The sequence below is a fragment of the Paenibacillus sp. PSB04 genome, from assembly GCF_025809195.1.
In the GTDB taxonomy this organism is placed as follows: Bacteria; Bacillota; Bacilli; order Paenibacillales; family Paenibacillaceae; genus Paenibacillus_AQ; species Paenibacillus_AQ favisporus.
The window spans coordinates 341,667-454,690 of the sequence record NZ_CP081301.1 but is presented as its reverse complement, the minus strand read 5'-3'; the positions used below and the strand labels follow the sequence as shown (position 1 = coordinate 454,690).

The 113,024-nt window shown below is 55.2% G+C and carries 116 protein-coding genes, 6 tRNA genes and 2 riboswitches (2 of these 124 cut by a window edge); of the genes, 97 read left to right on the top strand and 25 right to left on the bottom strand.

The window, feature by feature from the left end:
- The 3 genes from K2F33_RS02355 to K2F33_RS02345 form a co-directional block, all read left to right on the top strand.
- On the top strand, positions 1 to 300 hold the 3' portion of the coding sequence (locus tag K2F33_RS02355; RefSeq protein WP_263880916.1) for a hypothetical protein. 24 nt of this gene lie to the left of the window's left edge; 300 of the gene's 324 nt are visible here — the last part of the coding sequence; its start codon lies beyond the left edge, outside the window; it ends in the stop codon at positions 298 to 300.
- Between the two features lie 143 nt (positions 301 to 443).
- On the top strand, positions 444 to 623 hold the full coding sequence (locus K2F33_RS02350; RefSeq protein ID WP_076175007.1) for an H-type small acid-soluble spore protein: 180 nt from the start codon (positions 444 to 446) through the stop codon (positions 621 to 623).
- A 366-nt stretch (positions 624 to 989) separates the two neighbouring features.
- On the top strand, positions 990 to 1,799 hold the full coding sequence (locus tag K2F33_RS02345; protein ID WP_263880915.1) for a phosphotransferase family protein: 810 nt from the start codon (positions 990 to 992) through the stop codon (positions 1,797 to 1,799).
- A 99-nt stretch (positions 1,800 to 1,898) separates the two neighbouring features.
- On the opposite strand, the gene K2F33_RS02340 is transcribed toward K2F33_RS02345, so the two are convergent.
- Positions 1,899 to 2,438, bottom strand: a complete 540-nt coding sequence (locus K2F33_RS02340; protein WP_105442066.1) for a GNAT family N-acetyltransferase — start codon at positions 2,436 to 2,438, stop codon at positions 1,899 to 1,901.
- A 353-nt stretch (positions 2,439 to 2,791) separates the two neighbouring features.
- Between K2F33_RS02340 and K2F33_RS02335 the strand changes: the two genes are divergently transcribed.
- The 20 genes from K2F33_RS02335 to K2F33_RS02240 all read left to right on the top strand — a co-directional run bounded on the left by K2F33_RS02335 (position 2,792) and on the right by K2F33_RS02240 (position 24,770).
- A complete protein-coding gene (locus K2F33_RS02335; protein ID WP_076174998.1) occupies positions 2,792 to 3,691 on the top strand; it encodes a LysR family transcriptional regulator in 900 nt (299 codons plus the stop codon).
- 103 nt (positions 3,692 to 3,794) lie between these two features.
- Complete coding sequence (locus K2F33_RS02330; protein WP_076174995.1) at positions 3,795 to 4,646, top strand: transporter substrate-binding domain-containing protein; 852 nt, start codon at positions 3,795 to 3,797, stop codon at positions 4,644 to 4,646.
- A 34-nt stretch (positions 4,647 to 4,680) separates the two neighbouring features.
- On the top strand, positions 4,681 to 5,466 hold the full coding sequence (locus K2F33_RS02325) for an amino acid ABC transporter permease (protein ID WP_263880914.1): 786 nt from the start codon (positions 4,681 to 4,683) through the stop codon (positions 5,464 to 5,466).
- Complete coding sequence (locus K2F33_RS02320; RefSeq protein ID WP_076174989.1) at positions 5,463 to 6,173, top strand: amino acid ABC transporter permease; 711 nt, start codon at positions 5,463 to 5,465, stop codon at positions 6,171 to 6,173. Before K2F33_RS02325 ends, K2F33_RS02320 begins: the two co-directional genes overlap by 4 nt.
- Positions 6,170 to 6,922: an amino acid ABC transporter ATP-binding protein gene (locus K2F33_RS02315; protein WP_076174987.1), complete on the top strand. Its 753-nt coding sequence runs from the start codon at positions 6,170 to 6,172 to the stop codon at positions 6,920 to 6,922. The genes K2F33_RS02320 and K2F33_RS02315 overlap by 4 nt, the downstream gene beginning before the upstream one ends.
- 12 nt (positions 6,923 to 6,934) lie before the next feature.
- Positions 6,935 to 7,951, top strand: coding sequence for an LLM class flavin-dependent oxidoreductase (locus K2F33_RS02310; protein WP_212982399.1), 1,017 nt, complete (start codon positions 6,935 to 6,937; stop codon positions 7,949 to 7,951).
- 74 nt (positions 7,952 to 8,025) lie between these two features.
- Entirely contained in the window at positions 8,026 to 9,204 is a 1,179-nt protein-coding gene (locus tag K2F33_RS02305) for a M20 peptidase aminoacylase family protein (protein WP_212982401.1), read from the top strand.
- Positions 9,205 to 9,206: 2 nt separating this feature from the next.
- On the top strand, positions 9,207 to 10,373 hold the full coding sequence (gene solA / locus K2F33_RS02300) for an N-methyl-L-tryptophan oxidase (RefSeq protein ID WP_089549932.1): 1,167 nt from the start codon (positions 9,207 to 9,209) through the stop codon (positions 10,371 to 10,373).
- Positions 10,374 to 10,394: 21 nt separating this feature from the next.
- Positions 10,395 to 10,862, top strand: a complete 468-nt coding sequence (locus tag K2F33_RS02295) for a DinB family protein (RefSeq protein ID WP_076174977.1) — start codon at positions 10,395 to 10,397, stop codon at positions 10,860 to 10,862.
- A gap of 72 nt (positions 10,863 to 10,934) precedes the next feature.
- A complete protein-coding gene (locus tag K2F33_RS02290) occupies positions 10,935 to 12,272 on the top strand; it encodes an LLM class flavin-dependent oxidoreductase (protein ID WP_076174974.1) in 1,338 nt (445 codons plus the stop codon).
- 11 nt (positions 12,273 to 12,283) lie between these two features.
- Positions 12,284 to 13,522: a M20 metallopeptidase family protein gene (locus K2F33_RS02285; protein ID WP_263880913.1), complete on the top strand. Its 1,239-nt coding sequence runs from the start codon at positions 12,284 to 12,286 to the stop codon at positions 13,520 to 13,522.
- 2 nt (positions 13,523 to 13,524) lie between these two features.
- Positions 13,525 to 14,091, top strand: coding sequence for an NADPH-dependent FMN reductase (ssuE, locus tag K2F33_RS02280; protein ID WP_263880912.1), 567 nt, complete (start codon positions 13,525 to 13,527; stop codon positions 14,089 to 14,091).
- A 318-nt stretch (positions 14,092 to 14,409) separates the two neighbouring features.
- On the top strand, positions 14,410 to 15,738 hold the full coding sequence (locus tag K2F33_RS02275) for an LLM class flavin-dependent oxidoreductase (protein ID WP_263880911.1): 1,329 nt from the start codon (positions 14,410 to 14,412) through the stop codon (positions 15,736 to 15,738).
- 82 nt (positions 15,739 to 15,820) lie between these two features.
- Positions 15,821 to 17,476 (top strand): ABC transporter substrate-binding protein, encoded by a 1,656-nt coding sequence (locus tag K2F33_RS02270; protein WP_263880910.1) that lies wholly within the window; start codon positions 15,821 to 15,823, stop codon positions 17,474 to 17,476.
- 19 nt (positions 17,477 to 17,495) lie between these two features.
- Complete coding sequence (locus K2F33_RS02265; RefSeq protein ID WP_263880909.1) at positions 17,496 to 18,422, top strand: ABC transporter permease; 927 nt, start codon at positions 17,496 to 17,498, stop codon at positions 18,420 to 18,422.
- 19 nt (positions 18,423 to 18,441) lie between these two features.
- Positions 18,442 to 19,338 (top strand): ABC transporter permease, encoded by an 897-nt coding sequence (locus tag K2F33_RS02260; protein WP_089549939.1) that lies wholly within the window; start codon positions 18,442 to 18,444, stop codon positions 19,336 to 19,338.
- Between the two features lie 15 nt (positions 19,339 to 19,353).
- Positions 19,354 to 21,546 (top strand): ABC transporter ATP-binding protein, encoded by a 2,193-nt coding sequence (locus tag K2F33_RS02255; RefSeq protein WP_263880908.1) that lies wholly within the window; start codon positions 19,354 to 19,356, stop codon positions 21,544 to 21,546.
- A gap of 34 nt (positions 21,547 to 21,580) precedes the next feature.
- Positions 21,581 to 23,080 carry a DHA2 family efflux MFS transporter permease subunit gene (locus K2F33_RS02250; protein WP_263880907.1) on the top strand — a complete coding sequence of 500 codons (1,500 nt, stop codon included), beginning with the start codon at positions 21,581 to 21,583 and terminating at the stop codon, positions 23,078 to 23,080.
- A 29-nt stretch (positions 23,081 to 23,109) separates the two neighbouring features.
- Complete coding sequence (locus tag K2F33_RS02245) at positions 23,110 to 24,192, top strand: LLM class flavin-dependent oxidoreductase (RefSeq protein WP_263880906.1); 1,083 nt, start codon at positions 23,110 to 23,112, stop codon at positions 24,190 to 24,192.
- 182 nt (positions 24,193 to 24,374) lie between these two features.
- A complete protein-coding gene (locus tag K2F33_RS02240; RefSeq protein WP_263880905.1) occupies positions 24,375 to 24,770 on the top strand; it encodes a DUF1801 domain-containing protein in 396 nt (131 codons plus the stop codon).
- A 62-nt stretch (positions 24,771 to 24,832) separates the two neighbouring features.
- Here the strand turns inward: K2F33_RS02240 and K2F33_RS02235 are convergent, their stop codons facing one another.
- Positions 24,833 to 25,570: an alpha/beta fold hydrolase gene (locus K2F33_RS02235; protein WP_263880904.1), complete on the bottom strand. Its 738-nt coding sequence runs from the start codon at positions 25,568 to 25,570 to the stop codon at positions 24,833 to 24,835.
- 346 nt (positions 25,571 to 25,916) lie between these two features.
- Here K2F33_RS02235 and K2F33_RS02230 point away from each other — a divergent pair, with 346 nt between their 5' ends.
- The 6 genes from K2F33_RS02230 (at position 25,917) to tsaD (ending at position 30,112) form a co-directional block, all read left to right on the top strand.
- Complete coding sequence (locus K2F33_RS02230; RefSeq protein ID WP_263882276.1) at positions 25,917 to 26,405, top strand: DUF2269 family protein; 489 nt, start codon at positions 25,917 to 25,919, stop codon at positions 26,403 to 26,405.
- Between the two features lie 190 nt (positions 26,406 to 26,595).
- Positions 26,596 to 27,147: a nucleotidyltransferase family protein gene (locus tag K2F33_RS02225; protein WP_263880903.1), complete on the top strand. Its 552-nt coding sequence runs from the start codon at positions 26,596 to 26,598 to the stop codon at positions 27,145 to 27,147.
- Between the two features lie 114 nt (positions 27,148 to 27,261).
- Positions 27,262 to 27,756 carry a tRNA (adenosine(37)-N6)-threonylcarbamoyltransferase complex ATPase subunit type 1 TsaE gene (tsaE, locus tag K2F33_RS02220; RefSeq protein ID WP_076174948.1) on the top strand — a complete coding sequence of 165 codons (495 nt, stop codon included), beginning with the start codon at positions 27,262 to 27,264 and terminating at the stop codon, positions 27,754 to 27,756.
- On the top strand, positions 27,753 to 28,529 hold the full coding sequence (gene tsaB, locus K2F33_RS02215) for a tRNA (adenosine(37)-N6)-threonylcarbamoyltransferase complex dimerization subunit type 1 TsaB (protein ID WP_263880902.1): 777 nt from the start codon (positions 27,753 to 27,755) through the stop codon (positions 28,527 to 28,529). The genes tsaE and tsaB overlap by 4 nt, the downstream gene beginning before the upstream one ends.
- Positions 28,530 to 28,548: 19 nt before the next feature.
- Positions 28,549 to 29,049, top strand: coding sequence for a ribosomal protein S18-alanine N-acetyltransferase (gene rimI / locus K2F33_RS02210; RefSeq protein WP_089549944.1), 501 nt, complete (start codon positions 28,549 to 28,551; stop codon positions 29,047 to 29,049).
- 16 nt (positions 29,050 to 29,065) lie between these two features.
- Entirely contained in the window at positions 29,066 to 30,112 is a 1,047-nt protein-coding gene (tsaD, locus tag K2F33_RS02205; RefSeq protein ID WP_263880901.1) for a tRNA (adenosine(37)-N6)-threonylcarbamoyltransferase complex transferase subunit TsaD, read from the top strand.
- A 632-nt stretch (positions 30,113 to 30,744) separates the two neighbouring features.
- Here tsaD and K2F33_RS02200 read toward each other — a convergent pair.
- A complete protein-coding gene (locus K2F33_RS02200; protein WP_263880900.1) occupies positions 30,745 to 32,709 on the bottom strand; it encodes an ABC-F family ATP-binding cassette domain-containing protein in 1,965 nt (654 codons plus the stop codon).
- 192 nt (positions 32,710 to 32,901) lie between these two features.
- On the opposite strand from K2F33_RS02200, the gene K2F33_RS02195 reads away from it, so the two are divergent.
- The 7 genes from K2F33_RS02195 to groL all read left to right on the top strand — a co-directional run bounded on the left by K2F33_RS02195 (position 32,902) and on the right by groL (position 38,264).
- Entirely contained in the window at positions 32,902 to 33,528 is a 627-nt protein-coding gene (locus K2F33_RS02195; protein WP_244867654.1) for a 5-formyltetrahydrofolate cyclo-ligase, read from the top strand.
- Positions 33,509 to 33,982: a cyclic pyranopterin monophosphate synthase MoaC gene (gene moaC / locus K2F33_RS02190; RefSeq protein ID WP_263880899.1), complete on the top strand. Its 474-nt coding sequence runs from the start codon at positions 33,509 to 33,511 to the stop codon at positions 33,980 to 33,982. Before K2F33_RS02195 ends, moaC begins: the two co-directional genes overlap by 20 nt.
- Positions 33,983 to 34,062: 80 nt before the next feature.
- The gene (locus tag K2F33_RS02185; protein ID WP_076174928.1) at positions 34,063 to 34,548 is read left to right on the top strand and encodes a MogA/MoaB family molybdenum cofactor biosynthesis protein; all 486 of its coding nucleotides are present in this window, start codon (positions 34,063 to 34,065) and stop codon (positions 34,546 to 34,548) included.
- Between the two features lie 218 nt (positions 34,549 to 34,766).
- Positions 34,767 to 35,021, top strand: a complete 255-nt coding sequence (gene tatA / locus K2F33_RS02180) for a twin-arginine translocase TatA/TatE family subunit (protein WP_089550499.1) — start codon at positions 34,767 to 34,769, stop codon at positions 35,019 to 35,021.
- 96 nt (positions 35,022 to 35,117) lie between these two features.
- Entirely contained in the window at positions 35,118 to 35,891 is a 774-nt protein-coding gene (gene tatC, locus K2F33_RS02175; protein ID WP_089550500.1) for a twin-arginine translocase subunit TatC, read from the top strand.
- A 370-nt stretch (positions 35,892 to 36,261) separates the two neighbouring features.
- Positions 36,262 to 36,543: a co-chaperone GroES gene (gene groES, locus K2F33_RS02170; protein WP_076174926.1), complete on the top strand. Its 282-nt coding sequence runs from the start codon at positions 36,262 to 36,264 to the stop codon at positions 36,541 to 36,543.
- A 92-nt stretch (positions 36,544 to 36,635) separates the two neighbouring features.
- A complete protein-coding gene (gene groL, locus K2F33_RS02165; RefSeq protein WP_089549948.1) occupies positions 36,636 to 38,264 on the top strand; it encodes a chaperonin GroEL in 1,629 nt (542 codons plus the stop codon).
- A gap of 1,309 nt (positions 38,265 to 39,573) precedes the next feature.
- Here groL and K2F33_RS02160 read toward each other — a convergent pair.
- Positions 39,574 to 39,801: a hypothetical protein gene (locus K2F33_RS02160; RefSeq protein WP_089549950.1), complete on the bottom strand. Its 228-nt coding sequence runs from the start codon at positions 39,799 to 39,801 to the stop codon at positions 39,574 to 39,576.
- Between the two features lie 131 nt (positions 39,802 to 39,932).
- On the bottom strand, positions 39,933 to 40,838 hold the full coding sequence (locus K2F33_RS02155; protein WP_263880898.1) for a LysR family transcriptional regulator: 906 nt from the start codon (positions 40,836 to 40,838) through the stop codon (positions 39,933 to 39,935).
- Positions 40,839 to 40,966: 128 nt separating this feature from the next.
- On the opposite strand from K2F33_RS02155, the gene K2F33_RS02150 reads away from it, so the two are divergent.
- The 4 genes from K2F33_RS02150 (at position 40,967) to K2F33_RS02135 (ending at position 44,407) form a co-directional block, all read left to right on the top strand.
- Positions 40,967 to 42,457: a UbiD family decarboxylase gene (locus K2F33_RS02150; RefSeq protein ID WP_263880897.1), complete on the top strand. Its 1,491-nt coding sequence runs from the start codon at positions 40,967 to 40,969 to the stop codon at positions 42,455 to 42,457.
- A gap of 56 nt (positions 42,458 to 42,513) precedes the next feature.
- Positions 42,514 to 43,116 (top strand): UbiX family flavin prenyltransferase, encoded by a 603-nt coding sequence (locus K2F33_RS02145; protein WP_263880896.1) that lies wholly within the window; start codon positions 42,514 to 42,516, stop codon positions 43,114 to 43,116.
- A gap of 199 nt (positions 43,117 to 43,315) precedes the next feature.
- Positions 43,316 to 43,993 carry a DUF4183 domain-containing protein gene (locus tag K2F33_RS02140; RefSeq protein ID WP_263882275.1) on the top strand — a complete coding sequence of 226 codons (678 nt, stop codon included), beginning with the start codon at positions 43,316 to 43,318 and terminating at the stop codon, positions 43,991 to 43,993.
- 129 nt (positions 43,994 to 44,122) lie between these two features.
- Positions 44,123 to 44,407 (top strand): DUF4183 domain-containing protein, encoded by a 285-nt coding sequence (locus K2F33_RS02135; protein ID WP_263880895.1) that lies wholly within the window; start codon positions 44,123 to 44,125, stop codon positions 44,405 to 44,407.
- Between the two features lie 44 nt (positions 44,408 to 44,451).
- On the opposite strand, the gene K2F33_RS02130 is transcribed toward K2F33_RS02135, so the two are convergent.
- Complete coding sequence (locus tag K2F33_RS02130) at positions 44,452 to 45,132, bottom strand: SOS response-associated peptidase (protein ID WP_263880894.1); 681 nt, start codon at positions 45,130 to 45,132, stop codon at positions 44,452 to 44,454.
- 127 nt (positions 45,133 to 45,259) lie between these two features.
- Between K2F33_RS02130 and K2F33_RS02125 the strand changes: the two genes are divergently transcribed.
- The 3 genes from K2F33_RS02125 (at position 45,260) to K2F33_RS02115 (ending at position 46,169) form a co-directional block, all read left to right on the top strand.
- Positions 45,260 to 45,457: a YqaE/Pmp3 family membrane protein gene (locus K2F33_RS02125; RefSeq protein ID WP_076174899.1), complete on the top strand. Its 198-nt coding sequence runs from the start codon at positions 45,260 to 45,262 to the stop codon at positions 45,455 to 45,457.
- 187 nt (positions 45,458 to 45,644) lie between these two features.
- The gene (locus tag K2F33_RS02120; RefSeq protein WP_260869427.1) at positions 45,645 to 45,767 is read left to right on the top strand and encodes a hypothetical protein; all 123 of its coding nucleotides are present in this window, start codon (positions 45,645 to 45,647) and stop codon (positions 45,765 to 45,767) included.
- 198 nt (positions 45,768 to 45,965) lie between these two features.
- Positions 45,966 to 46,169 carry a DUF6199 family natural product biosynthesis protein gene (locus tag K2F33_RS02115; RefSeq protein WP_263880893.1) on the top strand — a complete coding sequence of 68 codons (204 nt, stop codon included), beginning with the start codon at positions 45,966 to 45,968 and terminating at the stop codon, positions 46,167 to 46,169.
- 56 nt (positions 46,170 to 46,225) lie between these two features.
- Here K2F33_RS02115 and K2F33_RS02110 read toward each other — a convergent pair whose 3' ends face one another.
- Positions 46,226 to 46,984, bottom strand: coding sequence for an SDR family NAD(P)-dependent oxidoreductase (locus tag K2F33_RS02110; protein ID WP_145160783.1), 759 nt, complete (start codon positions 46,982 to 46,984; stop codon positions 46,226 to 46,228).
- A gap of 149 nt (positions 46,985 to 47,133) precedes the next feature.
- Between K2F33_RS02110 and K2F33_RS02105 the strand changes: the two genes are divergently transcribed.
- From K2F33_RS02105 to tyrS, 7 genes are all read left to right on the top strand, one after another.
- Positions 47,134 to 48,489 (top strand): helix-turn-helix domain-containing protein, encoded by a 1,356-nt coding sequence (locus K2F33_RS02105; RefSeq protein WP_263880892.1) that lies wholly within the window; start codon positions 47,134 to 47,136, stop codon positions 48,487 to 48,489.
- 273 nt (positions 48,490 to 48,762) lie between these two features.
- Positions 48,763 to 49,335, top strand: a complete 573-nt coding sequence (locus K2F33_RS02100) for a sulfurtransferase TusA family protein (protein WP_263880891.1) — start codon at positions 48,763 to 48,765, stop codon at positions 49,333 to 49,335.
- 46 nt (positions 49,336 to 49,381) lie between these two features.
- On the top strand, positions 49,382 to 49,777 hold the full coding sequence (locus tag K2F33_RS02095; RefSeq protein ID WP_145946671.1) for a DsrE/DsrF/DrsH-like family protein: 396 nt from the start codon (positions 49,382 to 49,384) through the stop codon (positions 49,775 to 49,777).
- 18 nt (positions 49,778 to 49,795) lie between these two features.
- Positions 49,796 to 50,950: an MBL fold metallo-hydrolase gene (locus tag K2F33_RS02090; RefSeq protein ID WP_263880890.1), complete on the top strand. Its 1,155-nt coding sequence runs from the start codon at positions 49,796 to 49,798 to the stop codon at positions 50,948 to 50,950.
- 71 nt (positions 50,951 to 51,021) lie between these two features.
- Complete coding sequence (locus K2F33_RS02085) at positions 51,022 to 51,813, top strand: sulfite exporter TauE/SafE family protein (RefSeq protein WP_263880889.1); 792 nt, start codon at positions 51,022 to 51,024, stop codon at positions 51,811 to 51,813.
- A 119-nt stretch (positions 51,814 to 51,932) separates the two neighbouring features.
- The gene (locus K2F33_RS02080; protein WP_076174880.1) at positions 51,933 to 52,202 is read left to right on the top strand and encodes a metal-sensitive transcriptional regulator; all 270 of its coding nucleotides are present in this window, start codon (positions 51,933 to 51,935) and stop codon (positions 52,200 to 52,202) included.
- Positions 52,203 to 52,640: 438 nt separating this feature from the next.
- Complete coding sequence (tyrS, locus tag K2F33_RS02075; RefSeq protein WP_076174878.1) at positions 52,641 to 53,900, top strand: tyrosine--tRNA ligase; 1,260 nt, start codon at positions 52,641 to 52,643, stop codon at positions 53,898 to 53,900.
- Between the two features lie 163 nt (positions 53,901 to 54,063).
- Here the strand turns inward: tyrS and K2F33_RS02070 are convergent, their stop codons facing one another.
- A complete protein-coding gene (locus K2F33_RS02070) occupies positions 54,064 to 54,582 on the bottom strand; it encodes a DUF3231 family protein (protein WP_076174875.1) in 519 nt (172 codons plus the stop codon).
- 335 nt (positions 54,583 to 54,917) lie between these two features.
- Here K2F33_RS02070 and K2F33_RS02065 point away from each other — a divergent pair, with 335 nt between their 5' ends.
- The 5 genes from K2F33_RS02065 to K2F33_RS02045 all read left to right on the top strand — a co-directional run bounded on the left by K2F33_RS02065 (position 54,918) and on the right by K2F33_RS02045 (position 60,095).
- Complete coding sequence (locus K2F33_RS02065; protein ID WP_263880888.1) at positions 54,918 to 55,748, top strand: alpha/beta hydrolase; 831 nt, start codon at positions 54,918 to 54,920, stop codon at positions 55,746 to 55,748.
- A gap of 194 nt (positions 55,749 to 55,942) precedes the next feature.
- Positions 55,943 to 57,454: a YheC/YheD family protein gene (locus K2F33_RS02060; protein WP_263880887.1), complete on the top strand. Its 1,512-nt coding sequence runs from the start codon at positions 55,943 to 55,945 to the stop codon at positions 57,452 to 57,454.
- A 101-nt stretch (positions 57,455 to 57,555) separates the two neighbouring features.
- Positions 57,556 to 57,972 carry a VOC family protein gene (locus tag K2F33_RS02055; RefSeq protein WP_089549965.1) on the top strand — a complete coding sequence of 139 codons (417 nt, stop codon included), beginning with the start codon at positions 57,556 to 57,558 and terminating at the stop codon, positions 57,970 to 57,972.
- Positions 57,973 to 58,375: 403 nt separating this feature from the next.
- A complete protein-coding gene (locus K2F33_RS02050; RefSeq protein WP_076174866.1) occupies positions 58,376 to 59,287 on the top strand; it encodes a prenyltransferase in 912 nt (303 codons plus the stop codon).
- Between the two features lie 46 nt (positions 59,288 to 59,333).
- Positions 59,334 to 60,095, top strand: coding sequence for a DUF6081 family protein (locus K2F33_RS02045; RefSeq protein ID WP_263880886.1), 762 nt, complete (start codon positions 59,334 to 59,336; stop codon positions 60,093 to 60,095).
- 179 nt (positions 60,096 to 60,274) lie between these two features.
- Here K2F33_RS02045 and K2F33_RS02040 read toward each other — a convergent pair whose 3' ends face one another.
- From K2F33_RS02040 to K2F33_RS02030, 3 genes are read right to left on the bottom strand one after another with little or no spacing between them, the layout of a single operon-like run.
- A complete protein-coding gene (locus tag K2F33_RS02040) occupies positions 60,275 to 61,189 on the bottom strand; it encodes a glycine betaine ABC transporter substrate-binding protein (RefSeq protein ID WP_089549968.1) in 915 nt (304 codons plus the stop codon).
- Position 61,190: 1 nt separating this feature from the next.
- Positions 61,191 to 62,024 (bottom strand): ABC transporter permease, encoded by an 834-nt coding sequence (locus K2F33_RS02035; protein WP_076174858.1) that lies wholly within the window; start codon positions 62,022 to 62,024, stop codon positions 61,191 to 61,193.
- A complete protein-coding gene (locus K2F33_RS02030; protein ID WP_076174856.1) occupies positions 62,002 to 63,219 on the bottom strand; it encodes a quaternary amine ABC transporter ATP-binding protein in 1,218 nt (405 codons plus the stop codon). The genes K2F33_RS02035 and K2F33_RS02030 overlap by 23 nt, the downstream gene beginning before the upstream one ends.
- A 365-nt stretch (positions 63,220 to 63,584) precedes the next feature.
- Here K2F33_RS02030 and K2F33_RS02025 point away from each other — a divergent pair, with 365 nt between their 5' ends.
- The 9 genes from K2F33_RS02025 to K2F33_RS01985 all read left to right on the top strand — a co-directional run bounded on the left by K2F33_RS02025 (position 63,585) and on the right by K2F33_RS01985 (position 75,261).
- Positions 63,585 to 64,154: a GbsR/MarR family transcriptional regulator gene (locus K2F33_RS02025; RefSeq protein WP_105442104.1), complete on the top strand. Its 570-nt coding sequence runs from the start codon at positions 63,585 to 63,587 to the stop codon at positions 64,152 to 64,154.
- A gap of 156 nt (positions 64,155 to 64,310) precedes the next feature.
- A complete protein-coding gene (locus K2F33_RS02020; RefSeq protein ID WP_412973962.1) occupies positions 64,311 to 65,606 on the top strand; it encodes an aspartate aminotransferase type Ic in 1,296 nt (431 codons plus the stop codon).
- A gap of 308 nt (positions 65,607 to 65,914) precedes the next feature.
- Positions 65,915 to 66,523 (top strand): YkoP family protein, encoded by a 609-nt coding sequence (locus tag K2F33_RS02015; protein ID WP_076174846.1) that lies wholly within the window; start codon positions 65,915 to 65,917, stop codon positions 66,521 to 66,523.
- Positions 66,524 to 66,657: 134 nt separating this feature from the next.
- A complete protein-coding gene (locus K2F33_RS02010; RefSeq protein ID WP_076174843.1) occupies positions 66,658 to 67,764 on the top strand; it encodes an outer membrane lipoprotein-sorting protein in 1,107 nt (368 codons plus the stop codon).
- 306 nt (positions 67,765 to 68,070) lie between these two features.
- Positions 68,071 to 69,255 (top strand): alanine racemase, encoded by a 1,185-nt coding sequence (gene alr / locus K2F33_RS02005; protein WP_076174841.1) that lies wholly within the window; start codon positions 68,071 to 68,073, stop codon positions 69,253 to 69,255.
- A 230-nt stretch (positions 69,256 to 69,485) separates the two neighbouring features.
- Complete coding sequence (locus K2F33_RS02000; RefSeq protein ID WP_036648438.1) at positions 69,486 to 69,767, top strand: CopG family ribbon-helix-helix protein; 282 nt, start codon at positions 69,486 to 69,488, stop codon at positions 69,765 to 69,767.
- Positions 69,768 to 69,770: 3 nt separating this feature from the next.
- A complete protein-coding gene (locus tag K2F33_RS01995) occupies positions 69,771 to 70,121 on the top strand; it encodes a type II toxin-antitoxin system PemK/MazF family toxin (protein WP_076174838.1) in 351 nt (116 codons plus the stop codon).
- 209 nt (positions 70,122 to 70,330) lie between these two features.
- Positions 70,331 to 72,520, top strand: a complete 2,190-nt coding sequence (locus tag K2F33_RS01990) for an alpha-galactosidase (RefSeq protein ID WP_263880884.1) — start codon at positions 70,331 to 70,333, stop codon at positions 72,518 to 72,520.
- Positions 72,521 to 73,062: 542 nt separating this feature from the next.
- The gene (locus K2F33_RS01985; RefSeq protein WP_263882274.1) at positions 73,063 to 75,261 is read left to right on the top strand and encodes a Tex family protein; all 2,199 of its coding nucleotides are present in this window, start codon (positions 73,063 to 73,065) and stop codon (positions 75,259 to 75,261) included.
- A gap of 203 nt (positions 75,262 to 75,464) precedes the next feature.
- Here the strand turns inward: K2F33_RS01985 and K2F33_RS01980 are convergent, their stop codons facing one another.
- On the bottom strand, positions 75,465 to 76,040 hold the full coding sequence (locus K2F33_RS01980; protein ID WP_263880883.1) for a CGNR zinc finger domain-containing protein: 576 nt from the start codon (positions 76,038 to 76,040) through the stop codon (positions 75,465 to 75,467).
- A 150-nt stretch (positions 76,041 to 76,190) separates the two neighbouring features.
- On the opposite strand from K2F33_RS01980, the gene K2F33_RS01975 reads away from it, so the two are divergent.
- The gene (locus K2F33_RS01975; RefSeq protein ID WP_263880882.1) at positions 76,191 to 76,679 is read left to right on the top strand and encodes a DinB family protein; all 489 of its coding nucleotides are present in this window, start codon (positions 76,191 to 76,193) and stop codon (positions 76,677 to 76,679) included.
- A 106-nt stretch (positions 76,680 to 76,785) separates the two neighbouring features.
- On the opposite strand, the gene cmpA is transcribed toward K2F33_RS01975, so the two are convergent.
- Complete coding sequence (gene cmpA, locus K2F33_RS01970; protein WP_089549977.1) at positions 76,786 to 76,914, bottom strand: cortex morphogenetic protein CmpA; 129 nt, start codon at positions 76,912 to 76,914, stop codon at positions 76,786 to 76,788.
- A 209-nt stretch (positions 76,915 to 77,123) separates the two neighbouring features.
- The gene (locus K2F33_RS01965; RefSeq protein WP_076174826.1) at positions 77,124 to 77,477 is read right to left on the bottom strand and encodes a hydrolase/acyltransferase; all 354 of its coding nucleotides are present in this window, start codon (positions 77,475 to 77,477) and stop codon (positions 77,124 to 77,126) included.
- A gap of 139 nt (positions 77,478 to 77,616) precedes the next feature.
- Between K2F33_RS01965 and K2F33_RS01960 the strand changes: the two genes are divergently transcribed.
- The 3 genes from K2F33_RS01960 (at position 77,617) to K2F33_RS01950 (ending at position 78,299) form a co-directional block, all read left to right on the top strand.
- Positions 77,617 to 78,096 (top strand): SprT family protein, encoded by a 480-nt coding sequence (locus K2F33_RS01960; RefSeq protein ID WP_263882273.1) that lies wholly within the window; start codon positions 77,617 to 77,619, stop codon positions 78,094 to 78,096.
- Between the two features lie 31 nt (positions 78,097 to 78,127).
- Positions 78,128 to 78,203: transfer RNA gene (locus K2F33_RS01955), tRNA-Asn, on the top strand.
- 7 nt (positions 78,204 to 78,210) lie between these two features.
- A tRNA-Ser gene (locus tag K2F33_RS01950) sits at positions 78,211 to 78,299 on the top strand.
- A 475-nt stretch (positions 78,300 to 78,774) separates the two neighbouring features.
- Here K2F33_RS01950 and tlp read toward each other — a convergent pair.
- Complete coding sequence (gene tlp / locus K2F33_RS01945; protein ID WP_263880881.1) at positions 78,775 to 78,984, bottom strand: small acid-soluble spore protein Tlp; 210 nt, start codon at positions 78,982 to 78,984, stop codon at positions 78,775 to 78,777.
- Between the two features lie 193 nt (positions 78,985 to 79,177).
- Between tlp and K2F33_RS01940 the strand changes: the two genes are divergently transcribed.
- The 7 genes from K2F33_RS01940 (at position 79,178) to K2F33_RS01910 (ending at position 81,892) form a co-directional block, all read left to right on the top strand.
- Positions 79,178 to 79,252: transfer RNA gene (locus K2F33_RS01940), tRNA-Glu, on the top strand.
- Positions 79,253 to 79,447: 195 nt separating this feature from the next.
- Positions 79,448 to 79,523: transfer RNA gene (locus K2F33_RS01935), tRNA-Lys, on the top strand.
- Positions 79,524 to 79,554: 31 nt separating this feature from the next.
- Positions 79,555 to 79,640, top strand: a tRNA-Leu gene (locus tag K2F33_RS01930).
- A gap of 158 nt (positions 79,641 to 79,798) precedes the next feature.
- Positions 79,799 to 79,963, top strand: a complete 165-nt coding sequence (locus K2F33_RS01925) for a hypothetical protein (RefSeq protein WP_263880880.1) — start codon at positions 79,799 to 79,801, stop codon at positions 79,961 to 79,963.
- Positions 79,939 to 80,454, top strand: a complete 516-nt coding sequence (locus tag K2F33_RS01920) for a ThuA domain-containing protein (protein WP_263880879.1) — start codon at positions 79,939 to 79,941, stop codon at positions 80,452 to 80,454. The genes K2F33_RS01925 and K2F33_RS01920 overlap by 25 nt, the downstream gene beginning before the upstream one ends.
- A gap of 3 nt (positions 80,455 to 80,457) precedes the next feature.
- Complete coding sequence (locus K2F33_RS01915) at positions 80,458 to 81,123, top strand: SDR family NAD(P)-dependent oxidoreductase (protein ID WP_263880878.1); 666 nt, start codon at positions 80,458 to 80,460, stop codon at positions 81,121 to 81,123.
- A gap of 28 nt (positions 81,124 to 81,151) precedes the next feature.
- On the top strand, positions 81,152 to 81,892 hold the full coding sequence (locus K2F33_RS01910) for an SDR family oxidoreductase (protein WP_089549980.1): 741 nt from the start codon (positions 81,152 to 81,154) through the stop codon (positions 81,890 to 81,892).
- 155 nt (positions 81,893 to 82,047) lie between these two features.
- On the opposite strand, the gene K2F33_RS01905 is transcribed toward K2F33_RS01910, so the two are convergent.
- From K2F33_RS01905 to K2F33_RS01885, 5 genes are all read right to left on the bottom strand, one after another.
- On the bottom strand, positions 82,048 to 84,000 hold the full coding sequence (locus K2F33_RS01905; RefSeq protein WP_263880877.1) for an amidase family protein: 1,953 nt from the start codon (positions 83,998 to 84,000) through the stop codon (positions 82,048 to 82,050).
- Between the two features lie 229 nt (positions 84,001 to 84,229).
- Entirely contained in the window at positions 84,230 to 85,069 is an 840-nt protein-coding gene (locus tag K2F33_RS01900) for a helix-turn-helix domain-containing protein (RefSeq protein WP_263880876.1), read from the bottom strand.
- A 296-nt stretch (positions 85,070 to 85,365) separates the two neighbouring features.
- Positions 85,366 to 86,583 (bottom strand): MFS transporter, encoded by a 1,218-nt coding sequence (locus tag K2F33_RS01895; protein ID WP_089549982.1) that lies wholly within the window; start codon positions 86,581 to 86,583, stop codon positions 85,366 to 85,368.
- Positions 86,584 to 86,592: 9 nt separating this feature from the next.
- On the bottom strand, positions 86,593 to 86,976 hold the full coding sequence (locus tag K2F33_RS01890) for a MarR family winged helix-turn-helix transcriptional regulator (RefSeq protein ID WP_167372902.1): 384 nt from the start codon (positions 86,974 to 86,976) through the stop codon (positions 86,593 to 86,595).
- Positions 86,977 to 87,177: 201 nt separating this feature from the next.
- The gene (locus K2F33_RS01885; protein WP_105446048.1) at positions 87,178 to 87,795 is read right to left on the bottom strand and encodes a PAS domain-containing protein; all 618 of its coding nucleotides are present in this window, start codon (positions 87,793 to 87,795) and stop codon (positions 87,178 to 87,180) included.
- A 246-nt stretch (positions 87,796 to 88,041) separates the two neighbouring features.
- On the opposite strand from K2F33_RS01885, the gene K2F33_RS01880 reads away from it, so the two are divergent.
- Positions 88,042 to 88,398, top strand: coding sequence for a helix-turn-helix domain-containing protein (locus K2F33_RS01880; protein WP_076173486.1), 357 nt, complete (start codon positions 88,042 to 88,044; stop codon positions 88,396 to 88,398).
- 89 nt (positions 88,399 to 88,487) lie between these two features.
- Here the strand turns inward: K2F33_RS01880 and K2F33_RS01875 are convergent, their stop codons facing one another.
- Positions 88,488 to 89,147: an urease accessory UreF family protein gene (locus K2F33_RS01875; protein ID WP_263880875.1), complete on the bottom strand. Its 660-nt coding sequence runs from the start codon at positions 89,145 to 89,147 to the stop codon at positions 88,488 to 88,490.
- A gap of 253 nt (positions 89,148 to 89,400) precedes the next feature.
- On the opposite strand from K2F33_RS01875, the gene K2F33_RS01870 reads away from it, so the two are divergent.
- Positions 89,401 to 89,483 (top strand) — tRNA-Leu (locus tag K2F33_RS01870).
- 144 nt (positions 89,484 to 89,627) lie between these two features.
- Here the strand turns inward: K2F33_RS01870 and K2F33_RS01865 are convergent.
- Positions 89,628 to 90,122, bottom strand: a complete 495-nt coding sequence (locus K2F33_RS01865) for a glutathione peroxidase (RefSeq protein ID WP_089549985.1) — start codon at positions 90,120 to 90,122, stop codon at positions 89,628 to 89,630.
- 310 nt (positions 90,123 to 90,432) lie between these two features.
- Positions 90,433 to 90,643: riboswitch (cyclic di-AMP (ydaO/yuaA leader) on the top strand.
- A gap of 122 nt (positions 90,644 to 90,765) precedes the next feature.
- Positions 90,766 to 90,940: riboswitch (cyclic di-AMP (ydaO/yuaA leader) on the top strand.
- 135 nt (positions 90,941 to 91,075) lie between these two features.
- On the opposite strand from K2F33_RS01865, the gene K2F33_RS01860 reads away from it, so the two are divergent.
- The 5 genes from K2F33_RS01860 to kdpC all read left to right on the top strand — a co-directional run bounded on the left by K2F33_RS01860 (position 91,076) and on the right by kdpC (position 96,156).
- The gene (locus K2F33_RS01860) at positions 91,076 to 91,465 is read left to right on the top strand and encodes a hypothetical protein (RefSeq protein WP_263880874.1); all 390 of its coding nucleotides are present in this window, start codon (positions 91,076 to 91,078) and stop codon (positions 91,463 to 91,465) included.
- A 141-nt stretch (positions 91,466 to 91,606) separates the two neighbouring features.
- On the top strand, positions 91,607 to 91,684 hold the full coding sequence (kdpF, locus tag K2F33_RS33685; RefSeq protein ID WP_354502751.1) for a K(+)-transporting ATPase subunit F: 78 nt from the start codon (positions 91,607 to 91,609) through the stop codon (positions 91,682 to 91,684).
- A gap of 70 nt (positions 91,685 to 91,754) precedes the next feature.
- On the top strand, positions 91,755 to 93,434 hold the full coding sequence (kdpA, locus tag K2F33_RS01855) for a potassium-transporting ATPase subunit KdpA (RefSeq protein WP_318671899.1): 1,680 nt from the start codon (positions 91,755 to 91,757) through the stop codon (positions 93,432 to 93,434).
- A gap of 16 nt (positions 93,435 to 93,450) precedes the next feature.
- Positions 93,451 to 95,481 (top strand): potassium-transporting ATPase subunit KdpB, encoded by a 2,031-nt coding sequence (gene kdpB, locus K2F33_RS01850; RefSeq protein WP_263880873.1) that lies wholly within the window; start codon positions 93,451 to 93,453, stop codon positions 95,479 to 95,481.
- Between the two features lie 57 nt (positions 95,482 to 95,538).
- Positions 95,539 to 96,156 carry a potassium-transporting ATPase subunit KdpC gene (gene kdpC, locus K2F33_RS01845; RefSeq protein WP_263880872.1) on the top strand — a complete coding sequence of 206 codons (618 nt, stop codon included), beginning with the start codon at positions 95,539 to 95,541 and terminating at the stop codon, positions 96,154 to 96,156.
- Positions 96,157 to 96,223: 67 nt separating this feature from the next.
- Here kdpC and K2F33_RS01840 read toward each other — a convergent pair whose 3' ends face one another.
- Positions 96,224 to 97,573, bottom strand: a complete 1,350-nt coding sequence (locus K2F33_RS01840) for an Nramp family divalent metal transporter (protein WP_076173478.1) — start codon at positions 97,571 to 97,573, stop codon at positions 96,224 to 96,226.
- Between the two features lie 241 nt (positions 97,574 to 97,814).
- On the opposite strand from K2F33_RS01840, the gene K2F33_RS01835 reads away from it, so the two are divergent.
- The 14 genes from K2F33_RS01835 (at position 97,815) to K2F33_RS01770 (ending at position 111,128) form a co-directional block, all read left to right on the top strand.
- Positions 97,815 to 98,234: an organic hydroperoxide resistance protein gene (locus K2F33_RS01835; RefSeq protein WP_089549991.1), complete on the top strand. Its 420-nt coding sequence runs from the start codon at positions 97,815 to 97,817 to the stop codon at positions 98,232 to 98,234.
- Positions 98,235 to 98,495: 261 nt separating this feature from the next.
- A complete protein-coding gene (locus K2F33_RS01830) occupies positions 98,496 to 98,741 on the top strand; it encodes a zinc ribbon domain-containing protein (protein ID WP_076173476.1) in 246 nt (81 codons plus the stop codon).
- A gap of 180 nt (positions 98,742 to 98,921) precedes the next feature.
- A complete protein-coding gene (locus K2F33_RS01825; protein WP_089549992.1) occupies positions 98,922 to 99,200 on the top strand; it encodes a hypothetical protein in 279 nt (92 codons plus the stop codon).
- A gap of 125 nt (positions 99,201 to 99,325) precedes the next feature.
- Positions 99,326 to 99,748 carry a thiol-disulfide oxidoreductase DCC family protein gene (locus tag K2F33_RS01820; RefSeq protein ID WP_244364193.1) on the top strand — a complete coding sequence of 141 codons (423 nt, stop codon included), beginning with the start codon at positions 99,326 to 99,328 and terminating at the stop codon, positions 99,746 to 99,748.
- Between the two features lie 177 nt (positions 99,749 to 99,925).
- The gene (locus tag K2F33_RS01815) at positions 99,926 to 101,089 is read left to right on the top strand and encodes a P-loop NTPase family protein (protein ID WP_263880871.1); all 1,164 of its coding nucleotides are present in this window, start codon (positions 99,926 to 99,928) and stop codon (positions 101,087 to 101,089) included.
- Positions 101,082 to 102,308 (top strand): TadA family conjugal transfer-associated ATPase, encoded by a 1,227-nt coding sequence (locus K2F33_RS01810; protein ID WP_263880870.1) that lies wholly within the window; start codon positions 101,082 to 101,084, stop codon positions 102,306 to 102,308. Before K2F33_RS01815 ends, K2F33_RS01810 begins: the two co-directional genes overlap by 8 nt.
- A 206-nt stretch (positions 102,309 to 102,514) precedes the next feature.
- Positions 102,515 to 103,294, top strand: a complete 780-nt coding sequence (locus K2F33_RS01805; RefSeq protein ID WP_263882271.1) for a type II secretion system F family protein — start codon at positions 102,515 to 102,517, stop codon at positions 103,292 to 103,294.
- A gap of 13 nt (positions 103,295 to 103,307) precedes the next feature.
- Positions 103,308 to 104,180 (top strand): type II secretion system F family protein, encoded by an 873-nt coding sequence (locus K2F33_RS01800; protein ID WP_263880869.1) that lies wholly within the window; start codon positions 103,308 to 103,310, stop codon positions 104,178 to 104,180.
- Positions 104,181 to 104,191: 11 nt separating this feature from the next.
- Positions 104,192 to 104,380 (top strand): Flp1 family type IVb pilin, encoded by a 189-nt coding sequence (locus tag K2F33_RS01795; protein ID WP_076173469.1) that lies wholly within the window; start codon positions 104,192 to 104,194, stop codon positions 104,378 to 104,380.
- Complete coding sequence (locus tag K2F33_RS01790) at positions 104,361 to 105,047, top strand: TadE family protein (protein ID WP_263880868.1); 687 nt, start codon at positions 104,361 to 104,363, stop codon at positions 105,045 to 105,047. The genes K2F33_RS01795 and K2F33_RS01790 overlap by 20 nt, the downstream gene beginning before the upstream one ends.
- Before the next feature lie 32 nt (positions 105,048 to 105,079).
- A complete protein-coding gene (locus K2F33_RS01785; RefSeq protein ID WP_263882270.1) occupies positions 105,080 to 107,305 on the top strand; it encodes a TadE/TadG family type IV pilus assembly protein in 2,226 nt (741 codons plus the stop codon).
- Entirely contained in the window at positions 107,274 to 108,305 is a 1,032-nt protein-coding gene (locus K2F33_RS01780; protein ID WP_263880867.1) for a TadE/TadG family type IV pilus assembly protein, read from the top strand. Before K2F33_RS01785 ends, K2F33_RS01780 begins: the two co-directional genes overlap by 32 nt.
- A 169-nt stretch (positions 108,306 to 108,474) precedes the next feature.
- Entirely contained in the window at positions 108,475 to 108,981 is a 507-nt protein-coding gene (locus K2F33_RS01775; protein ID WP_263880866.1) for an A24 family peptidase, read from the top strand.
- Between the two features lie 44 nt (positions 108,982 to 109,025).
- Complete coding sequence (locus K2F33_RS01770; RefSeq protein ID WP_263880865.1) at positions 109,026 to 111,128, top strand: DUF6382 and FHA domain-containing protein; 2,103 nt, start codon at positions 109,026 to 109,028, stop codon at positions 111,126 to 111,128.
- Positions 111,129 to 111,145: 17 nt separating this feature from the next.
- On the opposite strand, the gene K2F33_RS01765 is transcribed toward K2F33_RS01770, so the two are convergent.
- The gene (locus tag K2F33_RS01765; protein ID WP_263880864.1) at positions 111,146 to 112,051 is read right to left on the bottom strand and encodes a TIGR01777 family oxidoreductase; all 906 of its coding nucleotides are present in this window, start codon (positions 112,049 to 112,051) and stop codon (positions 111,146 to 111,148) included.
- A gap of 198 nt (positions 112,052 to 112,249) precedes the next feature.
- Entirely contained in the window at positions 112,250 to 112,720 is a 471-nt protein-coding gene (locus tag K2F33_RS01760; protein WP_076173462.1) for a DUF2621 family protein, read from the bottom strand.
- 123 nt (positions 112,721 to 112,843) lie between these two features.
- Between K2F33_RS01760 and K2F33_RS01755 the strand changes: the two genes are divergently transcribed.
- Positions 112,844 to 113,024, top strand: the start of a protein-coding gene (locus K2F33_RS01755) for a deoxyribonuclease IV (protein WP_076173461.1). Its footprint extends 941 nt past the window's final position; only the first 181 of its 1,122 coding nucleotides appear in the window; it begins with the start codon at positions 112,844 to 112,846; its stop codon lies beyond the right edge, outside the window.

Here is a 113,024-nt window from a genome sequence, read left to right as displayed (position 1 = left end):
GACGACGACAAGGAGCTGACGCTGGAAGCGCTCGAAAATTACGAGGCGGCCAGAGACGCGATCGAATCTTCGGATTATATCGATGCGGACAACGTCAACTGGCATAACGTAACCTCGCCGGGTGAGGATATATCGTTGGATACCCATATGCTCGATATCGACCGGATGGTCAATGAGGGACTGGGCGGCGGCAACATTACGGCAGACAACGGCTACATCGGGGCGAGCACGACCGACACAATCGTCGTTGAGCCGGGCATGATCGGTCCCGCGCAAGAGGGAGATCCCGAGGAAGGCTGATAGCCCGGGCATGCTGAAATGTACAAGCAATTAAGATTTTCAAAGTAAAAGACGCAGAAGAGCAGCAGGCCTCTAGCGAAGAATGCTAGGTTCTGCGCACAATGATAGCTTATGATTCTATTACAAAGGAGGCTGAAACCAACATGGATGCTCAGCGCGCGCTAGATATTTATCAAGCAAAGGACACCATTCCCGTAAACCTGGAAGGGGTACCGGTATGGATCGAAAAGGTGGACGTGGACAACGGAGTGGCCACGGTTCAGGTCGGCACCCGGCCTACCGACACCCAGACGGTGAATGTGGAACGTCTACAGGAAGGATAAACCTGACCTGATTTCCCTTCATCCTCACGGGATGAAGGAGAAGATGGATGTAAGCAAGCCGCTCGGGCTGCGGAGAGTATACTGCCGCCCTGGCGGCTTTTTTGAAGAGATCAGAAAGTATAAGTTTCGGAGCTTCTGCTTCCTGATCTCGCAAGAGAAACTTCCTCTATACGCGGTCTGTCTTCTTTGAAAGTACGTCGATAGACGTTTTTATTACGTCTGCTGCTGATGGGAGCACGAATACGGCGAAGTGCAAAATCCCCGTATCCATCTCTGTAGGGGATAAGGTACAATGGACCTGCAAGCGGCCCATGTTCATCAGTTTTTGGGAAAGGGAGCAGGGCGGCAGAGAGGAGCTGTGTACATATGGGGGGAAGTCCGGTGGTCGCTGCCGGCAGAACGGCGGAGGTTCTGTCCTATCAGCCAGGCCAGGTGCTGAAGCTGTACCGGGAAGGCATGCCGCGCGGCATGGCGGAAGAGGAATATCAAATCAGCCTGAAAGTGTATAACACGGGAGTGACGACACCCCGGCCGGTTCGGATTGCGGAGCACGGCTCCCGCTTCGGGGTGGTCTACGAGCTGGCATCCGGCATCACCATGCTCCAGTCCATTTCCGTTAATCCGGACATCCTGCACGAAGAGGCTGCCCGGATGGCCAGGCTTCATCTGGAGCTGCATGCCCGGGACATTCACGGTCTGCCGGAGCAGAAGACGGTACTGAAAAACCGTATTCAGCATGCGCCTTCCTTGGCGGAAGCGGAGAAGGAGCGGATTGTTGACTATCTGATGCAGCTTCCGGAAGGATCGAAGCTGTGTCATGGGGATTTTCATCCGGACAACATCATTCTCGGAGAGAAGGAATGGGTCATTGACTGGATGACGGGCATGCGCGGCAATCCGGCCGGAGACGTCGCCCGAACGTTGGTGCTGCTCCAAATGGGCACCATGCCCGACGGCACGCCGGATGAGGCTGTGAAGAAGTTTGCCCGGATGAGGGAGGAGCTCGTGAAGGAGTATACCCGGCAGTACTTCGGAGGCGGGAGCCTCAGCCAAACGGATGTGGATGCCTGGCGGCTGCCGGTAGCGGCGGCCCGGCTGACAGAATGGATTCCCGAAGCCGAGAAGGCCAATCTGCTCGCTTTGGTGCGCGAGGCATTGGACGGATCTGTGACATAAATTCAGTTGGACAAAAGTGGCATACAGCAGCAAGGGCGGTTCCGGCTTCAGCCGGACCGCCTTTTCGTATTTTTTATGGAAGTACGGAAGCGATGAGGGCTACACCGCGTTCTGAAGCAGCAGGGAACCGGGAACGTCGATCCGGTATCCTTTGACCAGCGTCTCCCCATTAGTCGTATCGGTCTCGTAATGCCGCTGGAACCCGAGCTTCTCATACAGCTTCACGGCCGAGGCCATCATGTCGGAAGTGTGGAGGTTCAGCGTCGTGGCTCCAAGCTCCAGCGCACGGCGTGCCGCTTCCCGGATGAGCGCGGTGGCCACCCCGCGTCCTCTCGCGGAAGGATGAACGGCCAGGAGGCGGATGATCGGCGAGTGAATCCCCATCTCCGGATTGCCGTAAGCGGCTTCCGAGGAGAGGAACATCTGGACGCTTCCGACGATCCGGCCGTCGATTTCGGCAACGATTCGGGCATAGGGGGCATTTCCATACACGGAATTCCGGATGGAGTCCCGGTACTGCTCCCACCGTTCCTGGGGCATATCAAAGGCATACTGCTGATAGGATTCCAGCATCACTTCGGCAATCAATTCGCGTTCGGAATCCTTGGCGTCCCGGAGGATCAATTCTTCTGGATTCATCGCTTTCACTCCTTTTGGAAGGGATTCAGGTAATTTGGTGTGAGCTAAGTATAGCAGGTAATACCTACTATTCGCATCGGAAAATAAAATAATTAATTCGGATATTAAAAAAATCTATAAGCTTTCAGGCTTCACCATGGCCGCTAGAGCAGACCCGAGTACTTCCCTTCGTGCCCGAAAATGGGCGTCATTTCGGCCTTTTTTCAACCTGGAGGAACAGCCTGTTACGAAAATAAACTTATTGACAATAATTTGCCAACTGCCTAAGATAAGGATAATTTATACCCTTTTTCAGGTTCAAAACCACCTAAATTCATTGGAATAGTGAGTGATAAAACTTCGGGGGTGTTACCTTGAACATCGAAAACATTGAGGCTTTTGTGTACATCAACCATTACGGCAGCTTCAACAAGGCGGCGGATGTCCTGTTCCTGTCGCAGCCCACAGTCACCGCGCGCATTCAATCGCTCGAACGCGAGCTCGACTGCCGACTGTTCGACCGTCTGGGCAAACAGATCCATCTGACGGAAAAAGGCAAGCAGTTTCTCCCCTATGCCCAGCAAATTCTCCAGACTTACCAGAAGGGCAAGCATCACCTCCAATCCAAACGGGCCATGCCCAACGAACTGCGGATCGGCAGCACCGTCTCTGTATCCAATTATTTGATGCCCCATCTGCTGATGGGACTGACCCGTCGTTTTCCCGAAATCAAATTCAAGCTGACCACGGCGCCGACCGACGAGCTGGCCGCCAAGCTGTCTGCGGGGGAGCTCGACCTGGCCTTCGTTCGCAAAATGATGAATCCGGCATTCCAGTCCTATCCTTTTTACGAAGACCCCATTCGCCTGTATGTCTACCCCGATCACCGTCTCGCCTCGGCCGGCAGGGCGTCGATCCGGGAAATCCGTCACGAAACGCTGGTGTTTTTCGAGTGCGGTTCCCTGGACTGGCTGCGGATTCACCGGGTGTTCGAAAGCCTGGATCAGCCGCCGAACATCGTCTATCAGGTCGACAACTCCGAGACGGCGAAGAAGCTCGTTCTGGAGCGGGCGGGCATCTGCTTTCTTCCCGGCCTCTGCGCAAGGCAGGAGGAGGAGATGGGCAGCCTCGTTCCCGTGGACATCACCGAAACAGCAGGCGTTTCCCTGCAGACCAACCTGATTTCGCTCACCGGCGAGAACACGGATATCCTTGAATTTTTGCTGGATTTGAAGCAGTCATCCGTCCCATTAATGAATTACATGATCGGATAGAAAAACTCTATTAGACGCGTTGTGCAAATCGCGGTAAAGTTAGTGACAACATAATCCTTACTAAATCTATAGGAATTATCAATCAAGGAAAAATGGGAGCCATATGAAAGGGGATGAGGTCGTGAGAAAAACATTAGCAGTCGTTGCAGGGATCATGCTGGCAGGGGTGATTGCCGGGTGCGGATCCGGATCGAAGGGCGGGGAAACGTCCGCGGATACGGCGGCGAACGCCGCAGGAGGAGCCGTCAAAAAAATCGTCGTAGGCACAGGCACGGCCTTTCCGAAAATTTGCTTTATCGATGAGAACGGAAAGCTGACCGGCTTCGACGTAGAGCTGGTACGCGAGATCGACAAGCGCCTGCCGGACTACGAGTTCGATATCCAGACGCAGGAATTTTCCAATCTGCTGCTCAGCCTGGAGACGAAGAAGATCGATTTTGTAGCGCATGAAATGGAGAAAAACCCGGAGCGGACGGAAAAATATCTTTTTAACAAAGAGCCGTACGCCCACTGGAGAAACAAGATCATCGTCGCCAAGGACAACGATTCGATCCACTCGCTGGACGACTTGAAGGGCAAAAAAGTGTTAACCGGCGCGACAAGCGCGGAAGCCCAAATTCTCGAGAACTACAACAAGGAACATGATAATGCAATCCAAATCGTCTATCAAAACGGCGCCGCCAACGATACCGTGAATCAAATTACGACCGGACGGGTGGACGCGACAATCGGAGCGGACTTCTCGCTGCCGCTGATCGACCCGCAGGGCAAGCTCAAAGTCACTGGTGACGATCTGTCCGAGCATGACATTCTGTTCGTCTTCCGCAAGGACGATCCGGAAGAGCAGAAGCTCGCCGATGCGGTCGACGGAGCGATCAAGGAGCTGAAGCAGGACGGAACGCTTGGCAAGCTGAGCAAGGAATGGCTCGGAAGCGACTTTACGGCGGATAAATAGTCCGGATTAAACCAGGAAGGGGGCAGGTTGTAATATGGGTGCACCGTTCGATTTCTCATTTGTGTTCAGCTTTTTTCCGAAGCTGGCATCGACGCTGGGCATCACTTTGCTGATCGTCGCAGGCTCGCTGGTGGTGGGAATGATTGTCGGTTTTCTGATCGCCCTTCCCCGGCTGTACCGGATACCGGCGCTGCGCACGTTCTCCCAGGTGTACGTCTCGTTCTTTCGGGGTACGCCGATTCTGATCCAGCTGTTTCTGTTCTACTACGGACTGCCGGAGATCCTGAAGCTCATCGGAATCGACATGTCAAAAGCACCGGTGCTCGTGTTTGTCATCCTAACGTACGGTCTTCACACCGGGGCCTTCATGTCGGAGATGATCCGGGCGTCGGTCATGGCGGTGGACCGGGGGCAGCTTGAGGCGGCTTATGCCGTAGGGATGACAGGCCGTCAGGCGTTTACCCGGATCGTTCTGCCCCAGGCGCTGGCGATCGCCGTCCCGGTATTCTCGAACCTGGTGATCGCCCTGCTGAAAGATACGTCGCTGGCCTTCACGCTCGGCGTGATGGAGATGACGGGAAAAGCGCAGACACTCGGTTCGGTCACCCAGCATTTTATCGAGTCCTACATCGCTTTGGCGCTCATCTACCTGGTTGTGAGCTTTACGCTGGAAAAGGTGCTCAAAGCCGCGGAAGTCCGCCTTTTGCGGCATGAGCTTCCGGATACGTCGGCACGCACCGGCTTCCGGATCCAAAAGAAAGGGTCCTACCGGCGCGTAGTCGCAGGGATCGGAACGGAAAAAGGAGGCGCTGAGCTGTGAAAATCGACGTTACGTTTATTTGGACCGCCTTTGTCCACCTGCTGTCCGCCATACCAACCACCCTTCTCATTACCGCCGTCTCTGTGACGGCCGGTTTTATCATCGGGCTGATCGGAGCCGTGGTGCGCATCTACAAAGTCCCGGTGCTCAGCCAGATCGCCACGGCTTATGTGACCTTCATCCGCGGTACGCCGATGCTCACGCACCTGCTGCTCATTTATTTCGGGCTGCCGGTCATCGTTGACGCGGTATCCGCCGCTCTCGGCCTAGGCTTCAAATCCTCATCCATTCCGATGATCGGCTTTGCCTTCATCTCTTTCTCCATCACGGCGGGGGCCTATATGTCCGAGGTGATTCGCTCCGGCCTGCTCGCCGTGAACCGCGGCCAACTGGAGGCCGCCTATTCCATCGGCATGACGACACCGCAGGCGCTGCGCCGCATCGTGCTGCCTCAAGCGCTGGCCGTCAGCCTGCCGAACCTGTCGAACTCGGTGATCGGAATGCTGCATGGCTCGACGCTCGCTTTTACCGTATCCGTCGTGGACATTAACGCCAAAGCGCAAATTGTGGCGTCGACCAACTGGAAGTTCTTTGAGGCGTACCTGGCGGCTGCGGCTATTTTCTGGGGGCTGACGCTTCTGATCGAAAGGCTGACGGCGCTGCTGGAGAAACGCATCAATCTGTACAATCGGGGGGGAGTGGCATGATCAAGCTCACGAATATATCCAAGTCTTTCGGCCGGAACCCGGTGCTGAAATCGATTGATTTGACCGTGAACAAAGGGGAAGTCGTCGTCATTCTGGGGCCGAGCGGCTCCGGCAAAACGACGCTGCTGCGGTGCGTGAACTACCTGGAGAAGCCGAGCGGCGGAGAGATTGCCATCGGCGACTTCCGGATGAACGCGGAGCATGCGGCAAAGAAGGACATTCACGCGCTCCGGCAAAAAACGGCGATGGTATTCCAGCAGTACAATCTGTTCAAGCATAAGACGGCGATCGAGAACGTGATGGAGGGACTCGTCATCGTCAAAAAAATACCGAAGGACGAAGCGCGCAAACGCAGTGCGGCACTCCTGGAGAAGGTCGGGCTGGCGGGCAAGCTGGACGCCTATCCGAGCCAGCTGTCGGGCGGGCAGCAGCAGCGCGTCGGCATCGCCCGGGCGCTGGCGTTGGAACCGGAGGTTATCCTGTTCGACGAGCCGACATCGGCGCTGGATCCCGAGCTCGTCGGCGAAGTGCTGGAGGTCATCCGCAAAATTGCCAAGGAAGGCATCACCATGATCGTCGTGACGCATGAAATGGGCTTCGCCCGCGATGTGGCGAACCATGTCGTGTTCATGGACGGGGGAGTCATCGTGGAGGAAGGGCCGCCGGCCGAGCTGTTCAACCATCCCCGCGAGGAACGGACCAAGCAGTTTCTGAAGCGGATTACGCCGGAACTGAACTACAGCATTTAGGAGGAGAGCCATATGAGCATTACGATTAGCGTTCTGGATCAAAGCCCGGTTTATCCCGGAGAGACTTCAGCGGAGGCGTTCGAGCATACGATACGGCTGGCCCAGAAATCCGAGGCGCTCGGGTTCCGGCGGTTCTGGGTGTCGGAGCATCACGACTCCGATCATGTGGCCGGCTCTTCGCCGGAGGTGCTGATTTCTTACCTGCTGGCCAAAACCCAAACGATCCGCATCGGATCGGGCGGCGTGATGCTGCAGCATTACAGCCCCTATAAGGTGGCGGAGAACTTCAACGTGCTGGCGTCCCTGGCGCCGGGCCGGGTCGATCTCGGCATCGGCCGCGCGCCCGGCGGGCTGCCGCGGAGCACACAGGCACTTCAGCGCGGAGCCGGGGATTCCGCTTCCTTGACGGATAAAATCGTGGAGCTGGGCAAGTACATCCACAATCGTCTGGAAGCGGACCATCCGCTGCACGGGCTGCGCGCTACGCCGCTGCCGGAGACGGCTCCCGAGCTGTACGTGCTGGGCGCCAGCGTAGGCAGCGCAGAGATTGCAGCCAGCCTTGGGCTGCCTTATGTATTTTCCCTGTTCATCAACGGGGATGAGGCGACTGCACTGGCGGCCATCCGTGCCTACCGGGACGCATTTGACGATTCGCACGGAACCCGGCCGCAGGTCATCGTAGCGTTGTCCGTCGTCGTGGCGGACAGCGTGGAGGAAGCTGCCGAGCTGGCCGGATCCCACAAGCTGGTGAAGATTCACCTCGCCAGCGGCCGTACGCTGACGGTCGGTACGCTGGAGCAAGCCGAGGAATTCGGCCGCCAGGCCAATGAGCCGTATACGGTCGAGGAGCAGGAGCCTTCGGTGCTGAAGGGCACGAAGGAAACCGTCCGCGAGAAGCTGCTTGAGCTTCATCAGGCGTCGGGGATCGATGAGTTCGTCGTCACGACCAACATTCAGCCTTTCGACAAGCGTCTCCGTTCGTTTGAACTGTTGGCGGAAGCGCTGGCCGAGGTGCCGGCGGAGGCTTGAGGCCATGAGCGGGGAAGGCTGCTGGTTGAATCCGCCTAAGTATCCATAGACACAAGTAAAAGGAGGATGGCGACATGCCAAGCGATGCTGTACGGATCCCCTCCGCCGCGGGGGTGGACCGCTTGATCGAAATCCGCCGGGAGCTGCACCGCTTCCCGGAGCTGTCCGGCGAGGAGCATGAAACGACGCGCCGGATCCGGGGCTGGCTGAGCGAAGCAGGCATCCGGATCCTGGACCTTCCGCTGGCCACCGGCGTGGTGGCCGAGGTCGGCGGCCTGCAGCCCGGGCCGATCATCGCGATTCGCGCGGACATCGACGCGCTTCCGATTCAGGAAGAGACGGGACTGCCGTTCGCGTCCGAGATTGAAGGCAGAATGCATGCCTGCGGGCATGATTTTCATACCGCCGCCCTGATCGGGACGGCGTACGCGCTGAAAGCCCGTGAAGACAGGCTTCGCGGCACGATCCGGCTGATCTTCCAGCCGGCCGAAGAGAAGGCGAAGGGCGCGAAGCAGGTCATCGGCAGCGGCGCGCTGGAAGGAGTGCAGGCCATCTTCGGCATGCACAACAAGCCCGATCTTCCCGTTGGGACGATCGGCATCAAGGAAGGGCCGCTGATGGCGGCGGCTGACGGCTTCGTCGTCGAAGTCGCCGGGAAGGGCTCGCATGCGGCCGTTCCGGAGGCCGGGCTGGACCCGATCGTGACGGCTTCGCATATTATTACGGCGCTGCAGTCGGTGGTGAGCCGAAACATCAGCTCCCTGAGCAGCGCGGTGATCAGCGTCACGAAGCTGCACAGCGGAACGGCGTGGAACGTTATTCCGGAGCAGGCGCTCCTGGAAGGCACGATCCGCACGTTTGACCAGCAGGTGCGCGAGCAGGTGCTGGCGCGGTTCGAGCAGGTCGTCCGGGGCGTGGCAGAAGCTTTCGGCACCACGGCCGCAGTCCGCTGGATCGAAGGGCCGCCGCCGGTGGACAACGACCCTGCTCTGGCCGAGCTTGGCACAGCCGCGGCCGAGGCGGCGGGATATCGGGCGATCGTGCCGGTTCCTTCGCCCGCCGGGGAAGATTTTGCCGTCTACCAGCAAGCCGTTCCCGGGTTGTTCGTCTTCATGGGGACGAACGGCAAGCAGGAATGGCATCACCCCGCCTTTGACCTGGATGAGAATGCGCTCCCGGTCAGCGTCGCCTTTTTTACGCAGTTAGCCGAAGACGCCCTGGCGCATTTCGGCCACGGGGGTGCGTCGAAATAGCCATGGGAAAATGGTATGACGTCATTGTCGTAGGGGCGGGCTCGGTCGGCATGAGCGCCGGGTATTACCTGGCGCGCCGCGGAGTGAAAACGCTGCTGATCGATGCGTTTGACCCGCCGCATCAGGAGGGGAGTCACCACGGGGAACCGCGCCTGATCCGGCACGCTTACAGCGGCGATCCGGTTTACACGGAAATGGCGATCCGCGCGCACCGACTCTGGAACGAAGTCGAGGACCTGACCGAGACGAAGCTGCTCGTCCAGTCTGGCGTGCTGAATCTCGCCGACAGCGGCCTGTATTCCTACAGGGAGCGGATCGAGCTGGCCAAGCGGCACGGGATTCATCCCGAGTGGCTGGACGCGGCGGAGATCCGCAGACGCTGGCCCGAGCTGCGCGTGCCGGATTCGTTCGAGGCGATGTATGAGCCGGCCGCCGGATATCTGCACAGCGAGCGCTGCGTCGGAGCTTACCGCAAGCTGGCACTCTCCAAAGGGGCGGAGCTGCTGACTTACGCGAAGGTCCGGGGCATCGAAGCGCATCAGGACGGGGTCACGGTGTCGACAAAGGAAGGCACTTACCATGCTTCGTTCGCGGTTCTGAGCGCCGGCGCCTGGTTCGGCACGCTGTCCCCGTTCGTGAACCTTCCGGTTCGAGCCGTCCGCAAAACGGTGGGCTGGTTCGAGACGAACACCCCTGCCTTCGATAACGGACGGTTCCCCGGGTTTACGCTGAATGCGCCGGAAGGCTCTTATTACGGCTTTCCGAGCATCGGCGGGGCCGGACTCAAAATCGGCCGGCACGACACCGGGCATGCCTGGCAGCCGGGCGAGGAGCTGGCACCCTTTGGCTCGCTCCCCGAGGACGAAGGCGACTTGAGGCGCGCCTTGGATGCCTACATGCCGGGAGCTTCGGGCCGGTTGAAGCGGGGAGTGGTATGTAAATACGAAATGTCGCCCGACGAGGGCTTTATCATTGACCGGCATCCAGAGCACCCGCAAGTGTGGGCAGCGGGCGGATTTTCGGGGCATGGCTTTAAATTTTCGAGCGCGGTCGGCAGCCTTCTGGCAGACCTGATCTTGGACGGCCACAGTCCGCACAATATCGCGCCGTTCTCCCTGTCCCGGTTTCATCCATCGCCCGCCGACACGCCAACATCACCCGTATCCTAATCAGTTGGAAGGAGCGTTCATATGAGCGAGGTTCAAATTGACAAATTCAGCGGCACACACCGTCAACTGCTCGCAGCCATCGAAGGATTGAGCGAGGAGCAGCTGACCTGGAAGCGGGCGCCGGAAGTATGGAGCGTGCAGGAGGTCCTCTCGCACCTGACCGATCACAGCATCGTGACCTCGTTTCGCATCCGCGACATTCTGGCGGGCACGACGGCACAGCTGCCGGCGTTCGAACAGGACGACTGGGTCAGCGGCCAGTATGCCAATCAGGGCGGCACGCCGGACATTCTCGATGCTTTCCACGCGCTGCTCACGTATAACACGCTGCTGCTCCAGCGGCTTACGCCCGAAGACCTGGCGAAAACCGGCGTGAACCCTAGAGGTCAAACCGTCAGCGTCGCCGATCTGGTCAACGGATTTATCCGGCACGTGGAGAATCACCTTGGGCAAATCGAGCGCATTAAGCAGGCGGCAGCATTGGTCTAAGCCCTTTTCAGGCGGGAGGACTGAATTTTTATCCATAATAGAGTCGCTTTTTAAATAAGGAGGATGGAAGAGATGGCCAAGAAAAGACAGTTGAAACTCGGCGCGCTGCTGCACGGTGTCGGAGGAGGAACCTCCATGTGGCGCCATCCGGATGCCCAGCCCGACGCCAGCGTCAATTTTGAGATTTATAAACGGTGGATCCAAAAAGCCGAGGAAGGGAAGATGGACCTCATCTTTATCGCGGACGGCTTGTATATTAACGAAAAATCGATCCCGCATTTTCTGAACCGTTTTGAGCCGATCACGATTCTGAGCGCGCTCGCGTCCGTCAGCAAGAACATCGGGCTTGTCGGCACGTTATCCACCTCCTACAGCGAGCCCTTTACCGTATCCCGCCAGTTCGCTTCGCTCGATATGATCAGCGGCGGGCGCGCCGGCTGGAACATCGTGACGTCCCCGCTGGAAGGGTCTGCACTGAACTACAGCAAGAAGGAGCATCCCGAACACGATAAGCGTTACCGGATCGCGACCGAATTTCTTGAAGTGGCCCGGGGGCTGTGGGATTCGTGGGAGGACGACGCATTTGTGCGGAACAAGGAAACCGGGGTATTTTTCGATCCGGAGAAAATGCACACCTTGAACCATGAAGGCGAGTTTTTCTCGGTCAAAGGACCGCTGAACATCGCCCGCTCCAAGCAGGGGCAGCCGGTTATCTTTCAGGCAGGGTCGTCCGAGGTCGGCAAAAACTACGCATCGAAGGAAGCGGACGCCGTCTTTACGGGGCACGAAACGCTGGCGGATGCAAAAGCCTTTTATCAGGATGTCAAAACCCGAGCCGCCTCTTTTGGACGCAATCCGGACGACGTGCTGATCTTCCCGGGCATCAGCCCGATTATCGGCAGCACACCGGAGGAAGCCGAGCGGAAATATCAGGAGGTTGCCAGCCTGGTGACGATCGAAAATGCGCTGAACTACCTCGGCCGGTTTTTCGAGCATCACGACTTTTCCCAGTATCCGCTTGACGAGCCGTTCCCGGATCTCGGTGATCTCGGCAAGAACAGCTTCCAGAGCGGTACGGACAAAATCAAAAAGGATGCCAAGGAAAAAGGCCTGACGCTCCGGCAGGTGGCGCTGCAGTCGGCCACACCACGCGGCAATTTTATCGGAACCGCGGAGCAGGTTGCGGACCGAATTCAGGAGTGGTACGAGGAAGGCGGGGCCGACGGCTTCATGATTACGGCCGCCGTGCCGAAAGGGCTGGAGGAATTCGTGGACCAGGTGGTACCGATTCTGCAGGAACGCGGTATTTACCGGACCGAATACGAGAGCGACACGCTGCGCGGCAATCTCGGGCTGGCGGTTCCGGAGAACCGGTATGCCCGAGCCAAGGCTGCGGCCGGACGTTCTTAAAGGAGCGGACGATGATCGGGCTGACACAGGCGGATGAACTGATGGAATTTGCCGGAGGGCTCCGCGAGGAGCTCGTCCGGATTCGCCGGGACCTGCACCGCCATCCTGAGCTGCTGTACGATGTGGCCCGCACCTCGGGCATCGTGGCCGGCCTGCTGGAATCCTGGGGGATCGAGGTCAGGCGCGGCGTCGGCAAGCACTTTGGCATGGGGGTCGTCGGAACGCTGCACGGTACCGGCGGCAGCGGCCCGACCCTGCTGCTTCGCGCCGACATGGATGCCCTTCCGATCCAAGAGGAGAACGACGCCGAGTACCGCTCGATCCATGAAGGCGTCATGCATGCCTGCGGCCATGACGCCCACACGGCGATGCTTCTCGGCGCGGCACGGACGCTGGCGGCGCACCGGCACCGGATCCGGGGCACGATCCGGTTCGTGTTTCAGCCGGCGGAGGAAGGCGCGCTGCGAAGCCCGCTGGACGGGCGGCTGCTGTCGGGCGGCCGCGACATGATCGAGGACGGTGTGCTGGACGGCGTCGACCAATGCTTCGCGCTGCATGTCATGCCGGAGCTGCCCGTCGGCACGCTGGGCGTGCATCCGCGCGAAGCGATGGCGGCTTCCAGCCATTTTACCGTCCGGTTTCAGGGCGCGTCCGGTCATCACAGCGCCCCGCACCAGGCGGTGGACGCACTGCAGATGGCGGCGCGGTTCGTCACCGAGGTGAACGGCCTGATGGCGAACCGGGTCAATCCCGCGGAAGCGGCCGTTCTCGCTTTCGGCACGCTGCATGCCGGGTCGGCCGTGAACGTCATTGCAGCCGACAGCGAGCTGCGAGGGACCTTCCGGGCCTTCCGGAAGGAAACCGTTGCGGCGATCACGGAAGGGCTTCGGCGCCTGGCCGCCACCATCGCGGAAGCGTCCGGCGGAAGTTACGCCATGGAGCTGCGCGAGGGCATCGCCGTCGTGAATGACGAGGCTGCCGTCCGGCGGATCATGGCTGCGGCGCGGCAGGTGCTCGGCGAGGAGCAGGTGAGCTACCTCGATCCGCCCAGCCTGGCCGGCGAAGATTTCGGCTGGTATCTGGACCGCGTTCCCGGCGCTTTTGCCTTTATCGGCTGCGGGAACAAGGAAGCGGGAATCGTGCATGCGATCCACCAGCCCCGGTTTGACCTCGACGAGGATGTCCTGGTACACGGGGTCCGGATATTTGTGAAGTTGGCAGTTTCAACACCATCCCATGAGGAGGAATGATGATGACGAAAATAGCATTTATTGTGGGGAGCCCGACGCATGGGTCCCGCCTGTTCGCTTTGACCCAGTTTTTCGAGGATCGGCTGGCGCTGGCCGGATACGGGATCGATTTCATCTCGGCGGCGGATTTGCCGGCAGAGGATTTGCTCCGCGCAGATTTCAACAGTCCGGTGATCCGGCAGGTGATTGCGGTCGTGGAAGAAGCAGACGCAGTCATTATCGCGAGCCCGGTATATAAAGCTTCCTACTCGGGGGCGCTGAAGACGATTCTGGACGTCATTCCGCAAAAAGGCCTGCAGGGCAAACTGGTGCTGCCGCTGTTTATCGGGGGCACGATCGCCCATCTTCTGGCCGTGGATTATGCCCTGAAGCCGGTGGTAGCCGCACTGGGAGGCACGCATATTCTTGGCGGTGTATTCGCCGTAGACGGATGGATCACGCGTCTGGAGAACGGCGGTTTCGAGATCAAGGAAGAGCTGAGAGATCGTCTGGAATCCACTTTAACCGAGCTTCGCAGCGAGCTTACCCGTTACGCCGTATTAACGCCGGCTGAAGAGCAGGCAGTCTGACCTCTATTTCATACCCCCTTTACTCCACATATAATACAGAGCTGCCCGAAACAACCCTGAGAACCGCGGTCCGCCAAAGCACGGATCGGGGTTTTTCACATACCCGGAAAAGCCCGCAGTGTAAAGCCTTATAGAGAATGAAAAAGCCTGAATAGAAGATTTTAATACGGTATTGTCGCCCGAAAGGCATAGATGGTACAGTATCAGCAATAATCCCGACTATACTCATTGGAAAAATAATAATGAAACCGTCGAGGGTCATCTTTGGAGTCATTTCAAGCATCAACCCAAATTAAAAAAAGATGGAGTGAGTGAACTATGGGCAAAAACAGACAGCTTCGACTGGGGGCCACCATACACGGCGTGGGCAGCAGCCACACCGCCTGGAGACATCCGCAAATTCCTTCGGATGCGAGCGTAAACATTTCGTTCTATACACAGCAGGCACAGAAGGCGGAAGAGGGCAAGTTCGATTTTGTTTTCATTGCCGACGGCCTGTATATCAACGAAAAGTCGATCCCGCACTTTTTGAACCGGTTTGAGCCGATTACGATCTTATCCGCACTCGGCGCAGCCACTTCCCGGATCGGGCTTGTCGGCACACTGTCGACCTCTTACAGTGAACCGTTTACGGTCGCCAGGCAGTTCGCCTCCATCGACCACATCAGCGGCGGGCGCGCAGGATGGAACGTGGTGACTTCACCACTGGAGGGGACCGCGCTGAATTTCGGCGGTCGGCCGCATCCGGCCCATTCCGAGCGGTACCGGATCGCGGAAGAGTATCTTGAGGTGGTCAAAGGGCTGTGGGACTCTTGGGAAGATGATGCCTTTGTGCGGGATAAGGAGAGCGGGGTGTTCTTCGATCCGGACAAATTGCACCGGCTGAACCATGAAGGGGAGTTCTTCTCTGTGCAGGGGCCGCTGAACATTGCGCGCTCCCGGCAGGGGCAGCCAGTTGTGTTCCAGGCGGGCTCCTCGGACAGTGGCCGCAGCCTGGCGGCGAAAACGGCGGACGCCGTGTTCACCGGCCCGGAGACGATCGAGGAGGCCAAGGCCTTTTACCGGGACGTGAAGCAGCGGGCAGCCGCACTCGGGCGCGCTCCTGAGGAAATTCTGATCTTTCCGGGCATCGGGCCGATCGTGGGCCGCACGGAAGAGGAAGCCGAGCGCAAATACCAGGAAATCGCCGGGCTGGTGACGATTGAGAAGGCTTTGGAATACCTTGGACGCTACTTCGAGCACCACGACTTTTCCCAATACCCGCTGGATGAGCCGTTTCCCGACCTGGGTGACTTTGGCTCGAACAGCTTCCGCAGCACGACCGACCGTATCAAGAGACGCGCCAAAGAGGAGAACTTGACGCTGCGTGAAATAGCGCTGCAGGAAGCGACACCGCGGACGGTGTTTATCGGAAAGCCGGAGAAGGTGGCGGATGTGGTGCAGCAGTGGTTTGAGGAAGAGGCTGCCGACGGCTTCATTATCGGATCGGGCGTGCCGGGCGGATTGGACGATTTTGTCGAGCTGGTGGTCCCGATTCTGCGCGAGCGGGGGTTGTTCCGCACGGAATACGAGGGAGATACGCTGCGGGGAAATCTGGGTCTGCCGGTGCCGGAGAACCGCTATACGAAGCAAAAAGCGCTGTCCTAAACGGGACGGGGTCTCTGCCAATCTGCGGAGTCCCTGCACCCTGCATGCAAACGATATTTGGATCGAAGGGAGTCTGAGAGAGATGAAGTTTTATACGAAAAACAGGCGTAAATCGGCAGCTGCCGCTCTGCTGGTCCTGGTTATGCTGTTGTCCGCTTGCGGAGGCAAGCAGACGGCCTCCCAAGAGCAGACGGATAGCGGGGCGGCACCGGCCGTACAGGGAGCATCCGCCAAGGGCGGGGAGCTCACCTACGCTCTGGCGACGTCGCCGGATACGCTGGACCCGCATCGCAGCGGCCTGGCCGTCGCGGTCCGCGTCATCCGCACCATCTACGACAGTCTGGTCGTTCAGCTGCCGGACAATACGATCAAGCCGTGGCTGGCGACGGAATGGACCATTTCAGACGATGGGCTTAGCTACACGTTTAAGCTGCGGAAGGACGTCAAGTTCCAGGACGGAACGCCGTTTAACGCCGAGGCGGTCAAGTTCAACTTCGACCGGATTCTGGACCCCGCCACCAAGGCGGCGAATGCGGCCGCCCTGCTTCAGCCCTACAAGTCCTCCGAGGTCATCGACGAGTACACGATCAAGCTGAATTTGTCGACGCCTTCACGGGCTTTTCTGGGCAATCTGAGCCAGGCGCTGCTTGGCATTGTGTCGCCGACTGCAGCCAAGCAATACGGGGATCAGCTGGGGCAGCATCCGGTCGGCACGGGGCCGTTCAAATTCGTCAAGTGGGATGAGAATGCCGACATCAAGGTCGAGCGCAATCCGGACTACGCTTGGGCGCCGGAGATCGTGACCAATACGGGGGCGCCTTACCTGGACGGCATCGATTTTAAAATCGTACCCGAGGAGGCCACTCGGATCGGCAGCGTGCAGAGCAAGCAGGTGCTGGCCGCCGAGACGGTGCCGCCTCAGAACATCCTGACCTTAAAAAAGGATCCGAATTTCCAGCTGCTGCAGGCAAATACGCTCGGCCTGCCGTACACGTTGTTCTTCAACCAGGAGCGCGCGCCGTGGAACGAGCTGAAGGCAAGGCAGGCGGTGCAGCTGGCCGTGGACGTGGACGCCATCGTCAAAACGCTGTACCTGGGCACGTACGAGCGGGCTTGGTCTCCGCTGACCCCGGGCACCTTCGGTTATGACCCGTCGCTGGAAAACTCGGTCAAACCGGATATCGCCAAAGCCAATCAGCTGCTTGACGAGCTGGGATGGGTCAAGGGAGCGGACGGCGTCCGGACCAAGGACGGGAAGAAACTGACTCTGCACTACGTCGACGGCACGCCAAACCGGGAGAAACGCAACGACATCGCGGTCATGGTGCAGCAGCAGCTGAAGCAGATCGGCGTGGACGTCGAGGTCGAGATCACGAAGGATGTCCGCACTGTGGTCTACACCAACGGAAACTATGATTTGTACGGCAACAGCCAGGTCAACTCCGATCCGAACGCGCTGTACTCCTTCTACCATTCCTATGATCCAAAGAGCCGGCCGACACTGCCGAGACTCGCCAGTCCGGAAGTCGACAAGTGGCTGGAAGAGGGACGGGTCGAGAAGGACGATGCCAAGCGCGAGGAGCTGTACCAAAAAATTCAGCATTATATCATCGACAATGCGGTCATTCTGCCGATTTACGTCTTCCCGTATACGGTGGCAGCTTCCAAATCGGTACAGGGACTTACCTTTGATTCCCTCGGGTATCCGCTGTTCAACGACGTATCTTTGCAAAAATAGAAAGGAGGCTTGAGGCGGCATGCTGTGGATGGTAACCCGGCGCCTTTTAACGTCGCTCCTCGTCATTATCGGCTCGCTCGTTTTGGTGTTCACGATCCTCTACGTTCTTCCCGGGGATCCGACCGACAACATGGTTGACCCCTCGATGGCGACGCCGGAGGTCATTGCGAACTTAAGGCATCAGCTGGGTGTGGACCAGCCGTTTCACATCCAGCTGCTCCATTATTTCGGGAGCATCCTGCAGGGGGATTTCGGCAAATCCCTGCTGAATTCCGATCCGGTGCTGCCCAAAATCGCCGAGAGCTTCCCCGCCACCCTGGCCCTGACCGGAGCCAGCGTGCTGGTGTCCGTAACCGTGGGTCTGCTTCTGGGCGTGTTGTCTGCCATTCACCGGAACGGGGCGATTGACATCATCGCCCGCGTCATCGGGCTGTTCGGCATCTCCATGCCAACCTTCTGGTCGGGCATCCTGCTCATCCTGATTTTCTCCATTACGCTGGGCTGGTTTCCGGCGATGGGATCGGACGGGTGGCGGACGCTGGTTCTGCCCGCACTGGCGCTCGGCACGGTCGGGAGCGGCTTTATTATCCGGATGGTCCGCAACAGCATGCTGGAGGTCATCAGCGAACAGTTCATCGTGACGCTTCGTTCCAAGGGCTTGGCGGAGCGGGCGGTCATGTACCGTCACGCGCTGCGCAATGCGCTGATACCGGCCGTCACGATGACGGGTATGCTGATCGGTGACATGCTGGCCGGCACGGTTGTCGTCGAGACGGTGTTTTCCCGCCAGGGCATCGGCCGGATCATTTCGGATGCGATCATGGCCAAGAATCTCCCGGTGGTCCAGGGCGTCATTTTGTTCTCAGCCATCATCTATACGCTGGTTAACCTGCTGGTGGATCTGTCCTATACGCTGATCGATCCGCGCGTGAGACGTTCAACTTAAACCTTGGGAGGGAGCAGTTATGAGGGAGGCGGTATCCGCCAAGACGGTCTGGCGCGAGCGGAAGCTCGCGGCCGCGGCCGCACCGAAAATCCGTAAGTTTACGGCAAGCGACCTGTTCCTGGTGGCGGCCGGATTAATCATTCTGTTTGTGGCGGCCTGTGCCATCGTGCCGCAGTGGATTGCGCCCTACGCCCCGACGGAGATGCGGACGGACAGCATCATGCAGGCGCCAAGCGGGGCGCATCTGTTTGGCACCGACTATTTCGGCCGGGATATTTTCAGCGTGGTCGTGTACGGGAGCCGGGACTCGCTCTTTATCGGCTTTGCTTCCGTCCTCGTCGGCGGCCTGCTTGGGGGAACGATCGGGGCGCTGTCCGGTTATGCGGGCGGCTGGATCGACACGGCGATCATGCGTCTCAATGACGTGCTGATGACGATCCCGGGCATCCTGCTGGCGCTGGCCATCGCCGGCGCGCTCGGACCGAGCCTGTTTAACATCGTGCTGGCCGTAGCCGTATCCTCTGTGCCGGGTTATGCCCGGGTTATGCGGGCGCAGGTGCTGAGCATTAAGAGCCGGACGTTCGTCAAAGCGTCGGTATCCATCGGCGCTTCGCCGCTGCGCGTGTTCTGGAAGCATGTGCTGCCGAACAGCCTGTCTCCGCTGCTGGTTATGGCGGCTATCGGTATCGGAACGTCCATTCTGACGGGATCGGGCCTGAGCTTTCTGGGCCTCGGGGTTCTGCGCGAGGTTCCGGACTGGGGGACGCTGCTCTCCCAAGGCAGAGGCTATTTGACCGCGGCCTGGTGGATCTGCACCTTCCCGGGATTGGCCATCACCGCATTCGTGTTGTCCGTCAACATTATCGGCGACCGGCTCCGGGACCATTTCGATCCGAAGAAAGTCACCCAGCGCTAAAGGAGGGAAGCATCAATGAGCACATTGCTTGATATCCGGGAGCTGTCCGTCGATTTTACGACCCGAAAAGGAACGCTGCAGGCGATCCGGGACGTGACGCTGTCGATCGAAGCCGGGGAAACCGTCTGCCTCGTCGGGGAGTCGGGCAGCGGCAAGACGGTGGCCTCCAAAGCGATCATGCGTCTGATCGACCATGAGAACGGGCGCATCAGCGGAGGAAGCCTTCTTCTGGACGGGACGGACCTGGCAGGCCTGCCGGAGGCCGAACTGCGCCGGATTCGCGGCAAACGGATGGCGATGGTGTTCCAGGAGCCGATGGCGGCCTTCGACCCGGTCTTTACGATCGGGCAGCAAATTCAGGAGACCATCTTGCAGCATGAGAAAGTATCCAAGCGGGAGGCCAGGGAGCGCGCCGTCCGGCTGCTGAAGCGGGTCGGCATTCCGGAGCCGGAGCTGCGACTGAAGCAGTATCCGGGCGAGCTGTCCGGCGGAATGCTGCAGCGGGCCATGATCGCCATGGCGCTGTCCTGCGGGCCGGACCTGCTCATCGCGGATGAGCCGACCACTGCGCTGGACGTTACGATCCAGGCGCAAATTTTGCGCCTGCTGAAAGAGCTGCAGGCTGAGCTCGGCATGTCGATCCTGCTGATCACCCATGATCTCGGGATCGCCGCCGAAATTGCCGACCGGGTGGTCGTCATGTATGCCGGCGAAATCGTCGAGGAGGCGCCGGCTTCCGAGCTGTTTCGCCTTCCGCGCCACCCGTATACGCGGGGCCTGCTCCGTTCCGTCGCGACGCTGGACACGGTCCGCGGCACGAAGCTGCACTCCATCGAAGGTTCGATCCCGAGCCTGGCCGCACTTCCGCAGGGCTGCCGCTTTCACCCGCGCTGCCCCTTTGCCACGGAGCGCTGCATGCAGGAAGCGCCGGTCTTAACCGGATCCGGCGAGCGCCGGAGCGCCTGCTGGCATGCGGAGGAGCTGGTTCAGTCGGAGGGCTGGATGGCCCCCGCCGAGCCGGCGGGCTCCGGTGCAGCTGAGGTTTCCGGTACAGCTGAAGGTTTCGGTGCGGTGGCAGCATCCAATGCGATGGCTGTTCCGGGTGCAGCTGCAGGTTCTGGCGACCCAGCGGCTTCCAGCGTGACGGCTGCTTTACGCGTTACACGGGAAGGCGGCGCAGAAGAGAACATTGAAGGACGCGGCGAAGCCGGCTCAGCCGGGGCAGCGGAAGAAGCGGCGGACGCTTTGTTTACCGTGGATCACCTGAAAAAGTATTACCCCGTGCATGGCGGAGGCATCGGCAAAGCGAAGAAGCTGATCCGCGCCGTGGACGACGTCAGCTTTACGATCCGCAAGCGCGAAACCTTCGGCCTGGTCGGCGAGTCCGGCAGCGGTAAGTCGACGCTGGGCCGGGTGCTGCTCCAGATGGAGCGTGCCACGGCGGGGACGGTACTCTTTGATGGCAAGGACCTGACGAACCTGGGAGGGCGTGAACTGCGCGCCGCCCGCCAGCATATGCAGACGATCTTCCAGGACCCGTACGGATCGCTGGATCCGCGCTGGAAGATCGGCGACAGCATCGCCGAGCCGCTTAAAGTGCACGGTCAGGGGCAGCGCTCCCCCGCTGACATCAGCCGCCGCGTCAGCGAGCTGCTGGAACTGGTGGGGCTCGACCCATCGTGGGCGCAGCGGTATCCGCACGAGTTCTCCGGCGGGCAGCGGCAGCGGATCGGCATCGCCCGGGCGATCGCCCTGAACCCGCGGTTCATTCTCGCCGACGAAGCCGTATCTGCGCTGGACGTATCGGTTCAGGCCCAGATCATCAATTTGCTGCAGGACCTGCAGCAGAAGCTGGGGCTGACCTACCTGTTCATCGCCCATGGCCTGCAGGTTGTCCGGCATCTGTCGGACCGGATCGGCGTGATGTACCTCGGGAAGCTCGTGGAGATCGCACCGAGCGAGTCGCTGTTTCTCGCCCCGGCCCACCCGTATACCCAGGCTCTGATTGAGGCCATACCGCAGACCACGCCCCGCCAAGGCCAGCCGGCCGGAAGCCTGGAAGGGGAAATTCCGTCGCCGGCCAATCCACCCTCTGGCTGCCGGTTTCATACCCGGTGTCCGTTTGCCACAGACCGCTGCCGGCAGGAGGAGCCGGCGCTGCGCCAACTGGACAGCGGTCACCACGCGGCCTGCCACTATGCGCTGTGACGGGATGGCCGCCACCTGAACGGGAGGTTATGAATTGTCAGTCACGATGAATGCTGCCGCGGCAAAGGCCGAAGAGGGGCAGGGCAGTCTGCCGTTTTGGCCGGTTCTGCTCACCCTGTTCTGCGGCTCCTTTGTCGGCATGTATCCCATGGTTTCCTTAAACGTTTCGCTGCCCGGCTTTATCGGCATCTTTCACACCGGCCTCGGGACGGTGCAGTGGATCATTACGGGCTTTACGCTGGCTTTCGGTATGATTGCTCCCGTCAGCGGCTATCTCTCCAGCCGTTTCGGCGGCAGGCGGATGTTTCTGCTGTCGCTGGCCGGAATCACCGTCAGTTCCGTGATGTGTTCCCTGTCCTGGAACATTCATGCGCTGATTTTCTTCCGCATCTTGCAGGGCTTATGGTGCGGACTGATTCAGCCTGTGTCCCTGGCCATGATTTATCAGACGCTGCCGCTAGGAAGACAGCCTCTAGCGGTCAGCGTCTGGTCGTTTTCGACGGTGCTTGGCACGGCGGTGGGCCCCTCGGTTAGCGGGTGGCTTCAGCAGCACGACTGGCACCTGATTTTTCTCGTGACGCTGCCGGCCGGCATTCTGGCCTGGTTGGCGGGCCGTATCCTGCTCCCGAAGGACGTTCGGGGTCCGCAAAAGCGTCTGGATTCCGCCGGACTCCTGCTGGCCACTGTGGGCAGCCTTGCCATCCTGCTGCTGTTCGGCAATCTGCACGCCTGGGGCATGTGGTCGGCCTGGACGTGGGGCTGCCTCCTGATCGGCGGCGCATGCACCGCTCTTTTCATCCGGGTCGAGCTGCGCACGAAGGAGCCGCTGCTGAACCTCAGGCTGTTCGGCAATTTCACGTTCGCTGCAAGCCTCGGTGTATCGCTGATCTTGTCCTTTGCCCTCTACTCCGGCGTATACTTTGTCCCGCTGTTCCTGGAAGAAGTTCAAGGGCTGTCGTCTTTTCAAGTCGGGCTGCTCTTTCTTCCCGCGGCCGCGTGTCTGACCCTGGCCACGTTCCTGTCGGGGAAAGGTTACCGCACCTTTGGGCCGGCAGCGCTGATTGCCCTGGGCAGCCTGATCCTGCTGGTGACGACTTTCCGTTTCAGCCGGCTCGGCACGGAAACGACGCTCGTCTCCGTCATGATCTGGCTGGCAATCCGCAATGTCGGTACGGGGCTGTCACTGACGCCGGCGACCAGCGCGGCGATGGCGGCGGTTCCGCAGTCCGAATCAGGCCATGCCTCGGCCCTGATCAACTGGCTGCGGCAGCTATTCAGCGCGGGAGCGCTCGGCATGTTTACGTCGGTGTTTTATGCGCGGATGAGCGTGCACGAGTCCCGTCTGCACGCTAACTATGCGGCGCAGGGCACGGAGTGGATACGCCGCGAGGCGTATACGCAGAGCATCGACGATGCGTTTTTGTTCGCGAGCGCGCTGGTGGCGCTGGCCATTCCGCTGGCGCTCCTTCTGCGCAAACGGAAGGAAGCGGCAGGTGCCGGACCACGTCTGGAGCAGCCGACCGAACTCAACTGATTTTGAATGGATAGGAGGCCAGATTCCATATGAAAGTGGCTGTATTTAGCCTTATGATGAATCTTCCCAATGCAGTAACAGGGGAGTCCTTGACCGCGCAGCAAAAGTTCCACAACGTCATCTCGCAGGCGGTCCTCGCCGAGAAGCTCGGCTTTGACGCTTACGGTGTGGGAGAACGGCACGGAGCTCCCTTCCTGTCCTCGGCGCCGCCCGTAGTGCTGACCGCCATCGCGTCCCGCACGTCCCGCATCCGCCTGCTGACGACGGTGACCGTGCTGAGCGTGCTGGATCCGGTGCGGGTGGCTGAGGATTATGCCACACTGGACCATTTGTCCGGCGGCCGGCTGGAGATGATCATCGGCAAAGGAAACGACCCCCGGCATTATCCGCTGTTCGGCATTACGGAGGAAGAGCAGTGGGATTCGATGGAAGAGCGGTACAGGCTGCTGAAACAATTGTGGACGGAAGAAAACGTCACCTGGGAAGGAAAGTACCGGCCTCCGCTGCGGGAAGTGACGACGTTCCCCCGTCCATATCAGGCCTCCATTCCGATTTGGCATGGCAGCGCCTCAAGTACACGCTCGACCGAGCTGGCGGCCAAGTTCGGGGAGCCGATTTTTTCCTCCAACGCCTTCCATCCGCAGGCCAAGTATAAAGCGCTGATCGATCATTACCGCGAACGTCTTGCCTATTACGGCCATGATCCCGCCAAAGCGGTCGTCGGCGCGGGCTCCGGGAGCCTGTACTTGGGAAATACGACCGAGGAAGCGATCCGGCGGTACCGACCGTATTATACGGCCTTCAGCGCAACCGAATCGGCAAAGCATAACCAATCGCCTTTTCACAGCCTGGAGGATCAGATCGAGAACGGCCCGGCGCTGATCGGCAGCCCTGAAAAGGTCATCGAGAAAATATTGAATTACCATGAAGCGTTTGGCCATACGGTGCTGAGCATCGGCGTGGATGGGCTGACCGAGTCGGAGCAGCAAGAGCAGCTGCAGCGGTTCGCGGAGGAAGTGCTGCCGGTACTCAGGCGCGAAATTCCGAGTCGGGTATGGGAGAGCGGACCGGTGCTGGCCGGGGAAGAGACAGCGGTTTTATCCAAATCTTGAGCGGGTTGATCGGCAGTCCATAGACCTGGGAAAAGAGATAGAAAAAAGTGCGTGAGGTGATTACGCACTTTTTTTATTTTGATATTCAGTTGGTCATCACAAAGATCGGACGGAGGCAGGACATACGGTATGTCGCAGCGAATGTAGTGCACCAAAATCATCGGAAGTCAGGAGTGATAACCGTGCCAAAGCCGTCCAGCGAGCATGTGGAGAATTTTCTGAAACAGCTGGATCATCCGCTTAAGCCTGAAATGGAGGAAGTTCGGAAAATCATATTGAACACGGATGAAGGGCTCTCCGAGCATATCAAGTGGAACGCCCCAAGCTTTCTCTTCCAAAATGACGACAGGGTGACCTTTAATCTGCATGGAAAAGGATTTTTCAGGCTGGTGCTGCATCGCGGGGCGAAGTCAAAAGATCCTGTCGACCTTAGGCCGTTTTTCGAACATGCGCAGGAGCTGCTGGAATGGTCTGCGCCTGACCGGGCAACGATCCGATTTACCGGTATGAATGATGTCGAGTCCAAGCGGGATATGCTGCAGGCCGTCATCCGCAAATGGCTGGAGGTCTCCGGGTAACAAGTAAAAAGGATGTGGAGCTCCTCCAATAATGCAGACAGGGGTGCCCGGCCGGCTGCCTGTTATCCTGCCTCGGACACCGAGGTAGCAAACTTTTGGAGCAGCTGACGCAGCTCATCCGGGTGGCTCAGCATGGGCATATGGCCGGACTCAAGTCGTTCGACGCGGGCGCCCAAATTTCCGGCCATCTTGTCCTGCAGACCTGGCTTCAGCTCCTGATCCTGACCAAGCTTGATGTACAGCGAAGGGACCTGAAGCCGGGAAGCAGCCTCTACCCGGTCCGTGTAGACCCGGATCGATTCGGGGGTAAATCGGCGGACGATTTCGTCGGCCTGCTCCTCGGTGAGATCGCTGCAGAGCCCGCGGCGGATGGCTTGTTCCGGAGGCTTGGTCCCGAACAAGCGCATCATCAGGGGCAGCAGGAGCCGCTGACCTGAAGGGAAGGCGGACGTGAACGATCCCCCGCTTGCCGGGATCACCGCTCCGATGGCGGCAAAACCGGCGACCCGGTCCGCCATTTCGTCGGCGATGCTCAGACCGAGTACACCGCCGAGAGAATGAGTGACCAGAATGAACTTTTCCACATCCCAGCTGCGGATCTGCTCCTTTACATGTGCACAATAATCCTTTAAGGACAGCTTGCTTGTTCCTCCGTTATTCGTTCCTCTGCCCGGATAGTCCACCGTCAGGCAAGGCGCCGGCAGCTCCCCTGCCACCCTGTCCCATATTTGGGCGTCCAGTCCCGCCCCGGGAATGAATACATATCCGATTGGTTTGCGATCCTTGAGAGCTTTTTCCATTTGAATCTCCTCCATGTTCATTTTTTAATGTAAAGCCGGCAGACGATGCTGTCAGCGCATTGGCAAATTTGCGGGCTGTTTGCCCTTCAACCCCATCATACCCCCACTTCACTGACAACTCCGGTCAGTGGAGATTTGTCGAATGGCCGTTTTCCTAAAATGATTGTCGATTCTGCGGCTTCCCTGATTCGCCATGTTCCGCGGCTGCTGGGGCTTGCCGCCAAATTTCACGGATTGCGTACATCGTTGTCACAGGTTTGCAATCTCCGACCGGTAGGATAGGACTTATGGCCTGACTCCGAAAGTTGCGGGCTTGGGGAAAGGGAGGAGGACAAATGTGAAGAAAATGAGCGCACCCGCCATGAAATGGCTGAAGATCGTGCATATCGTATTGGTGTCCTTGTTTTTCGGCGGCATTCTGAGCTCGGTGGCCGTCAACTTTGCGCTGGGGTTAAACAGCTATGAAGATACGCTGAAATCTTATAAAGTCATCGTGCTCATCAGCGACGGTGTGATCCGGACGGGGGCCGTGGGGACACTGGCGGTCGCCTTCGTGTATGGCTTTTTTACGCCATGGGGCTTCTTCAGGCACCGCTGGCTGGCCGTGAAATGGATTTTGTTTCTGCTGCAGACGTTCATCGGCATTTTCGTCGTGGATAAGCTGATGCTTGCCAATCTCTATCTGCTGGAGACGATGGGGCCGGAGGCGCTTGAAGACCCTGGATTTCTCCGTAACCATGGTCTCAGAAATACGTTCGTCTTCATTCAGATCGTTCTGACGCTGGTCATATTCGTCATTTCGGTCATCAAGCCGTGGAAAAAGAAACGAAAATAGTGTTCGATACGATCATTCACGCCTTACGCACGAAATATAACCCCTGTCCCTTCCGGCACAGGGGCTTTGCTCGCTGGCAGGAAGCCGCGGGAGTCCGCTGTCGCTTTTCTCCCCGAACGGTTCTTCTGTGATTCCGTGATATAATGAAGGAACACGGCGGATGAGCTGCCAAAGGGATTGGAGGATGCGTATGTCCTACGAAGAACGTTTACGGCAGTATATCCTGGAAAATGATCTTTTAATGAAAGATCTGGAACGGGTACGGGAGTTGGGGCTTCCGCAGTGCTACATCGCGGCCGGGTACGTCAGGGGGACGGTGTGGGACCGGCTGCACGGATTTACGAACCAGGCGGCCCATACCGATATTGACGTTATTTTCTATGATCCGGGAGATCTGTCGGAGGAACGCGAATGGCTGCTGGAGCAGAGGCTGATCGAACAAACCGGGAATGATAAATGGTCTGTTAAAAATCAGGCGCGCATGCATATCCGCAACGGCAATCCGCCTTACGTTTCCTCGGAGGACGCGGTCAGCTGGTGGCCGGAGACGGCGACCGCAGTAGGCGCAAGCCTGAATACCGGGAACAGGCTGGAGATCTTGGCCCCTTACGGGCTGGACGATCTGTTCGGCCTCGTCGTACGCAGAAGTCCCCGGTTTGAGGATAGAGCCTACTATATCAGCCGGGTACGGTCGAAAAACTGGAAGCGGCAGTGGCCGCAGCTGACCATCCTTGAGGATTAGGGATAAGGCTGACCGGAACACACGGCCCCCAGTCCTTGCGGGTGTCAGGGTTGACCGATATAATTAAGGGCAAGTTGCATTCAAGGATTTGGAAGGAGAAGGTGGAATCCCATCGTGGAAAGCAATCATAACGGGAAACCGTTCATCTATTCCTCCCGCAGCCCCGAGGATACGGAGGCGCTGGCCGCGTGGCTGGCAGGCGTAGCGGAGCCGGGGACCGTGATCGGCCTGGACGGCGATCTGGGGGCGGGGAAGACCGCCTTTTCGCAGGCGTTCGCCAGGCATTTTGGGGTGCAGGACGTTGTAAACAGCCCCACATTCACCATTATTAAGGAATACGAAGGGCGGCTGCCCTTTTACCATATGGATGTCTACCGGGTGTCTCTGGAGGAGGCCGAGGATTTGGGACTGGACGAGTACTTCTTCGGAAACGGCGTCAGCCTGGTCGAATGGTCGCAAATCATCGAAGAACTGCTGCCGGACCGGCATTTGCATATCTACATCGAGACTGTCGGCCTCACGGAGCGAAGCATTACGGTCCGAGGGTATGGGCAGCCTTATGAAGAATGGGTCGGCAGTTTGAACAGAAATGGAGTCGTATCAACATGAATAACGAGAATTCACAGCCGCTGCGGCGGTTTTTGGCGCTGGACACCTCGACGGCCTGCCTGGCGCTGGCGGTCATGGAGGACGACCGCGTGCTCCATACGATCGAGGCTTCAGGCGAGCGGAATCATTCGGTCCATCTGCTGCCTTTGATCCAGAAAGGCCTCCGGGAAGCCGGCGTGGAAGCATCCCAAGTCGACGGCGTCGCCGTGGGTGTTGGCCCGGGTTCTTATACCGGAACACGGATTGCCGTCACGGCCGCCAAGACGCTGGCTTGGGCCTGGAACGTGCCGGTCGCCGGCATTTCCAGCCTGCATGCGCTGGCCTGGAGCGGACTGATGGCCGGCCCGGACTCACGGGCCTCAGGCGAAACGAGCTGGGTCATTCCGCTCGTGGACGCCAGAAGAGGCCAGGCGTATACGGCCTTGTTTGCGGCCGGGCAGGCGGGCATCCCGCAGCGGAAGAAGGACGATGCCATCCGGCTGATGCAGCCGTGGGTGGAGGAGCTGGAGCAGTTCCTCTTGTCCATGCCGGAGGAAGAATGGCCGGCTGCCGTCCATTTTGTCGGCGAGATCGGCAATCATCAGGAGTCGGTGCAGCGGCTGCATTCCATGCTGGGAGACCGGCTTCATCTGACTTCCTGCGATATGAAAGGGGAGCCGGTAGGAAAGCTTGGTGCGGACCGCCTACTCCGGGGAGAGCGGGATGAGCTGCACGCCCTGGTGCCAAACTATACGCAGCTTGCCGAAGCTGAAAAGCTCCTGCGCAAGCCGTGAAGGGAGTCTTTTGACAATCATGGAGCAGGAGATCAAACAGGACGCGGAAGGATTAACTTTCCGTCCGATGACATTAGAGGATATACCCGCCGTGATGGTGATCGAGCATGACGCATTCACTCTGCCCTGGACGGAGGAAGCGTTCCGGAACGAGCTGACGCATAATCATTTTGCGCGTTATATGATGATGGAATGGAACGGGGAACCTGTCGGATATGCGGGGATGTGGACGGTCATTGACGAAGCGCATGTGACGAATATTGCTGTTCTGTCCCCGTACCGCGGCCGCAAATGGGGAGAGCGCCTGCTGCTTGAACTGATGAAGACAGCTTCGCAGCTTGGCATGAAACGGATGACACTCGAAGTCCGGGTCTCTAACCGGGTGGCGCAAAATTTATATATGAAAATGGGATTCGAGCCGGCCGGACTCCGAAAAGGGTATTATTCGGACAACCAGGAGGACGCGATGATCATGTGGGCCGAGCTGTTTCCGGACCGCAGTCAGAACGCCCGCGGCTAGGAAGGAAAGTACACAAATGAATCAAGCCAACATACAATCACAACCATGCTATATTCTGGCGGTGGAAACGAGCTGTGACGAAACGTCCGCCGCGGTGGTCAAAGATGGCAAAGAGGTGCTCAGCAACCTGATCGCCAGCCAGATCGAAACCCACAAGGTGTTCGGCGGCGTCGTGCCGGAGGTCGCTTCCCGCAAGCATGTCGAGAATATTACGCTGATGCTTCAGGAAGCAGTGCAGGCCGCGGGCATCACCCCGCAGGACTTGTCGGCCATTGCCGTCACCCAGGGCCCCGGCCTCGTCGGGGCTTTGCTTGTGGGCGTCGTCGCGGCGACCAGTCTGGCGTTTGCGCTCTCGAAGCCGCTCATCGGCACGCATCATATTGCCGGCCATATATACGCCAACAACCTGGTGGCCGACCTGAAGTACCCGTGTATGGCGCTGGTGACTTCCGGCGGGCATACGGAGCTGGTCTACCTGGAAAAGGAGGGCCACTTCGAAGTCATCGGGCGCACGAGGGATGACGCGGTCGGCGAGGCGTACGACAAAGTGGCTCGGGCGCTCGGCTTTCCGTATCCGGGCGGCCCGCACGTGGACCGTCTGGCGATGGAGTCCGAAGAGGCCATTCCGCTTCCGCGGGTCTGGCTTGAGCCGGACAGCTACGATTTCAGCTTCAGCGGCTTGAAGTCGGCGGTGCTGAACGTGGTGAACCAGCGCAAGATGCGCGGGGAGCCGGCCGCGGAGGGTGCGATTGCGCGCGGCTTCCAGGAATCCGTCGTGGAAGTGCTCGTCACCAAGTCGATCCGCGCGGTGAAGTCTTATCATGCGAAGCAGCTGCTGCTGTGCGGGGGCGTGGCGGCAAACAAGGGCCTGCGGGCGGAGCTGTCCCGCCAGTGCGAGCAGGAAGGCATCGAGCTGATTATCCCGCCGTTCAAATACTGCACGGATAATGCGGCCATGATCGGTGCTGCTGCTTATTTGAAATGGAAGGAGCAGCAGTTCGCCGGTTTGGACCTGCGGGCGATGCCGCAATTTTCGCTGGAGGAATGGTCCGTCCGCGCTTGAAAGCCGAGCCGGCCGTACGTTTTCCCGATCATGAGTTCCGGCCTGAGCCGGAGGGAAATCAGTAACATAGACCTTGTGAATTATGAACAGCCTGTTGTCTCGTTGATGAGACGGCAGGCTGTTTTGCATCTTTGACGGTTATGGCGGTTGTTGTCCAACGATAGGGGACGAAAAAGCCGTTATGCCGTCGAAGGCTCCTGTCATTCTTGTCGGAAGAATCGGCGAATCGGCAGGCCAAGGACCTACTTTGGGGCTATATCTTAGGACCTGGTCCTTGTCAAGATGTGGACAAGGTTATCCACATATTCCACCGAAATTGTGCACAACCACCTGTTTCTTAATGAAATCGCTGGTTTATAGGGGGGTGAAAATAGGGGATAGGTTTTTCACAGGTTCCCTGTGGGAACTGTGGATAATGTGGATAATTTGGTGGATAAAGATGGATATTTTACAAAGAGGCGCATTTGCTCAACAAAAAATGGCCCTTAAGGCCATCCTTTGTTGGAAGTTATGCACTTTTTTTGGGGATAAGGCTGTGAATAAGTGGAATCTTAACGTCAAAACTTTTTTTGTAAATTTGACAAAAGTTCGAACATTGGAGCTTCCGCCGGCTCCATTTGCGGAAAATCGGCTTACTCCGCGGCCAATGTTTCCCATTCGGCATAAATCGTTTCCAGCTGGCTTTTCTTTTCCTCCTGCTGCTGCTGATGCTCCTGCAGGGCGACGTAGTCCTGGTAAACCTCCGGCTTGGCCATTTCTGCGTCAAGTTCCGAAATTTCTTCTTCCAGGCTCTGGATCTGCTCCTCCAGCGCGGCGAGCCTGCGCTGCCGGTTCCGCTCTTCGCGCTTGGCCTGCTTGTCGGCCTCGAACGAAGATACGCCGGATTTATCGCTGTTATCGTTTGCTGCCTCCGGTTTGGAGGGGCTGTTCTTCGCTCCGGCTCCACCTGCCTGTTCAAGCGCTTCTTGGCTGAGTTCCTCCAGTTCCTGCTTTTTCGCCACATAGTCGTCATAGTTGCCGAGGTAATGCTCGGTCCCTTCGGGATGAAGCTCAATAATGCGTTCGGCCATTTTGTTCAAGAAGTACCGGTCGTGCGAAATAAACAGCAGGGTGCCTTCGTAATCGATCAGAGCCGATTCCAGCACTTCCTTGCTGAAGAGATCCAAATGGTTGGTCGGCTCGTCCAGTATAAGCATATTGGCTTCCAGCAGCATCAGCTTGGCCAGCGATACCCTAGCCTTCTCGCCGCCGCTGAGCGCAGCGATTTTCTTGAGCACGTCCTCGCCGCTGAACAGGAAGTTGCCGAGTACGGTGCGAATCCGGGCTTCCTCCATGTGCGGGTAGGCGCTCCAAAGCTCCTCAAGCACGGTATTGGAAGGATTAAGGTTGGTCTGCTCCTGGTCGTAATACCCGATTTTGACCTTGGTCCCCCAGTGGATCGCTCCGGTCTGCGGCTGGCTGGTTCCGATCAGGCACTTGAGCAGGGTCGATTTGCCGATCCCGTTTGGCCCGATGAGCGCGACCGTTTCCCCGCGCCGCAGGTCGAAGGATACGTCCTTAAACAGCGCCTTCGGCGGCTGGAACGACACGGACAAGTCCCGCACCTGCAGCACTTCCTTGCCGGACATGTACTCGACCTCGAAGGAGAAGTGGGCTTTCTTCAAATCGCCCAGCGGCTTGTCCATCCGGTCCATTTTCTCGAGGGCTTTGCGCCGGCTCTGGGCCCGTTTGGTGGTCGATGCGCGGACGATGTTGCGCTGGATAAAAGCTTCCATCTTGGCGATCTCGTCCTGCTGCTTCTCATACATCTTCATCTGGGATTCGTACTCGGCCGCCTTGAGCTCCATATACCGGCTGTAATTGCCCGTATACCGCTTGGATTGATGCCGCTCGATCTCGACGATGGTCGTCACGAGGCGGTCCAGAAAATACCGGTCATGGGATACGACCAGCAGCGATCCGGAATACGCGCGCAAATAATCCTCGAGCCAGGTCAGCGTCGCAATGTCCAGGTGGTTGGTCGGCTCGTCGAGCATGAGCAGGTCCGGGGCCTGCAGCAGGATGCGCGCCAGCGCAAGCCGCGTCTTCTGCCCGCCGCTGAGCGTGGCGATCGGAGTCTCCGGCGCAAAGCTGCCAAAGCCCATGCCGTGCAGCACGCTGCGGATCCGCGTTTCCATTTCGTAGCCTCCGTGGTCCTTGAACCAGTCCGAACGGGAAGCATAACGGTCCAGCAGATCCTGGTATTTCTTCGGATTATCCATGACCGCCGGATCGGCAATCTGCTGCTCCATCACCCGGAGCTCTTTTTCCGTCTCAATTAAAGGGGTGAACACACCCAGCATTTCTTCCCAAATGGTACGGTCGGATTGCAGCCCGCTGTTCTGGGCGAGATACCCGATTGTCGTTTCCTTCGATTTATAAATTTGCCCGCCGTCATAGGACATTTCCCCTGCCAAAATTTGCAGAAGGGTCGACTTGCCCGCGCCGTTGACGCCGACGAGGCCGATACGTTCCCTCTCCTGAACCTGCAGGTTGATGCCTTCCAGCACGGGAGTGATACCGAATAATTTTTTGATTCCGCTCGCTTGAAGAAGCATGTGACGTTGCAACCTCCATCTATCATCTTAATAAGATCAGTTTACATGAAATACTGAGAATGCGCGACTTGCAGTGCAGGACTTCGGGACAATCTTGGCGAAAGAGAAGCAACAGTGGTAAGATAAGAGCAAATCTACGGATGCAGGACTGAAAATCGAAAGCGTCGTTGGATGCCACAGGGGGCGGCTTGGATGAAAGAAGAGAAGGCGCGTCTTCGCTTTGCCATGCGGCAGGTGCGGGATGGTCTGCCGGAAGAGGAGCGGAGACGCGCTTCCGATCAGGCCTGCCGTCATGCATCGGCGTGGATGGAAGCGGCTGGATGCCGGAGCGTGATGGTGTACGTTCCGTTCCGCAGCGAGCTGGACACGCGGCCGCTGATCGAGCGGGCCTGGCTTCGGGGCGTGGATGTGTATGTCCCGCGCTGCCATCCAGGGGATCGTTCCATGACGATTCACCGGCTGCGGCGGTGGGACGAGCTTCAGGCCGGCGCATACGGCATCCTGGAGCCGGACCCCGAGCGGGTGCAGGCCGAGCAGGACGGGATGCTGCCGGATGCGGTGCTGGTGCCCGGACTCGCTTTCGATCACGAAGGTGGAAGACTCGGGTACGGTGCGGGTTACTACGACAGGCTTTACGAACGATGGAGCGCTGCGGCCGGGGACGGTGCCATGCCTCTGTGGGCCGGGATTGGGTTTGCGCCGCAGGTAGTGGACCGCGTCCCCATGGACGAGAACGACGCCCGTCTTCAGGTCCTCATAACCGACCAAGGGATATACACGATGAACAAGGGGGCTGACGATGGATCTGACGCATTTTAACGAACAAGGCCGGGCCAAAATGGTAGACGTCTCGGAGAAGGACGTCACCACGCGTACGGCGGTGGCCCGCACGACGGTCACGATGGCGCCAGAAACGCTGGCGCGCATCAAGGAAGGGCGGATCGGCAAAGGAGACGTGCTCGCCGTCGCTTCCGTTGCCGGCGTCATGGCGGCGAAGAAAACGTCGGATATCATTCCGATGTGCCACCCGCTGCCGCTGACAGGCATTGATATTCATTTCAGCGATAACGGAAATGATGAACTTTATATAGAAGGAACTGTGAAGACTACGGGCAAGACCGGTGTCGAAATGGAGGCGCTGACCGCCGTATCGGCTGCCGCTCTGACGGTCTACGACATGTGCAAGGCGCTGCAGAAGGATATGGTCATCGGTCCGACCCGGCTGGAATCCAAGACCGGGGGCAAGAGCGGCGACTACAGCCGCGAAGCTTGAGTATAGTCGAAGAAGGACCTGCTCGGATCAGACGGTTCACAAGGATAAGAACTTAGGGTTAAAGGAGGAGGGGTGATCTTATGGTGTGGAGAACAGCGATCCTGACGGCAAGCGATAAGGGAGCCCGAGGTGAACGTGAAGATACGAGCGCACAGGTCATCCGGGAGCTGGTGGAGGAGGAATTGGGCGGGGAGATCGTGGAATACCGCATCGTTCCCGACGAGCAGGATGATATTATCGCATCGCTCATTGAGTTAACCGATTATTTCCAGGCGGACCTGGTGCTCACGACCGGAGGTACGGAGCTGGCGATCCGGGACGTAACGCCGGAGGCCACCCGCCGGGTCATCGAGCGGGAGGTGCCAGGCATCGCGGAGGCCATGCGGGCGACCGTCATGCAGAAGAACCGCGCGGCGATGCTGTTCCGCGGCATTGTCGGCATCCGCGGACGGACGCTGATCGTCAACCTGCCGGGCTCGCCCAAGGGCGTGCACGAGCACTTGGCGGCCATTATGGACCAGCTGCCGGAAGCGCTGCTGATGGTGACCGGGCAATACCGCCAATAATCCAGCATTTACCTGACTTTTTTCAAAATTGTCACACTTATTTGATATTGTAATGATCCGTGATATGGTATGATGGCGATGTGGCAATTTTATGTCATTGCTGTGAACAAGCCCAATCGAATGCAAACATCCATCAATGATCTGCTTTACTCGGACACGGTGTGTTACATATCCGGATTTTGGTTAAGAGTAAAGTACAGAGAGGAGAATACCATATGCTGAGTGGAATCGGTGTGCCAGGCATTATTTTGCTGGTCATTTTGGCATTGCTGCTGTTTGGACCCAACAAGCTCCCTGAACTCGGACGGGCCGTCGGCCGCACATTCCGCGAGTTCAAGGACGGTGCCCGCGATATCATCGGCGAAGACGATCAGGCGCCGCGCAAGAGCGAGCCTAAGCCGCTGGCCGCAAGCGAAACGCAGCCTGCACCTGTGCAGAGCAGCGCTGCCCAAGATAAGCGCCTGCCGGAGTGACTTCAGGGAGAAGTCCAGGCAGTCCATATCCATCCCTTCCTTGCGGGGAGGGATTTTGTTTTGTCCGGAAGGCTTAAAGCGAAGGAAGGTGACCTCATCGTGGAAAAACAGGAAGAAATGTCGATCGTCGAGCATTTGGGCGAGCTGCGCAAACGGATCATTTACGTCCTCGTTGTGCTCGTGCTCGGGCTTGTGGTCGGCCTGGTCTGCGCCAATCCCATCTACCAGTACCTGATCAGCGTCGACTCAGCGAAGGATTTCGAGCTGCACGCATTTTCCTTCTGGGACGGGATCGGCATGTACATGAAGATCGCCATGATCGTATCGCTTGTGGCGACGATTCCGTTTACGGCGTACCAGCTGTGGGCCTTCGTCAGCCCGGGGCTCCGCGAAGTGGAACGCAAGGCCGCGCTGCGCTATGTGCCTTACGTATTTCTGCTGTTTCTGGCCGGACTTGCCTTCGGCTATTACGTTGTATTCCCGATGGCGCTGGGCTTTACGACCCAGGTGACCGAGTCGATGGGACTGAAGGAGACGTACGGCATCTCCCAATACTTCAGCTTTTTGTTTACGCTGGTCGTACCGGTGGCGCTGCTGTTCGAGCTGCCGATCATCGTCATGTTTCTGACCAAGCTGCGGATCCTGAACCCGCTGCGGCTGCGGAAAATGCGAAAGGTCGCCTATTTCGCCCTCGTATTTATCGCGATCGTTATTACGCCGCCGGATTTCATCTCGGATTTTCTCGTGACGATTCCGCTGCTCGTGCTGTATGAGTTCAGCGTGTTTTTATCCTCCGTCGTGTACCGCAAGCAGCTGGCCGCGGATGCGGCGGTGGAGGCGAGATACCGGTTCCCGGCCGAACCGCAATAACAGGACACAGGCATTCTTTTTCTGGACGGAAAAAGGATGCTTTTTTCTTTTCTTCGAAAACGGCATTTCTTTTTCAGAAATCACGGAAAACGGCATATTTCGGATTCCGGTGGATACAATGATGGAGGGTGTCTTATTCGCTGCGGAGGCCTGTGACAGGCTTGTCCGGTGCAGGATGGAACGGGTTCGGCGGACGTGCTATGAAAAGTGTGAAGTTCTTAGAAAAATGCTTCAAAGAGGACTTGAAATCTGTTCCCAAGTTGAGTATCATAAAAGTGGTTGTTAGCACTGAACGTTGTCGAGTGCTAACAAGAATCGTCAACCAGACTTTAACCGCAGCACAACATACTAAATAAGGAGGCTATTTTTCATGATCAAACCTTTGGGTGACCGCGTTTTGGTAGAACCAATCCAACAAGAGGAAACAACTTCGTTCGGGATTGTCCTTCCGGACTCCGCCAAGGAAAAGCCGCAAGAAGGCAAAATTATCGCTGTTGGCAGCGGAGCCGTTAAAGACGGGGCACGCGTTCCTTTGGAAGTCAAAGAAGGCGACCGTGTGTTGTTCTCCAAATATGCCGGAACAGAAATCAAATATGAAGGTAAAGAATATTTGATTATGAAAGAAAGCGACATACATGCAATCGTAGGCTAAGCGACTTTTTGATCCGGCGAGGATTGAATTTTCGGCGAAGAGCCTGAACATATGAGCAACATCTATATCATTTATGGGAGGTTTTTATCAACATGGCAAAAGATATCCGTTTCAGTGAAGACGCACGCCGCTCCATGCTGCGTGGTGTAGACGCGTTGGCTAACGCTGTAAAAGTGACGCTCGGACCTAAAGGCCGCAACGTCGTTCTGGAGAAAAAATTCGGCAGCCCGCTCATTACCAATGACGGTGTGACGATCGCTAAAGAAATCGAACTGGAAGACGCTTTTGAAAACATGGGCGCTCAGCTCGTTAAAGAAGTAGCAACTAAAACCAACGATGTAGCCGGTGACGGTACGACGACCGCTACGGTTCTGGCTCAAGCCATGATCCGCGAGGGTCTGAAGAACGTAACTGCAGGCGCTAACCCAATGGTTGTCCGCAAAGGGATCGACAAAGCGGTTAAAGCGGCAGTTGCCGAGCTGAAGAACATCGCAAACGAAGTTAAAGGGAAACAAGAAATCGCTCAAGTTGCTTCCATTTCCGCAGCTGACGAAGAAGTGGGCCAACTGATCGCCGAAGCGATGGAAAAAGTGGGCAAGGACGGCGTAATCACCGTTGAAGAATCCCGCGGATTCGCTACAGAGCTTGAAGTCGTGGAAGGTATGCAGTTCGACCGCGGCTACATTTCCCCATACATGATCACCGATACGGATAAAATGGAAGCTGTGCTTGAAAATCCATACATCCTGATCACTGACAAGAAAATCAGCAACACGCAGGAAATCCTGCCGCTGCTTGAAAAAATCGTTCAACAAGCAAGACCGCTTGTGATCATCGCCGAAGACATCGAAGGCGAAGCTCAAGCGATGCTGATCGTGAACAAACTGCGCGGCACGTTCAACGCGGTAGCCGTTAAAGCTCCTGGCTTCGGCGACCGTCGCGAAGCGATGCTGCAGGATATCGCTGCCCTGACTGGCGGCCAAGTGATCACCGAGAAGCTCGGCCTGGATCTGAAGAGCACATCCATCGAGCAACTGGGTAACGCCCGTCAAGTGCGCGTAACGAAAGAAAACACAACCATCGTTGACGGAAGCGGCGAGAAGAGCGACATCAACGCTCGTATCTCCCAAATCCGTTCGCAGCTGGAAGAAACCACTTCCGAGTTCGACAAAGAGAAACTACAAGAGCGTCTGGCTAAACTGGCCGGCGGCGTAGCAGTTATCAAAGTCGGTGCTGCAACCGAAACCGAACTGAAAGAGCGCAAACTGCGCATCGAAGACGCCCTGAACGCAACCCGCGCTGCGGTTGAAGAAGGTATCGTATCCGGTGGCGGTACAGCTCTCGTGAACGTATACCATGCAGTAGCTGCCGTAGACGTGGCTGGCGACGAGAAGACAGGCGTGAACATCGTTCTGCGCGCTCTCGAAGAGCCAATCCGCACGATCGCTGCCAACGCTGGTCAAGAAGGTTCCGTGATCGTGGACCGCTTGAAGAAAGAAAAAGTGGGCATCGGCTACAACGCAGCTACGGACGAGTGGGTGAACATGTTCGAAGCAGGTATCGTTGACCCTGCCAAAGTAACGCGTTCCGCGCTGCAAAACGCAGCTTCCGTTGCGGCTATGTTCCTGACAACAGAAGCCGTAATCGCCGACAAGCCTGAACCTGAAAAGGCTGCTGCTCCAGACATGGGCGGCATGGGCGGAATGGGCGGCATGATGTAATATAAGGCTCCCAAAGCCTGAATATATTAGTAAAGAGAAAGGCTCCCGCGAGGGAGCCTTTTCTCGTAAAATCACGAAAAAAATCACATTTCTTGCAAAAATCACGGCGTTGGGTTCTTGTCGCGATCAAACTTGAAATTCAGGATGTCACCGAAATGGACCCTTATCTTCTCGTTGGCATCCTTTTTCATCTTCTCTGTGACGTGTGTACACGTTACCGAAATGGTAAGGAACGCTATTTTAATGCCCTCGTGAGTGTTTGGGGCTTTATTTTTCGAATCAAGAGCCCAAGGGAGAAGGGCATGGATGAGCGGATCAGTTTGCTCTTAAAAACAGTATCCACAGCCCATTTGATATTTGAATCTCACTGGATTCGTGGTGGTAATAAATACGTCCGCAATGAGGTTGAATTTACCCTTTTTTGTTTCGAGAAGTTGCGTTCATTGCATTCTCCGTTATTTAGCCGTTCAACTATCTGTGTTAATTATTAATAATTTTGAAATTGAAAAAAGCATCCGAATAACGAATCCTTTTTCATGAGTTTGTTGCTATGATTTTTTAAAAATGCAGACTACCGTTAAGAATGAGATTTGAAGCGAGATCGTAATTAATAATGAAACAATAAGGCCAGTATCACCTGCACCGCTTACTGCCGCCAGGGCATAGCAAACAATTACGCTAATTATTACGCTAAGTAAGAACGTAGCGAATCTTCTCATCAAATCAAAACACTCCTTATGTGTAGCAACAAAAGTAAAAGAGCGGACTTTTTACATAATATATCATAAAAGTAAAACCACAGAGTCACAAACACCTGTGGGCTTATTATTACATTGACTTACGAACAATTCTGATATTTTTTGACCTAGCGATACACCTGCTCATGGTATAAAATGGTCTGTAATAGCATTTATTGGATTATATGTAAAGGATGGAATCGTTCTGCTCATATTTAAACCAGTAAATTAACATCATAGGAGACCGGAAAATGAAACTCATAGGGTTGATATTATTAGGTTGTGCAATTTCTTACATTTTAGTATTGTTGGGGCAAGTAGGATTTATCATAGGGGTGGGACTGTTCATTGGTTTCTTCCTTAGATTATATCTGATGTTTTTAGAGATACGTAAGGAAATTTCTAAGCCCAATAATAATAGCTAGGTGTTGTTTGCTTCCTTGTTGTACCACTAATGGTACTGCAAGGAGGCATTTTTATTTAACTATGAAGAGTGGACACGTTCTCTTTTATAGCAGCAAGCCAATGAAAAGAGCTGCCTAGCGGCAGCCCTTCGATCCTCAACATAGCGTTTAACCTTCCCCTTTTTGAATCCACTCCCCGAACTGTTTCATGGCTTTCTCACTGTGCACGTATTTGTACTTTTTGCCGTCGTCGTAATGGAAAATCGCTGCGCTGTCCTCGTCGCCTTCGATTTCGGACGTGATCGATAGTATACGCTGGGTGTCGAGCAGCTTGAAATTGCCTTGGTCGTCTTCGGCGGGAATCGCCTGTTGCTTTGGTTCTTCTTCCATATTCATCGTTGCAGCCTCCATAGGTCGTTTGGTTTTATTGTACCCGAATGGAAAGCGATTTGCATTTTTCTATGATGCAGCCATCGTTGTGCCATAAAATATAAGACCTTTCGCAAATGATGGAAACGGAAGGTTTTTTAGCTTCGGCCGTTTCCCATCGATCCGAGCAGCAGCTGTTTGAAATTCCGGGCTGCTGCCGAGAGATATTGCCCCTTCAGCGTGACGATGGCGGTATCGGATTCAATGGGCGGATCGATTTCGGCATGCCTTACTTGATCCAGGCGGAGCAGCAGAGCCGAGCGGGGAACGACGGCGATCCCGATGCCGGATTCGGCGAGGAGCATGAGCGTTGATACGTCGGGGCTCTCGCATACTATGCTTGGTTTCAGCCCCCTGATTTTGCAAATGTCCATAAACCGGTGGTAAACTCCGTAGTCCCCCTGTCCGCGCAAAATCAGCAGTGGATGGCAGCATAACTCCTCGACCGCGAGGATCGGTCCATCCAGCGCTATGGAGACCGGCGGAATCGCTACCAACGGTTCGGTATGCAGCCGGTCAATCGATACCTCCGGCGTATAGGCGCCTAAATCGGACTGCAGGGGAAGCCTGACGAGCCCCAGTTCGATTCTTTTTTGCTGAAGCAGCTCTTCCACCCGATAGGAATCATCCTCCCATAATCGAAAGGTCACCCGGGGATAAGTTTGCTGGAACTGTTTGACGACGGAAGGCAGGTAGGGAACGCAGGACATGACCGTACCGATGGATAGCGTGCCGCGCATACCTTGTTCCTGATCATGAATTTCCGCCACCATCCCGTCAATCGAGTGGAGCACCTCTTTAGCTCGTTTATACAGCGTCCACCCGGCCGGGGTAATCTCGAATTTTTTGTTTTCGCGTTCGATCAGGGTCACACCCAGTTCTTCCTCCAGGGATTTGAGCTGAAGGCTCAATGGAGGCTGGGCGATGTGCAGCCGCTGCGCGGCGCGGGTAATTTGTCCTTCTTCGACGATCGTCACGAAATAGGCCAATTTTTTTAAATCCATATTCTCGTACCTCTTCACCATCATATGTTTTTTATATTGTAAACTACCTTAATATATATTTTACATATAAAAGAGCTCGGATGTAAGCTTTGTATGCAGACATTTTAAAGTACTCGGGAGGTCAGGCAATGAAAACAATTCAAGCAGCCGGCATCGATTTTCGGGAATATATCGAGGCTTTGGAGCAATACGGCGATATGATCAAGATCGAACAGGAGGTGGATTGGAATCTGGAAATGGGAGCGATGATCCGTTACGCCTATGAACGGCCGGCCCCGGCGCCGCTGTTTTGCAAGATCAAGGACAGCGCCCCTGGATTTCGCGTGCTGGGTGCACCAGTCGGTCTCAGTCCGAATGAACGTCATCCTTTTTTGCGGATCGCGCTTTCGCTGGGGCTCCCCGCCGAGACGGGTATTGCGGAGCTGGTTGAGGCTTGGTCCCATCTCCCCGAAGTTAAACCGCTGCCGCCGCAGGAAGTGCCGGACGGGCCGTGCAAGGAGAAGAAACTGTTCGGGGAGGATATCGATCTGACGAGCCTTCCGGTTCCGTACCTGCATGTCGGCGACGGCGGTCGCTACATCAACACATACGGCATTTTGATCGTACGCTCGCCTGACGGATCCTGGGTGAACTGGTCGATTACGCGGGTCATGCTGCATGGCAAAAGGACGATGGCCGGCGTTATCGTGCCATCCCAGCATATCGGCAAAATATACGAGCAGTGGAAGGAGATCGGCCAGGACATGCCGTATGCGCTTTGTCTTGGCGTGGATCCTGGCATCGCCATGATCGCCGGATATCCTCTGCCCGACGGCGCGAATGAAGCCGATTTGCTGGGCGGATGGTACGGCAAACCGCTTCAAGTCGTCGGCTGCGAAAGCCATGATCTTAAGGTACCGGCAAGCAGCGAAATCGTCATTGAAGGCTTTGTATCCTTGAATGAGACCGTACCTGAAGGTCCGATGGGGGAGTATGCGGGATATACGTGGGTAGGGCACGAGAAAGAAGTGCCGTGTTTCCGCGTTACGGCGATGACTCACCGTCTTGACCCGATCATGCCGGCGGTGGCTGCAGGGATGCCGCCCGAGGAGAATCATACGAACTGGGGCGTCGCGATCGCCGCAAGCATTCAGCATGAACTGCGGCGCCATCGCTTGCCTGTCCGCAGCTGCTTCATCCCGTTCGAATCCGCGGTCCATTGGCTTGTCGTGACGGTAGATTCCTCGGGGGCATATGCCGATTCGAAGGAACTCGCCCGCCGTATCGGAGAGGTAGTGTTCGCCTGCCGCGGCGGCTCCTATATTCCGAAAATCATCGTCGTGAACGATGATATCGATCCCAGCCGGATTGACCAGGTCGTCTGGGCGGCGGCCACCCGCTGCCATCCGGACAGAATCCTGCATTTTGCCGATCAGCCCGTACTCCCGCTTGTCGCTTACCTGGATCAGGAGGAAAAACGAAAGGCTGCGACGACAAAGATCGTATACAATGGCCTTTCTCCGAATGAATGGCCGGATGGCTATGCACCGCTTCAAGCCTCCTTCGCCGGTTATCCGGAGGAAATACGCAAGCTCGCCATTCGTTTGTTTGCTGCCGCCGAAGGAACTTCAGCACCATGATTCATCAAAAGAAATGAGTGAAACTTGCATTTACGGATGCGAAGGAGAGAGGGCTTATGAAAATCATCGTGGGCATGTCCGGAGCGACGGGCGCGATATTCGGCATCAGGCTGCTTCAAGCGTTAAAGGAGGCGGGCGTCGAAACGCATGCCGTAGTCTCTCCATGGGCAGCTGCAAATATCCGGTATGAAACCCCCTACACGGTCAAAGAAGTCGAGAAACTTGCAGATCAAGTGTACGGTTACAAAGATTTGGGAGCAGCTATTTCAAGCGGATCATTCCAGATGGACGGCATGATCGTAGCGCCCTGCAGCATGAAGACGCTCGCCTCCATCCGCATGGGATTAAGCGACAACTTGCTCACCCGGGCAGCCGACGTCATTTTGAAGGAACGAAAAAAATTGATCCTGCTTACGCGCGAAACGCCGCTGAACGATATCCATCTGGAGCATATGCTGGCGCTGTCCCGCATGGGCACGACGATTATGCCTCCCGTGCCAGCCTTTTATAACCATCCGGTGGCCATTGAGGACCTGATCATGCATATCGTGGTCCGGACGGTGGACCAGCTGGGCCTATCTTTACCGCAGGGGAAAAGGTGGCAGGGAATGAGAGAGAGAGAGGTAACACCGAAGAAGGCGAATAGTCCACTCCCATGATGTGCATTGGACATATACTTATGTCATATACACATATTCCTAATTTTTTAAGGGAAGGGTGCCGCAAATGGGAAAAGGAGGAAGAACGAAGCGCACATATGTAAAGAAGAAAATAAAATGCATCGGCGCGAAAAGAATCAAAAGGGCCGTCGTTTGCAAAAAGGTGAACCCTAAAAGAAAACGGAAGATCCGACATTTGATGGATCAGCATGCCTTACAAGCGGCAATCGAGGAAGCCAAGGCACAAATTAAAGCAGAGCTCGCGCTATTGACCGGGATGCAGGGCGATCATGGTCCTCAGGGGGAACGGGGGACGGATGGTACGGCAGGACTACCCGGGATTCCCGGACCGCAAGGTCTACAGGGGGTGCAGGGCCCTCCCGGGACGTCAGGTCCGCGCGGGCCGGAGGGGCCGCAAGGCGTACAGGGTCTCCCCGGACAACCGGGTGGCCCTGGCCCTCAAGGAGCATCAGGGATGCAAGGGGCACCAGGAGCACCGGGCATTCAAGGGCCGGCTGGTCCAGAAGGACCCGAAGGTCCGCAGGGCCCGCCGGGGCCCGTCGTTATACCAGGAGTAACTGTGCTGCCGACAGCCGCCCGTTATTTTTATGAGCCGGAGACCGATCTGGATTTAACGGAGTCGGCCGCGGTTGCGGCGAGCCAATTCACGAATGATGAAGGCGATCCGGTTGCCGATTTTTCGACGCTTGGTCCCAATAGTTTCAGCAATCTCTATATCAATGGAATCATCCAGCCGGGGAATTCGTACAGCATCAATCCGTCGGAACTATATTTTCCACCGCAAAACACGACGATATATGCGGGGACTCCCATCGTTTTGGAAACGGTGCAGTTAACGGCGAATATTACAGTCTAGCATCTTTTCGTATTTTCTCCCAAGCCAATCCTATCCTTCTTGCATTTAATAGGGTAGAGGATCCGATGGTTTTCAAAGATTTTTGTGTGAAAACCTATATGTTCCTCAACCAAGAAGGGAGGAGAGAAAATGCCCATCGTAACCCCATATCAGAACAGCGTGAGATTCACTTCGACCATTGGTGCAGGTACCGGAACCGGAGCGACCTTCACTATAGCCGCAACGGCCTTCACCAATGACGCTGGAGTGGCTGCTACGGCATTTCCGGGGACGTTCAACTACTACAACCTTTATTTGAACGGTTTGATGCAGACGGCCGACGTTTCGTCAGTAACAACAACGACGCTTACCATTCCTGGAGGCGATGTGTTGGACCCCGGTATCCCGGTTGTCGTTCAGTTTGTTGTTTCTTGATCAGACGAGGACTAACGGATGACCCGGAGGTCCTCTTTGCATTTTTATTTGGAATTCAGGGCGATTTTCTCGATCAATTCTTCACCTTCGTTCCGTACATTTCCGACCGATCTCGACACGGGATAGGAGTACATGTCCTCTGCTTCGTAAGGCCGCAGCAGCCCCTGCAGCAAGTCCTTATCGGACACGCCGGGATCCAGCCAGATGTTCAGTTCTTCCTCACCAAGAATAACGGGCATACGGTCGTGCACCTTCTTCGTAAGGGAATTCGGTTTTGTCGTTATGATCGTGCAGCTCGTGATTATCTCGCCCTCCGGGCTTTTCCAATCATCGTACAGGCCGGCAAAAGCAAACACCTCACTCGATTTCACCCGGAACCGGTAGGGCTGCTTATGCTCGCCTTCATGAGTCCATTCGTAGAATCCGTCTGCCAACACGGCCATTCGTTTCTCAGGAAAAGCTGACCGAAATGCCGGCTTGCTGTCAATCGACTCCGCACGGGCATTAAACGTACGGTAGGCCATCTTTTTCGTCTTGGCCCAGAACGGAAGCAGCCCCCAGTGAAACCCCTGCAAGATCCGCTTTCCGTGATCGCTTCGAACGCCGGCAACCGTTTGGGTCGGGGCTATATTATACCGTGGTGTTATTTCATACTGGACATCATCGATGTCAAATGGCTGGATGAGATCCTCTGCTTCAACGGCCAATGTATACCGTCCGCACATGTCATGTCCTCCTTACTTCATCTCCGTTTTCTTTTTATTACCCAAAAAATGAGTGCGGCACAAAATGAAACGAAGATACCGCGGCGGCGTATTATAGATCATTCAAACAGAAATGAGGTTAACGCCAATGCGTTATTTATTATGCTTTCTTCCGCCGCTGGCCGTTCTGAGCTGCGGTAAATTGGGACAGTTCATCTTAAGCATCATCCTTACATGTATCGGCTACATTCCGGGCGTCATTCATGCGATGCTTGTGGTTCATTCATACAAAGAAGATCAACGGGCGGATCGGATCGTACGGGCGATTCGGGAGCAGCATCGGTAAAACGAGGGTCATTCATATAATATAGAACTGGCGTCTGATATCAATTAAAGGTTCCCAAAGGTGGGGCCTTTTTCTTTATATAGGATTCAACTATGTTGTTTTTTCACTCAGCCGTTTTTATGGCAACAAAAATTAACATACAGCCCACTTTCCTGTATAATTAAGGAAAAGTTGCGAGGTGGATCCAATGAAGCGTTTTTCCTTAGGGGATAAGATCCTGATTTTTTTTCTGCTCGGGTTGGCGGCGCTGTTTATCATCAGTTTCTTTGTGGTGCGTTACATCATCCGGCATGTGTCATTTGCTCCGTAGGCAGGCAGCCATTGATTTAAAAGGAGTGGCCCTATGAAAAATATGAGATACAATCCAATCGAACGTTATGCGGATAGATCCAGTTTTTGGATGTGCTGCTGTATCTCCCTCGGTTACTTATCAAATTGCTCAGTTGACTTGCTTATCCCGGAACGACGGCTGCGTGATCCCGTTCTATCCATAAAGGAGTCGATACATATGCCGGTGCTGATCATAGGAATCGTGCTTGCTGCGATTGGCTGGTTTGCCAGAAAAAAGCCGGAGTCGTGGTGGTTTCGAAGATTCAGCGAGGATTGGGATGCGGAGCTTAGCGAGGATCGGCGATGGTACCTTCGCTTTGCCGGCATGATTCTTATGATCTTCGGTGGACTGCTGTGTTTGGCAGGTGTGTTCAGTATTTGAGAATGACAAAAACCCTCTCTGATTCCAGAGAGGGTTTTCTTCGTAATCTAAGCAGCTTACAGTGTCAGGCCGCCGTCCACAAGGACTATGGAGCCAACCATATAGCTTGACCGGTCGGAGGCAAGGAAGGAGACCATTTCGGCCAATTCCTCCGGCTGCGCGTAGCGGCCGATCCGCATGTTGCTGACTTCTTCGGGCATATAGCCGCCCGCTTTGAACTGTTCTTCCACGCTTTGAGTCAGCGAGGTCTGCACGCCGCCAGGGCAGATGGCGTTGACCCGAATGCCTTTTTTCACGTATTCCATGGCTGCCGACTTCGTCAATCCGATCACGGCATGCTTGGTTGCCGAGTATACGGACACGCTGTGCTCGCTGCGGATGCCGGCGGTCGACGCCGTATTGATGATCGAGCCGCTGCCCTGCTTCTCCATCACTTTGAGCACATATTTTAGCCCCAGGAAGGCACCCTTCATGTTAACGGCAACGAGGCGGTCGAATTCCGCTTCTTCCACGTCGGCCAGCAGTGAAAATTTCTGGATGATGCCGGCATTGTTGAAAAAGGCATCGATCCGGCCATAGGTGTCCACGGCGGCATTGACATAGCGCTGCACGTCTTCGCTCTTGGATACGTCTGCCTGAACGAAAATGCCTTCGCCGCCCTGGTCCTGGACCATCCGCAGCGTTTCTTCGCCGGTTTCGCGGTTAAAATCGACAAGCACGACTTTGGCCCCGTTAGCGGCCATTTTTAAACTGCTGGCTCTGCCGATGCCGCTTCCGGCGCCGGTGACCAGCACGATTTTATTCTCCAATTCCATCGTACATTCCCCCTAATCGTTGATCATGATCTGTTCATTGACCATTGTACGAGGGTTTGATCGGCAATTATTGTACTTTTCTACGCTTAATTGTATTATTTTAATGTAAAGAAACCGTTATCATTTATGCCGGCAAAAGGGGGGGCGTCATGCGGTTCGCATTGGAAGAAATCAAATACATGTGCCACCATCTGCATGAGGCCCATGGCGTGTCTGTATTTTACGTCAACACCCGCGGCCAATTTGAATATGAAAGTCCCGCTGCGAGCATCCGCCAGAGCCCGTATTATGTTCCGCTTCTGGAACAGATCAGGGAACATGCGGTAAACGGCGGGCAGAAGAAGATTCCGTCCTTTTTTTCCATCAACAGGCTGCAGTTATTTCGAATCGGCCTGCAGCATGAAGAAGCAGCCTTGGGGCAAATCGTGGTCGGACCCTGTCTCGACGCCGGGCTGGACGAAACGCAAATCGATTACATCACGGAGCTGATGCACGAATTTTCCAACGTCCGGGTGCTGATTGAGTTTTACCAATCCCTGCCCGTTATTGGTCCGGAGCGTTTTCGTTCCATGAGCCTGTTGGTTTACAGCCTGCTCTACCAGGAACAGTTGGACCCGGCACAGATCGTTGAGACCAGCGGCGAGCATCCACCGGAGAATCAGCAGCCGCATGCGCCGGATCTGGAGATTTCGCGGGAACGGATGAACCTGATTTCCCATACGAACCTTTCGCATGAGCGGGTGCTGCTGGACTATGTCCGCAAGGGACGCACCGATAAAGTCCAGGACGTCGTCCGTTATTCGCTGATCGGCGAAGACGAGCTAGGCAAGCTGTCCAGGCGCAGCCGGATCCGCAGCGAGAAAAACCTGATGATCACCGGCGTGGCCCTGATTTGCCGGGCGGCGATCGAAGGCGGGCTGAACGAGGAGACGGCCTTTACGCTGAGCGATTACTATATTCAGCAGCTGGAGGAGCAGGAAAGCCTGCAGGCGATATCCAAGGTGATGACCGAGGTAGTTTTCGCGTTTACGGAACGGGTGTCCAAGGTTAAGGAGCAGCAGTATTCGTCGACGATTACGGCCTGCCAGCACTATATTTCCGACCACCTCTACGACGACATTACACTCGAACAGCTGGCGAAGCTGACCTATTTGAGTCCCAACTACTTATCCAGCCTGTTCAAGAAAAAAGTAGGCATCTCCATCAGTGAATATATCCAGCGCGAAAGAATTGACGAGGCGAAAAAGCTGCTGATGCTGACGAAATACAAGGTTTCGGACATCTGCTCATGGTTGAACTTTAACGATCAGAGTTACTTCAACAGGGTGTTTAAAAAAATGACCGGCGTGACGCCAAAACGGTACCGGGAAGAGGGCTCAGCCGGACGAGCGGCGGAAAAACGAGAAGAACCAGAAGAACCAGAAGAACCAGAAGAACCGAAAGAACCAAAAGAACCAAAAGAACCAAAAGAACCAAAAGAACCAAAAGAACCAAAACCGGAATAACCAGAGGAACCGAAGTCCCCTGTTTAACACGGATACCCGAATCTCCAGTTCCTTTGGCGATTCATAAGCTGCTGTCTAAGGACAACAATGCAAAGATAAACAAGCTTCCAGCAGGCGCGTCCTGCAGGAGGCTTGTTTTAATATTCCATGATTTGGCGGTTTGACAATTCGCTGCTTCCATCCTAGAATTATACCCATAGGGGTATATGTATAATACCTCGATCAATGAGCAACACACATCCGGATCTTACTTTATAAGGGAGGTTTACAAGCATGGCGGATATATCGGTAAATGTCACTTTGGACTGCAAAGGTTTGTCCTGCCCGATGCCTATCGTCCGAACCAAAAAAGCAATGGACCAGCTTGAAGCGGGGCAGGTCATCGAGGTATTGGCCACGGACCGGGGGTCTTTGGCGGACATGCAGGGCTGGGCCAAAAATACGGGCCACCAGTACCTGGGGACGCTCGAAGACGGGGAGGTGCTGAAGCATTACCTGCGCAAATCCCGGCCGGAAGAGCTGAAGGAAGCGGCGAATTACCCGCACACCGCTACCAATGAAGAGCTTCAAAGCAAGCTCGCAGCGAGTGAGGACTTAGTCATTCTCGACGTGCGGGAGCCGGCTGAATACGCATTCGGCCACATACCCGGGGCGGTATCCATTCCGCTGGGAGACCTGGAGGCGCGCCTTTCGGAGTTGGATCCTGAAGACAGCATTCATGTGGTATGCCGCACAGGATCGCGCAGCGATCTGGCATGTCATCTTCTCGCCGAGCATGGATTTCAGCATGTAAGCAACGTCGTGCCCGGCATGTCCGCATGGACGGGACCGATTGAAAATCAATAGAACCAAAACCAAAAACCAAATTCAATATTTTACGGAGGTATGATCCATGAGTACAAAAGTAGCGATTATCGCCAGCAACGGCGGACTGTTCGATGCCTATAAAGTGTTTAACATTGCCACGGCGGCTGCAGCCACCGAGGCGGAGGTAGCCATCTTCTTTACTTTCGAAGGCTTGAATCTGATTCACAAGCAGGCCCACCAACAGCTGCCGCTGCCGGCCGGACGCGAGCATTTCGCCGAAGGATTCCAGAAGGCTAACGTTCCGGGCATTCCGGAACTGGTCGCGATGGCCCAGGAGCTTGGCGTCCGGATGATCGGCTGCCAAATGACGATGGACGTCATGAATTTGACGAAGGAAGACTTTATCGACGGGATTGAAGTCGGCGGAGCGGTGACCTTTCTCGACTTTGCCAAGGATGCCAACGTCACCTTATCTTTCTGACAAGGAGGAATCTTTGATATGACAGCTTCAGTGAATACGAATCCGGGCGTCATGACAGCCAAGGAGCTGACACGGCGGATTCTGGCCAAGGAAGAACTGTTGATTTTGGACGTGCGCAATGAGAGTGATTTTAACGACTGGAAGATCGAAGGGGAGCGGGTAGAAATCGTCAACATCCCGTACTTCGATCTGCTGGACGGTGTTGATGAAGCCCTTGCCCGGCTGCCTGAAGGCAAAGAGGTTCTCGTCGTGTGCGCCAAGGAGGGATCCTCCCAATTCGTCGCTGAACAGCTGGCTGAAGCGGGCAGAACCGGCGTGTCCTACCTGGAAGGCGGCATGAAATCCTGGAGCGAGCATTTGGAACCGGTCCAGATCGCAGAACTGAACGGCGGGGGTGCGCTGTATCAGTTCGTGCGGATCGGCAAAGGCTGCCTGTCTTATATGGTGGTTTCCGGCGGCGAAGCTGCCGTTATCGATACGCCGCGCATGACCGGCATCCTGGAAAGCTTTGCAGGCGAACTGGGGGCGGTGATCAAGCATACGCTGGACACGCATCTGCATGCCGACCACATTTCCGGCGGAAAAGCGTTAGCCGAACGCACCGGAGCGGCCTACTGGCTGCCGCCGAAAGATGCGGAGGAGATTACCTTCTCCTATGAGCGTCTGGAGGAAGGCCGGGAAATTATCGTGGGAAGCACCACTATCGCAATCGAGCCGGTGTATTCCCCTGGGCATACGATTGGAAGCACGTCGTTGATTATCGATGGGAAGTATCTGCTGACCGGCGATATTTTATTCGTCGAATCCATCGGCCGTCCAGACCTGGCGGGACAGGCGGAGGATTGGGTGGACGACTTGCGGAGCACGCTGTATAACCGGTACAAAGGGCTGTCCGAGGACTTGATCGTCTTGCCGGCGCATTTCGGCAAAATCTCCGAGCTTGGAGAGGACGGGAAGGTTATGGCCCGGCTGGCGGACCTGTTCCGTCACAATCCGGGGCTGAACATTCAGGACGAGGAATCGTTCCGGCGCACCGTTACGGAAAATCTCCCGCCGCAGCCTCATGCATACCAGGAGATCCGGCAGGCAAACATGGGCAAAATCCATCCGACCGAGGAGGAGCAGCGTGAGATGGAGATCGGGCCGAACCGCTGTGCGGTTCATGACAAGTAACCAGCGTACGAAATGCGCTACAGCCTGTTTTCACTAAGGGTGCTTAGGGAGGAGAAAGGAGGGAGGGCGCCATGGCGGATATGATGCTCTACGCTGTCATGCTGCTGCTGGGTCTCGTCGGATCGTTCTTCTCCGGACTGCTCGGCATCGGCGGGGCGATCATCAATTTTCCCTTGCTGCTGTATGTTCCGCCTATGCTGGGATTGCCGTCGTTCTCCGCGCACGAGGTTTCCGCGATCAGCATGTTCCAGGTTTTCTTCTCTTCACTGGCCGGCGTGCTGGCGTACCGTTCGAAACCCGATCCGAAAGGAGCGGCGGTGCACAAAGGCCTCGTCATGTATATGGGGGGAGGCATTCTGGCCGGCAGCCTGATCGGCGGACTGGCCTCCGGAACGATGGACGGGACGGTTATCAACGTGATTTACGGCATTTTGGCAGTACTCGCCGTCGTCCTCATGCTCATTCCGAACCGGGGAACGGAGAGCCGGTCTGAACCGCTGACGTTTAACAAAACCGTAGCCGTCATTGCGGCTTTTCTGGTCGGTGCTGTTTCCGGCATCGTGGGTGCGGGCGGATCGTTTATTCTGATTCCGATCATGCTGACGGTGCTGCGCATTCCAACCCGGACGACGATCGCTTCCTCGCTGGCCATCGTGCTGATTTCGGCGGTCGGCGGGGTCATCGGCAAAATCGCTGGCGGGGGCATTCCGCTCGGACCGACCGTCTTTACCGTCCTTGGCAGCCTGATCGGGGCTCCGCTCGGATCGAGAATCAGCTCCAGGATGAACGTGACATTTTTACGGTATGCGCTGGTAGTGTTAATCGCCTTCACAGCTGTGAAAATATGGGCGTCCCTGCTGTGAGAAAGATCGGGTGGAATAAATTTCAGTGCGGCAGCGGGATCCGTACCCGTGTAGTTTTGTTTTTTTTGCTCTATAATATACCCATACCGGTATATCGTTAGAAAAGGTGGGATCCTGATATGGATTACAATTACACGGATGAAATGAAAACACGTCTGCGCCGCATCGAAGGGCAGATCCGTGGCGTGCTGCGCCTCATGGATGAAGGAAAATCATGCAAGGAGGTCGTCTCCCAATTGTCCGCTGTGCGCAACGCCTCGGATAAAGCGATCGCCCAGATCGTTGCAGAGAATCTGCAGCAGTGCATTTTGGCGGAGCAGGCGGCCGGGAATATGGACACCGGAAAAATGGTGAAGGAAGCCGTGGAGCTGCTGGTGAAAAGCCGGTAAACCCTGGCATTTGACAACCCCGGAGGAAATCAATATACTTTGCTTATCCATTTGAATATTCGGAATATACGCGGAAAGAGCGAAGTAGCGGGAAGTCCCTGTTCTCAGAAAGCCGGGGGTCGATGCGACCCGGCAGCACACGGTCCTGACGAATTACACTCTGGAGTATCTTGGGTAATGCCAAGCGGAATGGCCAACGTTATATGCGCCGTCGAGTGGTGCAGCATGCCTTGAATGAGGCGGCCCTGCGCAATGTGGGTGGTAACACGGTTATTACAATCGTCCCTTAGGTCTGTTTCAGGCCGGGGGGGCGATTTTTTGCGTTTTCCGGCTTCATGAGGAATCCTTGCATCCGGGAGAAACAAGCCCGCCTCGATCCATGTATAACCGATTTTTAGCCCCATATATCATGAACAAGCAAAGGAGCTGGACAAGGAAATGAACATTATTGACGAACTGGAATGGCGCGAGGCCATTAACCAACAGACAGACGCGGAGGGACTCCGCCAATTGACGGAGGAGAAATCGATCTCCCTGTACTGCGGCGTCGACCCGACCGGGGACAGCATGCACATCGGGCACCTGATCCCGTTCATGATGCTGAAACGGTTCCAGCTGGCCGGACACCGGCCGGTCATTCTGATCGGCGGCGCCACCGGAACGATCGGCGATCCGAGCGGACGCCAGTCCGAACGCACGCTGCAGACGATGGAACAGGTGCAGGCGAACGTGGACGCCCTGACCGCCCAAATGAAGAAGCTGTTCCTGACCGAAGGCGACAACCAGCTGCGCATGGTGAATAACTACGACTGGACGCATCAGCTGAACGTCATTGATTTTCTACGCGATTACGGGAAAAACTTCAGCATCAACACGATGCTGGCCAAGGATATCGTTGCCAACCGGCTCGAAACCGGCATTTCGTACACCGAATTTTCCTACCAAATTCTGCAGTCGATGGACTTCCTGCACCTGTATCGGGAAGAGGACGTCCAACTGCAGATCGGCGGCTCCGACCAATGGGGCAACATTACGAGCGGCCTGGATCTGATCCGGAAAAAGGAAGGCCCGGAAGCGAAAGCATTCGGCCTGACCATTCCGCTCATGCTGAAAGCGGACGGTACGAAATTCGGTAAAACCGCCGGCGGCGCGATTTGGCTCGATCCGAAGAAAACGACGCCGTACGAGTTCTACCAGTTCTGGGCGAACACCGACGACCGCGACGTCGTCAAGTACCTGAAGTACTTCACCTTCCTGGACAAAGAAGCGATCGACGCTTTGGCGGAAAAGGTGCAGACCGAGCCGCACAAACGCGAAGCACAGATTACGCTGGCCGAGGAAATGACCCGGTTCGTCCATGGCGAAGAAATGCTGGCCCAGGCTAAAAAGATTACCGCTGCGCTCTTCAGCGGCGACATCAAGTCGCTCACCGCGGACGAAATCGAGCAGGGCTTCAAGGAAATGCCGACGTTTGAAGCTTCGAAGGAGTCCAAGAACATCATCGACTGGCTCGTCGAGATCGGCATCGAGCCGTCCAAGCGCCAAGCGCGCGAGGATCTGAATTCGGGAGCCATCTCCATGAACGGTGAGCGCGTCACCGACACAGAACTTGAAGTAAGCGCCGACCATGCCATCGAAGGCCGGTTCATCATCATCCGCAAAGGCAAGAAAAAATACCATCTCGTGAAGCTGTCCTAGTCTCCGGACGTTTTTGTCGGAGTCAGAACTGTATTAGAACGTCAAACGGGATCTATCACAAAAAAGGCTTTCCTGCCGTCCATTGGGGACGAAGGGAAAGCCTTTTTGCCGTACATTCCGAACTACGTGAACGGGAGTCGCCGTAAGCGGCAGAGGGGCTGGGTTATGCTTTTTCCTCAACCGGACGCTCAACGTGAAGCGGTGGAGGAACGAGCCAGCCCTTTTCCTTGTTCATGCGCAAAATCCGCACGCCGAGGGCGGTCTTAGTCGTATGGTATTTGGCGAATAATGCGCCGATATCCTCGCGGATGGACATGCCCATAATCGCGCTGCAGGCAGCCAGTCCCGCAGCGGTGTCGGCTGCCAGCTTGGCGCCGATTTCCTGGTCCATAAAGCGGGCCCCTGGCGGTATGTCTTCCAGATTGACGGCCGGTCTGTCGGCCATAATCGGCGCCGGGACGACGCCGTTGTCGGTCAGCAGCTTGTCGCATTCCTTGATTTCGGTCTTGGCTTGGTCGATCAGGTCCTCAAGAATTTGTTTGAGGTCTTTGTCTCCGGCATGGTTCAGATATACCTGATAGCAGGAAACGAGTCCTTTGGCCATCATGGAAACTTCCCATAAATTGAAGACTTCGCCATAATGCATCGGCTGGTGTTTCGGATTTCCGTCGAGAATACCCATCGATTTCATTCTCTCCTTAGTTTTAGGTAGGGCAGTACCGTTACATTATGAGCAATTCCCTTCGGTTTCATGTACGCAGCCGAAGCTTGCAGCTCCGCTATGGATTGCATATCACGAGTTGCCGGACCGCGTTCCGATGACCGACTGGCACGATACCGAACCGACCGGCAGATGAGTTTTCAGCACGGAGCGTCGTTGGCAGATTGTATATCAAGCAGCTGAAGGATCAGGGGGGTTCGCGCTAACTTTTCGGCCAAGTTGAGTGTAAGCCCTTTAATTATGTGTGCTCCCATTGTAAAATGGTGGACAAAACCATATGACAAGGGGACGATCGAATGAGCACAGCAGCAAGCAGACTGCCTGACAGCAAGCAGCGCATACCACTATGGGAGGATGTTCCGCTGGGACAAAGCGGGCCGGAGAACGAGGGCTGCCCCAGCATTACGCCTTACCTGCTTGAAGGAGAGGGCCCTTTCCCGATGATGGTGGTATGCCCGGGAGGAGGATATGTCATGCGCGCAGACCATGAAGGCGAACCGATCGCCTTGTGGCTGAACAGCATCGGGGTGTCGGCGGTGGTCCTGAACTACCGCGTGTCGCCGAACCGCCACCCGGTTCCGCTGGGAGACGCCCAGCGGGCGATCCGCACGGTGCGGAGCCTCGCGGGGGATTGGAACATCGATCCGGCGCGGGTAGGCATTTTGGGCTTTTCCGCCGGTGGGCACTTGGCGTCCACCGCTGGTACCCATTTTGATGCAGGCCAGGCGGATGCGGAAGATCCGGTCGAGCGCGAGAGCAGCCGTCCCGACCTGCAGGTGCTGTGCTATCCGGTTATCAGCTTTGGGCCATATACCCACGAAGGCAGCAAGTATTCGCTCCTCGGGGAAGAGCCGGACGCGGAACTGGTCCAATATTTGTCCAACGAGACGCGGGTCACGCCGGATACGCCGCCGGCCTTTATTTGGCATACGGCTGATGACGGGGCCGTTCCTGCGGAGAACAGCCTGCTCTTCGCCCTCGCTTTAAGCCGCGAGAAGATTCCTTATGCGCTGCACGTGTTCGAGGCCGGACGCCACGGACTTGGGCTCGCGGAGGAAGAAGAGGCCGTCAAGGCATGGCCGGACCTGTGCGCGACCTGGCTGAGAGAACGGCAATTCATACAATAATGCTATCACCTGAAAGAAAGGGACGACGCTTATGGAGCGGACGTCCCTTCTTGCCGTTAAGGAGGGGATAAGCACTTCCATCCCCTCCAAGGCATACGCTGGTTACGAACGAGTTGAATTGAAAACCCCCAGGAGGATGATACAGAAGTGATGACCCGTACTTTTGGCATCGGAAACCCAGGCAGGGGATGGGTATGAACACCACGCTCGGCCTAATGTCTGCCAAGACGGCCGGAAGGTCCCATTTTCTTCCTTACGTTGAGGCAGCGAATGAGGCAGGTTTCAAACGGTTGATTCTTTTTGCGCCTGAAGATGTGAACCTGGCCCGGCGAAAAATTACCGGTTACACTTATCAAAAGCATAAATGGGTGCGTACGGTACAGGGATTTCCGGATCTCATTTATGATATAGGCCATTACAGGACGATCCGCGGTTACCAGCAAGCGGAAGAAATCAAATCCTTCAGCCGGCTGCCCTTTCTTGGGGACTGGCTTGGCAATAAGTGGGTTGTCTATCAGGGACTGAAGGCGTCTCCGGAAATCGCGGAGCATTTGGTGGAGACGGAGCTGCTGATTCGGGCGGCCGACGGGATTTCCATGCTGGAGCAGCACAAAGCACTCATGCTGAAACCGGTCAGCGGAGAATCGGGTACCGGGATCAAACGGATCAGTCTTCGCAAGGACATGCTGATTATTGAGGAAGACGGGGGCGTATGCCGCGGCATCAAGGTGGAATCGGTAGGGAGATATTTAGATCAGCTGGCCGCCAAAGGTTATATGATGCAGCCGGCGCTCGATTTGCGCGTGAACAGCCGAAGCCCCTGGGACTGCCGTGCGCTGATTCAGAAAGATGGGCTGGGCAGCTGGAGCTTTACCGGGCTCGTCGTCCATGTAGGACAGACAAGCCGTCTGACGACACATCCGGAGCACGGCGGACAAACGTTGGAGGGGTATCCCTTTTTAGCCAAAAGATTTGGGGAGGAGGAAGCGAAGAGGCTGTACGAACAGATAAGGGACCTGTCCCGGCGGGTAGCGGAGCAGCTGGAGCTATACTACAACCGGAGCTTTGCCGAATTGGGCGTCGACTTGGCCATAGGCGAAGACCGGTCCCTCTATATTCTGGAAGTGAACCATAAGCCGGGCAAGCCGTTCATGCGAACGGGGCGTGACCTCGAACTCTATTTGAAAAGCATCCGGGTGCCGTTCCAATACGCGGCTTATCTGGCTCACACGCAAGCTGTGGTTATTCCGGCGGCACCTCCATGGTCACGGGATACGTCCGGATGCTCCAGAGCGGAGCTCATCGAACAGATCATCCAGGACGGCATGGCATTCTACCGGACTCCATACCGGTTCGGAGCGGTGCCCTGGTCCATCGACGCGTTCGATTGCAGCTCGTTCATGCAATTTATTTTTGCCAGAAACGGTCTGCTGCTGCCGCGTACGTCCAGACAGCAAAGCCTTCTGGGATATGACGTGGCCAGAAAGAACCTGCAGCGGGGCGATCTGCTGTTCTTTTCCGTCCACTCCCGGACGCATAAAAAAGGGCTGGAACGAATCGGCCATGTCGGCATTTATCTTGGCGGCGGCCGGTTCCTTCATTCCTGCAAAGCGGGCGGCGTCGTGGTCACGGAGCTTTCGGATCCGTATTGGAATCGGCTGTATATTAAGGGCCGCCGGGTGATTGAAGAGGATGGCTGCTCGTAGGCGGTGTTAGAGCATCATTTTTCGGCATGTCCTTATCAATCGCAGAGGCGTGGGATATAATGGATTGTGCATGTCCCATATGATAAAGGAGGACTACCCGAATGAGTGTAAAGATATCGCCTTACATTGTAATGAATGGCAATTGTGCCGAGGCCGTTGCGTTTTATGAAAAAGTGCTGCAGGCCAAAAACCTGGGATTGTCCCGCTTCAGCGATATGCCGGATCCGGATCATCCGCTGCCGGATGAAGCCAAAGATCGCGTACTGCACGCCGCACTTGAATTTGACGGCAACACGCTGCTCTTCTCCGATACGTTTCCGGGAAATCCTTATCAGCTTGGGGATCAGTTGAGCATCGCCATTACATCAAATGACAGCGAGCGTCTCCAATCGGTCTTCGCCGGATTGTCGGATGGGGGACAGGTGCTGATGGAACTGCAGAAGACGTTCTGGAGCCCGGCCTTCGGCATGGTCCGGGACAAGTTCGGCATCACGTGGCAGGTCAGCACAGAGCAATAGGAATTAGGTCAGGCAGGTCGGTACGGACTGCGGATCCAGGCAGGCGCTTCTAAGACAATCTGCCAGTTGATTCTCGTCAATCAGAAACAAGCCACGGCACAACCGGAACGCTCCCTTCTTCATTCGAAGGGCAGCGGGAAAGAGGGCCGTGGCTTTTTTGGCTTGGTCTGGAACTTGACATCGCGTGGAATCTTCCTGATTTATACATTCCGATGACAACATCCGCGAAAGTGTGATATCCTTGTGAAGGATGATACAAACCTGCTTTCCTGTATGTCGTTAACGATATCCATCATGGGAAAGTTTGTGAAAAATATCATTTGTTTGGCAATACGGCGTTTTCGCCCGAAAATTATACGAACCCATTTTTCATGGGCACATTATAAGGAAGGGAGCATGGTGCATGCTCAAACAGTTCATGAAAGCCTCACGCTTCGGAGTTGTACCGGTCATGCTGATTCCGGTCGCGCTGGGAGCGTTGGGGGCTTTTGTATGGAACGGCGTTTTTAACGTCTGGCTGTTTCTGATTACGCTCGTCGGCGCGGCGTCGGCCCACCTGTTCTCCAACATGGTGAACGACCTGTGGGATTACAAGAGCGGGACCGATACGGCTGCCAAAGAGGCCGTGGATGCGGTCTCCACGAACTCGGGCTTTTTGACGGGCGGCGTATGGAGCATTCGCAAGTTTGCGGCGGTCACTTGGGCGCTGTTTGGCGTTGCCGCGGCTTGCGGAATTATATTGGCCGTATTCTCAGGGCCGTGGGCTTTCATTTTCGGCGCACTCGGCGGCTTGATCGCATACTTCTATGTGGCGCCGCCACTGAAGTTCGGATACCGGGGCAAAGGCTACTCGGAAGTCGCAATCCTGCTCTCGTTCGGCGTTCTCCCGGTCATGGGGGCCTATTATGTGCAAACCTCGCATTTGGATCTGCGGGCGCTGCTCCTGTCCCTGCCGATCGGCCTGTTAACTACGCTGATTCTGTTCAACCATCACTTTTTACACTGGCAGGCGGACCGCCAGGCCGGCAAACGCACGCTGGTCGTCGTGTGGGGCGAGCAAAGAGCGCTTGGCTTCTCCCGGTTCCTGCTGTTTCTGTCCGCGCTGATGCTCGTGGTCAGCGTCATTGCCGGGGCGCTTCCGGTGTACGGACTGCTGGCCCTGCCGGGCATGATTCCGCTGTACCAGGTGTACGGCAAGCTGAAGTCTCATAATAACAGCCATGCCTATATTCCGCTGATGGGAGCTTCGGTGAAATCGACCCAGCGGAGCGGGATCATTATGATTATATGTTTGCTGATACAAGGCTTGATCTGACCTTACGGCCATATTGACTTAAGCGAGAAAGGAAGTTCGATGCTATATGGTACAACAACGCGTTTTTGGGGATTTTCATACGATTCTGTCGGAGGGCGAGGTCTGGAAAATCGGCGGCTTTCCGCTGCCGGACGGTACGTTCTGGGAATACCGGGAGCCTGATGCAGTAGTCATTGTCCGCAACGGCATTCTGTACGTCCGTGCTCCATTGAGCCGGCAAAACGACCAAATTCAAATTTTGGACAACGCGAAGCATATGTATTATTCAGTGGAAACAGTCAAAGTACCGGAGCACGGAGTGGTCGACTTCGAACTGCAGATCCGCGCCCGCTCGGTCAATACCGTGCCGAACGATCTGTACGACGGCTACGTATCGCTTAACCTGCTGGATTTCACGACCGGAGCGGCGCTGGATTTCTTTGCCGGCAACGACAAATATGCCAGCGTATACGCTGTTCTTCCTTTCCCAGGGGTAGAGGTTCCGCCATCGGACAAGACCCGGTATTTCTGCATCTTTAAAGAAGACACCAACTTTAAGCCACGTGAATTCAACACCTACAAAATTACGTATGACCGCGGAAATGACGAAGCAGTGTTCTATTTGAACGGCACGGAAATCCGCCGGGAGAAGAACATCCCGATCAAGTTCAACGAGTTTACGATCGCGCTCGGCATCATGACTGAGAAGGACATCTCGCCGGAAGGCAGCGTGTCCGTTCATGGGCAGGTCGTGACGGCCGAGTATTCGCCGGTGACCGTGACGATCGACGATCGTTCGGAGAATAAACGGGCTTTTGAAGAAGAGTAAACGTCAAAGTGAAGAGGCGCGCAACAGAGCCATTCTATAGAATGGCTGCACCGGTTCGGTGTCTGGATGACGGACCCGATTCCTCTTCCAGCAAAAAAAGGGCTGGGTCCCCAGGTAGAACAATCTACCGGGCCCAGCCCTTTTTCCTTTTCATATGAACCTATAGAGAATGAATTGAATTATTTCTTCAGGTCTTCGATGGACTTAACGTCAACGTAGGACGGTACGACCAGGCCGGTTTTGACGCCGGTCATATTAGCGCCCAGATCATCGATCTGATCCTTGAATTTGGCGAGGTAATCGGCGTGGGTCAGCGGCAGCCAGGCTGCGGCCGATGCGTCCACGTCCCCGTTGGCGACGCCGGTCCACATCGGTCCTGCCTCAACCTGCAGGGCGGTTACCTTGTAGCCCAGTTTCTCCTGAAGGATGTACTGCAGCAGGTTGGTGCTGGCGATTTCCGAATCCCAGGCAACATAGCTCAGCTTCAGCGGGTTGCCGTTAACAGGCTTCAGGTCCTTGATCCATTCATTGACCCGGTCGGCGTGGCTGTCAGCCCATGCCTTGGCGGCCTCTTCCGGCTTCTTGCCATCCTGTATCGCCGTCATGATCTCGCCCATTTCATCGGAGGACCATTCAAACCGGTCCAGGAATGCGTAAGCGGTCGGCTCATCCTGCTCCAGACCTTTGCGGGCAATCGTATGGATTTCCTCGGCTTCGCCGTATACTTTCTTCGGATCATCCAGATACTTTAGGTCATATTTGGAGAACATCCAGTGTGGTGTCCATCCGGTAATGACGATCGGCTTTTTGGCCTTAATGTCTTTGGCCAGCGTCGCCGTCATCGCCGCGCCGGAGCCTTCAATCAGCTTCCAGTCGGACAGGCCGTATTCTTCGATGGCTTTGTTGGTCGCCTTCATGATTCCGGCACCGGGGTCGATACCGATAATTTCGTAGTTGACCTGTTTACCGAAGGAATCAGCGCTGCCTTCTCCGCTTGCCGACCCGCCAGAGCCGTTTTGGCCGCAGGCGGACAGCATCAGTGCGCCGGCCAGACCGAGGCTGGCCAGGATCGTCCATTTTTTCTGTTTTTTCATGTTATGCACCCCTTTTTTTGGATTTAAATAGGTTTTGCGTAAAGCGGTCGAGCACGATGGCGAGAATAACCACCGCAAGACCGGCTTCGAAGCCTTTCCCGATTTGGAGCTGGGTTACCGCACGGTATACCTCGGCTCCGATGCCTTGGGCGCCGATCATCGAAGCGATGACGACCATGGACAGCGACAGCATGATGGTCTGGTTGATGCCGGCCATCAGCGTCGGCATGGCCAACGGCAGCTGCACCTTGAAGAGCTTCTGCGGTCCGGTGGACCCGAAGGCATCGGCTGCTTCCGTAAGCTCGCCCGATACCTGCTGAATGCCGAGCAGGGTCAGGCGGATCGTCGGCGGAATCGCGAAGATAACCGAAGCGATGACCCCTGGCACGACGCCCAGGCTGAAGAAGGTAACGGCCGGCAGCAGATAGACGAAGGCCGGCATCGTCTGCATGAAATCGAGTATCGGCGTAATGATACGGGAAGCTCCTCTGCTGTAAGCACACCAGATGCCGATTGGAACGCCTAAGACGACCGAGATCAGGGCGGAGGTAATGACGAGACTGAGAGTGTCCATCGTCTGCGGCCAGTACCCCAGGTTATAGATCAGCAGAAATCCGATCACCGAGAACAGCGTCAGGGATATCCGCCCGACCAGGAAGGCAAGAATACCGAGTATGACGATAAACAGGAACGGATGCGGCAGCATGAACAGCCAGGTAAATCCGTTAACGATGCCTTCGATGACACTCGAAATAAAGTCGAACAGGACCGTCAGATGGTCTCCCATCCAGCCGACCAACGCTTCAATCCACTCATCCAGCGGTATTTTCGGCATTTGGGCTCACCTCCTTCGAACTGTTCTCCCCGGCGAGCGCACCAAGCAGGGCACCCCGGACGATCACGCCAGCAAGACGGTCGTTGTCGTCGACGACGGCCAGCGGCACCTTGGACATGCTGGTGATTTCAAACAGCTCGTTGATCAGGACGTCCGGATGCACTCTTGGACCATCCGTGATCAGAATGTCCGCAAGCGTTTTGCCGCTGCGCATCGCTTCCGAGGCATCCTCCGCCGTGATGACGCCGAGCAGCCGCTTGCCGCGGTCGATGACGAACAGGTTGGAGATGCCGCGCTCGCGCATCAGCTCGAGCGCCACACGCGGCCCCCGGTCCGGCATAATCGTCTCCGGACGGCGCATGACATGGGCGGCGGTCAGCACCTTGGACAGGTCGACGTCCTCGACGAACCGCTCCACATAGGCGTTGGCCGGCTGCGTCAGAATTTCTTCCGGCGTGCCCACCTGCACGACGGCGCCATCCTTCATGAGCGCAATCCGGTCGCCGATCCGCAGCGCTTCGTCCAGATCGTGCGTGATGAAGATAATTGTTTTCTTCATCGTCTCTTGCAGTTCCAGCAGCTCATCCTGCATGTCACGGCGGATCAGCGGATCAAGCGCGCTGAAGGCTTCGTCCATCAGCAGAATTTCCGGGTCATTCGCGAGCGCCCGGGCCAGACCGACGCGCTGCTGCATGCCGCCGCTCAGCTCGTCGGGAGATTTGTTTTCCCAGCCCTTGAGGCCGACCAGCTCGAGCGACTTCATCGCTTTCTCCGTGCGCTCCGGCTTTTTGACCTTTTGAATCTCAAGCCCGTATTCCACGTTTTCCAGTACGGTCCGGTGCGGAAACAGCGCGAACTTCTGAAAGACCATACTGATCGTCTGGCGCCGTACCTTACGGAGCTGCTCCTTATTCATTTTTCTTAAATCCTGCCCGTGAACGAGGATTTCCCCCGCCGTAGGCTCAATCAGCCGGTTCAGCATCCGGACGAGGGTGGATTTGCCGCTGCCGGACAGCCCCATAATGACGAAAATTTCGCCAGCTTCAATACTGAGGTTGACCCGGTTCACCCCGACGGTCACGGATTTTTCCTTCGCCAGCTTCTCCTTGTTCCAGCCTTGTTCGAGCAGCCCGACGCTCTGCTCCGCCTGGGCTCCGAACAATTTGCTGACTTGTTTAAGCTGCAAAATAGACAACTGTGATACCCCCTTATTGCTTCTCTATCGTTGATAAGTGCGAACACGATGCTGCGTAAATAACCAACGGGTAACAGTGTAACAATTAATATATATAGTATCAAACGTTTTAACCGTACGTAAAGAACGTACAGAAAAAACTGTACGAAATTTACTGCCGAATGCTCCCATATCCGCCGTTTTCCTGACGGATCGGTTTCTTTACAATTAAAATACGTTTACATACAATAGACGATGAAGGTTTGGTCTTCTCCATACTTTTTCACTTACAAACACGGGCAACACAAGCGGATTCCGGACCTTGTTCAGGCTTATGGGCCGGGGATTCTGCGGAGAATGGTTGAACAAATAAGGAGGTTGCAAGCATGAGCTTGGACCAATTCGAAGATGAACGCGACGCAGCAATCCACAAGGTACGCAAGCGCGTCATTGAAACGATCGGAAGAAACATGGACTTATATGGAATCTCCCAGTCCACCGGACATTTATACGGGCTGCTTTTTTTTGCAGACAAGCCGATGACCCTGGATGAAATGGGACGGGAAATGAAAATGAGCAAGACCAGCATGAGCACGGGCGTCCGGACCCTGCTGGACTTGAAGATGGTCAATAAAGTATGGGAGAAGGGCTCCCGCAAGGACTTATATGAAGTGGAATACGATTGGTATCAGACGTTTACCGACTTTTTCGATATCAAGTGGAGAAAATCGGTAGAGAGCAATATCCAGATTCTGAGCAAGTCCATCGACGAAATGGGCCGCTTGCTGACGGAGTATGAGCATGATCCCGAGTTCACCGAGCTGCTGCGCAAGGATATCGCCAAGCTGCACGAGGCGGTTGCTTATTACGGCTGGCTGGACCGGCTCATCGATACGTTTGAGAGCGGAGAGATCTTCAAGCTGGTCCCGAAGGAGCCTCCAACCCCACACAGCTAAACATAAAAAGCACCGGAACCGGGCTGCGTTACAGCAGTCCGGTTTTTTTGGATTTTCATGACGCCAGGTGTGGTGATTTTTGTAGTTGACATCTGCCTGCTTTCGGTCATATGGTGTAATTTAGTAAAAGTTAGACGAAGAGCTGAGCGAGGAGAGATGAAGATGGTTACGGGTTATGCCGGATGGCAGGAAGATGAGTTAAGGCGGGAGCAAGCCCGGCTGCAAGCTGAATATGAGGCATACCGGAGTCTTAATTTGAAGCTGGATATGTCCCGGGGCAAGCCGTGCCCGGAGCAGCTGCAGCTTTCGAACGAAATGCTGGACATTCTGCCGTCCGGGGAAGAACTTCGGGCGGAGGATGGGACGGACTGCCGCAATTACGGCGGCCTTGACGGGCTCCCGGAGGCGAAGCGTTTTTTTGTCGAGATGCTTGGGGTTCAGTCTTCCGAAGTGATTGTTCAAGGCAACTCCAGCCTAAACTTGATGTATGATGCGCTGGCACGGGCGATGCTGTTCGGGGTGCTTGGCAGTGAGCAGCCGTGGAGCAGGCTCCCGTCCGTCAAATTCCTGTGTCCAAGCCCTGGGTATGACCGCCATTTTGCGATCTGTGAGCAGCTGAATATCGAAATGATCATCGTAGATATGACGCCGGAAGGGCCGGATATGGACGCAGTAGAGAGGCTTGTCGCCGAAGATGACTCCATCAAGGGGATTTGGTGTGTGCCGAAGTACAGCAACCCCGGCGGTATCACCTATTCCGACGAAACGGTGGAACGGCTGGCCCGGATGAAGACGAAGGCGGGCGATTTCCGCATTTTCTGGGATGACGCTTATACGGTTCATCATCTGACTTCAAGGCATGACGAGCTGAAAAATATGCTGGAAGCCTGCTCGAACGCCGGCCATCCTGACCGTGTATTCATCTTTGCATCCACTTCCAAGGTGACATTTCCGGGTTCCGGCGTAGCGGCCTTGGCGGCGAGCAGGGACAACCTCAGCCATTTGAAAAAACAGCTGTCCGTGCAGACGATCGGCCCGGATAAAGTGAATCAGCTGCGGCACATCCGCTTTCTGAAGGATATGGAGCACCTGGGCCGCCACATGGAAAAGCATGCCGCGATCATCAAGCCGAAATTCGACTTGGTACTGAGCAAGCTGGAATCCGGGCTCGGCTCTAAAGATATCGCTTCATGGAGTAAGCCCAGCGGTGGTTATTTTATCAGCCTGGATACGATAGACGGCTGCGCACGGGAAGTCGTGCAGCGTGCAGCCGAGGCCGGGGTGACACTAACGCCTGCCGGAGCCACTTATCCGTACGGGCGCGATCCGCGGGACCGCAATATCCGTATTGCGCCAACCTATCCATCGCTCGAAGAGCTTGCGCAGGCCATCGATATTTTGTGCGTATGCGTGCAATTGGTATCGATCGACCGTATTTTGGCGGATCAATAGAGCAGCAGCATTTTTTAAGACAGGCAGGTCAGGAGGGATGGGTCGGAAATGGTACCGCAGGGGCGGTATCCCGGCCCAGCCTCCGGCCTGCCGTTTCTTTTTACCGAATGACTGGAACATAAGCGGCCTTCCCCCGATAAAGGAATCCGGGCATGTTGCCAGGCGGCGCCGCGGACACGTCTTGTTCCACGAGGAACGTTTCGTGGTCAGTGCCAATCATGCAAATATCTTTTTTTGGATGATTTGCATGGATTCCCTCATTTGAACCGTCAAACTGAATAGAACGAACTTAATAGAGAAGAGATGTGATGATATTGATCAAAACGACGGCTTTGAAGACGGGAGTCCAGACGGCATGGATGAAATGGGAGGGCTTGTTCGACCGGATCACGCGGCTGCGCAGCAAGCGGGTGCTGAGTTACGGGATTTGCAAGCTGGTGGTTCGGCCTTTTCACGGGCAAAGCATCCGCAGTGACAGCGGGCAGTGGCTTCATGCCGGCGACTGGATCGGGGAGCTTCATTTGGATAACGGGCAGGTGCTGGAGCTGTCGCGGAGCCTTGGGCCGGACAGGGCGGCGCTGAAAACCGCCAGGCTCCTGAAGCAATCGCTCAGACAGATCCGTGAAGCGATGGACCAGGTTCCCGAACTGGCCGAGGTCAAAGCGCTGACGGGAATTACGCTGCTTCACCGGGGGCTGACCCACGGGCTGGGCTTCGAGCAGCACCAGCTGAAGGCCGGGTGGTTTCGGCTGCTGACGACGATCTATTTAAGGTTTCTGCTGCGAATGCTTCATCCCGCCGGGCAAAAACGTGTGAAGCACAGCGCTCCCAAGCTGGTTCCGCAGATGCTGCTCATGACAAGGCAAGCGTTCATGGAGCGGTACCGCCGCGAGTCACCTTTATATAACGTCGTATAACAGCGAACTAATAACATAAAATTCAGCAACACGGATTCGGTATCAGGCTTGTCATGCTAGTCTGCATAATGTGACCAAGTCCCTCATAGACATGTATCAATCAGTTCAAACCAAGTGCTAAGGGGGATGATGTCATGCGCCGGATTTCATGGATGCTCGCCATGATCTTGTGCGTTACGGTTGTGTTGGCAGGCTGTGGTGGCAAAAAGGATGCCGCTTCCGTTGTCAAAGACTTGAACAACGTGGTCGATACACTGCAAAGCAAGGATGGCTCTTACAAAGGAACGGGGAAAATGACGCTGTATACCGGGGAAAAGCCGCAGGAATACCAGGTGGAGGTATGGTACCAGAATCCAAACTACTACCGCATCAGCCTGACGAACGCCCAGAAGGACGTTACGCAAATCGTTCTCCGCAACGACGACGGGGTATTCGTGCTGACGCCAAGCCTGAACAAAAGCTTCCGGTTTAAAAGCGACTGGCCGGACAACCAGGGGCAAGTCTATTTATACCAAACGCTCGTCCGGGGCATCTTAAGCGATAACACCCGGCAGTTTGCCGCAGACAAGGACAGCTATGTCTTCGATGTTGCGGCCAACTATCACAGCCAGTCTCTCGTCCGCCAGAAAATTTGGCTCAGCAAGGACAATTACGCGCCAAAACAAGTACAAGTCTCCGACTCTGACGCCCATGTCGTCGTTGAGGTCAAGTTCGATCAGTTCCAGTTCGATGCGAAATTCGACAAGGACTCTTTTGACATGAAGCGCAACATGACCGTGCAAAGCGATCCGTCGGTCGGAACGGTGGCCGAAGTCGACGAGAACGGCAATCCGGTCGCATCCCAGGACCAGCCGCAGGGCGATAACGGGGAAGCGGCGCAGGAAGTCACGAAGGAACTGGGCGACTTTGGCATGATTATTCCGGATTACCTGCCTGAAGGCGTTACGCTCAAGGACAGCAACAAGTTGGACAACAGTGACAACCATGCGCTGCTGCTTCGGTATGACGGTACATACCAGTTCACGATCATGGAATCCCGTCCGCAGGACCGTGCCGTGTCCCTGATGTCGGGTGAAGTGGTGGATCTTGGATTTACGGCAGGCCTCCTGGCTGGCGATGAGCAGCAAACGCTGACCTGGATGAATGGGGACGGCGTGGAATTCCGCATTACAAGCGCTAACCTGCCGGTGGACGAAATGATACAGATTGCAGCGTCTTTACAGGAACAATCGGGTAAATAATACGCAGACAGGCGGACCCTTCGGGCCGGCGGGGCATGATTCCACCGGCGCAACGAAGGGGCTTTCGCCTATCCATCTTCGAAAACCGCTGTGGTACGGTAAACCATCCGGATTCAGCCGGGGCGTGGTTCATTGACAGTCACCTTCCTGAACATTACGATTACATAGGATAAACGAAAGGTAAATAACAACTGATTTTCGATCCGATCCATCTATGTCCATAGAATGATCGAACGAAAATGACAACTCTCCTTTCAATGACTGTATGTAATGAGTGTGTTAATTCTTAGAGAAGGTGACGAATGAATGCAGCAACAATATAGAGCAACTAGAGCGGAAATCAATCTGGACCATCTTCAAGCGAACGTTACGGCATTTCGCCGGGCTCTGCCCGAAGGCATGAAATTTCTGGCCTGCGTCAAGGCGGATGCGTACGGTCATGGTGCCGTACAGGTGGCGCGGGAACTTGCGAGCATCGGGGTGGACTATTTAAGCGTCGCTTTCCTGGATGAAGCGATTGAACTGCGGCATGCCGGCTTGACGCTGCCCATCCTGGTGCTTGGCTACACGCCTCCGGAAGGCATAAGAACGGCGTGGGAGAATAACATAACAGTGACGGTGTTCAGCCCGGAGGTACGGGAAGCGATCCGGCAGCTCCCGGCGGACGCCGAGTCCAGACCGCTGAAGGTGCACATTAAGATCGACAGCGGAATGGGCAGACTGGGACTTCTTCCCGGCCCGGACGCCATTTCGTTTATCGAGTCGCTCTATGCTCTTTCGCAGGCTGAGGTTGAAGGCTTGTTTACCCATTTTTCCAAAGCGGACGAAGAAGATAAAAGCTATACACTGGAGCAGTACCGGCGTTTCGAGAGCGTGGTGGCCTCGCTCGGGGAGAAAGGATTCAGCCCTCCTCTTATACATACGGGCAACAGCGCCACAGCGATTGATACCCCTCAGCTGTCCTACAATATGGTCCGCGTCGGCATCAGCCTGTACGGATTGTATCCATCGGATGAGGTGAATCATCAGACTGTCGCACTTTCCCCGGTATTGACGCTGAAGACAGAGCTTGTATATGTCAAAACCCTTCCGCCGCATTGGGGCGTCAGCTACGGCGCCAAATATGTGACGGATCAAGATGAAGTCATTGGAACGCTGCCGATCGGCTATGCCGACGGGTACTCGCGGATGCTGAGCGGTAAAGCGGAAGTCCTGATCCGCGGCCGCCGCGTTCCCGTTGTCGGAACGATCTGTATGGACCAGTGTATGGTAACACTTCAATCTTTTGCCGAAGAGGCAGAGGAAATTCATGCGGGCGAGGAGGTTGTGCTCATCGGTCAGCAGTCTGGCCAGTGTATTACGGCAGATGAGCTGGCTTCTCAGCTGGGTACCATCCACTATGAGGTCATCTGTATGATTTCCCACCGGGTACCTCGTGTTTACACGAAGCACGGGGCGCTGTACAACCGGGTCAACCCACTGCTCACCTAATGCGAAGAAAGGCGGAATTTCAGCCTTTTTGCTGGAAATGAAGGAATACGGCACAAGCATCCCGAATAAAGGTAATGACGGAATGACTGTACGTAAATGCCGAGTCTAGTTTATAATGTATGCAGCATACCTGGTATATCTTCGGCATATATATTCCTTTGTATAAATTTCCTTGATTCAAGTTATACTGGGCACAAGGGTGAGAAGGTATTGTGGGGGTGGAACAGAAGGTGGCTAATATGCAGAATACCAAACGAATTATGATCAGCTTGCCGGATCATCTTTTGCAGGAAGTGGATGGCATCGTTGCGATGGAGAATTCGAACCGCAGTGAACTCATCAGGCAAGCCATGAAACTGTATTTAACGGAGCGGAAGAAACGTTATATACGGGAGTCAATGCAGCGCGGCTATATGGAAATGGCCAAGATCAATTTGACGATGGCATCGGAGGCCTTTCATGCGGAAGAAGATGCAGACAGCACTCTAGGCCGCTTAGTGAGCGGGGTGTAGACATTGATCGTAAAACGCGGCGACGTTTTTTTTGCGGATCTTTCACCCGTAGTCGGTTCTGAGCAAGGTGGAGTCAGGCCCGTTCTGATCATTCAGAACGATATCGGCAACCGTTTTAGTCCTACGGTCATCGTGGCGGCCATTACCGCCCAGATTCAAAAGGCAAAGCTGCCGACCCATGTGGAGATCGATGCGGTTTCGCATGGTTTTGACAGGGATTCGGTCATTTTGCTGGAGCAAATCCGGACCATTGATAAGCAGAGGCTGACGGACAAAATTACCCACCTGGATGAAGAAACGATGAAAAAGGTGGATGATTCGCTGCAAATCAGTCTCAGCCTGATCGATTTTTAAGCGTTGAACCATAAGGTTGATGATATGGTTGTGAAGGATAAGGCGTACCCGGAAGGGGCGCCTTTTTCTTGTTTTTGAACTTGTTTTTAAGTCACATAAGTCCATTGTAAGGGGTTACGCATCCGCTATAATGAATTGTATCCAACGTATGAGCGGGCAGGTGAGTACTGCATCTGCGTCTATCCGCTTGTGATATCAGGGAGGGAATTATGGCGATTCATATCGATACCAAGCAGCAATTATTTCATCTTCAGACCCGCAGTTCAAGCTACGTAATTCAGATTCTTCCGTCCGGCTATGCCGCCCATCTCTATTACGGGAAAAGGCTGCGCGACGCTGACCTGAGCTGGCTGCTCGTGACGACCGAGCGGGCCTCCTTCAGCCCGAATCCGGTGCCGGAGGATCGTACGATCTCCCTGGACACGCTGCCGCAAGAGCTTCCAGTGTACGGAACGAGCGATTTCCGTCACCCGCTGGTACAGTTCCGGCTGCCTGACGGCTCAACTGTCACCGAATTCAAGTATGTGTCGCATCGGGTAGAGCAGGGCAAGCCGCGGATGGAGGGACTTCCTTCGACATATGTGGAGTGCGAGTCCGAAGCCGAAACGCTGTTTGTGAATATGCAGGATCCCGTGTCGGGGCTGCATGTGGAGCTGCAGTACACGGTGATGGAAGCTTATGATGCGCTGACCCGCTCGTTAAAAATCGTGAACGACAGCACCGAGCCGGTGGAACTGCTGAGAGCCCTCAGCGCAAGCGTGGACTTCCCGCGCGCCGACTACGAGTGGCTGCAGCTGTCCGGCGCCTGGACCCGGGAACGCGACGTTGTTCGCCGTCCGGTCGCCTATGGCATGCAGGCGGTGGAGAGCCGCCGCGGGGCCAGCAGCCACCAGCAGAACCCGTTTGCGGCGCTGCTGTCTCCGGGGGCGGATGAAGACCACGGCGGGGTCTACGGCTTCAGCCTGGTATACAGCGGAAGCTTTATCGCCCAAGCCGAGGTGGACCAGTTCCGGACGACCCGTCTGTCGATCGGGATCAATCCGTTCGATTTCACCTGGCTGCTGGAGCCGGGAGCCGCGTTCCAGACGCCGGAGGCCGTCATGGTCTATTCCTCTGAAGGCCTGGGAGGCATGTCGCGGACCTATCACCGGCTGTACCGCGAGCGCCTGGCCCGCGGCCAGTTCCGGGACAAGGAGCGCCCGATCCTCGTCAACAACTGGGAGGCGACTTACTTCCAGTTCAATGCGGATAAAATCGTCGACATCGCCAAGGCCGGCAAAGAGCTTGGGATCGAGCTGTTCGTCCTGGACGACGGTTGGTTCGGCCATCGCGACAGCGACAATTCCTCGCTTGGCGACTGGGTGGTAGATAAGAACAAGCTGCCGGGAGGACTGGAAGACCTGGTGAACCGCGTGACGGGCATGGGAATGCAGTTTGGCCTCTGGTTCGAGCCGGAGATGATTTCACCGGACAGCGACCTGTACCGCAAGCACCCGGACTGGTGCCTGCATGTACCGGACCGGCGCCGTACGGAAGGCCGCCAGCAGCTGATCCTCGACTTCTCGCGGCAGGATGTGCGCGAGGAGATTGTACGGATGCTGACGGAGGTGCTGAGCAGCGCGCCGATTACGTACGTGAAGTGGGACATGAACCGCAACATGACGGAAATCGGTTCGGCGCTGCTGCCGCCGGAGCGTCAGCGGGAGACGGCGCACCGCTACATGCTCGGCCTCTACGAAGTGATGGAACGGATCACGTCGGCGTTCCCGCACATCCTGTTCGAGAGCTGCTCCGGCGGAGGCGGTCGCTTCGATCCCGGCCTGCTCTATTACATGCCGCAGACGTGGACGAGCGATAACACCGATGCGGTGTCCCGCCTGCGCATCCAGTACGGCACGAGCATCGTTTACCCGGTAAGCGCCATGGGCTCGCATATTTCCGCCGTTCCGAACCACCAGGTGGGACGGTCTACGCCGCTCGACATGCGCGGCTACGTCGCCATGTCAGGCAACTTTGGCTACGAGCTCGACTTGACGAAGTTCACCGAAGAAGAGAAGGAAGTCGTCAAGCGGCAGGTAGCGCTGTATAAGGAAATCCGCGGGCTCGTCCAGACCGGCGAGATGTACCGGCTCCTCAGCCCGTTTGAAGGCAATGAGACCGCCTGGATGTTCGTGGCGGAAGACGGCAGCGAGGCCGCGGTCTTCTATTTCCGGGTGCTGGCCGAATCCAACGCGCCGCTGAACCGCCTCAAGCTGAAGGGGCTCGATCCGGCCGCAGATTATGCGCTGGTGGGCACAAGCGAGGTGTACACTGGCGACGCCCTGATGTATGCGGGCATCGCGGTAGGCGCTGAGCGCGGGGATTACCACAGCGAGTTTTTCCGCTTCCGGCGCGTATAAGCCCCGGCCCCTTCCAGAATTAACCGGCCTCCGGCCTGCGTAAAGGTCTATACAGATGGAAGCCGCAGCAGTATGATGAACCTTGCCCTGTTTATGGGGTAAGGTTCTTTTTGCTTTTTCAGGGGAAATCTACCGTGGGATGGAAGCTTTCTCCTGCCAAACATGACCGCTGGAAAAATGGTTAAAAGTTTGTGATAATAAGATATGAAAACTTTGTAGATTTGCCTAAAGTTTTGGTTTGATCTCACAGTTTTCCATAGAGGCTGTCCGCCCGTTAATCGGACTGGCCGCCAGGCAAGCTGACACTGATACCTATAACGCCGCAGGAAGCCGCCCTGCTGATATAAAATTTTCGGTACGACGGTTTGCGGCAGCAGGCGTTTATAAACCAGACCAACCCGATTTTTCGACTCGGACAAGTCTGTGACCAATCACATGATGACGAATGAATGTTTTAATGACGACGATGATGAGAGAACGTTTGAATACATGGAAACGCAAGTACGAATGGGAAAGAGGGATTTCTTTTGACGGAAAAGGAAATGGTTATCGAACAGAATGGTGAAGTACTGAAGGCACAGGAAAAGGAGCGGATCGTGCAGCAGATTGCCAAGGAGCTGCAGCTGTCCCTGAAGCAGATTCGGACGACGGTGGGACTGCTGGATGAGGGCAACACGATTCCGTTTATCGCCCGTTACCGTAAGGAAATGACCGGGGAATTGGATGAGAACCAGCTGCGCGGAATCGAAGAGCGCGTGACTTATCTGCGGAATTTGGAAGAGCGCAAGCGCGAGGTCATCCGGATTATCGACGAGCAGGGGAAATTGACCGGGGAGCTCAAGACGGCAATCGAGAAGGCGGCCAAGCTCCAGGAAGTGGAAGATTTGTACCGTCCGTACCGGCAGAAGCGCAAAACCCGTGCCAGCGTCGCCAAAGAGAAGGGACTTGAGCCGCTCTCCGAGTGGATCATGGCTCAGCCAAAGCAGGGGGATGTGCACAAGGAAGCCGCCAAATACGTCGATGCGGAAAAGGGTGTGGAAACGGCGGACGATGCGATTTCCGGCGCGATGGACATACTGGCGGAGAACCTGGCCGACGATGCGACCATCCGGGCCTGGGTGCGGCGTTATACGATGGACCATGGAATGCTGACCTCGGAAGCGAAGGATCCCGAGCAGGAGTCCGTGTACGAGAACTATTACAACTACCGGGAGCTGGCGAAAAAGATGCCGCCTCACCGCATTTTGGCCATTAACCGCGGAGAACGCGAAAATATTCTTAAAGTCGGCCTCGAGGTACAGCCTGAGTCAATCCACAATTTTATGGCGCGTCAGGTCATCAAGGGCAGCTCGGCGGTGCAGCCGATCCTCACGGCCGTTATTGAAGATGCTTACAAACGGCTGATCGCCCCTTCCATCGAACGCGAAATCCGCGCTGAGCTGACCGAGAAGGGGGAGAATCAGGCGATTTCGATCTTCTCCGGCAACCTGCGCAGCCTGCTGCTGCAGCCGCCGGTCAAGGGCCGCTGCGTTCTCGGAGTGGATCCGGCCTACCGGACAGGCTGCAAGCTCGCCGTCGTGGACGATACAGGCAAGCTGCTGGAGGTGGCAGTGACGTACCCAACGCCGCCGAACAACAAGAAGAAAGAAGCCGCCGCAAAGTTCAACGAGCTGATTAAGAAATACAGCATCCAGCTGATCGTGATCGGCAACGGTACGGCTTCGCGCGAGACGGAACAGTTCGTGGCAGAAGTGATCAACGACATTGGCGTGCCGGACCTGGCTTACCTGATCGTCAACGAGGCTGGAGCAAGCGTGTATTCGGCGTCCAAACTGGCCCAGGAGGAATTCCCGGATCTTGACGTTGCGGAGCGCAGCGCCGTGTCCATCGCCCGCCGCGTGCAGGACCCGCTGGCTGAGCTTGTAAAGATCGAGCCGAAGGCGATCGGTGTCGGCCAATACCAGCATGACGTCTCCCAGAAGCATTTGGACGAGAGTCTGAAGACCGTCGTCGAATCGGCCGTCAACCATGTCGGTGTCGACGTGAATACCGCTTCGCCGTCGCTGCTGTCCTATGTGTCCGGCGTCAACGCGACGACCGCCAAAAACATCGTGAAATACCGCGATTCCAACGGTAAGTTTTTGAGCCGTAAAGAACTGCAGAATGTGCCGCGGCTGGGAGCCAAAACCTACGAGCAGTGCATCGGATTTATGCGCATCTCCGAGGGCGATAATCCCCTCGACCGCACGCCAATCCATCCGGAATCGTACAAGGTGGTGGACCGTCTGTTCCGCGAGCTTGGTGTCGGCATGGAGAAGCTGGGAACGCCTGAGCTGTCCGAGCTGCTGGGGCGTCAGGACGTGGAGAAGCTGGCGGAGGTGCTGGAAGTCGGCGTGCCTACGCTGCGCGACATTCTGGAGAGCCTTCAGCGCCCGGGGCGCGACCCGCGGGAGGAGCTGCCGCTGCCTATTTTCCGGACGGACGTGCTGAAGATCGAGGATTTGACCCCAGGCATGGAGCTGCAGGGCACCGTACGCAACGTCATCGACTTCGGGGCTTTCGTGGACATCGGGATCAAAAGCGACGGTCTCGTCCACATTTCGCAGCTCAGCAGCGGCTATGTCAAGCATCCGATGGACGTGGTGTCCGTCGGCGATAACGTGACAGTATGGGTGCTGAACGTCGATTTGAAAAAAGGCCGTGTCGGCCTGACGATGCGCAACCCGCATCAGGGAGAATAATCTTATCTCAAGACTGTAAGTAAACAAGATCGGATTATAACCAGATCAGGATTTAAAGGATTTTATAAGATCGGTATATATGGAGTATCGGCCAGCATCGCGTACGTTAATGGTTCACGAGCGGCTGCCGGACTCCATCCCATAGCCCGCCCGAAGAATGGAAAAAAGTGTTTCCGGTCTTCGGGATTTTGGCGTGTTCGGGTTTAGGTTTGGTTATGGTCGTGGCCGTGGTCGTGCTGGGTCGCTTTCTTACGTGCCCGGAATCGCCGGACCTTCATCAGATTCCCGCACATTTTGTCATCACAGTAGCGTTTGGAACGGTTGCGGGTATCGTCATAATACACCCAGAGGCAGTCCGGATTGTCACAGATCCGGATTCTTGCCGTTTCGCCATTGGCGATCGTCTCGGCGAAAGACGCGGCGATCTCCGACATGACCTGCTGCCAGTCCCAGCGGACCGGTTTGTTCCCAGTAGACAAGCTGTCTTCGCGGTAGAACAGCTCCCGAATGACGGGGCCGGCGGACATGACCGCATTTAGCCTGCCGATCGCCTCGGCTTCAAGGGAAACACCCTGGACGATGGAGGTGACCATGCCATGAATCAAGGAGCGGAGCTCTTTCAGCTGCTGCAGCTCGTGGGGGTTCGGTTCATCGAGTAACGGCAGCTGCTGCTCCTGCAGCCATGCCCGCAGCCATCCGGGCCGGTCCAACCGGTCCTCGGACTTGCCGCTGCCCCGCCAATCATGCCAGTCACTGTTCAAAAAATCATCCCAAAGCATACGTTATCCTTCCTTTCAGGTCCATTGTAACAACTAAATAATTATTTTGCTAGTTACTTGACCGGCAGAAATAGACTGTGTTAATTTATGGATGTAACTAATAAATCGATTTTAGTTCGTTACAAAAAACCGGACAGGGAGGATTTGTAGATGGGCCAAACTCAAGAGCAGCTGCTAAGATGGGATGAATGTTTTGATCATGAAGGCTGGTATCCGCCGCTTGTACCTGCATTGGACGGTGTAACCGCTGAGGAAGCGGTATGGAAGCCGGAAGGGGAAGCCATCAACACGATCTGGGAGAACGTAAACCACCTGCTTTATTACAAGGAATATTACCTGCAGCGGATGCGCGGCGAGGAACCGGACGGCAAGGCGTCCAGCAACGATGAGACGTTCAGGAACGTCGAAGATGGAGATGAGGCCTGGCAGAAGACGGTTGATCGGCTCAAAAAGGTCCATGGCGAGATCCGAAGCTTCCTGTCCGGTTTGAGCGACAGCGAGCTGAACGCGCCGTTTCCGACCCGACCGCTCGCCAGCCTCATTCACAGCCTGATGATGCATGACGCCTATCATACGGGGCAGATTATTCTGCTTCGCAAGCTTAGAGGGAGCTGGCCGGCTTCGAGAAGCTTTGAGTAGGTAACAAGGGGCATGCTGACTATAGAATCCGACAAAACCAAACGCAAAAAACAGGCGGGTACACGGTACCGGCCTGTTTGCATGGAGCGGGCTCATTTCTAAATATTTATCGGGCGTCCGAGTTTTCTTCCGGGGCGTTTCGGTAGAAGAACCAGCATTCGTTGAGCAGTTTGATCTGGCGTCTGTCTTTTTTGTGAAACGCCTTCCTCAGCTGATTACAGAGCCATTGCGGCAAGGGTGATCTCCTCCTCTTGCATTCCGTCTCTACGGTCAGCATATGGGGAGAACGCCCAAAGCGTGCAGGTCTCATCTGAATTTCCCGGGTTCGGCAAGGGGACGGGATTGTATTTTTATAAACGCATCCCATAATGCATTCCTTCACGTTTCTCCTCGCTGTGATCCCGGTTCAGTTCATGGCTATTTCCCTAATAACGCTGCGGCCGCCTAGCCCTCCGCTTCCTCCTCATACCACTGTTCCAGTTGGGCTTGAAGGGCACGGATTTCGGTCAGCAGGGCGATGAGGGGATAGCTCTGTTCATCAATCGAAGCAAAGGACTGCTCCAATGCGTTGATGTAGGCAAGTCCATCCTGAATTTGCAGATGTTCCTGCAGCAGATCCAACTGATCGCATTCCGCCACGGCGAGCGGCAGCTCGGGGACGACGGAGGCCGTCAATTTGTCTATTTCCTTATTGAGGCGCAGGTTCAGCGCGCTGAGCTGGTAAGCGTAATCGGCGGGCATTTCCACAAAAAAGAGGTCGGCATTTTTCTGTAAAATTACATATCTCATCTTCGGCATAAGGCGCAAAAATCTCCCTCCATAACATTCTACTTGTCAGTGTAGCGTATGGGGAAGTTATAATTCAAGAGAATGTTTCTTTCGGGACAACCGCCCCGAAGACCGTCAAATTCAGTCAGAGGAGGACCTCATGGACGTCATGAGCAATGAAGAGCTGCAAGCTTGGGTGGAGCGGATTTCGGAGGAAAGCTTCGGCCTGCCTTTCAGGCACCGGGCCACGTTCAACCGGCGATTATCCACAACGGGCGGGCGCTATTTTATGAAAAGCCATCATATCGAGATCAATCCCCACCAGCTCGAAGCGAACGGGCGGGAGGAAGTGGAAAAGATCATCAAGCATGAGCTGTGCCATTACCATTTGCACCTGATGGGAAGGGGCTACAAACACCGGGATCCGGATTTTAAAATGCTGCTGCAGCAGGTCGGGGGAAGCCGATACTGCCAGTCGCTGCCTTCGGCACGCGAACGTAAGGTGCAGCCCTACCGGTACCAGCTGGTGTGCCGCCAGTGCGGGATGGTGTACCTGCGCAAACGCAAGGTCGATCCCCGCCGTTACCGGTGCGGGAAATGCGCTGGAAATCTTCGTTTGAACAAGCTTGACTCCGCTACAAAATCATGATAAATTATTTGGTGTTACCATATAACAACGTTCCCTGATAGCTCAGTTGGTAGAGCACTCGACTGTTAATCGAGTTGTCACAGGTTCGAGTCCTGTTCGGGGAGCCAGTTTCTTGGAGAGATACCCAAGTGGCTATAAGGGGACCCTCTGCTAAGGGGTTAGACTGCGTAAGCGGTGCGAGGGTTCGAATCCCTCTCTCTCCGTTTTGAGATACTTCGTAAGAAAGCTCCCACCGCTTTTGCGGCTGGGGGCTTTTTGGTGTAAAGGGATGAGGACCCTCGGGGGAGGGTTCGTCGGAGCATAAGCTTCGGGAGGATCGGCATCGCAGTCTCGAGCGAAGTGAGAGTATCCCTCTCTCTCCGTTTTGGAATACATCGTAAGAAAGCTCCCACCGCCTTTGCGGCTGGGGGCTTTTTGGTGTAAAAGGGATGAGGACCCTCGGGGGAGGGTTCGTCGGAGCATAAGCTTCGGGAGGATCGGCTTCGCAGTCTCGAACGAAGTGAGAGTATCCCTCTCTCTCCGTTTAGAGATACTTCGTAAGAAAGCTCCCACCGCCTTTGCGGCTGGGGGCTTTTTGGTGTAAAGGGATGAGAACCCTCAGGGGAGGGGTCGTCGGAGCAACAAAACAACCCCCATCCATCATTGGACAGGGGGCTGCTTCGCAAATCCTCGCAAGCTTTATTTTTCGTCTTCGTACTCTTCCCGCATGCCTTCAATCGCTCTTTCGCGCTTGGCGTTTTTGTGCTGAAGGTTGTGAACTTCCTGACCGGAAATTTCCTGGGCGTGTTCGGCCAAATAATCGTTGGTTTCGTTAATGTTGTCCTGCGTGTTGATAATGGCGGTTTTGATCTTTTCCGCGTTATCAGAACGGTCGTCTGGTTTAGCCATTGATTTTGTCTCCTTGTCGTGTGTTGATGTCATTGACGTGTATAGGATGCCAAATAAGGGATGAATTTATGCCCGGGAATAGGAGAGAAGTGGCAGCGACACTTTTTTTAAAAATATTACAAAAAGGGCTTGCCAACCTTTTTTGTTCTATGCTATACTCAATCTTGTCGTCAAGAAAGTGATGTTACGATATGGCCCGTTGGTCAAGGGGTTAAGACACCTCCCTTTCACGGAGGTAACATGGGTTCGAATCCCATACGGGTCACCACTTTCATTGCTTGCAACAGAGGATGAGAACCCAAGACGGGTTCGTCGAAGCGTTGCATCGTTAGGATCAGCTTCGCAGTCTCGAACGAAGTGAGAGTATCCCATACGGGTCACCACTTTCATTGCTTGCAGGAGAATAAGAATTCCGATATCTGTACCATCTATGCTTATGGGCGCACAGGTTGTGGATCATCGAGAGCCATTAGCTCAGTTGGTAGAGCACCTGACTTTTAATCAGGGTGTCGAAGGTTCGAGTCCTTCATGGCTCACCAGTTTTTTTAAATAGCAGTTCCCTTTAAACGTGCGGTAGTGGTGGAATGGCAGACACGCTATCTTGAGGGGGTAGTGGGCGTACGCCCGTGGAGGTTCGAGTCCTCTCTACCGCACCATAATTTGACTAATGACAATCCTTGCGAATGAGCAAGGATTTTTTTGTTATATCCGCATTTTGCATGATCGGACCTGGAACCGGGTTGCGTGGCAAGCGGGTTTCTGGAATACTGGGAGTAATACGCTTTGCAAACGCTGTCAAAGGAGGGGAACATTCTTGAACATACTCGTATTATGCGACGATCAATGGCATCCGGCCGATGTAGTGAAGGGAGGCTTGGAGCCGCTTCGGGCAGGCGGGTTCAATTTTCACTACATTTTGGGAACCGATGCCGAATGGCAGGACTCGCTGAAAGGTTGCTTACGGAATATGACTTGCTGATCTTGGCGAAATCCAATCGGGTCTCCGCGGTAAAAGAGCAACCGTGGCTCACAGCCCAAACCGGTGGTCTGCTGCAGCGTTACGTCAGCGGGGGTGGCGGTCTGCTCGTTCTGCACTCCGGTACGGTAGGTTACCGGGACATAGAGGACGTGCGCGGGCTGGTCGGAGGAGTCTTTCATCACCATCCGGAGCAGTGTCTGGTCACGGTCGAGCCTGTACAAGAAACGGAGATTACCCGGGGAGTCCAAGCCTTCACGATGCAAGACGAGCACTATTTCATGGATATGACTGACCAGAGTGACGTGAATATATTTATGGTGACCCGTTCGGAATATGGGGAGCAGACGGGTGGATGGACCCGAACGGAAGGCGAGGGAAGGGTTTGCGTGCTGACACCCGGCCACAATTTGGCGGTTTGGCTGCATCCGGGCTACCAGCAGCTGCTGCGGCAAGCATTGACGTGGACCGCATCAGCACCGAAAGGAGAATGAATCATGGACCAGGTTGTTTTGATTACGGAAGTTCACCGTCCGTGGGAATGCGCACTAGTTCAGGAATTCGCTAAAAAGGGTTGGCACGTCATGGGGTGCAGTCCCGTTCCCGAAGAGGAATTTCAGGACGCCTTGGATACGGATAAAATACATATCTTTACGATGGATACAAGGTCCAGAGAATCGGTGCAGCAGGCAGTCCGGCGGATTCAAGAGCATACCAGCCGGGTGGATCTGCTTGTTTGCGGAACGGCATCCAGCCTGGGGAGGGAGGCGGCCGGAATCGCCAATATGTCGGCGGATCTCGTATTGGAAGATTACCGGGCGAATACGCTAGGTCCGATTCGTGTTATCGAGGCGTGCCTGCCTCTTATGGATAACGGGCTGCGAAGAATCGCGCTGCTGTCCGATGTCCAGGGCAGTTTGGGGCTTGGCCTTTCGGGGGCAGGGACAGGATATGCGATGTCCAAAGCTGCGCTGCATATGGCGTACACCATGCTGCATGGGGATCTGAGCGGCAAGGGATTCACGTTCCGGCTGTTTGAGCCTGGATCGGAGCATGAAACGGGGGCTTCGGCTGAAGCGGCTGCTGCTTATTTTACCGGGGCCAGGGAAGATGAAGAGCGGGTAGTTATGCTGGATTGGCGGGGACAGGAGATTCCTTTATAACGGGCTTTAAAAAAGGAGGTGCTTACGGATGAGCAGGAGCAGAGTTGCCGTTGTTACAGGCGCGGACCGGGGGTTGGGACTTGGCATAACAAAAAGGCTGCTGGAGCTGGGCTGGGACGTTTTTGCCGGGAGTTACCTGGCGGATTGGCCGGAACTGACGGAGCTTAGACAGAAAGAGCCGGAGCGGCTGTATGTCATTCCGCTGGACGTAGCCAGTGATGAGAGCGTTCAGGCGGCCAGCCGGGCGGTTGGGAGCAAGACTGATCGGGTGGATGTGCTGATCAATAATGCGGGGATCGCCACACGTTACCCCAGAACGATTCATGAAGAGCAGGTCGAGGAGGAGTTGCTGCGAATTTACAACGTTAACGCGGTTGGACCCATGCGGATGGCGCAGGCGTTTGTGCCGCTGCTGAGAGCGGGGTCCGGAAAGCGCATGTGCTTCGTGTCCTCGGAAGCGGGGAGTATAAACCGCAGCTTTCGCGATAACTGGTACGGGTACTGTATGTCCAAAACCGCGCTGAACCGGGGAGTTCAATGCCTGTTTGAAGAACTCCGTCCCGAAGGCTTTACCTTTCGTCTGTACCATCCGGGCTGGGTCAGATCCTATATGTCGGGTGAGCTGAATACCGAAGGTGACCTGGATGCCGATGATGCGGCGCGCATGGCGGTGGCCTATTTTCTGCGGGACCGCTATGAAGGACCAGGGATTCAGGAGGAGGACCGGCTGGTCATGAGGGACTGGCTGGGCCGGGAGTGGCCGTGGTAGGAAGCTGATATGGAAAAAGGAAAAAGCGCACCTTGCGGCACGCTGAAAGGGTCGGACCTGATTGGGGGGTCCGCCCGGACAGGCAGCCGGGGGTGCGCTTTTTTTGAAAGTGATTTTTAGAAGGTACGCCGGATAGACGATTTTCTTGGGTGTCCTTAAGGCGTCGTCTGCGGTGCCACGCGGTGGTGAGTGTGCTGCTCAAAGCTGTACGCCAGCTTGATCAGCTCCGGCTCGCTGAAGGCTCTGCCGAAGAAATCGATGCCGACCGGCAGATGGTCGCTGGTGAAGCCGGCCGGTACGGTGACCGTCGGCCAGCCGGTGAAGGAGCTTAGTTTGAAGGCGTCGCCCGCCACCTGCTCCTGGCCGATTTTCACGGCTGTTTTGGAGGAGGTCGGGAAGATAAGGGCATCCAGATGGTTGTCCGCCATCATTTTGAGGACCGCTTCCTGTACGTATTTGGTGCGGAACAGGACGATGTCCTTGTACTCCTGGGCATCCAGCGATTCACGGTTGTTGCGGTCGATCAGGGCTTTTTCAATCGACGGGTCGTATTTGCCCGAAGCGATCAGCTCGTCCAAAGACTTGTAAGGCGTAGCGTCGCCGAGGGACTTCAGGTAGTCGTTGAATTGGAACTTGAACTCCCAGGCACTTAGGCTTCCGTATTTATTGATGAGATCGAAGTTCGGAATTTTGACGTTGTCCACCATCGTCGCCCCGGCCGCTTTCATCTCTTCGATAGCCTGGGACACGACAGCGTTGACCTGGGCGTCGTCTCCGAATACTTCGCGGACGATGCCGATCCGTGCTCCTTTGAGACCGTCCTTATCGAGATAATCCGTATAATCCTTCGGCACGAAGCCGACGCTCTTCGCGGTGGCGATGTCCTTCGGGTCATAGCCGGCCGTCGCGTTCAATATGAAGGCGGCGTCTTCCACGGTACGGGCGATCGGACCTCCGGTATCCTGCGTCAAGGCAAGCGGAGCGATGCCGTAGCGGCTCGACAAGCCGACCGTCGGACGAATGCCGACCAGGCTGTTGAACGAGGAAGGAATCCGGATCGATCCGCCGGTGTCGGTACCCATGCCTACGGCTGCCAGATTGGCGGCTACCGCGGCTGCGGTTCCGCCGCTGGATCCGCCGGGCACGCGGGTCGGGTCATAAGGGTTCAGCGTCTGCCCGCCCAATGAGCTGACGGTTGTATAGCCAAAAGCGAACTCATGCAGGTTAGCTTTGCCGATAAGGATTGCCCCAGCATCGCGCAGCTCCTTGACTTGTGTGGCATCCTCCGGAGGGATGACATCCTTTAGTCCGATATTCCCGGAAGAGGTCGGCATGTCGGACGTGTTGTAGTTGTCTTTGACGATCACCGGAATCCCGTGCAGCGGGCTGCGTTCCCCTTTGGCTGCGCGCTCGGCGTCCAGCTGCTTCGCCGTTTCCAGCGCCTTATCGTTCAAGGTAATGATGCTGTTCAGCTTCGGGCCCTGGTCATCGTACTTTGCGATCCGGTCCAAATACTGCTGGACAAGTTCCTCTGAGGTCAGGCGGCCGGTTTCCATCGCCTTTTGCATCTCCGCAATAGTCGCTTCCGTCAGCTTGAATGGCTGCAAATATTGATACAGACGGTAGATGATCGTGGCGGCTTCCCGGTGCGTTAGCGGCTTGCCGTATCCAAAAGTTTGGGAGGAGCTGCCCTGCATGAGGCCGGCGGTATAGACATTGGCGATGGCTTTGCTGTAAGGGCTGCCTCCGGCAATGTCTTGGTAGCCTGCGGAAGCGGTGTAAGGGACATGGATGACGGAATCCAGCAGTGCGGCGGCCTTTTCGCGTGTCAATGCACCGCTAATATTGGAACCGGATGGGCTTACCGTCGTCCCGGCTTCTTCGGCAGCGAGTTTCATCGCTTCGGCAAACTCTGCGGCGGTAATCGGTTTGCTGCTGGCGGTAAGGGAGGTCAGAGATTTGGGCATCCAGCTCTGGGACATTGCATCTGCCGTTTCACTGTTTAGAGCTGCTGCTGAAGCGGCTGGTGAGGCAAAGGCCAGCGTCGGGGTCAGTGATAAAGCTGAAACGATTAAAACCGTGAATAGATTGCTCTTAAAACTCTTCAAGTCGTTCTCCTCCAATACAGCGTTATGTATTCTGACTTTTTGGCGGAAGGAAGGCATCGTTTGAAATTTCCGCGGGAGAAACTTCGCAGGATGGAGGACGAACCCGCAGAAACTGGGGATAAACGAATGCCTTCACTCCGTCATTGGAGTCTATTATATTGAAGAAGAGTTGACATGAATTGTATAAAACGGAAGTCGTGTCAGGAAAGTTTACGCAAAAACAACTAGATTACGATTTCCGCAGGAGCTGCACCATCCAGCGGGTTGGGCATTCGCTGCTGAATTTTTTGAATTCGTGGATAAAGTGGGCCTGGTCGTAATAGCCGTACTCTGAAATAATGTCATTAAAAGCCGCCCGCGACGGATGCAGCAGTCTGCCCACGGCCGATTGATACCGGATGATTTGGCAGAACAGCTTGGGAGGTAGGCCGATGTACGACTCGAACAGGGAACGAAAACTCCGTGTTGAACAGTCCATGGCTGTAGAGAGCTCGGTTATGCTGATATTGCCGCAGGACTGAAAAATAAGCCGGATGGCCTGATAAAAGTGCGATGGTACAGAAGCGGCAGTACATGGCCCGGAATGAAGCAGCTTACAGAAGCCGCTGTGGAAACTGGATATTCTGCGATGAAAAGAGGCGTCTTCCTGCTGGATTTGCTGTATGGCGGCGGCTGGAATGGATAAGACGCGATCCAGCGGCGTGGATCGGTCCGCCAATTCTTTTAGCGGAATTTTAAAAGCAGGAGCGAGGGGGACGGGAAGCAGCCGGACACCGAAGTATAACGTGCCTGGACGAAACGGCACCTCACGGCGGCAAAGGACGCTGCCGAGAAGCAAGGAATCGGTAGGGGAGCCTCCGACCGGGAACAACATATCGACATGTCCCCCGGGCAGCACGGGGCAGCGTCCTGAGTGGCCGCATGGGACCGAGAATTGGTAGAACAGAACAGGCAGCGGAGTGTCTGGTAATAAGTCGCAATGCTCTGTGTAATCGGTAAAATGCTTGGCAAAGCCCGGCTGAACGGGCATAAACGTCTCGAAGGCAGTGGATGCGGCCGGCATGTTCATCTTAATCTCTCCCCCGGAATTGTAATAGGAATATGGCTAATGGTAGATAATATGACTATTTTACTCCTTGATTAATAGATTTGAAAGTATATTTAACATTTCAAGTCATAAAATATCACATTAAATTATAAGTGATTTTCAATGATGCATTGGGAGAGCCACTAGAGGAACCCAGGGGAACTACAGGGAGTAGAGTGATCTGTGGGCTGGGGGCATACGGCTGTGATTGTAAAAGAAATCAAAAGCACCCTTCTGCCAGGTGCAGAAAGGTGCTGAATCGATCAAGCCCAAGGGCTTTAGACGGTTGTGGACGTTCCGGTATCGCGGTTTGGCATGTTGTTGTTTTTGGCCCGTTTCGCAAGATAAAACGCGTATACCATGATGAACAGGACGAGGAACAAGGATGCGTAACGGTACATTGCCCCGTAAGTCGAGTATTGGGCGATCTGGCCCAAAATCATGGCTCCAACGGCGATGCCAAGGTCCAGTGAGTTGAAATACATACTATTGGCGAGTCCCTGCTTTTGTGGAGGAACCTGCTGCAGCATCCAGGATTGAAGGGTCGGCTGAACTGTGCCGAATCCGAGGCCGTAGCACAGGGCGGCCAGGGCTAAAAATCCGGTGGTATGAGCATAAGACAGCAGCCATAGCCCTCCAATGAGCAGCACCGCCGACGGAATGAGCAGGGCGATATGCCCCTTGCGGTCGTAGATTTTGCCCGAGATGGGCCGAATCAGCACGACGGCGGCCGCATTGAACAGAAAGAACAGCGATGCGTTCGCGAGGCTGGCCTCTTTTCCGAACAAATTAATAAAACTGAGCAGTCCGCCATAGGTAATGGACATCAGCAGGTTCATCAGGCTGGGCAGGAGGAGCGCTTTCGGAAAGCCCTGCTTCTGGGGAACCGCCGTAAATTCTTTTGGAATGGCCGGGGCGGCCGGCTTTACCTTTTTGGTCAGCGGAATGACCAGCGGGAAGATCAGGGCAATAACGATTAGCGTAGCATATACCAGCGTGTCGAACCCTTTGTTCTCCAGAAGCGCCGTCCCGATAACAGGTCCAAGCGAAAGGGCGATGCTTGTCGACAGTCCGAAATAGCCCATGCCCTCGCCCAGCCTGCGGACCGGTATAATACCGGATGCCATCGTAGGCAGCGTCGTGCTGCCCATGCCGAAGCCCACGCCGAACACGATCCGCATCAGCAGCAGCAGCGCCATCGTGCCGCTCCACAGGTAACCGAAGGTGGCGAGCAGCGCTAAGGCAAGGCCGATATATAAGATTTGATTACGGATGCCTCTCTCCAAAGCTTTCGCGGAATACAGACGCGCCGCGATCGCTGCCAGCGAGAACAGGGTCGTAAACATGCTGACCATGAAGGCACTGGCGTGAAAATGTTCTTTTACATAGCCGGACAGAGGGGATACGATCATTTGCAAATTTAAAAATAACAGCAGGTTGCACAGCGTAAGCATAATAAACTCACGTGTCCACAGTTTCTCTCGGGTGTCGTTCATAGGTGACTCCTACTCCATTAAAATTCGATCTATATTTTTATTGATTTGATCCATGATGCGGTTCAGTGACTCCAATTGCTCGTCCGTAATGCCGGCGATCAGCTCGTCATTAAGCTTCAGCTCCATCGGGATCGTTTCTTTCATCAGCTCCTGCACGGCTGGCGTGGCGTAGATTAAATAAGCCCGGCGGTCGGCCGGATCCGGCTTGCGCTGAATCAGTTCTTTCTTGTCCAGCACATCGAGAATGCGGGTGATGGAGGGCTGGTCTTTGCCGGAACGAAGCGCGAGTTCCTTCTGGTTAATCCCTTCCTGGAGGTGAACCTGGTACAGTACGGACCATTGCTCGGGTGTGATGCCGTAAGGTTTAAGCAGGCCTGCAAAAATAGAAGACATTCTGCGGGACATATTTCCGTATCGGAAACCGATCGTTTGGGACGAAGATGAGAAGCGGGTCAGGGAAAACACTCCTTCAAAATATAATTGTCATAACAATTATATGGATATGAACAAAGAACGTCAACGAAAAAAACTGCGGCGCGTTGACGATGATTTTGAAGAAGTGTTTGGTTGGAGAAGAGACTGGAGGTAGTGCAGCTACTGGTGAGTAGGCGTGTCCAATATGGACGAGTACTTGGGATACAGCCGCCGTATGCAGTCCGGGCAAATATCGTGCGTAAATTCGGTGTGGGCATGCTTTTGCAAAAAACTCTCGATGGAATTCCACAAGTCATCGTCATCGCGGATTCGTTTGCAGACGGCGCAGATGGGCAGCAATCCACGTAGAGTGCGGATCTGGGATAAGGCGGTCATCAAGTCGTTCTCGAGCTGCTTGCTTCGGCTGATATCCGACAGGCAGACGATCATTCCCCGGGGTTCCTCCCTGGCGCCGTTCCGGAGCGGGAAAGCCTCGATTTGAAACCAGCGGGAGGGCTGGATGCAGCTCGACCGGAATTCGTTCCTGTAGTATGTAGAAATACCCTGCAAAACCGCCTGGAGTCTGTCCAGGTCTTGTTCGTCTTCTCCCGAAAGGGCGTCGGCGATTTGCATAAAATTAATACCAACCCAGTTAAAGGATTGGGGGACGCCTTCGTCATACGCGCTTTGAATCCAGGCGTGGTTCACTGAAATGATAACTCCTCCGGCATCCACGACGGCAATACATTGCCTCATGGCATGGATCAATTCATGATAAGAAATGTCGAGTGTGTGCAAAAGCGGTCGCTCCCTGTCTTGGTATTGGTCATAAGCGGGCCCGAATCGCGTTGGAAAGGTAACGTCAGATATGAAGTGAATGATTGCAGGGCGGTTGGATTAGAAAAGGGACTAATGATACAATAAGAGCCATAGGTATGGAAATTCCTAATATAAAGAATACTATACACGTTTTTGCGTCATATTGCAAGCATAAAATTACTTAAATGCGTCGTTTTTTGCGACATGACTGGAAGGCGGTTTTTTATGCAATCCATTTACGGACGTATTGAGGCATTGATTAAGCAGAAGGGGATGACCAAAAAGTCGTTTTGCGAGCAGCTTAATATCAGCACGGGGAATTTCGGAGATTGGAAAAGGGGGAAGTCCACCCCGAGCACCAATAAATTGATCGAAATTTCGAGCTTTTTCGGCGTCAGCCTTGATTGGCTGATTCTGGGCAAGGAACCGGGGCCGTATATGGTGAAAGAGCAGCAGGATCCTTATTTGTGGGAAAACGGAAGGCAGTTAAACGAAATGCCGCTATCCGATCACGAGAAGGAGTTTATCAAGGAGTACATCAAGTTTGTGGAATACCGGAAGAACCAGTCCCGCGATCAGTAAGATGAAGGTCAAGTACATACATGGGAACAGAAAAGGCACTTCGCTGCGGCAGGGCAGAGCGGAGTGCCTTTGTGGTGTTGTTAAAGAGATCACGAGGCGATATGGGAGTCGTTCTCCTGGATATTAAAAAGGTCTGTGGGCAGGGAATCTTTCTCCGCTGTCCATGCGCGCTCCATTTCAGCCGTCCATTTGCCGGCCAACGCTTTGGCGTCGTGAGGCGGAATGCTCAGCGAGCGGGCAGCGAGCTGGATGCATGTGCAGACCGCAGATTGCATATAGCCATAAACGGTGTGGTCGCGGCTGGACCCGAGCTGATAGTTGACATAGGCATGCGCCGTGGCCAGGCAGACGGGAGACAGCTCCTTCTGCGCGAGTTCGTCAAGAACCTTCAGATTGAGCCAGGGGTACAGGGCCTGGGCCAGTTTCAAAAGTCTTCTGCCCCGTTGGCGCACCGCTTCATCATTTTCATGGGCAGCGATTCCTCCGAGGATGTACCGGTCAATTCGGGCGATCTGACGGATATCCCGTTGGTCGGCAGCTGCGTAAATCGCCTGAATGGCCGCGCCGTCTTGGCGGACCAAACGATTCATCATCGGATGAAGGATGAACCCTTCCAGCTCTTCCTGGCTCTGGATGCGCCCTTCTGCAATTCGGGTTTGGAGGTCAAACACATGGCTGAAGCCTCCGACCGACAAGTCGTTATCCAGCGTTTGCACGTAATCGAGCAGTTTGGTGCTTTTGTCGTTCAACGCGGTCACCTCCATATTATTGTGGTAATAAATATTACATGAATTGCGAAGTGAAATCATCGATCACTATTATTTGTAAGTTAATATTACATAAATATTGTGGTTTGTCAATGTTAGGGCGACTTGATCTCTGTTTTTGTTGTTTGATGTGTTATATAATATTACATGTATGGTGTTTTAATGTATTTCCCTTTACAATTCGGATGATTTTGTGTATAATAAAAAAGTTCGCTAAATGAACTTTGGATATTATGCGGTAGTGGTGGAATGGCAGACACGCTATCTTGAGGGGGTAGTGGGCGTACGCCCGTGGAGGTTCGAGTCCTCTCTACCGCATCTATGAACACAGAAAGAAGCTTCCTTGGAGAAATCCAGGGGAGCTTCTTTTTTTGCTTATTGCATTTTCGTATATTTCGGGGTCCCGCAAAGCTAGTGAATTCGGATCGCAGCAAGTAGCGTTATTTTGTAGGGCTGATTTGCCTATTCGCTTTTTCCGGATGCAAGCAGCTTGCGGATGTCGTTTTCGATTTTGTCCGGTGTCGTTTTGGGCGCGTAACGCTTGATGACCCTGCCCTTGGAGTCGACCAGGAACTTGGTAAAGTTCCACTTGACCGCTTTCGATCCGAGCACGCCCGGCGCTTCCCGGGTCAGGTATTGAAACAGTGGATGGGCGTTGCTGCCCTTGACGTCGATCTTCTCAAACATCGGGAACGTGACCCCGTAATTCATCTGGCAGAATTCGCCGATCTCCTCGCTGGTACCGGGCTCCTGATTGGCAAACTGGTTACTCGGAAAACCGAGAATTTGAAAATGATGGTCGCGGAACTCGTCGTACAGCTCCTGCAGCCCGCGAAACTGCGGCGTAAATCCGCATTTGCTGGCCGTGTTCACGATCAGCAGCACGTCACCTTCATATTCCTTTAACGATACCTCTTTGCCGCGCAGCGTGTTCACTTGAAAATCATAGACGCTCACTGCCATCCTCCTCCTTTTGTGCTGCTATGAATCATCATCCAGCCGAAGCATTTACCAAGCACACAATTTAATTTTAAACGATTGAACTGTAATGTCAATGCGGATATTCCTGCGAGCCAGTGTCCCCGAATGACCTGGATTCCATAAATGCGCCAAATCGGGAGCATGGAAGAGGTAGAAGTCAAAAAGCCAAAATGTAAGCGCTAATAAGGTCCTGAATGTTCCAAAATTCGCGGTTCATGATTTTTAGACTGCCTTTACAGCTTGGAAGGAGCGGGTGTATGATTCAGAGCGTATTCAATACAGTTTCCATTACTAATCGCTGAGTTTCCGCAAAAAAGCGCGGAAATCGGGGGAACCAAACGCGTGCCATGGAGCAGCGAACCGGTGTGAGAGTCGGGGGTCTGCTGCCAGCCGCAGGGGTGAATCCCGGCTACGGATGCCATGGATCCGGCCGGGTAGAGCGACTCTCACCGCTCGAATCCGTCAGCTAACCTCGTAAGCGTCGTTTGAGAGAGGAATGATGAAACTTGCGACCCGAATAAACTTTCGGATCACAGGGGGATCAGCTGGCCTCTGTGTTTTTTTTACCCTTTTTTAGCTTACTGGAACAAAAGAGAGCATTCATCACAATCACATACACTTATCAATAACGCTTAATTTCGGCCGGAAAGGGCCGGGAGCGGGGGAACCACAGCGGCCGCCTGGAATGGAAGCCGCCGGGGTGAATCTTTCCGGTACGGTAAGTACCGGAAGGTAGGGCGACTCTCACGCCCGAATCCGACAGCTAACCTCGTCAGCGTAACGGGAGAGGCAGCACTTATCGTGCGCATTTTGAATATAGGACGATCCTATTCATATTCGTCCAAATTCAAGAAGCCGCGGGAAAGGTCCTTCTTTCCCTGCGGCTTCTTTTGCGTATTCGCGGCTGCCGCACAGGAGGAGCCTTTGAAATGGACAACGTCGTCATCGTGACCGCGCCGAACGAGGCGGGACGCAATTTTATCAAGCTGCTGATGTATTGGAAGAGGCCCTTTGCCGTTCTGACCAACAGTGCCCGGGAGGAACGCCTCTTGAGAAAAATGGGGGTGCAGCAGATCATCCGGCTGAATACGAATCACGCGGAGGATTGGGTGGTGCCCGAAATAGAGGTCGGCAAAATCTTTCTGTTTGAAAGCAGCCTCAACCTGACCTGCCGCTATTTGCAAATCTGCCGTCCCTGGACGTCGGAACCGGTATATGTCATTACGCAGAGGGGCAGCTCACCCGGCATTTACCGGGGGCTTGGTGCAGATCACATCATTTATACCTTAAACGGCGAAGTCGGATTTTTACTGAAATAAAGATGATTCTAACCATGCAAAGGAGAGACCGGAAACGATGATGGATGTATATATGATACTTGCGCTCGCTGCCACCTTTGGCGTGTTCTTGTTATTTCTTCATTGGTGCGGCCGAGTGGTGGAAGAAGGGGGCAAAGACCAATGATTGTCGTTGGGGCATTCGCCGTGCTTGTCTTTATCTATTTGGTTTACGCCTTGATCCATCCGGAAAAATTTTGACGGGGAATTTTAAATCTGTAAGCCTTAAGGGGCCAAAGCAGAACATGCTCGTAAGAGGGGGAAGCCAGCCTTGGATATTTTGCAAATTTGTATCGTCATTTTCGTGCTCCTGCTGCTCGTGAAGCCGGTAGGCACTTACGTATATCATATATTCTCCAATGAACCGAACCGGACGGACCGGATTTTCGGCGGCGTGGAAAGAGTTTTATACCGGATCATCGGGCTGAAGCAGCGGGGCAGCATGAATTGGAAAAAGTACGCGCTCAGCATGATCGCAACCAATATCTTTCTGGTAGCGATCAGCTATATATTGCTGCGAACGATGGGCGCCCTTCCGGGCAACCCGAGCGGCATCGGCAATATGGAGGCTAGCCTGTCCTTCAACACGGTCATCAGCTTTATGACGAACACGAACCTCCAGCATTACAGCGGAGAGAGCGGCATGTCTTATTTTGGCCAAATGATCGTCATCACGATGATGATGTTTACCTCGGCAGCCTCGGGCCTGGCTATCGCTATTGCTTTTATGCGCGGCATCACCCGCAGGGGTGAGGGGCTCGGGAACTTCTTCGAGGATTTTATCAAGGCGCATGTCCGCCTGTTCGTGCCGCTTGCCCTCATCGTAACCCTGGTGCTGGTCGGGCTCAAAGTGCCGCAGACGCTGGAGCCGATGCGGGCCGTGCAAACGCTGGGAGGCGGCGTGCAGCAGATTCCGCTGGGTCCTGTGGCCTCGCTGGAATCGATCAAGCACCTCGGAACGAACGGGGGAGGTTTCTTCGGCGTCAATTCGGCCCATCCGTTCGAGAACCCAAGCCCGCTGACCAACGTGATCGAAATTCTCAGCATGTGGACGATTTCGGCGTCACTGCCTTACACGTTCGGACGGTTCGCCCGGAACAAGAAGCAGGGCTGGATGATTTTCAGCGTCATGATGACGCTGTTCGTAGCGTTCCTGTGCCTGACGTATTTCTCGGAAAAAGCCGGCAACCCGCTGATCAACCAGCTTGGCATCAACAGCTCGGGCGGCAGCATGGAAGGCAAGGAGGTGCGCTTTGGCATCGCGCAGTCCGCGTTGTTCACAACCGTCACCACCGCCGCAACGACGGGGTCGGTCAACAACATGCATGATACGCTGACGCCGCTGGGAGGACTTGCGCCCTTGGCCGAAATGATGCTGAACGTCGTGTTCGGCGGCAAGGGGGTCGGTTTCGTCAATATGATCATGTATGCAATCCTCGGCGTATTTATCTGCGGCCTGATGGTTGGCCGGACGCCGGAATTTCTGGGCCGGAAGATCGAAGCCCGGGAGATGAAGCTGATCGCGGTGGCGATTCTGATGCATCCCTTCATTATTCTTGCGCCGACGGCGATTTCGTTTATGACGCATCTGGGTACCGACGCCTTCTCCAATCCTTCGTATCACAGCTTGAGCCAGTCGCTCTATGAGTTCACCTCCTCGGCGGCGAATAACGGCTCCGGGTTCGAGGGATTGGCAGACAATACCGTATTCTGGAACGTCAGCACCGGTCTGGTGATGCTCCTTGGCCGATATATTTCGATTATCGCGCTGCTCGCCGTTGCAGGTTCGCTGGCGGTGAAGCAGAAGGTTGCCGAGACCCAGGGTACCTTCCGGACGGACAACAAGCTGTTTGCCGGCATTTTGACCGGAACCGTGCTGCTGATCGGAGCGCTGACGTTCCTTCCGGTCCTCGTTTTGGGGCCGGTCGCCGAATTTTTAACACTTAACTAAAGAGGTGGAGCAAGTCATGAGCGGACAACGCAAAAGCATGCTGTCTGGCGGCATTGCCAAACAGGCGCTGAAAGACAGCTTTATGAAACTGAACCCGGCCGTAATGATGAAAAATCCGGTCATGTTCGTTGTGGAGGTCGGCACCTTCGTGGTGCTGCTGATGGTTCTTTTTCCCTTTTATTTTCATACCGAGGGACGGATAGGGTTTAATCTGACCGTGTTTCTGATATTGCTCTTCACCGTCCTGTTCGCGAATTTCGCGGAGGCGCTGGCGGAAGGCCGGGGCAAGGCCCAGGCCGATACGCTCAAGAAGAGCAAAAAAGACACGACGGCGAACAAAATCGTGGGCGGCGAGATCAAGGTCGTCAGCTCGGCCGAGCTGCGCAAAGGCGATGTCGTCATCGTCTCCCAGGGAGAGATGATCCCGGGTGACGGGGAAGTCATCGAAGGTCTTGCATCGGTGGATGAATCGGCGATTACCGGCGAATCGGCACCGGTGATCAAAGAAGCCGGCGGCGATTTCAGCTCGGTCACCGGGGGAACCCGCGTCGTCAGCGACCAGATCAAGGTGATGATCAAAAGCGATCCGGGCGAATCGTTCCTGGACCGGATGATATCCCTGGTCGAAGGGGCGGCGCGCCAGAAAACACCTAATGAAATTGCGCTTAACACGCTGCTTACAACACTAACGTTGATATTTCTGATCGTGGTCGTCACGTTGGCGCCAATTGCCAAGCATTTCGGCATTTCACTGGATATCCCGGTGCTGATCTCCCTGCTCGTGTGCCTCATTCCGACGACGATCGGCGGGCTGCTGTCCGCCATCGGCATCGCGGGCATGGACCGGGTTACGCAGTTCAACGTGCTGGCCATGTCGGGAAAAGCCGTTGAGGCATCCGGCGACATCAACACGATCATTTTGGATAAAACGGGTACGATTACCTTCGGTAACCGGATGGCGAGCCAGTTCATTCCGGTGGGGGACGCGGATTATGCGGAAACCGCCTATTGGGCAGCCGTCAGCTCGGTTAAAGACGAGACGCCGGAAGGCCGCTCCGTGCTGGAACTGGTGAAGAAGCAGTCGATAGAGGTTCATCCGGAAGCGGCCGCCGCTGGAGAGTTTATCGAGTTCAAGGCGGAGACGCGGATGAGTGGCATCGACCTGGTGGATGGGCGGCATGTCCGTAAAGGGGCGGTGGACGCGGTGAAGCGCTGGGTGCAGGCCCAAGGCGGAAGTATTCCGGCGGATCTGGATATGGAATCCGATAAAATCGCGTCGGAAGGCGGTACGCCGCTGGCTGTCGCTGTGGACAGCCGTATTTACGGGTTGATTCACCTGAAGGATACGGTCAAACCCGGCATGAAGGAACGCTTTGACCAGCTCCGGCAAATGGGGATCAAGACGATCATGTGTACCGGCGACAACTCGCTGACCGCGGCTACGATCGCCCGGGAGGCGGGCGTCGATGACTTTATCGCCGAGAGCAAGCCGGAGGACAAAATCGCGGTCATCCGCCGCGAGCAGGCGGAGGGCAAGCTGGTCGCCATGACCGGCGATGGCACGAACGACGCGCCGGCGCTGGCTCAGGCCGACGTCGGGCTCGCGATGAACAGCGGCACGGCGGCCGCGAAGGAAGCGGCCAACATGGTCGACCTCGATTCAGATCCGACGAAGATCATCGAGGTTGTAGCCATCGGCAAGCAGCTGCTGATGACCCGCGGCGCGCTCACCACGTTCAGCATCGCGAATGACGTGGCTAAGTATTTTGCCATCATTCCCGCCATGTTCATGGCCGCCATTCCGGAAATGAACGTGCTGAACGTCATGAAGCTCGGCTCGCCGCTTTCGGCGATCTTAAGCGCCCTGATTTTCAATGCGGTCATTATCCCGCTGCTCATCCCGCTGGCGATGAAAGGGGTGGCCTACAAGCCGATAAGCTCGTCGCGCCTGCTCAGCCGTAACCTGCTGATCTTTGGCCTTGGCGGCGTGATTGCGCCCTTTATCGGCATCAAGCTGATTGATCTGGTAGTTCATTTGTGGATTTAAATAGAACGAACTAAAGAAATGGATAAGCGATAGATTATGAAAAAGGGATGATACGATATGAAAACGACGGTGACGACGGCGGTCGGCGAAGAAAAGTGGAATGGTTCCTTGTGGGGTGTCGCACTGCGCACGAGTCTGGTGCTGATCGTCCTATGCGGGATTGCGTATCCGCTGGTGAGCACCGGACTGGCCCAGCTGATTTTCCCAAGCCAGGCGAGCGGCAGCATGCTAAAGGACAGCACGGGAAAGGTCGTGGGTTCCGAGCTGATTGGCCAGTCCTTTACGGACCCTTCCTTCTTCCAGGGGCGGGTTTCCAGCATTGATTACAAGGCAGAGGGTTCGGGATCGAACAACTATGCCCCGTCCAATCCCGAGCTGCTGAAGCGGGTTCAAGCCTCGATCGCGGATTGGCAAAAGAACAACCCTGATGTGCCGGTCAGCGAGCTTCCGGTGGACCTGATCACCAACTCGGGCTCCGGGCTGGATCCCCATATTACACCCGAATCAGCGAAAGCTCAGGTACCGCGGATCAGCAAACTGCGCGGCGTTTCGGCCGATGAGCTGGACCGTCTCGTTGAGCGGAACACAGAGGGCCGGGACCTCGGCGTATTCGGCGAGAAGCGGGTCAATGTGCTGAAGCTGAACCTGGCCCTGAGCGAGCTTGGCGAGTCCTGATATTTTAAAAAGCCCCGTATCCATGGAATCCATGAGATACGGGGCTTTTATTTTGTGTCCGGTGCTATTAACCGAAAATGGTCTGAACCAGAAGGTACACGTTCAGAACAATGATAAATGCCGCCACGACCCAGGCCAATATTTTGACCCAAACCGGATTGACGAATTTGCCCATAAGCTTCTTGTCGCTAGTAAACTTGACCAGCGGAACCACCGCAAACGGCAGCTGGAGGGACAGGATGACCTGGCTCAGAATAAGCAGATCCTCGGTGCCGCTCTCGCCGTAGATGGCCGTCACGATGACCGCCGGGATGATGGCGATCATCCGGGTGATCAGCCGGCGCAGCCAGGACGGCAGCCGCAGGTTCAGGAAGCCCTCCATGACGATCTGTCCGGCGAGCGTGCCGGTCAGCGTCGAGTTCTGGCCCGATGCCAGCAGGGCGACGGCGAACAAAATGCTTCCGAGCGTCGTTCCGAGCAGCGGCGTCAGCAGATGGTACGCATCGCTGATGTCGGCGACGGTAGTCATCCCCGCCTTGTGGAATGTCGCCGCCGAGACGATCAGGATCGCCGCGTTGATGAACAGGGCAAGCGTCAGCGCAATCGTCGAATCCCACACGGAAAATTTGATGGCTTCCCGCTTGCCCTTGTCGGTGTTTTCGTACTGCCGGGTCTGCACGATCGATGAGTGAAGGTACAGGTTATGCGGCATAACGGTCGCGCCAAGGATGCCGATGGCGATATAGAGCTTCTGATGATCGGTCACCAGATCGGCCGTCGGGATGAACCCGGTGAGGATGCTGGCGGCATCCGGCTTGGAGAGCCACAGATCGATCCCGAAGCACAGTCCGATCGTCACGATCAGCACGATGACGAGCGTCTCGATCGCCCGAAAGCCCTTGTGCTGCAGCAGCAGCACAAGCAGGACGTCGAGGGCGGTGATCAGAACGCCGTACAGGATCGGAATCCCGAACAGCAGCTTCAGGGCGATCGCCGAACCGATGACCTCGGCCAGATCGCAGGCTGCGATGGCCAGTTCACACAGCACCCACAGACCGATGCTGACCGGCTTGCTGTAATGGCTGCGGCACGCCTGCGCCAGGTCGTGGCCTGTAACGATGCCGAGCTTGCTGCACAGCGACTGGAGCAGGACGGCCATCAGGTTCGACAGCAGGATCACGGCAAGCAGGGAATAGCCGAACCGGGATCCCCCGGCGATGTCCGTCGCCCAGTTTCCGGGATCCATATAGCCTACAGCAACCAGATATCCGGGGCCGACAAAGGCCAGAAATTTGCGAAAAGTCGAGGCGTTCACCGGGACTTTCATAGATTGGTTTACGTCAGACAGCGAAGTTCGTTCCTTCGGTTTCTCCCACGTATTGGACTTGGAAGGATGTATAATTTCGGTGTCTTTCATATGCATCACACCTTATTAAAATTATTGTAATGTAATAAATGTTCTACTATTCATTGTACTCATACAAATTTGTTTGTCTAGGGAAACTTTTGTGTGGTTGTACAATTATTTTTGGGACACACAAGAATGGGATGCGCACCTCTTCTGAATAGCCATTACCCGAAGGATCCCGTTTCAATTTGGAAGGATCGCTTTAATTAATGAGGGTAGGGTCAAATTTCAGGAAAAGGAGTCGATGAAGATGAAAGCTCTATATACGGCAACGGCAACGGTCCATGGCGGCCGGGAGGGTTCGGTCGCATCCTCCGATGGTGTCCTGAAGCATGAACTCAGTATGCCCAAAGAATTAGGCGGAGCCGGCGGCAATGGAACCAACCCCGAGCAGCTGTTTGCAGCCGGGTACGGTGCCTGCTACGAAAGCGCACTGGCCAATGTGGCCCGCCAGGCCGGCGTCAAGCTGAATGATGTGGAAGTCACTTCCAACGTCATGATCGGCAAAGACGAAAGCGACGGCGGTTTCCGCCTTGCGGCCCGTCTCGATATCAAGCTGCCCGGGATCGAACGCGAACAAGCGGAAGAGCTTGCGAAAAAGGCGCATGAATTCTGCCCGTATTCCAAAGCCACGCGGGGGAATATCGATGTTGAGCTGAACGTTATTTAAATTACGCCAGGATGTATCCGAACGTCTATCGACGTACCTTCATAGAAAACTGGCCGCGTTTCGCGGAGGTTTTCCGCGCGATGATGGAATGATTCAGTTCCACTGAACTTTATCATCGTAACAAAAGCCGGGGGCTCACCACGCGGTGGCGGCTGCTTCCGGCTTTTTGTCGTATCCTTTTACGGCATAACTATATCCCTGGAACGATTTCCACCGCCTTGGCGTAAAATAGTTAGGCACCAAAGGAAAGGGGAGATCAGCTTGAGCATTAAGGACATCATTGAGGATCGTTTTGTATGCGTTAAGTGCAAGGGGCGGATCTGCGACATCCGTGAGGTTTCCATGACGGGAGCCGGCCTCAGCAAGATGTTTGATATCCAGCATATCCATTATTTATTTGTTTCCTGCAAGCATTGCGGGAATGTCGAGGTGCTTAATCCCGATATTTTGGAAGGGAAAAAGAAAGATCAGCTTGGCACGATTCTGGATATTTTCTTTGGGAGTTAGGCATCCTTTATATTGAAGGGAAGCAAAAGCGATCGGTACTGTAGAGACATATTGGGGCCAAATACATGAATTACATACCCTTCTTTGTTGACATGATATATAAAATTCATTTAATATGTCTAAGTACTTGTTACGTACTATTTGTCCGAGGCAAGAAAACTAAATAAACGGGTGATGCATATGTCTTACAGACCGATCATTACGAACGTCAGAGAAGCCAGCAGCAATGAAAAAAGCGGATTGTACGAATTCATTATCAACCTGGCTGACGGAACAGAGTGCCGTGCGTTCTATAACCGTTTTCCGGAATGGAAAATGACTAACATCAGCCGATTGCAGAAAACTCCTTGTCCTGTATGCCGCAAAGACTTTATTTGCAAGTGCATGGAGAGCTTTACAGGCGAGCTGGAACAGCAAATCGTTGAGAACCAATGGATTGATAAGGCGCTTGCCCATTAATATCATCCAGGAGATACAGGTGCGGGATTATGAATCCCGTGCTTTTTTCTATTTTCGGGGAGTTATGAGGTGGCTTGATTTACGAGGCAATAAGGAAGATACTGGAGGTAAGGGAGGGCTCGCCGATGACCATGCAGCAAGGAAGCGCAGGTAAGCCAAATGCCATTGTTCTGATTGACGGCGTCTGTCATTTATGCCAGGGGCTGACCAAGTTCATTCTCCAACGGGATCCGGCAGGAATATTCCATTTTGCCTCACTCCAGTCCGAGATCGGAGAGAAGCTGCTCCGGGAGGGCGGCTTGCCAGTCGGAACCCTAAATACCGTCGTTCTGATTGAAAACGGACGCTATTATACGGAATCTGCTGCGGCTTTGCGGATTGTGCGGCGTTTAAAGCAGCCTTGGCCGCTTCTGTATGCTTTCATCGCTGTGCCTGCGCCGCTCCGGAACGTGATCTATCGCTGGGTCGCGCGCAACCGGTACCGCTGGTTTGGCAAGGAGGAAGCTTGCCTGCTGCCCACGCCAGAGATTAGGAACCGTTTTCTGTGAAAAATGAACCGTTACCGGATCGATTTTTTCATGTCAAAGTGTATTGTGTTTCCGGACCGGATGTGATAAATTCTAAATTAAGTAAATACTTACCAATAACGGAAGCACCGTTTAACACCCGCCAGGCGGGTTGTTGGACGGTGCTTTTTTGCTGTCTGAAACGAGGAGGGATCATTCGTGATGGTACCATACCGAATTACGCTCGCGGTCAAGGAGGCGCAGTATCTGGAGGGTATCCTGCACTATGTTCACAGCAGCGAGTTTGGGGACAAGCTGCACATATCCGGATTCACTAAATTGGACGCTTTTATGAAGTATATGGACGGCGAGGAGCTGCCCGACGCCGTCGTTGGGGAGGCCGCTTTCCTGGAACCCTGGCTTGCCGGGAAGAACGGCGATATACCGAACTGGATTTTGCTCGGACATGGGGAGGCTGCCTCTATACAAGGACCGGTGCTCCCCAAATATCAGCCCCTTCCGGAGCTGATGGCTTCCATCCTCGGCTTATGCCGAAGGGAAGGTCAGCGCCGTACACTGCCGGTGGCGGACGGAGAGGCCGTGACGATCGGCTTCGTCTCCGTCGTGGGCGGGAGCGGGAAGACGACCGCTGCCGTTAATATGGCCAAACAGCTGGGGGCGGCCGGCCTGTCGGTATTTTATTTGAACCTCGAAACCGTGAACAGCAGCGGAATTTTTCCCAGACAGGGGGGCGGTGCGGAGAGTGCCGAGGGGCTGCCCGGGATGCTGTATGAGCTGAAAGCGGCCCAGGAGGAGAAGCATGTGCAGACGATGGTATCTCCGGACCCGTACACCGTCCATCATCCGGGAATTCGTGCGGATTGGTTCAAACCCGTCACCAATTTGAAAGAGCTGGTTCAATTGGGGAAAGCCGATACACGGAAGCTGCTGCAGAGCATCGCGGCAAGCGGCCGGTACGACGTGGTGATCGCCGACACAGATTCCGGGACGAACGAACGCCTGGCCGCCGTCCTGGAAGGATGCCGCCGCCTGGTCTGGCTGATGCTGGACGATATCACCAATCTGTACAAAAACGGCCAGTGGTTTGCGTTTATGGAGCGGAGCCAGCCGGATCTGTTCGCCGAGCTTGCGGGAAAGAGCCGGTACGTGGTCAACCGGTTCACCGGGCAGCTGGCCAATCCGCTGCCCGCGTGCATTCCGGAGGTGGACGGCGTTCTGCCGTATATCCCTTCCTGGAAGCAGAACAGCAACGAAGAGCTGCTGCTCAGCTCGCCGATCTACCAGCGGGATATCCTCAAGCTGTGCAAGTCCCTCTTGGGGGACTCATTCGTCAGTGGTTCAGGGGTGAGGGGATATGGATGAAGGGCTGTTCCGCGAGCTTCGTCAAGAAATCCGGTCCGGACTGGACGTGACTTCTGCGCTGGGCAACCGGGAGCTGATGCAGTATATCGAGCGGACGGTGTTCAGGAGACCTGAGCTTCGCGAGCTGACCGCGCAGGAGAAGCGCAGCCTGATCCGGCGGATCTTCGATTCGTTCCGCGGGCTCGACATTTTGCAGCCTTTAGTGGACAATCCTGCGATTACCGAAATTATGATCAACAGCCACGAGGATATTTTTATCGAGCAGGACGGCGTGGTGTCCCGGCTGCCGCTGAAGTTCGAATCGAGGTCGAGGCTTGAAGACATTATCCAGTCGATCGTTGCCGGCGTGAACCGCGTTGTCAACGAGTCTTCGCCGATCGTGGACGCCAGACTGAAGGACGGCTCGCGGGTCAACATCGTCCTGCCGCCGGTTGCGCTGAAGGGGCCGACGATGACGATCCGGAAGTTCCCCGAATCGCCGATGACGATGCAGGACTTGATCGTCCGGAGAGCGCTGAGTCCGGAGGCGGCTGAGTTTCTGCAGCAGCTGGTGGTGGGGAAATACAACATCTTTATCAGCGGCGGGACGGGCTCCGGCAAAACGACGTTCCTCAATGCACTATCGCAATTCATCCCGCCGGACGAACGGGTGATCACGATTGAGGATTCGGCTGAGCTTCAGATTGTCACGGTCCCCAATCTGGTCGCTCTGGAGACCCGTAACGCCAACACGGAGGGGAGAGGGGAAATCGCCATCCGGGATCTGATCCGCTCCTCCCTTCGGATGCGTCCCAATCGGATCGTGGTCGGCGAGGTTCGGGGGAGCGAGGCGCTCGATATGCTGCAGGCGATGAACACCGGCCATGATGGAAGCTTATCGACCGGCCATGCGAACAACACGCGCGATATGATCAGCCGGCTGGAGACGATGGTGCTGAGCGGAGCGGATCTGCCTGTGCCTGTCGTCCGCCAGCAGATCAGCTCGGCGATCGATATTTTTGTCCATCTGTCCAGGATGCGCGACCGCACGCGGAAGGTCATTGAAATCAGCGAGGTGGCAGGGCTGGAGAACGGTGAGGTGGTCCTTAATCCGTTGTTCCGTTTTCGGGAGACGGGGGAGAAGGATGGAAAGGTTGCAGGGGAATTGGAGCCGACGGGAAACGGATTGATTCACGTCGCAAAGCTTCAGGCTGCGGGAATCGCCGCCGCAAAGAAGTGAAGCAGACATTTTTAATTCAAATATGAAGATTGGGGTCGCGGGCTGCTTGATTCAGCATCAAATGAAAAGGCCTTAATAAACCAGTTGGGTACTGTCACCAAGGAGGTGAAGCGATGTTACACGAACAGCAGGGAACAGGGAGCAACGGTAACCGGCGGGAGACCGCTCCTCCCAAGAAGCCAGGCAGGGCGCTCAGGAGGCAAAGTATGGAGGGATCGCCCCCTCCAGAAGGCATAGGGAAGAAGCTTCCGGATTATCGGACTTATGAGCTGAACGGGCTCCAGCGTACGGCATGCATTGCTATTGGGGGGGTGTTATGCTTTGGAATTGGCTATTTGTTCTATCACCAATGGCTCGTAGCTATGATCATGGCATCCGGCGGATGGATCGTTCCGCGGTTTTGGAGGGCTCATCTTCTGGAGCGCCGGAGGACCGCGATGAATCTTCACTTTAAGCAGGCGCTGTATTCGCTGTCTTCCTCCCTGTCTGCGGGCAAATCGGTGGAGAACGGATTTAGGGAGGCTATTCAGGACCTGCGGATGCTCGACCCGGATGCGGAGAATGACCTGATTACCGAGCTGGGCATTATCTGCGCAAGAATGGAATACGGCGAACCGGTCGAGAATGCGCTGAATGACTTTAGCCGCCGTGCCGCAATGGAGGATATCACGAATTTTGCGGATGTATTCACGACGTGTAAGCGCACGGGAGGGGACCTTGTCGAGGTTGTACGGCACACCTCAACGGTGATCGGCGAGAAGCTGGATATCAAACAGGAGATCTCGGTCATGATCGCCCAGAAAAAGTTTGAATCCAGAGCCTTGTTGGCTGCGCCTATCCTGATGCTGATGTTTATGAATTTTACGGCCGGAGACTATATGCAGCCGCTGTACAGCGGGATGGGCATCGTGATTTCGACAGGTGCATTGGCGGGGCTGGCCAGCTGCCTGCTATGGATTATGAAAATGATGAATATCAAGGTGTGAACGGGGTGAAGTCATGAAATTATTGGCTGCCGTGATGCTGGTTCTGCTGGCGGGAGGTTGGGTGGTGCAGAACCAGCGCTGCGGCGACAGGTTTAAGCGGTTGATGACATTGCCGATGGAAGGGATTCGGCTGAGAGCGGTGATGCGGCCCATGCTGTACATCATCGACCGGTACAAGCTGACTGCTCGTTTTCCGCTCTTCTTCTTCAGGCTTCAGCGCTCGATCCAGAAGATTCACGGGCAGCGGCACAGCGTGGAGATGACGCTCCTGTATGCCGGAGAGATGCTGTGTTACAGCTGGCTGATGCTGATGCTGGGCTGCCTGCTGACGCTTGCCGCCGGGGGGAACACGGGGCTTATTATTGGAGGGCTGCTGGCCATCCTTCTGCCGGCCGCGATTATTAAGGACCTGCATACGAAGGTCGATAAGCGGGACCAGGATATTACGATCGAGCTGGCTGAGCTGCTGAACAAGATCGTACTGCTTGTCGGAGCCGGCGAGACGGTGCAGAAGGCCATCACGCGATGCGCACGTCAGAAGGAAGCCCAAAGGGATCATCCGCTTTATAAGGAACTAATCCGGATGATCGATGATCTGGAAGGCGGATATTCCTTTCAGCAGTCGTTTGAAAATTTTAGCAAACGCTGTGCCGTACAGGAGGTATCCGCGTTTACGACAGCCGTGCTGCTCAATTTACGGCGAGGGGGCAGCGACTTTGCCATGGCGCTGAACGACTTGTCCCGGGGATTATGGGAGAAGCGCAAGGCCATTACCCGGACACGAGGAGAGCAAGCTTCGTCAAAGCTCGTTTTTCCAATGATGGTCATTTTTATGATCGTGATTGTGCTGGTGGGCACACCGGCTTTTATGATGATGAACATGTAGGAGGGGTATAAATGCTGACAATGATAAGACGAAGCGGCAAGAAATTATGGAGGGACGAGGAGGGACTCGGAACGCTCGAAATGCTGCTGATTATCGTCGTGATCCTCATTATCGCGCTTCTGTTTAAGAAGCAAATCATGGAGCTTATCAACAAACTGCTGGCTAACGTCAACAAAAAAAGTGAAGAATTTACGAGCTAGGTTAAAAGAATGCGAGGGAAGCTTTACGCTGGAAGCCTCCCTCGTCATGCCGGTCGTTCTGTTCACGACGATGATTCTGCTGTTTCTGTCCCTATATATGTATCAGCAGAGCATGCTGCATCAAGCGGCGTCCGCAGCCGCGGAGCGCACGGCCTACAGCTGGGATAACAGCCATAAAGAAGCGCTTGACGGCTCGGTTCCGGTCAATCAATATGATTCGCTGTATTGGCGAATGACAGACGATCAATGGCTTGGTGCGTTGTTTGGCTGGGCAGGAGCCGAAAACTCTCAGACGGTACCTGTTCCAAGTACCTCTTCCACGCAAGAGGCGCTGACGGCGATCAAGCTGAGCAAAATCGGCTCGGCGATTCCGGCAGGCATGCAGGGGGATATGACCTATAAAAATGCTTTGCTGCAGCGGAAAGTAACTGCCAGCTTGAACCAAATGATCTCTCTTCGGCCGCTCGATGCCATGCTGGACGGAGGGAGCGAGCTTCGAACCTCCGGGAGTTCATTGGTCGTGGATCCGGTCGAATTTATCCGCAGCATCCATCTGATGAGATACTACGGCTCGAAGTTCAAGAAGAATGATGCTGGTGAAGGGATGGATCGAGGCAGCGCGGCTGGGGTGCTGAAGCGGCTTCAAGCGTCCGGAAGCCAGCCTTAGGACCTAGAGAGGAGGATTGGCGGGTGTTCGGCATGAGACGCTCGGAAAGTGGATCGGTATCCATCTTTCTAATTGGGGTTTTGGCCATGATTTTTGCGTTTGTCGCATTATTTATCGACTACGCCCGGATTGCGGCGATGAAGGCGCAGAGCGAGCGGTTGGTCCGTGCGGCGGTCCGGTCGGTCATGTCGTCGTACGACCCTGAACTGCAGGAAAGGTATGGACTTTTTGCACACGGCAGCACGAGCGGCGATCAGATTATGGCAGGCGTGCTTAACAGCACGATGGATAAGGGAGACCGCAGCGATCGGTTTGATCTGCTTCCGCTTCAGCTGGACACCTCGTCGCTCAAGATGGAACGGATGCTGGGGGAGTATGACATTTTTAATAGGGAAATCAGCGAGGAGATGAAGTATAAAGCGCCCATCGACTTTTCCCTGGAACTCGTCAGCAGGTTCAAGCCGCTGTCCGAATCCATGAAGGAAGCCTCGGATACGGTGGATGTCCTGGGCAAGCTGCAGAAGCTGTATGACAAGCGCGAGGAGGCCCTAGATCAGATGCTGGCGGCCCAGAGAAAGGCCGGTCAAAGCCTGAAGGAGGCCCCGGATTTGACCATGAAGCCTGCCGGAGGGGCGATTCCGGACCAATCGCTCGGTTCTTCGGAAGTGGTCACCGCGGCCGACATCGCCGCACAATATGAGGACTACGTAGACAAGGTCAATCAGGATGCAAACCGTGGCGAAGACGAAAAGGAACAGTACAGCTCGGAAATACGGGAGTATAACCGCAGCTCAGGAAAGGTCATTTCCCGCCTGCAGGACATCCGGTCCTCGGCGGCCAAGAGCCATGCGAAGGAACTCCAGAATGCCCTGGAGTACTGGGAGGAGGCCCGGAGCAGCAACGATAAGATGAAGGAAGTGATTGCAGAAGCCGGAAACCGCGGCGGGACCGAAAGCTACGATCAGGTCGGGAGCGCCATAATTCCGGGGGCGGCACCGGAAGCATCCGGAAGCGATCCAGCGGCGATTCATGGCATCCGGGACGGCATAGACCAACTGCTGCTGTCCGATAGTCTGCTTCAGGAACTGAATGATGTAATTCAGACCCAAAAACAGGATCATAGTGCCTTTAACAACCAGCTATCCACCCTTTTATCTTCTCTTGCCGAGTCTTCCGGCGTTCAGGGAAGCAGTGGGCGCATGAAAAATGAGGTGATCCGGGGAGTAAGCGCGGCTGACCGTTATGTCCATGATTACGCCGTGTCAGGCAGCGGGAATAAGCTCGACCGGGTGGCAGGTCAGCTGCAGAAGCATCGGGGATCCGATAAGGAAAGGAAAGAAAAAGAAAAGCAGAGCAAGGCCAAGCTGTCCGAAGCGGCGGGCATTTTGGAAAGCATTAATAAGCTGGACCAGAAAGTGAAGCAGCACAATGAGGAATACCAGGAGCTTCAGCAGTATTACGACGATAGCTTGACCTTTAATAAGGAAGACGCAGGTAGCGAGTACAAGGGGACCGATCTTGACCATGACCCCTATGATGCGGGCAAATCGGCCATGAAGCAGACGGATTCGGTGTATGGATCCATGGCGGGGATGATGTCGGGCATCAAGGATGAACTGTTCCAGAACGAATATGCAGCGCTGTATTTTACCCATTTTGATCTTGGACTGCTGAAAGATGCGGCGGCAAGCCCGGGAAGCCGGCTTGGGGATGCGGTTGCCGATGAGATGAGCGTAAGCCATCAAGAGCTGGAGTATATCGTGTACGGCTTCCATAACCCGGTGGGTAATGTGTCAGCGGCCTATGCTGAAATTTTTGCGGCACGGCTGGCGGTTCGGACCATGGAGGGGCTCGTGAAGAACAGCAAACTGGGAAACCCGCTGCTCGTTCTAGCTGCAGCGCTGCTGTACGGAGTAGAGATGGCCATGGCCGACATGGTGAAGCTCTGCAGGGAAGGATCTGTAGAGCTGTCCAGTTACGTCAAGATTAAAATGACATACCGCGACTACTTGAGATTGTTCCTGCTGATCCACAGCGACAATGAGAAGAAAATGTCCAGAATGCTGGCGCTGATTCGTCTGAATACGGGAATTAATCCCGCAGAACGCGCCACGTATGCGTCAGGAGAAGTCCGGATCGGAATGAGGCTGTGGTTTCTGCCCGGCGTGATCCAAATGGCGGGTTATGCCGGAGGCAGTCCGGATAACGTGGAAGGAAACCGTTACTATGTTACGAAAAAAGCGGATTTTGCTTATTGATCGGCTGCACCGCATGAATTGGGGGAGAGCTTCTGCTTTTGCCAAGGCGTTTCCGAAGCGGGAGAAGCTGGAGCTGGGCAGCATCGTCCTGGAAGCCTCATTGGTGCTGCCCGTCTTTTTGTTCTTCGTCATTTTTCTGATTTATATCGTTCAGATGACACTCATTTCTACGGCGCTGCAGAGCACCGTTTCGGATACCGTCAAGCTGGTATCTTCCCACATATATCCGGTGGCTTTGGCCATCCAGCCGGAAGCATCCGCAGGGACGGGAGACAAATCCAAGGAGCGTGACTCCGGGAGCTGGTCGGTTCCCGAGCTGTCGCTAAGCGATTGGGCTTCCCAATATACGGGGGCTCTTCCGTCTCCCCTGAAGGAATGGACGAATGAGGCAGTGGGGCGTGCCGAAGCCCCGCTCCAGGATTTAAAAAATCAGACGGCAGAGGCGGTGCTCGACCCGGTGGTCAAACCGATATTGAAGCCACAAATGCAAAGCCATTTTCTAAGCTACGAGCGAATTCATGTTTCCAATATTCAAATCCCTGACCTCAAGAACAGGACGGATCCGTACATTGGCATTGAAGTGAGCTACGAGCTGCCGATAAAGGTCCCTTTTATCAATAGAAAAATCGTGATTCAGGCCAAGGCACAGGAACGCCTGTGGATCGGCGCCACCGATGAAGAAGGCTCAGGAGAGGGTGAAGGGGATGTTGATGGACGCACATCCATCAGCATTTTATCCAAACCAGATCCCGCGTATGTCGGCAAAAAAGCCAAGGTGCGCGCCAAGATCGCTCCAAACGGATCGGCAAATTTATCCGTGTTTTATAAAAGCGGTCAAAGCACCGCCAAATACTTGGGGGAAAAGCAGGCGGACGCGGACGGAACCATCGAGTGGGAATGGTGGGTCGGACCTAACACGACACCCGGAACCTGGCCCTTCGTCATTACGACTTCGGACGGCCAGCGGCTGGAAGTTATGTTTACCGTCGTAAAGGGATAGCTCATACCTCAAATGATGTGGTTTTACCTCAATTGGTGTACTAGCCTCGTTTGGGTCGTGAAAAACTCTTTTTGGCCTGTTAACCTCATGTGTCCGTACCTCTACCGTAATTACGGTAACAGTTCGTTTAGTTCAACTACATAAAGAAGGGGAAGGAGGCGGTTGTACCGTGAATCCAGCTATATATGGATGTGCAGTGCTGATTGCCGCTGCTTTTGTGACCGATATCCGGACGATGAAGATCCCAAATAAGCTAAATTTCAGCGCAATTATCGCGGGGATAACCTTCCACGGAATTTGGGACGGCTGGTCCGGGCTCGCGTTTGCAGGGAAAGGGATGGCTGCCGGATTCCTGGTGCTGCTCGTCATGTACTGGATGGGCGCGGTCGGAGCCGGAGATGTGAAGCTGTTTGCCGGGATCGGCGCCTGGATGGGCGCTCTGTTTGCGGTTCAGTGCGTGGTTTATTCGGTCATCTTTGCGGGAATCATCGGGCTGTTGATCTCCTTGTGGAGGAGGGACGCAATGAAGCGACTGCGCCAAGCCGCGGGAAGCCTGTCCGGATTTTTTGTATTAAGGAGCCTGACCAGCTTGAGGGGAAATCGGAAGGAGCAGCTTCATTTTCCGTTTATGCTTGCCGTGCTGCCTGGCTTTATATGCGCGTGCATGTATTTGTGATTCTCGGTTTACGAAGTGATAAGTTCCTAGAATGGTTTTTGGAGGTGAACACCGGTTTGGAGTCCCTGACGCGTGACTTTATTCAACATGACGGAACCTTTATGGTCATTGGCCCTGCTGAAGGGTACCGTCCCGATGAATTAAACAATATAGAGTTATCTATGATTTCGGCCTCCCGGATTGCCAGATTTCTTCCGCTGCGCCTGAAGGAGATGGATCTCCGGGTAACACTCCAGTATGACATTACAGGCAAGAAGATGCTGTCCCATGTGCTGAGGGGAGAGAGGCTCAGCATGCCGGATTATTACGGGCTTTTGTGCCAGGTAGCCGGGACGCTGGAAGAGAGCAAGTCTTACATGCTGCAGCCGGATAAGTATGTGCTGGATGAGGATTACATCTTCGTTGACGGATCCTTGCACTCGGGAACGCTTTATTTTACATATGTTCCACTAGAGGAGCCGTTTCAGGATAAGCCGCTGCGAATCCGATTGAAGGAATTAGTCACGCGGCTGATGGCCACGGTCCAGGAGCTAAAGGGAAACGGTGTTCAAAGACTGCTTCAATTCACCGGAGGCGAGGACTTTTCGGTCTCCGGCTTTAAAAAGCTCCTGCTCGAACTGTTAACCGCCGAGGAGGATGATGGACATGGATATGCTGACCATCCGGGAGGCGGCCAGCCGTTAGAAGGGTATCAGGATCATACTCAGCAGGCTTACAGGAAAGGGTTACCAGGCGGTATTCGTGTGCCGGGAAAAGGAATAAGAGAAGCAGAAGATTCTGCAGCGGGCAGCGTGGTTCCTTTTCAGACGGCAAGAACAAATGCCCGGGCAGCCGAAGGGGATCGGCTGCGGTCCGTACCACTGCAGCAGGCAGACCGGCAAGGCCTTGAAAGGGACTCCTTTCCGGGAGTAGGCGGGCTTCAGGAAGCGTTTGACCATTGGAACCGGAATCCGGACCGTGACGATGCCTTAGACGCAAACGATGAGCGGGAAGCAAACGGAAAGTCTGGTGGAAAGATTTATATTGCTTTGGGCTGTCTATTATGTGCCGCCGTCATCTGGCGGATGATTTATATGCCGAAACCCACGACAAGCTCGCTGCTGATCAGTATCTTATTGACGATTCTGCTTGGTGTGGCGGCTTGGCTTAGCTGGTCTGGAAAGCTAAAGCTGGGCCGTTCTGCGCAGCAAGCAATGGAAGGAGAAATCCCGGATTTCGGATCGTGTGAAATCGATGATGATCGCCATGCGGCTTCACGGAAGAGAATCCCACGGTTTCAGGTGGAGCAGCTGACCGGCTGGTTCGGCAAAGGCAGCAGACGAAAGGATCGCGATGATGACGATCACGGAACAGATGATGCGGAACCGGATTGGAAGTGGAAGTTTTCACAGGATGTACTTGCATCATCAACAGGTATCGAGCTGAGGGGAGGTGGGCAGAGGACAAGCGAGACAAGCGGACCCAGCTACTCGGCGGTGGGCTCTAACAAAAAGGGGCTCGGGCTGGGGAGCGGAGTTGGGATCGGACAGGAAGGACGGGATGGTCGGGAAGGTCGGGGTGGTCGAGAAGAACGGGAAAATCGGGAAGGTCGGGAAACTCCGGCCGACCGGGAACATTATTCGGATATCCGGCAGCGTCTATGGAGCCACCTCGAGACTACCCATGCAGCCGGGATTGAACGTGCGGCCAACGAGCATGCTGGATCGGATGGAAGCGCCGGACACGATTTCCGTTTGAAGGAAGGACAGGCTATGTCCGGTACCGGACGAAGTCATGCGACTGTACTTCTATCTGCGCCTGTGGATGGTGCTGCTGGAGGGAAAAGCCGACGCTCCGGCAGTCCCGGCTATTATTTGATTCGCGAAGGGGAGGGGCGCCCCTCCGAACGGATCGAGCTGACGCTGCCGCACTTCGTGATCGGAAGGTCGGAAGAGGTTGCCCAGTATGTAGAAGCCTCCACAGGCACCTCACGCGCGCATGTCGAGCTGGCCAGAAGCAAGGACGGCGGCTACCTGATCAAGGATCTGGGCTCCCGCAACGGAACCAAGCTGCATGGAGAGCCTATGGTACCCTATAAGGAGTATCCGCTGAAGGATGGGGACACCTTCACCATCATCAGTGGAGTCTATACGTTCAAGGTATCCTGAGATCCCTCGTAGAACGTTTATCCCTGCTCGTTGGCAAGGTCGTTCAGAGCCTCCTGAAGGCGGGGATACCGGAATTTAAAGCCCAGCTCAAGCGCCTTGGCCGGAAGAATGCGCTGGCCTTCCAAGATGATTAAGGATTGTTCGCCAAGAACGGCCTTCATCATCACGGCGGGTACCGGAAACCAATGAGGCCGGTGATACGCACGGCCAACGGCTTGCCCGAATTGATCATTAGTAACCGGTTCAGGTGCCGTGGCGTTTACCGGACCCTCGGCCTCCGGATGCGTCATGCAAAACTCGATCAGCCGGACGATGTCTTCCAGATGAATCCAGGACAGCCACTGCCGGCCGCTGCCGATTTTGCCGCCGACCCCCAGCCTGTAGGGGAGGCGCATGATCGGGAAGGCTCCGCCTTGATTTCCAAGCACGACGCCGATGCGCAGCTTGACGAGCCGCACACCCTGGATGCTGTCGGCGGCGTCTTCCCACCGGCTGACGACATCCGAAGGAAAATCCATGACCCGTTTCGGACTGTTTTCGTCAAAGGTGTCGGTCCATGAGGTGCCGTAGACGGCAATAGCAGAGGCCTGGATGACGACCGCGGGCTTGCTGTGCAGCTCCTCCACAAGCTTGGCGACGGCAGCCACGGTAGTGAGGCGAGAGTGGATGATGCTGTCCTTTGCCTTGGCGGTCCACCGCTGGCTTAATGAAGAACCGGCCAAATTGACCAGCGCATCCATGCCCTCCATCAATTCGGGATGGCTCGCAATCTCATCCCACGTATACAACACCAGCCTAGGGTCGCGTTTATGATCGGGCGGAAGCCTGCGGGTGACGACGGTCACCTCATGTCCGTTTTTAAGTAAATGCTCCGTCAGCGCGCTGCCGATAAAGCCGGTACCTCCGCAAATGGCGACTCTCATCCGATCCTCTCCTCCGAAGTTGATTTCATTTTATGATATGTATATAAATAACCCCCGGCAGAGATCAGACTGTCGAAATGAACCCATTTCTTCAATGTGAGCACTCCTGCACGGGGGTGTTCCTTCTATAAAGCGCTATTCTATTTCCCGTTCCCGGGTCTTCGGAAAAGGTCCTGAAAACCCGGTCCCAGCTGCGGATTATTTGTCCATCAGATGCTTGTAAGGCGTATAGTCAATCTGGTTCTTGTTCAGAAAGGCCACCAGGAATTTATTGTCCCGTTTTGGCGTTGCTTTGATATATCCTTGGATGCAGTGATCCTGCGTCACTTCCTTGGCTCCGCTCTCCACCGCAATTTTTCCGATTTCGGCTGCAATCGAATGCTTGGCGATATCCCGGAAGGGACCCGGTACCGGCTTCACCAGTTTGTCCAGAAACGCCTTGGATTCGTCCGTCCACAGATGCCGGCTGGTTTCGACCCAGTAATTCTGCCAGTCCAGCTTGGACTTGCCGTCATTCTTCGGCAGCACCTTCAGAAATTTGCGGATCATAAAATATCCGCCGATCACCATGCACACAAGCAAAATGATGGCCCACACAAATATGGAATTCATAAACGTGTTGGACGGCGCCGTTGCAGTCAGCAACTTTGTGCCCAGTGAACTATGCATATTTTCACCTCTATAAATCGTTTATCGCAGTTATATTCCATTCTTTAGAATTATAACGCATTTATAGATTTATTTCATTATCCACGATAAAATAAGGGATAATTCGTTTAAGGGGGATAAACCATGCTCAAAATTGGTTCTCACGTGTCCTTTTCGGACAAGGGCCTGTTAACTGCAACCAAAGAAGCGGACACCTATGGATCGAGTTCGTTTATGATATATACGGGCGCACCGCAGAATACGCGGCGTAAGCCCATTGAATCGATGTACATCGAAGAAGGCAAAGCCCAAATGAAGGAGAGCG

Bases quoted from the DNA above. Each gene is read 5' to 3' on its own strand.
- K2F33_RS02350 (WP_076175007.1), top strand. From the start codon at position 444: ATGGATGCTCAGCGCGCGCTAGATATTTATCAAGCAAAGGACACCATT.
- K2F33_RS02345 (WP_263880915.1), top strand. From the start codon at position 990: ATGGGGGGAAGTCCGGTGGTCGCTGCCGGCAGAACGGCGGAGGTTCTG.
- K2F33_RS02340 (WP_105442066.1), bottom strand. From the start codon at position 2,438: ATGAATCCAGAAGAATTGATCCTCCGGGACGCCAAGGATTCCGAACGC.
- K2F33_RS02330 (WP_076174995.1), top strand. From the start codon at position 3,795: ATGAAAGGGGATGAGGTCGTGAGAAAAACATTAGCAGTCGTTGCAGGG.
- K2F33_RS02325 (WP_263880914.1), top strand. From the start codon at position 4,681: ATGGGTGCACCGTTCGATTTCTCATTTGTGTTCAGCTTTTTTCCGAAG.
- K2F33_RS02315 (WP_076174987.1), top strand. From the start codon at position 6,170: ATGATCAAGCTCACGAATATATCCAAGTCTTTCGGCCGGAACCCGGTG.
- K2F33_RS02310 (WP_212982399.1), top strand. From the start codon at position 6,935: ATGAGCATTACGATTAGCGTTCTGGATCAAAGCCCGGTTTATCCCGGA.
- K2F33_RS02305 (WP_212982401.1), top strand. From the start codon at position 8,026: ATGCCAAGCGATGCTGTACGGATCCCCTCCGCCGCGGGGGTGGACCGC.
- solA (WP_089549932.1), top strand. From the start codon at position 9,207: ATGGGAAAATGGTATGACGTCATTGTCGTAGGGGCGGGCTCGGTCGGC.
- K2F33_RS02295 (WP_076174977.1), top strand. From the start codon at position 10,395: ATGAGCGAGGTTCAAATTGACAAATTCAGCGGCACACACCGTCAACTG.
- K2F33_RS02290 (WP_076174974.1), top strand. From the start codon at position 10,935: ATGGCCAAGAAAAGACAGTTGAAACTCGGCGCGCTGCTGCACGGTGTC.
- K2F33_RS02285 (WP_263880913.1), top strand. From the start codon at position 12,284: ATGATCGGGCTGACACAGGCGGATGAACTGATGGAATTTGCCGGAGGG.
- ssuE (WP_263880912.1), top strand. From the start codon at position 13,525: ATGACGAAAATAGCATTTATTGTGGGGAGCCCGACGCATGGGTCCCGC.
- K2F33_RS02275 (WP_263880911.1), top strand. From the start codon at position 14,410: ATGGGCAAAAACAGACAGCTTCGACTGGGGGCCACCATACACGGCGTG.
- K2F33_RS02270 (WP_263880910.1), top strand. From the start codon at position 15,821: ATGAAGTTTTATACGAAAAACAGGCGTAAATCGGCAGCTGCCGCTCTG.
- K2F33_RS02265 (WP_263880909.1), top strand. From the start codon at position 17,496: ATGCTGTGGATGGTAACCCGGCGCCTTTTAACGTCGCTCCTCGTCATT.
- K2F33_RS02260 (WP_089549939.1), top strand. From the start codon at position 18,442: ATGAGGGAGGCGGTATCCGCCAAGACGGTCTGGCGCGAGCGGAAGCTC.
- K2F33_RS02255 (WP_263880908.1), top strand. From the start codon at position 19,354: ATGAGCACATTGCTTGATATCCGGGAGCTGTCCGTCGATTTTACGACC.
- K2F33_RS02245 (WP_263880906.1), top strand. From the start codon at position 23,110: ATGAAAGTGGCTGTATTTAGCCTTATGATGAATCTTCCCAATGCAGTA.
- K2F33_RS02235 (WP_263880904.1), bottom strand. From the start codon at position 25,570: ATGGAAAAAGCTCTCAAGGATCGCAAACCAATCGGATATGTATTCATT.
- K2F33_RS02230 (WP_263882276.1), top strand. From the start codon at position 25,917: ATGAGCGCACCCGCCATGAAATGGCTGAAGATCGTGCATATCGTATTG.
- K2F33_RS02225 (WP_263880903.1), top strand. From the start codon at position 26,596: ATGTCCTACGAAGAACGTTTACGGCAGTATATCCTGGAAAATGATCTT.
- tsaB (WP_263880902.1), top strand. From the start codon at position 27,753: ATGAATAACGAGAATTCACAGCCGCTGCGGCGGTTTTTGGCGCTGGAC.
- rimI (WP_089549944.1), top strand. From the start codon at position 28,549: ATGGAGCAGGAGATCAAACAGGACGCGGAAGGATTAACTTTCCGTCCG.
- tsaD (WP_263880901.1), top strand. From the start codon at position 29,066: ATGAATCAAGCCAACATACAATCACAACCATGCTATATTCTGGCGGTG.
- K2F33_RS02200 (WP_263880900.1), bottom strand. From the start codon at position 32,709: ATGCTTCTTCAAGCGAGCGGAATCAAAAAATTATTCGGTATCACTCCC.
- K2F33_RS02195 (WP_244867654.1), top strand. From the start codon at position 32,902: ATGAAAGAAGAGAAGGCGCGTCTTCGCTTTGCCATGCGGCAGGTGCGG.
- moaC (WP_263880899.1), top strand. From the start codon at position 33,509: ATGGATCTGACGCATTTTAACGAACAAGGCCGGGCCAAAATGGTAGAC.
- K2F33_RS02185 (WP_076174928.1), top strand. From the start codon at position 34,063: ATGGTGTGGAGAACAGCGATCCTGACGGCAAGCGATAAGGGAGCCCGA.
- groES (WP_076174926.1), top strand. From the start codon at position 36,262: ATGATCAAACCTTTGGGTGACCGCGTTTTGGTAGAACCAATCCAACAA.
- groL (WP_089549948.1), top strand. From the start codon at position 36,636: ATGGCAAAAGATATCCGTTTCAGTGAAGACGCACGCCGCTCCATGCTG.
- K2F33_RS02160 (WP_089549950.1), bottom strand. From the start codon at position 39,801: ATGAATATGGAAGAAGAACCAAAGCAACAGGCGATTCCCGCCGAAGAC.
- K2F33_RS02155 (WP_263880898.1), bottom strand. From the start codon at position 40,838: ATGGATTTAAAAAAATTGGCCTATTTCGTGACGATCGTCGAAGAAGGA.
- K2F33_RS02150 (WP_263880897.1), top strand. From the start codon at position 40,967: ATGAAAACAATTCAAGCAGCCGGCATCGATTTTCGGGAATATATCGAG.
- K2F33_RS02145 (WP_263880896.1), top strand. From the start codon at position 42,514: ATGAAAATCATCGTGGGCATGTCCGGAGCGACGGGCGCGATATTCGGC.
- K2F33_RS02140 (WP_263882275.1), top strand. From the start codon at position 43,316: ATGGATCAGCATGCCTTACAAGCGGCAATCGAGGAAGCCAAGGCACAA.
- K2F33_RS02135 (WP_263880895.1), top strand. From the start codon at position 44,123: ATGCCCATCGTAACCCCATATCAGAACAGCGTGAGATTCACTTCGACC.
- K2F33_RS02130 (WP_263880894.1), bottom strand. From the start codon at position 45,132: ATGTGCGGACGGTATACATTGGCCGTTGAAGCAGAGGATCTCATCCAG.
- K2F33_RS02125 (WP_076174899.1), top strand. From the start codon at position 45,260: ATGCGTTATTTATTATGCTTTCTTCCGCCGCTGGCCGTTCTGAGCTGC.
- K2F33_RS02120 (WP_260869427.1), top strand. From the start codon at position 45,645: ATGAAGCGTTTTTCCTTAGGGGATAAGATCCTGATTTTTTTTCTGCTC.
- K2F33_RS02115 (WP_263880893.1), top strand. From the start codon at position 45,966: ATGCCGGTGCTGATCATAGGAATCGTGCTTGCTGCGATTGGCTGGTTT.
- K2F33_RS02110 (WP_145160783.1), bottom strand. From the start codon at position 46,984: ATGGAATTGGAGAATAAAATCGTGCTGGTCACCGGCGCCGGAAGCGGC.
- K2F33_RS02105 (WP_263880892.1), top strand. From the start codon at position 47,134: ATGCGGTTCGCATTGGAAGAAATCAAATACATGTGCCACCATCTGCAT.
- K2F33_RS02100 (WP_263880891.1), top strand. From the start codon at position 48,763: ATGGCGGATATATCGGTAAATGTCACTTTGGACTGCAAAGGTTTGTCC.
- K2F33_RS02095 (WP_145946671.1), top strand. From the start codon at position 49,382: ATGAGTACAAAAGTAGCGATTATCGCCAGCAACGGCGGACTGTTCGAT.
- K2F33_RS02090 (WP_263880890.1), top strand. From the start codon at position 49,796: ATGACAGCTTCAGTGAATACGAATCCGGGCGTCATGACAGCCAAGGAG.
- K2F33_RS02085 (WP_263880889.1), top strand. From the start codon at position 51,022: ATGGCGGATATGATGCTCTACGCTGTCATGCTGCTGCTGGGTCTCGTC.
- K2F33_RS02080 (WP_076174880.1), top strand. From the start codon at position 51,933: ATGGATTACAATTACACGGATGAAATGAAAACACGTCTGCGCCGCATC.
- tyrS (WP_076174878.1), top strand. From the start codon at position 52,641: ATGAACATTATTGACGAACTGGAATGGCGCGAGGCCATTAACCAACAG.
- K2F33_RS02070 (WP_076174875.1), bottom strand. From the start codon at position 54,582: ATGGGTATTCTCGACGGAAATCCGAAACACCAGCCGATGCATTATGGC.
- K2F33_RS02065 (WP_263880888.1), top strand. From the start codon at position 54,918: ATGAGCACAGCAGCAAGCAGACTGCCTGACAGCAAGCAGCGCATACCA.
- K2F33_RS02060 (WP_263880887.1), top strand. From the start codon at position 55,943: ATGAACACCACGCTCGGCCTAATGTCTGCCAAGACGGCCGGAAGGTCC.
- K2F33_RS02055 (WP_089549965.1), top strand. From the start codon at position 57,556: ATGAGTGTAAAGATATCGCCTTACATTGTAATGAATGGCAATTGTGCC.
- K2F33_RS02050 (WP_076174866.1), top strand. From the start codon at position 58,376: ATGCTCAAACAGTTCATGAAAGCCTCACGCTTCGGAGTTGTACCGGTC.
- K2F33_RS02045 (WP_263880886.1), top strand. From the start codon at position 59,334: ATGGTACAACAACGCGTTTTTGGGGATTTTCATACGATTCTGTCGGAG.
- K2F33_RS02040 (WP_089549968.1), bottom strand. From the start codon at position 61,189: ATGAAAAAACAGAAAAAATGGACGATCCTGGCCAGCCTCGGTCTGGCC.
- K2F33_RS02035 (WP_076174858.1), bottom strand. From the start codon at position 62,024: ATGCCGAAAATACCGCTGGATGAGTGGATTGAAGCGTTGGTCGGCTGG.
- K2F33_RS02025 (WP_105442104.1), top strand. From the start codon at position 63,585: ATGAGCTTGGACCAATTCGAAGATGAACGCGACGCAGCAATCCACAAG.
- K2F33_RS02020 (WP_412973962.1), top strand. From the start codon at position 64,311: ATGAAGATGGTTACGGGTTATGCCGGATGGCAGGAAGATGAGTTAAGG.
- K2F33_RS02015 (WP_076174846.1), top strand. From the start codon at position 65,915: ATGATATTGATCAAAACGACGGCTTTGAAGACGGGAGTCCAGACGGCA.
- K2F33_RS02010 (WP_076174843.1), top strand. From the start codon at position 66,658: ATGCGCCGGATTTCATGGATGCTCGCCATGATCTTGTGCGTTACGGTT.
- alr (WP_076174841.1), top strand. From the start codon at position 68,071: ATGCAGCAACAATATAGAGCAACTAGAGCGGAAATCAATCTGGACCAT.
- K2F33_RS01990 (WP_263880884.1), top strand. From the start codon at position 70,331: ATGGCGATTCATATCGATACCAAGCAGCAATTATTTCATCTTCAGACC.
- K2F33_RS01985 (WP_263882274.1), top strand. From the start codon at position 73,063: ATGGTTATCGAACAGAATGGTGAAGTACTGAAGGCACAGGAAAAGGAG.
- K2F33_RS01980 (WP_263880883.1), bottom strand. From the start codon at position 76,040: ATGCTTTGGGATGATTTTTTGAACAGTGACTGGCATGATTGGCGGGGC.
- K2F33_RS01975 (WP_263880882.1), top strand. From the start codon at position 76,191: ATGGGCCAAACTCAAGAGCAGCTGCTAAGATGGGATGAATGTTTTGAT.
- K2F33_RS01965 (WP_076174826.1), bottom strand. From the start codon at position 77,477: ATGCCGAAGATGAGATATGTAATTTTACAGAAAAATGCCGACCTCTTT.
- K2F33_RS01960 (WP_263882273.1), top strand. From the start codon at position 77,617: ATGAGCAATGAAGAGCTGCAAGCTTGGGTGGAGCGGATTTCGGAGGAA.
- tlp (WP_263880881.1), bottom strand. From the start codon at position 78,984: ATGGCTAAACCAGACGACCGTTCTGATAACGCGGAAAAGATCAAAACC.
- K2F33_RS01915 (WP_263880878.1), top strand. From the start codon at position 80,458: ATGGACCAGGTTGTTTTGATTACGGAAGTTCACCGTCCGTGGGAATGC.
- K2F33_RS01910 (WP_089549980.1), top strand. From the start codon at position 81,152: ATGAGCAGGAGCAGAGTTGCCGTTGTTACAGGCGCGGACCGGGGGTTG.
- K2F33_RS01900 (WP_263880876.1), bottom strand. From the start codon at position 85,069: ATGAACATGCCGGCCGCATCCACTGCCTTCGAGACGTTTATGCCCGTT.
- K2F33_RS01895 (WP_089549982.1), bottom strand. From the start codon at position 86,583: ATGAACGACACCCGAGAGAAACTGTGGACACGTGAGTTTATTATGCTT.
- K2F33_RS01890 (WP_167372902.1), bottom strand. From the start codon at position 86,976: ATGTCTTCTATTTTTGCAGGCCTGCTTAAACCTTACGGCATCACACCC.
- K2F33_RS01880 (WP_076173486.1), top strand. From the start codon at position 88,042: ATGCAATCCATTTACGGACGTATTGAGGCATTGATTAAGCAGAAGGGG.
- K2F33_RS01860 (WP_263880874.1), top strand. From the start codon at position 91,076: ATGGACAACGTCGTCATCGTGACCGCGCCGAACGAGGCGGGACGCAAT.
- kdpF (WP_354502751.1), top strand. From the start codon at position 91,607: ATGATTGTCGTTGGGGCATTCGCCGTGCTTGTCTTTATCTATTTGGTT.
- kdpB (WP_263880873.1), top strand. From the start codon at position 93,451: ATGAGCGGACAACGCAAAAGCATGCTGTCTGGCGGCATTGCCAAACAG.
- kdpC (WP_263880872.1), top strand. From the start codon at position 95,539: ATGAAAACGACGGTGACGACGGCGGTCGGCGAAGAAAAGTGGAATGGT.
- K2F33_RS01840 (WP_076173478.1), bottom strand. From the start codon at position 97,573: ATGAAAGACACCGAAATTATACATCCTTCCAAGTCCAATACGTGGGAG.
- K2F33_RS01835 (WP_089549991.1), top strand. From the start codon at position 97,815: ATGAAAGCTCTATATACGGCAACGGCAACGGTCCATGGCGGCCGGGAG.
- K2F33_RS01825 (WP_089549992.1), top strand. From the start codon at position 98,922: ATGTCTTACAGACCGATCATTACGAACGTCAGAGAAGCCAGCAGCAAT.
- K2F33_RS01820 (WP_244364193.1), top strand. From the start codon at position 99,326: ATGACCATGCAGCAAGGAAGCGCAGGTAAGCCAAATGCCATTGTTCTG.
- K2F33_RS01810 (WP_263880870.1), top strand. From the start codon at position 101,082: ATGGATGAAGGGCTGTTCCGCGAGCTTCGTCAAGAAATCCGGTCCGGA.
- K2F33_RS01805 (WP_263882271.1), top strand. From the start codon at position 102,515: ATGGAGGGATCGCCCCCTCCAGAAGGCATAGGGAAGAAGCTTCCGGAT.
- K2F33_RS01800 (WP_263880869.1), top strand. From the start codon at position 103,308: ATGAAATTATTGGCTGCCGTGATGCTGGTTCTGCTGGCGGGAGGTTGG.
- K2F33_RS01795 (WP_076173469.1), top strand. From the start codon at position 104,192: ATGCTGACAATGATAAGACGAAGCGGCAAGAAATTATGGAGGGACGAG.
- K2F33_RS01785 (WP_263882270.1), top strand. From the start codon at position 105,080: ATGAGACGCTCGGAAAGTGGATCGGTATCCATCTTTCTAATTGGGGTT.
- K2F33_RS01780 (WP_263880867.1), top strand. From the start codon at position 107,274: ATGTTACGAAAAAAGCGGATTTTGCTTATTGATCGGCTGCACCGCATG.
- K2F33_RS01765 (WP_263880864.1), bottom strand. From the start codon at position 112,051: ATGAGAGTCGCCATTTGCGGAGGTACCGGCTTTATCGGCAGCGCGCTG.
- K2F33_RS01760 (WP_076173462.1), bottom strand. From the start codon at position 112,720: ATGCATAGTTCACTGGGCACAAAGTTGCTGACTGCAACGGCGCCGTCC.